At 71.2% G+C, this 114,033-nt stretch carries 94 protein-coding genes (2 of these 94 only partly in view); 52 read left to right on the top strand and 42 right to left on the bottom strand.

The annotated features are described in order from the left end of the window. The 6 genes from P1K89_RS20595 to P1K89_RS20570 form a co-directional block, all read left to right on the top strand. Nucleotides 1-7, top strand: the final stretch of a protein-coding gene (locus P1K89_RS20595; RefSeq protein ID WP_284618524.1) for an amino acid ABC transporter permease. 680 nt of this gene lie to the left of the window's left edge; the window shows 7 of its 687 coding nt (coding positions 681-687); its start codon lies beyond the left edge, outside the window; its stop codon occupies nt 5-7. A gap of 1 nt (nt 8) precedes the next feature. Then, nucleotides 9-674, top strand: coding sequence for an amino acid ABC transporter permease (locus tag P1K89_RS20590; protein WP_284618379.1), 666 nt, complete (start codon nt 9-11; stop codon nt 672-674). Nucleotides 675-688: 14 nt separating this feature from the next. Next, nucleotides 689-1,423: an amino acid ABC transporter ATP-binding protein gene (locus tag P1K89_RS20585; RefSeq protein ID WP_284618378.1), complete on the top strand. Its 735-nt coding sequence runs from the start codon at nt 689-691 to the stop codon at nt 1,421-1,423. 15 nt (nt 1,424-1,438) lie between these two features. Continuing rightward, nucleotides 1,439-1,897, top strand: a complete 459-nt coding sequence (locus P1K89_RS20580; protein ID WP_284618377.1) for a universal stress protein — start codon at nt 1,439-1,441, stop codon at nt 1,895-1,897. A gap of 118 nt (nt 1,898-2,015) precedes the next feature. Then, the gene (locus P1K89_RS20575) at nt 2,016-3,641 is read left to right on the top strand and encodes a methyl-accepting chemotaxis protein (RefSeq protein WP_284618376.1); all 1,626 of its coding nucleotides are present in this window, start codon (nt 2,016-2,018) and stop codon (nt 3,639-3,641) included. A 114-nt stretch (nt 3,642-3,755) separates the two neighbouring features. Then, the gene (locus P1K89_RS20570) at nt 3,756-5,306 is read left to right on the top strand and encodes a methyl-accepting chemotaxis protein (RefSeq protein ID WP_284618375.1); all 1,551 of its coding nucleotides are present in this window, start codon (nt 3,756-3,758) and stop codon (nt 5,304-5,306) included. A 194-nt stretch (nt 5,307-5,500) separates the two neighbouring features. Here P1K89_RS20570 and P1K89_RS20565 read toward each other — a convergent pair whose 3' ends face one another. The 4 genes from P1K89_RS20565 to P1K89_RS20550 form a co-directional block, all read right to left on the bottom strand. Further along, nucleotides 5,501-7,465, bottom strand: a complete 1,965-nt coding sequence (locus P1K89_RS20565) for a PAS domain-containing protein (RefSeq protein ID WP_284618374.1) — start codon at nt 7,463-7,465, stop codon at nt 5,501-5,503. Nucleotides 7,466-7,616: 151 nt separating this feature from the next. Further along, the gene (locus tag P1K89_RS20560) at nt 7,617-8,144 is read right to left on the bottom strand and encodes a GNAT family N-acetyltransferase (protein WP_284618373.1); all 528 of its coding nucleotides are present in this window, start codon (nt 8,142-8,144) and stop codon (nt 7,617-7,619) included. Nucleotides 8,145-8,156: 12 nt separating this feature from the next. After that, entirely contained in the window at nt 8,157-8,471 is a 315-nt protein-coding gene (locus P1K89_RS20555; RefSeq protein WP_284618523.1) for a nucleotide pyrophosphohydrolase, read from the bottom strand. Nucleotides 8,472-8,491: 20 nt separating this feature from the next. Further along, nucleotides 8,492-10,138: a gamma-glutamyltransferase family protein gene (locus tag P1K89_RS20550; protein ID WP_284618372.1), complete on the bottom strand. Its 1,647-nt coding sequence runs from the start codon at nt 10,136-10,138 to the stop codon at nt 8,492-8,494. Nucleotides 10,139-10,361: 223 nt separating this feature from the next. On the opposite strand from P1K89_RS20550, the gene P1K89_RS20545 reads away from it, so the two are divergent. Continuing rightward, a complete protein-coding gene (locus P1K89_RS20545; RefSeq protein ID WP_284618371.1) occupies nt 10,362-11,366 on the top strand; it encodes a catalase family peroxidase in 1,005 nt (334 codons plus the stop codon). A gap of 92 nt (nt 11,367-11,458) precedes the next feature. After that, nucleotides 11,459-11,713, top strand: a complete 255-nt coding sequence (locus P1K89_RS20540; protein WP_284618370.1) for a hypothetical protein — start codon at nt 11,459-11,461, stop codon at nt 11,711-11,713. A 70-nt stretch (nt 11,714-11,783) separates the two neighbouring features. Here P1K89_RS20540 and gyrB read toward each other — a convergent pair whose 3' ends face one another. From gyrB to dnaA, 3 genes are all read right to left on the bottom strand, one after another. After that, entirely contained in the window at nt 11,784-14,291 is a 2,508-nt protein-coding gene (gyrB, locus tag P1K89_RS20535; RefSeq protein ID WP_284618369.1) for a DNA topoisomerase (ATP-hydrolyzing) subunit B, read from the bottom strand. Between the two features lie 102 nt (nt 14,292-14,393). Continuing rightward, nucleotides 14,394-15,512, bottom strand: a complete 1,119-nt coding sequence (dnaN, locus tag P1K89_RS20530) for a DNA polymerase III subunit beta (protein WP_284618367.1) — start codon at nt 15,510-15,512, stop codon at nt 14,394-14,396. A 233-nt stretch (nt 15,513-15,745) separates the two neighbouring features. Then, nucleotides 15,746-17,182, bottom strand: coding sequence for a chromosomal replication initiator protein DnaA (gene dnaA / locus P1K89_RS20525; RefSeq protein ID WP_284618366.1), 1,437 nt, complete (start codon nt 17,180-17,182; stop codon nt 15,746-15,748). A gap of 203 nt (nt 17,183-17,385) precedes the next feature. Between dnaA and rpmH the strand changes: the two genes are divergently transcribed. The 6 genes from rpmH to P1K89_RS20495 all read left to right on the top strand — a co-directional run bounded on the left by rpmH (nt 17,386) and on the right by P1K89_RS20495 (nt 23,888). Further along, nucleotides 17,386-17,523: a 50S ribosomal protein L34 gene (gene rpmH / locus P1K89_RS20520; protein WP_284618365.1), complete on the top strand. Its 138-nt coding sequence runs from the start codon at nt 17,386-17,388 to the stop codon at nt 17,521-17,523. Nucleotides 17,524-17,564: 41 nt separating this feature from the next. Next, nucleotides 17,565-18,044 (top strand): ribonuclease P protein component, encoded by a 480-nt coding sequence (locus P1K89_RS20515; RefSeq protein ID WP_284618364.1) that lies wholly within the window; start codon nt 17,565-17,567, stop codon nt 18,042-18,044. Between the two features lie 18 nt (nt 18,045-18,062). Then, complete coding sequence (gene yidD / locus P1K89_RS20510) at nt 18,063-18,341, top strand: membrane protein insertion efficiency factor YidD (RefSeq protein ID WP_350081776.1); 279 nt, start codon at nt 18,063-18,065, stop codon at nt 18,339-18,341. Further along, complete coding sequence (gene yidC, locus P1K89_RS20505; protein WP_284618363.1) at nt 18,338-20,005, top strand: membrane protein insertase YidC; 1,668 nt, start codon at nt 18,338-18,340, stop codon at nt 20,003-20,005. The genes yidD and yidC overlap by 4 nt, the downstream gene beginning before the upstream one ends. 450 nt (nt 20,006-20,455) lie before the next feature. Next, entirely contained in the window at nt 20,456-21,865 is a 1,410-nt protein-coding gene (gene mnmE, locus P1K89_RS20500) for a tRNA uridine-5-carboxymethylaminomethyl(34) synthesis GTPase MnmE (protein WP_284618362.1), read from the top strand. Nucleotides 21,866-22,037: 172 nt separating this feature from the next. After that, a complete protein-coding gene (locus tag P1K89_RS20495) occupies nt 22,038-23,888 on the top strand; it encodes a calcium-binding protein (protein WP_284618361.1) in 1,851 nt (616 codons plus the stop codon). Between the two features lie 22 nt (nt 23,889-23,910). Here P1K89_RS20495 and P1K89_RS20490 read toward each other — a convergent pair whose 3' ends face one another. Further along, nucleotides 23,911-25,911 carry a monovalent cation:proton antiporter family protein gene (locus tag P1K89_RS20490; protein WP_284618360.1) on the bottom strand — a complete coding sequence of 667 codons (2,001 nt, stop codon included), beginning with the start codon at nt 25,909-25,911 and terminating at the stop codon, nt 23,911-23,913. 104 nt (nt 25,912-26,015) lie between these two features. Between P1K89_RS20490 and P1K89_RS20485 the strand changes: the two genes are divergently transcribed. The 4 genes from P1K89_RS20485 to P1K89_RS20470 are packed head-to-tail and all read left to right on the top strand — an operon-like array spanning nt 26,016 to nt 29,138. After that, on the top strand, nt 26,016-27,014 hold the full coding sequence (locus P1K89_RS20485; protein ID WP_284618359.1) for a KpsF/GutQ family sugar-phosphate isomerase: 999 nt from the start codon (nt 26,016-26,018) through the stop codon (nt 27,012-27,014). Continuing rightward, nucleotides 27,014-27,592 carry a KdsC family phosphatase gene (locus P1K89_RS20480; protein ID WP_284618358.1) on the top strand — a complete coding sequence of 193 codons (579 nt, stop codon included), beginning with the start codon at nt 27,014-27,016 and terminating at the stop codon, nt 27,590-27,592. The genes P1K89_RS20485 and P1K89_RS20480 overlap by 1 nt, the downstream gene beginning before the upstream one ends. Before the next feature lie 17 nt (nt 27,593-27,609). Beyond that, nucleotides 27,610-28,356: an LPS export ABC transporter periplasmic protein LptC gene (gene lptC, locus P1K89_RS20475; RefSeq protein ID WP_284618357.1), complete on the top strand. Its 747-nt coding sequence runs from the start codon at nt 27,610-27,612 to the stop codon at nt 28,354-28,356. Then, complete coding sequence (locus P1K89_RS20470; protein WP_284618356.1) at nt 28,353-29,138, top strand: SDR family oxidoreductase; 786 nt, start codon at nt 28,353-28,355, stop codon at nt 29,136-29,138. The genes lptC and P1K89_RS20470 overlap by 4 nt, the downstream gene beginning before the upstream one ends. Nucleotides 29,139-29,240: 102 nt before the next feature. Here the strand turns inward: P1K89_RS20470 and rbp are convergent, their stop codons facing one another. Then, entirely contained in the window at nt 29,241-29,741 is a 501-nt protein-coding gene (gene rbp / locus P1K89_RS20465) for an RNA-binding regulator (RefSeq protein ID WP_284618355.1), read from the bottom strand. A gap of 205 nt (nt 29,742-29,946) precedes the next feature. On the opposite strand from rbp, the gene P1K89_RS20460 reads away from it, so the two are divergent. From P1K89_RS20460 to P1K89_RS20425, 8 genes are all read left to right on the top strand, one after another. Then, complete coding sequence (locus tag P1K89_RS20460) at nt 29,947-30,861, top strand: hypothetical protein (protein ID WP_284618354.1); 915 nt, start codon at nt 29,947-29,949, stop codon at nt 30,859-30,861. 6 nt (nt 30,862-30,867) lie between these two features. Continuing rightward, on the top strand, nt 30,868-31,509 hold the full coding sequence (locus tag P1K89_RS20455) for a MarC family protein (RefSeq protein WP_284618353.1): 642 nt from the start codon (nt 30,868-30,870) through the stop codon (nt 31,507-31,509). Nucleotides 31,510-31,521: 12 nt separating this feature from the next. Continuing rightward, entirely contained in the window at nt 31,522-32,220 is a 699-nt protein-coding gene (creB, locus tag P1K89_RS20450) for a two-component system response regulator CreB (RefSeq protein WP_284618352.1), read from the top strand. A gap of 85 nt (nt 32,221-32,305) precedes the next feature. Continuing rightward, the gene (gene creC, locus P1K89_RS20445) at nt 32,306-33,751 is read left to right on the top strand and encodes a two-component system sensor histidine kinase CreC (RefSeq protein WP_284618351.1); all 1,446 of its coding nucleotides are present in this window, start codon (nt 32,306-32,308) and stop codon (nt 33,749-33,751) included. A 105-nt stretch (nt 33,752-33,856) separates the two neighbouring features. Then, nucleotides 33,857-35,290, top strand: a complete 1,434-nt coding sequence (creD, locus tag P1K89_RS20440; protein ID WP_284618350.1) for a cell envelope integrity protein CreD — start codon at nt 33,857-33,859, stop codon at nt 35,288-35,290. Beyond that, nucleotides 35,253-36,947 (top strand): GMC family oxidoreductase, encoded by a 1,695-nt coding sequence (locus tag P1K89_RS20435; RefSeq protein ID WP_284618349.1) that lies wholly within the window; start codon nt 35,253-35,255, stop codon nt 36,945-36,947. Before creD ends, P1K89_RS20435 begins: the two co-directional genes overlap by 38 nt. A 493-nt stretch (nt 36,948-37,440) precedes the next feature. Continuing rightward, complete coding sequence (locus tag P1K89_RS20430) at nt 37,441-38,262, top strand: HDOD domain-containing protein (protein ID WP_284618348.1); 822 nt, start codon at nt 37,441-37,443, stop codon at nt 38,260-38,262. A 238-nt stretch (nt 38,263-38,500) separates the two neighbouring features. Further along, nucleotides 38,501-40,189, top strand: coding sequence for an AMP-binding protein (locus P1K89_RS20425; RefSeq protein ID WP_284618347.1), 1,689 nt, complete (start codon nt 38,501-38,503; stop codon nt 40,187-40,189). Between the two features lie 69 nt (nt 40,190-40,258). Here the strand turns inward: P1K89_RS20425 and P1K89_RS20420 are convergent, their stop codons facing one another. From P1K89_RS20420 to P1K89_RS20395, 6 genes are all read right to left on the bottom strand, one after another. Beyond that, nucleotides 40,259-41,272 carry a Bug family tripartite tricarboxylate transporter substrate binding protein gene (locus P1K89_RS20420; RefSeq protein WP_284618346.1) on the bottom strand — a complete coding sequence of 338 codons (1,014 nt, stop codon included), beginning with the start codon at nt 41,270-41,272 and terminating at the stop codon, nt 40,259-40,261. Between the two features lie 31 nt (nt 41,273-41,303). Then, on the bottom strand, nt 41,304-43,382 hold the full coding sequence (locus P1K89_RS20415; protein ID WP_284618345.1) for a GGDEF domain-containing protein: 2,079 nt from the start codon (nt 43,380-43,382) through the stop codon (nt 41,304-41,306). After that, entirely contained in the window at nt 43,379-45,442 is a 2,064-nt protein-coding gene (locus P1K89_RS20410; RefSeq protein ID WP_284618344.1) for a GGDEF domain-containing protein, read from the bottom strand. The genes P1K89_RS20415 and P1K89_RS20410 overlap by 4 nt, the downstream gene beginning before the upstream one ends. A gap of 92 nt (nt 45,443-45,534) precedes the next feature. Beyond that, nucleotides 45,535-46,482 carry an alpha/beta fold hydrolase gene (locus tag P1K89_RS20405; protein ID WP_284618343.1) on the bottom strand — a complete coding sequence of 316 codons (948 nt, stop codon included), beginning with the start codon at nt 46,480-46,482 and terminating at the stop codon, nt 45,535-45,537. 76 nt (nt 46,483-46,558) lie between these two features. Continuing rightward, complete coding sequence (locus P1K89_RS20400) at nt 46,559-46,696, bottom strand: hypothetical protein (RefSeq protein ID WP_284618342.1); 138 nt, start codon at nt 46,694-46,696, stop codon at nt 46,559-46,561. Between the two features lie 93 nt (nt 46,697-46,789). After that, nucleotides 46,790-47,434, bottom strand: a complete 645-nt coding sequence (locus P1K89_RS20395; RefSeq protein WP_284618341.1) for a TetR/AcrR family transcriptional regulator — start codon at nt 47,432-47,434, stop codon at nt 46,790-46,792. A 152-nt stretch (nt 47,435-47,586) separates the two neighbouring features. On the opposite strand from P1K89_RS20395, the gene P1K89_RS20390 reads away from it, so the two are divergent. Both P1K89_RS20390 and P1K89_RS20385 read left to right on the top strand, forming a co-directional pair. Beyond that, nucleotides 47,587-50,553, top strand: coding sequence for a PAS domain S-box protein (locus P1K89_RS20390; RefSeq protein ID WP_284618340.1), 2,967 nt, complete (start codon nt 47,587-47,589; stop codon nt 50,551-50,553). A 35-nt stretch (nt 50,554-50,588) separates the two neighbouring features. Further along, nucleotides 50,589-51,362 (top strand): transporter substrate-binding domain-containing protein, encoded by a 774-nt coding sequence (locus P1K89_RS20385; RefSeq protein ID WP_284618339.1) that lies wholly within the window; start codon nt 50,589-50,591, stop codon nt 51,360-51,362. Between the two features lie 60 nt (nt 51,363-51,422). On the opposite strand, the gene P1K89_RS20380 is transcribed toward P1K89_RS20385, so the two are convergent. From P1K89_RS20380 to P1K89_RS20370, 3 genes are read right to left on the bottom strand one after another with little or no spacing between them, the layout of a single operon-like run. Beyond that, entirely contained in the window at nt 51,423-53,120 is a 1,698-nt protein-coding gene (locus P1K89_RS20380; protein ID WP_284618338.1) for an ABC transporter ATP-binding protein, read from the bottom strand. Between the two features lie 7 nt (nt 53,121-53,127). Beyond that, complete coding sequence (locus tag P1K89_RS20375; protein ID WP_284618337.1) at nt 53,128-54,204, bottom strand: ABC transporter permease; 1,077 nt, start codon at nt 54,202-54,204, stop codon at nt 53,128-53,130. Continuing rightward, entirely contained in the window at nt 54,201-55,139 is a 939-nt protein-coding gene (locus P1K89_RS20370; protein WP_284618336.1) for an ABC transporter permease, read from the bottom strand. Before P1K89_RS20370 ends, P1K89_RS20375 begins: the two co-directional genes overlap by 4 nt. 307 nt (nt 55,140-55,446) lie before the next feature. Between P1K89_RS20370 and P1K89_RS20365 the strand changes: the two genes are divergently transcribed. Genes P1K89_RS20365 through P1K89_RS20345 form a run of 5 tightly spaced genes read left to right on the top strand, consistent with a single transcriptional unit; the run spans nt 55,447 to nt 63,753 of the window. Next, complete coding sequence (locus tag P1K89_RS20365; RefSeq protein WP_284618335.1) at nt 55,447-57,315, top strand: ABC transporter substrate-binding protein; 1,869 nt, start codon at nt 55,447-55,449, stop codon at nt 57,313-57,315. Further along, entirely contained in the window at nt 57,312-59,153 is a 1,842-nt protein-coding gene (locus P1K89_RS20360) for an ABC transporter substrate-binding protein (protein ID WP_284618334.1), read from the top strand. Before P1K89_RS20365 ends, P1K89_RS20360 begins: the two co-directional genes overlap by 4 nt. Further along, nucleotides 59,150-60,985: an ABC transporter substrate-binding protein gene (locus tag P1K89_RS20355; protein WP_284618333.1), complete on the top strand. Its 1,836-nt coding sequence runs from the start codon at nt 59,150-59,152 to the stop codon at nt 60,983-60,985. Before P1K89_RS20360 ends, P1K89_RS20355 begins: the two co-directional genes overlap by 4 nt. 11 nt (nt 60,986-60,996) lie before the next feature. Further along, the gene (locus P1K89_RS20350; protein ID WP_284618332.1) at nt 60,997-62,796 is read left to right on the top strand and encodes an ABC transporter substrate-binding protein; all 1,800 of its coding nucleotides are present in this window, start codon (nt 60,997-60,999) and stop codon (nt 62,794-62,796) included. Nucleotides 62,797-62,850: 54 nt separating this feature from the next. After that, nucleotides 62,851-63,753 carry an NAD(P)-dependent oxidoreductase gene (locus tag P1K89_RS20345; RefSeq protein WP_284618331.1) on the top strand — a complete coding sequence of 301 codons (903 nt, stop codon included), beginning with the start codon at nt 62,851-62,853 and terminating at the stop codon, nt 63,751-63,753. An 84-nt stretch (nt 63,754-63,837) separates the two neighbouring features. Here P1K89_RS20345 and P1K89_RS20340 read toward each other — a convergent pair whose 3' ends face one another. Continuing rightward, a complete protein-coding gene (locus tag P1K89_RS20340) occupies nt 63,838-64,773 on the bottom strand; it encodes a LysR family transcriptional regulator (RefSeq protein WP_284618330.1) in 936 nt (311 codons plus the stop codon). 119 nt (nt 64,774-64,892) lie between these two features. On the opposite strand from P1K89_RS20340, the gene P1K89_RS20335 reads away from it, so the two are divergent. The 4 genes from P1K89_RS20335 (at nt 64,893) to P1K89_RS20320 (ending at nt 68,628) form a co-directional block, all read left to right on the top strand. Next, nucleotides 64,893-65,060 (top strand): hypothetical protein, encoded by a 168-nt coding sequence (locus tag P1K89_RS20335; RefSeq protein WP_284618329.1) that lies wholly within the window; start codon nt 64,893-64,895, stop codon nt 65,058-65,060. A gap of 111 nt (nt 65,061-65,171) precedes the next feature. Further along, on the top strand, nt 65,172-65,699 hold the full coding sequence (locus tag P1K89_RS20330; protein ID WP_284618328.1) for an RNA polymerase sigma factor: 528 nt from the start codon (nt 65,172-65,174) through the stop codon (nt 65,697-65,699). A gap of 13 nt (nt 65,700-65,712) precedes the next feature. Beyond that, nucleotides 65,713-66,549, top strand: a complete 837-nt coding sequence (locus P1K89_RS20325; RefSeq protein WP_284618327.1) for an anti-sigma factor family protein — start codon at nt 65,713-65,715, stop codon at nt 66,547-66,549. A 78-nt stretch (nt 66,550-66,627) separates the two neighbouring features. Beyond that, a complete protein-coding gene (locus P1K89_RS20320; RefSeq protein WP_284618326.1) occupies nt 66,628-68,628 on the top strand; it encodes a hypothetical protein in 2,001 nt (666 codons plus the stop codon). Nucleotides 68,629-68,650: 22 nt separating this feature from the next. On the opposite strand, the gene P1K89_RS20315 is transcribed toward P1K89_RS20320, so the two are convergent. Continuing rightward, entirely contained in the window at nt 68,651-69,172 is a 522-nt protein-coding gene (locus tag P1K89_RS20315) for a GNAT family N-acetyltransferase (protein ID WP_284618325.1), read from the bottom strand. 55 nt (nt 69,173-69,227) lie between these two features. On the opposite strand from P1K89_RS20315, the gene P1K89_RS20310 reads away from it, so the two are divergent. Next, nucleotides 69,228-70,799 carry an AmpG family muropeptide MFS transporter gene (locus tag P1K89_RS20310; RefSeq protein ID WP_284618324.1) on the top strand — a complete coding sequence of 524 codons (1,572 nt, stop codon included), beginning with the start codon at nt 69,228-69,230 and terminating at the stop codon, nt 70,797-70,799. 42 nt (nt 70,800-70,841) lie between these two features. Continuing rightward, nucleotides 70,842-71,780 (top strand): M48 family metallopeptidase, encoded by a 939-nt coding sequence (locus P1K89_RS20305; RefSeq protein WP_284618323.1) that lies wholly within the window; start codon nt 70,842-70,844, stop codon nt 71,778-71,780. A 66-nt stretch (nt 71,781-71,846) separates the two neighbouring features. Here the strand turns inward: P1K89_RS20305 and P1K89_RS20300 are convergent, their stop codons facing one another. From P1K89_RS20300 to P1K89_RS20245, 12 genes are all read right to left on the bottom strand, one after another. Beyond that, on the bottom strand, nt 71,847-72,464 hold the full coding sequence (locus P1K89_RS20300; protein ID WP_284618322.1) for a Crp/Fnr family transcriptional regulator: 618 nt from the start codon (nt 72,462-72,464) through the stop codon (nt 71,847-71,849). A gap of 113 nt (nt 72,465-72,577) precedes the next feature. Next, complete coding sequence (locus tag P1K89_RS20295; protein WP_284618321.1) at nt 72,578-73,321, bottom strand: helix-turn-helix transcriptional regulator; 744 nt, start codon at nt 73,319-73,321, stop codon at nt 72,578-72,580. A 140-nt stretch (nt 73,322-73,461) separates the two neighbouring features. Then, nucleotides 73,462-74,100 (bottom strand): MBL fold metallo-hydrolase, encoded by a 639-nt coding sequence (locus tag P1K89_RS20290; protein ID WP_284618320.1) that lies wholly within the window; start codon nt 74,098-74,100, stop codon nt 73,462-73,464. A gap of 11 nt (nt 74,101-74,111) precedes the next feature. Next, nucleotides 74,112-75,449 carry a type II toxin-antitoxin system HipA family toxin gene (locus P1K89_RS20285; protein ID WP_439898014.1) on the bottom strand — a complete coding sequence of 446 codons (1,338 nt, stop codon included), beginning with the start codon at nt 75,447-75,449 and terminating at the stop codon, nt 74,112-74,114. Then, nucleotides 75,443-75,733, bottom strand: a complete 291-nt coding sequence (locus P1K89_RS20280) for a helix-turn-helix domain-containing protein (RefSeq protein WP_284618319.1) — start codon at nt 75,731-75,733, stop codon at nt 75,443-75,445. The genes P1K89_RS20285 and P1K89_RS20280 overlap by 7 nt, the downstream gene beginning before the upstream one ends. Nucleotides 75,734-75,892: 159 nt before the next feature. Next, nucleotides 75,893-78,118, bottom strand: a complete 2,226-nt coding sequence (locus tag P1K89_RS20275; RefSeq protein ID WP_284618318.1) for a xanthine dehydrogenase family protein molybdopterin-binding subunit — start codon at nt 78,116-78,118, stop codon at nt 75,893-75,895. Further along, complete coding sequence (locus tag P1K89_RS20270) at nt 78,115-78,606, bottom strand: (2Fe-2S)-binding protein (protein ID WP_284618317.1); 492 nt, start codon at nt 78,604-78,606, stop codon at nt 78,115-78,117. The genes P1K89_RS20275 and P1K89_RS20270 overlap by 4 nt, the downstream gene beginning before the upstream one ends. Beyond that, the gene (locus tag P1K89_RS20265; RefSeq protein ID WP_284618316.1) at nt 78,606-79,166 is read right to left on the bottom strand and encodes a nuclear transport factor 2 family protein; all 561 of its coding nucleotides are present in this window, start codon (nt 79,164-79,166) and stop codon (nt 78,606-78,608) included. The genes P1K89_RS20270 and P1K89_RS20265 overlap by 1 nt, the downstream gene beginning before the upstream one ends. A gap of 172 nt (nt 79,167-79,338) precedes the next feature. Continuing rightward, entirely contained in the window at nt 79,339-80,658 is a 1,320-nt protein-coding gene (locus tag P1K89_RS20260; RefSeq protein ID WP_439898017.1) for a thymidine phosphorylase, read from the bottom strand. Between the two features lie 10 nt (nt 80,659-80,668). Continuing rightward, complete coding sequence (gene ushA, locus P1K89_RS20255) at nt 80,669-82,285, bottom strand: bifunctional UDP-sugar hydrolase/5'-nucleotidase UshA (RefSeq protein WP_284618314.1); 1,617 nt, start codon at nt 82,283-82,285, stop codon at nt 80,669-80,671. A gap of 25 nt (nt 82,286-82,310) precedes the next feature. Beyond that, nucleotides 82,311-83,117 carry a purine-nucleoside phosphorylase gene (locus tag P1K89_RS20250; protein WP_284618313.1) on the bottom strand — a complete coding sequence of 269 codons (807 nt, stop codon included), beginning with the start codon at nt 83,115-83,117 and terminating at the stop codon, nt 82,311-82,313. Then, nucleotides 83,114-83,944 carry a DeoR/GlpR family DNA-binding transcription regulator gene (locus P1K89_RS20245; protein WP_284618312.1) on the bottom strand — a complete coding sequence of 277 codons (831 nt, stop codon included), beginning with the start codon at nt 83,942-83,944 and terminating at the stop codon, nt 83,114-83,116. The genes P1K89_RS20250 and P1K89_RS20245 overlap by 4 nt, the downstream gene beginning before the upstream one ends. Before the next feature lie 157 nt (nt 83,945-84,101). Here P1K89_RS20245 and deoC point away from each other — a divergent pair, with 157 nt between their 5' ends. After that, nucleotides 84,102-85,154: a deoxyribose-phosphate aldolase gene (deoC, locus tag P1K89_RS20240; protein ID WP_284618311.1), complete on the top strand. Its 1,053-nt coding sequence runs from the start codon at nt 84,102-84,104 to the stop codon at nt 85,152-85,154. Nucleotides 85,155-85,688: 534 nt separating this feature from the next. Beyond that, complete coding sequence (locus tag P1K89_RS20235) at nt 85,689-88,112, top strand: aldehyde dehydrogenase family protein (RefSeq protein ID WP_284618310.1); 2,424 nt, start codon at nt 85,689-85,691, stop codon at nt 88,110-88,112. A gap of 34 nt (nt 88,113-88,146) precedes the next feature. Here the strand turns inward: P1K89_RS20235 and P1K89_RS20230 are convergent, their stop codons facing one another. The 5 genes from P1K89_RS20230 to P1K89_RS20210 are packed head-to-tail and all read right to left on the bottom strand — an operon-like array spanning nt 88,147 to nt 93,196. Next, entirely contained in the window at nt 88,147-88,578 is a 432-nt protein-coding gene (locus P1K89_RS20230) for a cytidine deaminase (protein ID WP_284618309.1), read from the bottom strand. Next, nucleotides 88,578-89,555, bottom strand: a complete 978-nt coding sequence (locus P1K89_RS20225; protein ID WP_284618308.1) for an ABC transporter permease — start codon at nt 89,553-89,555, stop codon at nt 88,578-88,580. Before P1K89_RS20225 ends, P1K89_RS20230 begins: the two co-directional genes overlap by 1 nt. Then, on the bottom strand, nt 89,548-90,678 hold the full coding sequence (locus P1K89_RS20220) for an ABC transporter permease (RefSeq protein ID WP_284618307.1): 1,131 nt from the start codon (nt 90,676-90,678) through the stop codon (nt 89,548-89,550). Before P1K89_RS20220 ends, P1K89_RS20225 begins: the two co-directional genes overlap by 8 nt. Then, nucleotides 90,675-92,225 carry an ABC transporter ATP-binding protein gene (locus P1K89_RS20215; RefSeq protein WP_350081755.1) on the bottom strand — a complete coding sequence of 517 codons (1,551 nt, stop codon included), beginning with the start codon at nt 92,223-92,225 and terminating at the stop codon, nt 90,675-90,677. The genes P1K89_RS20220 and P1K89_RS20215 overlap by 4 nt, the downstream gene beginning before the upstream one ends. Nucleotides 92,226-92,227: 2 nt before the next feature. Next, nucleotides 92,228-93,196 carry a BMP family lipoprotein gene (locus tag P1K89_RS20210; RefSeq protein WP_284618306.1) on the bottom strand — a complete coding sequence of 323 codons (969 nt, stop codon included), beginning with the start codon at nt 93,194-93,196 and terminating at the stop codon, nt 92,228-92,230. Between the two features lie 192 nt (nt 93,197-93,388). Here P1K89_RS20210 and P1K89_RS20205 point away from each other — a divergent pair, with 192 nt between their 5' ends. The 3 genes from P1K89_RS20205 to P1K89_RS20195 all read left to right on the top strand — a co-directional run bounded on the left by P1K89_RS20205 (nt 93,389) and on the right by P1K89_RS20195 (nt 100,070). Next, nucleotides 93,389-94,459: an adenosine deaminase family protein gene (locus P1K89_RS20205; protein WP_284618305.1), complete on the top strand. Its 1,071-nt coding sequence runs from the start codon at nt 93,389-93,391 to the stop codon at nt 94,457-94,459. Then, nucleotides 94,456-96,249 (top strand): bifunctional metallophosphatase/5'-nucleotidase, encoded by a 1,794-nt coding sequence (locus P1K89_RS20200; protein ID WP_284618304.1) that lies wholly within the window; start codon nt 94,456-94,458, stop codon nt 96,247-96,249. Before P1K89_RS20205 ends, P1K89_RS20200 begins: the two co-directional genes overlap by 4 nt. Before the next feature lie 383 nt (nt 96,250-96,632). After that, a complete protein-coding gene (locus tag P1K89_RS20195; RefSeq protein ID WP_284618303.1) occupies nt 96,633-100,070 on the top strand; it encodes a TonB-dependent receptor in 3,438 nt (1,145 codons plus the stop codon). A gap of 88 nt (nt 100,071-100,158) precedes the next feature. On the opposite strand, the gene P1K89_RS20190 is transcribed toward P1K89_RS20195, so the two are convergent. Further along, the gene (locus tag P1K89_RS20190) at nt 100,159-100,761 is read right to left on the bottom strand and encodes a Crp/Fnr family transcriptional regulator (RefSeq protein ID WP_284618302.1); all 603 of its coding nucleotides are present in this window, start codon (nt 100,759-100,761) and stop codon (nt 100,159-100,161) included. Between the two features lie 74 nt (nt 100,762-100,835). Between P1K89_RS20190 and P1K89_RS20185 the strand changes: the two genes are divergently transcribed. After that, a complete protein-coding gene (locus tag P1K89_RS20185; RefSeq protein ID WP_284618301.1) occupies nt 100,836-101,828 on the top strand; it encodes an alpha/beta fold hydrolase in 993 nt (330 codons plus the stop codon). Nucleotides 101,829-101,857: 29 nt separating this feature from the next. Here P1K89_RS20185 and ssb read toward each other — a convergent pair whose 3' ends face one another. Both ssb and P1K89_RS20175 read right to left on the bottom strand, forming a co-directional pair. Further along, nucleotides 101,858-102,382, bottom strand: coding sequence for a single-stranded DNA-binding protein (gene ssb, locus P1K89_RS20180; protein ID WP_284618300.1), 525 nt, complete (start codon nt 102,380-102,382; stop codon nt 101,858-101,860). Between the two features lie 158 nt (nt 102,383-102,540). Next, nucleotides 102,541-103,746 carry a hybrid sensor histidine kinase/response regulator gene (locus P1K89_RS20175; protein ID WP_284618299.1) on the bottom strand — a complete coding sequence of 402 codons (1,206 nt, stop codon included), beginning with the start codon at nt 103,744-103,746 and terminating at the stop codon, nt 102,541-102,543. A gap of 182 nt (nt 103,747-103,928) precedes the next feature. Here P1K89_RS20175 and recQ point away from each other — a divergent pair, with 182 nt between their 5' ends. Beyond that, nucleotides 103,929-105,791 carry a DNA helicase RecQ gene (gene recQ / locus P1K89_RS20170; protein ID WP_284618298.1) on the top strand — a complete coding sequence of 621 codons (1,863 nt, stop codon included), beginning with the start codon at nt 103,929-103,931 and terminating at the stop codon, nt 105,789-105,791. 49 nt (nt 105,792-105,840) lie between these two features. Here the strand turns inward: recQ and P1K89_RS20165 are convergent, their stop codons facing one another. Beyond that, nucleotides 105,841-106,743, bottom strand: coding sequence for a LysR family transcriptional regulator (locus P1K89_RS20165; protein WP_284618297.1), 903 nt, complete (start codon nt 106,741-106,743; stop codon nt 105,841-105,843). Between the two features lie 73 nt (nt 106,744-106,816). Between P1K89_RS20165 and P1K89_RS20160 the strand changes: the two genes are divergently transcribed. Then, the gene (locus P1K89_RS20160; RefSeq protein WP_284618296.1) at nt 106,817-107,251 is read left to right on the top strand and encodes a DoxX family protein; all 435 of its coding nucleotides are present in this window, start codon (nt 106,817-106,819) and stop codon (nt 107,249-107,251) included. Next, nucleotides 107,248-107,985 (top strand): glutathione S-transferase family protein, encoded by a 738-nt coding sequence (locus P1K89_RS20155; protein WP_284618295.1) that lies wholly within the window; start codon nt 107,248-107,250, stop codon nt 107,983-107,985. The genes P1K89_RS20160 and P1K89_RS20155 overlap by 4 nt, the downstream gene beginning before the upstream one ends. Here the strand turns inward: P1K89_RS20155 and P1K89_RS20150 are convergent. Beyond that, the gene (locus P1K89_RS20150; protein ID WP_284618294.1) at nt 107,969-108,361 is read right to left on the bottom strand and encodes an Ig-like domain-containing protein; all 393 of its coding nucleotides are present in this window, start codon (nt 108,359-108,361) and stop codon (nt 107,969-107,971) included. The two genes, P1K89_RS20155 and P1K89_RS20150, sit on opposite strands and share 17 nt — an antisense overlap. A gap of 143 nt (nt 108,362-108,504) precedes the next feature. On the opposite strand from P1K89_RS20150, the gene P1K89_RS20145 reads away from it, so the two are divergent. The 4 genes from P1K89_RS20145 to P1K89_RS20130 form a co-directional block, all read left to right on the top strand. Next, complete coding sequence (locus P1K89_RS20145) at nt 108,505-109,191, top strand: sigma-70 family RNA polymerase sigma factor (RefSeq protein ID WP_284618293.1); 687 nt, start codon at nt 108,505-108,507, stop codon at nt 109,189-109,191. Beyond that, a complete protein-coding gene (locus P1K89_RS20140; protein ID WP_284618292.1) occupies nt 109,188-110,498 on the top strand; it encodes a hypothetical protein in 1,311 nt (436 codons plus the stop codon). The genes P1K89_RS20145 and P1K89_RS20140 overlap by 4 nt, the downstream gene beginning before the upstream one ends. A 96-nt stretch (nt 110,499-110,594) precedes the next feature. Further along, nucleotides 110,595-113,495: an excinuclease ABC subunit UvrA gene (gene uvrA / locus P1K89_RS20135; RefSeq protein ID WP_284618291.1), complete on the top strand. Its 2,901-nt coding sequence runs from the start codon at nt 110,595-110,597 to the stop codon at nt 113,493-113,495. A gap of 78 nt (nt 113,496-113,573) precedes the next feature. Beyond that, nucleotides 113,574-114,033 carry the 5' portion of an amidohydrolase family protein gene (locus P1K89_RS20130; protein ID WP_284618290.1) on the top strand. The gene runs 422 nt beyond the window's last position, so the window shows 460 of its 882 coding nt (coding positions 1-460); the start codon lies at nt 113,574-113,576; its stop codon lies beyond the right edge, outside the window.

Below are 114,033 nucleotides of genomic sequence, written 5' to 3'. Positions count from 1 at the left end.
CAAGTGACATGAATCTGGACTTTGCCTTCCTGAGCTGGGGCGTCGTCTCCAGCTTCGTCCTCAAGGGCCTGATCTTCTCGGTGCAGCTGACGCTGATCGCGATGATCGGCGGCATCGCGCTCGGCACCATCCTGGCGCTGATGCGGCTGTCGGGCAAGCCGTGGCTGGTGTGGCCGGCGACGACCTACGTCAATACGCTGCGCTCGATCCCGCTGGTAATGGTGATCCTGTGGTTCTTCCTGCTGATCCCGCTGCTGATCGGCCGGCCGATGGGCGCCGAGCTGTCGGCGATCATCACCTTCACCGTCTTCGAGGCCGCGTACTACTCCGAGATCATGCGCGCGGGCATCCAGAGCGTGCCGCGCGGGCAGGTCTTCGCCGGCTACGCGGTGGGCATGACCTACGCGCAGTGCATGCAGCTGATCGTGCTGCCGCAGGCCTTCCGCAACATGCTGCCGGTGCTGCTGACGCAGACCATCATCCTGTTCCAGGACACCTCGCTGGTCTACGCGATCGGCGCCTATGACCTGCTGAAGGGCTTCGAGGTCGCCGGCAAGAACTTCAACCGCCCGGTCGAGACCTACCTGACCGCCGCCGTCGTCTACTTCGTGATCTGCTTCGCCCTCTCGTCGCTGGTGCGCAAGCTGCAGAAGAAGATCCAGATCATTCGATAAGCGAGAGACCCGCCATGATCGACATCAAGAACGTCAGCAAGTGGTACGGCAGCTTCCAGGTGCTGACCGACTGCACGACCAGCATCCAGAAGGGCGACGTCGTCGTCGTCTGCGGCCCGTCGGGCTCGGGCAAGTCCACGCTGGTCAAGACCGTCAACGCGCTGGAGCCGTTCCAGAAGGGCGACATCGTCGTCGACGGCATCTCGATCTCCGACCCGAAGACCGACCTGCCTAAGCTGCGCTCGCGCGTGGGCATGGTGTTCCAGAACTTCGAGCTGTTCCCGCACCTGTCGGTGACCGAGAACCTGACGATCGCGCAGGTCAAGGTGCTCAACCGCAGCCTCGACGAAGCCAAGACGCGCGGGCTGAAGATGCTCGACCGCGTCGGCCTGATGGCCCACAAGGACAAGTTCCCGGGCCAGCTCTCCGGCGGCCAGCAGCAGCGCGTGGCGATCGCCCGCGCGCTGTCGATGGACCCGATCGTGATGCTGTTCGACGAGCCGACCTCGGCGCTCGACCCCGAGATGGTCGGCGAGGTGCTGGACGTGATGGTGCAGCTGGCCCATGAAGGCATGACGATGATGTGCGTCACGCACGAGATGGGCTTCGCGAGGAAGGTCAGCCACCGGGTGATCTTCATGGACGCCGGCAAGATCGTCGAGGACTGCCGCAAGGAGGAGTTCTTCGGCAACCCCGACGCCCGTTCGCCGCGCGCCAAGGATTTCCTGTCCAAGATCCTGCAGCACTGATTCAAGGAGCCGGCCATGAGCAACGGTGCCCCGAACACCTTCCAGCGCGTGCTGGTCGGCATCGACTTCTCGGCCGATTCGCTGTCCGCGCTGCAGCTGGCGCACGCGCGCTTCGCCGACCCGACGGCCACGCTGGTGCTGGTGCACGCGGCCGACGCCGCGGAGGACCTGAGCGACTATGCCGACCTGCGCGGCCAGGTCGTCAGCGCGCAGGCCGGCGACGTGCAGCGCCAGCTGCTCACGCTGGCCGCCGCGCACCGCACGGGTTGGCAGGACGTGCAGACCGTGCTCGAGCTCGGCAAGCCGGTCGACGTGATCCTGGCCGCGGCGCACACCTGGCGGGCCGATCTGGTCGTGCTCGGCTCGCACGGCAAGACCAGCCTGACGCGCACGCTCTTCGGCGGCACCACCTACAGCGTGGCACGCAAGGTGAGCTGCTCGGTGCTGGTGCTGCGCGCCGGCCAGGTGGCCTGACGAGAACGCCCCCCGGCCGAGCTTGAGCCGGAACTGGCGGGCCGGTGTGCCGCTTATGCGGGCACCATGGCCCGCCCGGACCGTCGACGATTCCGTACATTGCAGTACGGAGTCGCCCATGCAGTTCTCGGGCCCGGGACGCCTGTCCCTGAAGCTTCTGATCCCGGTGCTGGCCGCCAGCCTGGTGGTCGTCGCCGCGGTGCTCGCCGTCGTCGCGCAGCAGCGCCAGCACACGGTGCAGCAGGCCGGCCTCGCCACCGGGCGGGCGGTCGCCAACCAGATCGTCACGCTGCGCAGCTTCTACACCGCGGAGATCGCGCCGCGCGCGAAGAAGTCCGGCATGGAGCTGGGCTACGACTTCAACGCCAAGGACAATACGCTGCCGCTGCCGGCCACGCTGGTGAAGGCGCTCGGCGAGAGCATCGCAAAGCAGTATCCCGGCACCGACGTGCGCCTGCTGTCGCAGTACCCGTTCCCGCACCGCGCCGCCGACCCGAAGACCACGAAGCTCGATGCCTTCCAGACCGAGGCGCTCGCCGCCTTCGCGCGCGACCCCAAGGCCTCGCTGCACCGCGTCGAGGACGTCGGCGGCCGCCTGTCGGTGCGCTACGCCGTCGCCGACGTGATGAAGGCCGGCTGCGTCGCCTGCCACAACAGCCATCCGCAGTCGCCGAAGAAGGACTGGAAGGAAGGGGACGTGCGCGGCATCGTCGAGGTGGTGGTGCCGGTCGACGAGGTCGACAAGAGCATTGCCGGCGGCTCGCTGGTGCTGGCCGTGCTGGTCTGCGCGGGCTTCGCCGCCGTGGCGATCGTGCTGGCCGTCGTGGTGCGCCGCGTCGTCAGCCGGCCGCTCGGCCAGGCGGTGCAGGTGCTCGAGCAGGTGGCCGAGGGCGACCTGACGGTGAACACGCCGCAGGCCCGCAGCGCCGAGCTGTCGCGCCTGTTCGGTGCGATGCAGGGCATGGTCGGCCGGCTGCGTCGCACCGTCGGCCAGGTGCGCTCCAGCGCCGACAGCATCCAGACCGCCAGCGCCGAAGTCGCCACCGGCAATGCCGACCTGAGCCAGCGCACCGAAGCCACCGCGTCCAACCTGCAGCAGGCGGCCAGCGCGATCGACCAGCTCAGCAGCAACGTGCGCCACTCCGCCGAATCGGCCGCCAGCGCGAACCAGCTGGCCACGTCCGCCGCCGAGGTCGCGGAACGCGGCGGCGCGGTGGTCGCCCAGGTGGTCTCGACGATGGACGAGATCCATGTCGCGTCGAAGAAGATCGCCGACATCATCGGCGTCATCGACGGCATCGCCTTCCAGACCAACATCCTCGCGCTGAACGCCGCGGTGGAAGCGGCGCGCGCCGGCGAGCAGGGCCGCGGCTTCGCGGTCGTCGCCGGCGAGGTGCGCTCGCTCGCCCAGCGCAGCGCCGAGGCCGCGCGCGAGATCAAGCGCCTGATCGGCAACTCGGTCGAACGCGTCGATGCCGGCTCGCGCCTGGTGCAGGACGCCGGCTCGACGATGACCGACATCGTCGCCAGCGTGAAGCGCGTCTGCGACACCATCGGCGAGATCAGCGCCGCGGTCACCGAGCAGTCGACCGGCATCGGCCAGGTCAACGGCACGGTCAACCACCTGGACCAGGCGACGCAGCAGAACGCGGCGCTGGTCGAGCAGTCCGCCGCCGCCGCCGAATCGCTGAAGCAGCAGGCCGACCAGCTGGCCGCCGCGGTCTCGGCTTTCCGGGTGGCTTGAATCGGAACAAAGCCGGCTCCGGTCGGCTTCTCCATCGATTGCCCCGGCCGAGGGCGCGCGAGGATCGGCCCTTGAAACTCGTAGTAACCCGCCCTTGAAGTAGCGAGGTGCCCCATGCTCAGCCGTCTGTCGATCCGCAACCGCCTCTTTGCCGCCTTCGGGCTGCTGCTCGTGCTCCTGGTCGCCGTCGCGGCCGCGGGTGCCTTCGGGGTCTACGGCGCGCGCCAGAGCCTGGACGTCGTGCTCGGCCGCCTGCAGCCGATCCGCACGCAGGCCGAGACCTTGAACGTCGCGCTGCTGCGCGCGCGCGTCGCCGAGCAGACGATGGTCGCGAACAACCTCGACAACGAGACGATCGCCACTCACAAGAAGGCCTGGGACCAGGCGGTTGCCGATGCCGTGGCGTCGGTCGAGTCCTTGCGCAAGCTGGTGCGCGCGCCCGAGGCGCTGGCGATGGTCGAGGACATCGGCAAGCTGACCGCCGCCTACAAGGCCGCCTACGAAACCTTCCACAAGGACCTGGTCGGCGCCCGCTTCCCCGACGCCAAGGAAGCCGCCGTCGCGCTGGCGCCGGTGACCAAGGCGCATGCCGCCGCCGAAGCCAAGCTCACCGACAGCCGCAAGGGCATCGACGTGGCGCTGGCCAAGGTCGAGGCCGAGCTCGCCGACGTGATCGCCAAGGTCGGTGCCGGCCTCGGCGTGCTGGTGCTGGTGGCGCTGAGCCTGGGTGTCGCGGCGGCACTGACCGTCAGCCGCTCGATCGTCAAGCCGCTGGCCGATGCGCAGGCGCTGGCCACCCACATCGCCAACGGCGACCTGACCCGCGACGTCGCAATCGCCGGCAGCGACGAGGCCGCGCAGACGCTGCAGTCGCTCAAGCGCATGACCGAATCGCTGCGCCGCATCGTCGGCGACGTGCGCACCAGTGCCGACAGCATCCAGACCGCCAGCTCCGAGGTCGCCTCCGGCAACCTCGACCTGAGCCAGCGCACCGAGCAGACGGCGTCGAACCTGCAGCAGGCCGCCAGCGCGATCGGGCAGCTGAGCGGCAGCGTGCGCCACTCGGCCGAATCGGCCGCCACCGCCAACCAGCTGGCCAGCTCCGCCGCCGAGGTCGCCGAACGCGGCGGCGCGGTGGTCGCGCAGGTGGTGGCGACGATGGACGAGATCCATGCCGCGTCGAAGAAGATCGCCGACATCATCGGCGTCATCGACGGCATCGCCTTCCAGACCAACATCCTCGCGCTGAACGCCGCGGTGGAAGCGGCGCGCGCCGGCGAGCAGGGCCGCGGCTTCGCGGTCGTCGCCGGCGAGGTGCGCTCGCTCGCCCAGCGCAGCGCCGAGGCCGCGCGCGAGATCAAGAGCCTGATCGGCAACTCGGTCGAACGCGTCGATGCCGGCTCGCGCCTGGTGCAGGACGCCGGCTCGACGATGACCGACATCGTCGCCAGCGTGAAGCGCGTCTGCGACACCATCGGCGAGATCAGCGCCGCGGTCACCGAGCAGTCGACCGGCATCGGCCAGGTCAACGGCACCGTGACGCAGCTCGACGCGATGACGCAGCAGAACGCCGCGCTGGTGGAAGAGTCCGCCGCCGCCGCCGATTCGCTGAAGCAGCAGGCCGTGAAGCTGGCGACCGCCGTCGCCTCGTTCCGGGTCAGCTAACCCACCCCCGGAGCGGCTGACGCCGCTTCCCCCTCAAGGGGGGCGAGCCCGGACATGGAAGCGAAGCTTCCGTGCCTGGCGAGCGGTCGGGCCGCAAGGCCCGGCGCGGCCTGCAAGGCACCCCAGCGGCCCGGCAGAGCCGGTTCCGCGGCGTCCGCTTGGGAAGCCCCGCTTCGAACGCCGACGTGCGCGTTTCACACGGCCGCCGGCGCGGCGTTCAGCCGCACCGTGAAGCGGCTGCCGACGCCGGGCGTGCTGTGCACCTCGATGCGCCCGCCCATGGCCTCGACCAGCTGCTTCGACAGCGCGAGGCCGAGGCCGCTGCCCTGCACGTTGCCGTGCTGCGCGCCCAGGCGCTCGAAGGGGTTGAACAAGCGCGCCAGCTGCTCGGCGCTCATGCCGCTGCCGGTGTCCTCGACCTGCAGCAGCACGCTGCCGTCACCGTCCGGCTCGCAGCGCACGCGCACCTCGCCGCCCGGCCGGTTGTACTTCACCGCATTCGACAGCAGGTTGCTCAGCACCTGCTTGAGCCGGCGCGCATCGGCCTGGACCCACAGCGGCGCACCGCCCAGCCCCATGTCGATGTAGCGCAGCCCGGCCGGCCGCGGCGCCGCCGGGGCCACCGCCAGCATCGTCCAGCAGTCGGCCACCGCCTGGCGCAGCTCCACCGCGGCGAGCGACAGGTTCAGCTGCCCGGCCTGCGCGCTCGACAGGTCCAGCACGTCGTCGACCAGTTCCAGCAGGTGCTGGCCGCTGGCCAGGATCTGGCGCGTCCACGCGCGATGGCGCTCGGCGAGGCCGGGATCACTTTCGAGCAGCTGGCCGAAGCCGAGCACCGCGTTCAGCGGCGTGCGCAGCTCATGGCTGACGCGCGACAGCAGCTGCGTCTTCGCGCGGTCGGCCGATTCGGCGCGGTCGCGTTCGGCGCGCAGCGCCTCGGCCTGCTTCTGCGCGGTGATGTCGGTGTGCGTGCCGATCATGCGTGCCGGCCGGCCGTCCGGCGTGCGGCGGATCAGCAGGCCGCGCGTCAGCACCCACTTCCACGAGCCGTCCTTGCACAGGATGCGGTGCTCGTTGACGTAGGTGGGCGTCAGGCCGTCGAAGTGCGCCTGGCGGTCGCGCTGCATCTGCGCCACGTCGTCCGGGTGGGTGCGCTCGTCGAAGAAATCGAGCCGGTTCGCGACCTCGGCGGCGGTGTAGCCGTACATCTCGACGAAGCGCGGCGAGAACACCTCGGCCCCGCTCTCGATGTCCCAGTCCCAGACACCGTCGCCGGTGGCTTCGAGCGCCAGCTTCCAGCGCTGCTCGCTCTCGCGCAGCGCCGCCTCGGCGTGGCGCGACTGGGTGATGTCGATCATCACGCCGATGCGCACGGTGCCGGCGTCGTCCGAGGCCACCGGCACCGAGGTCACCTGCAGCCACTTGATCTGCGGTTCGTCGCCGCCCGGCCCGCCGGGCCCCGGCACGACGATGCGGAACTCGATCGTCAGCGGCCGCGACTCGCGCACGCTGCTGGCGATGGCCTCGGCGATGCGCGCGCGGTCGTCGGGATGGCGGTAGGCCTCGATCAGCGAGGCATCGGCCATCAGGGCCTGCGGCTCCAGGCCGAACAGCGCGCGCGCGCCTTCGCTGACGAACTCGAACACGCGGCGGCCGCTCGGCGTGGTGCGCACCCGGTAGACGAGGCCCGGCAGATGCTGCGTGATCAGCCGCAGGTGTGCCTCGCTGCGCTGCAGGGCCGCCTGCGCGCGCACGCGGTCGGTGATCTCCTCGATCGTGCCTTCGTAGTACAGCACCCGGCCGTCGGCGTCGCGAACCATGTGCGCGTTCTCGCTGACCCACACGCGCTCGCGCGTGCGGTGGCGGTACACCTCGGAAACGAAGCCGGTGACCTGGCCATCGCGTTCCAGCCGCTCGGCAAATCGCTGGCGCTGCTGCGGGTCGACGTACCACTCGCCGGCGATGTCGCGGCAGGCGGCGAGCAGCTCGAACTCGGTCGAGTAGCCGTTGAAGCGCACCAGCGCGGCATTGGCACGCAGCATCGTGCCCTCGGGCGTCGAGCGGTAGGCGCCGACCGGCAGCAGGTCGAACAGTGTCGACGTGTCGCCGCGGCCGCCGGTGGCGGCCGCGGCAGGGGGTGGGACCGGGGCGGCGTCCATGCGAGTCATCGGCGGCCGCCATTGTCGGCGCTATCGTTGGCCGTTGAACCTCGGGCCGACGCGGAGCGACCCCGGTGAAATCCGTCCGGACCCGTCGACCCCAAAAGGCCCGCGCCGAAGGCCGGGCCCGCTGCGCCGGATCGAAGCGCGTTCAGCCGGTGACCGCCCCGTCACGGTAGCGCCAGACCTGCGCCGGGCCGCCGAGCAGCTCGATCTGGTCGTCCAGCGCCGCGCCGAGCCGGCCGGCGAGCGCGGCCGACCGTCTGTTGTCGGGCCGGATCAGGCTGATCAGCCCGCCGATGCCGTCGATGTGCCGCCGTCCCCAGCCCAGCGCCAGCGCGGCGGCCTCGTGCGCCAGGCCGCGGCCCCAATGCTCGCGCGCCAGCAGCCAGCCCAGCTCCAGCCCCGGCCAGCCCTCGGGGTTCAGGAAGCCGGCACGGCCGAGCAGGCGGCCGCTCGCCCGGTCCTCGACCGCCCACATGCCGTAGCCGCGCAACGCCCAGTGGCCGAGGAACGCCGCCATCTGGCGCCAGGCGATGTCGCGGCCGACCGGCTGGCCGTCGCCGATGTAGCGCATCACCTCGGCATCCGCGCTCATCGCCGCGTAGGCGTCGAGGTCGGCGTTGGTGAAGGCACGCAGGTGCACACGTTCGCCGGTGAGCTCGGGGATCTCGGTCATGGTCGGCAGGTGTCAGGGCGCCGGGTGCTTCAGCGCGTTCTTCGCCAGCTTGCGTTCGACCGCCGCGGCCACGTCGATGCCGGTGTGGTCGGCGATCTGCAGCAGGTACAGCAGCACATCGGCGATCTCGTCGCCGATGCGTTCGGCCTGCACCGGATCGGCGCCCGCGGCGATCGATTCTTCGGCGGTCTGCCACTGGAACAGCTCGGCCAGCTCGGCCGCTTCGACGACCAGCGCGGTGGCCAGGTTCTTCGGCGTGTGGAAATGCTGCCAGCGGCGCTCGGCAGCGAAGTCGCGCAGCCGCCGCTGCAGCGCCGCCACGTCCAGCGCCTTGGGCTGCGCCGGGCTCACCAGCCCGCCACCAGCCCGTCGCGCCGCGGGTCGCTGGCGCAGACATAACCCTCGACGGCCGGATCGCCGAGCCGCCAGATGAACTGGCCGGCGCCGAGGTCCTGATAGCTGTCGTGGATCGACTCGATCTGGTGGCCGCGCGCGCGCAGCGCCTCGATGGTGACCGGCCGCATCGTCGCCTCGACGTTGATCGACAGGCCCTGGTTGAAGCGCCAGCGCGGCGCGTCGCAGGCCGCCTGCGGCGACTGGCGGTGGTCCAGCATGCGCGATACCGTCTGCAGGTGGCCCTGCGGCTGCATGTTGCCGCCCATCACGCCGAAGCTCATGCGCGGCTGGCCGTCACCGTCCGTCAGGAAGGCCGGGATGATGGTGTGGAACGGCCGCTTGCCCGGCGCGACGACGTTCGCATGGCCCTCGTCGAGCGTGAAGCCGTGGCCGCGGTTCTGCAGCGACAGCCCCCACTCGGGCACCACGACGCCCGAGCCGAAGCCCATGTAGTTGCTCTGGATGAAGCTGACCATCATGCCGCGCTCGTCCGCCGCGGTCAGGTAGATCGTGCCGCCCTTGACCGGATTGCCGGCGCCGAAGTCCTGCGCGCGCGACGGGTCGATCAGCTTCGCGCGTTCGGCGAGGTAGGCCTCGTCGAGCAGCTGCAAGGGGGTGACGTCCATCGACGACGGATCGGACACGTAGCGGTAGGTGTCGGCGAACGCCAGCTTCATCGCCTCGATCTGCAGGTGCTGCGCCTGCGGGCCGTCCGGGTCCATCGAGGCGAGGTCGAAGCGCCGCAGCAGCGACAGCGCGATCAGCGCCGCGATGCCCTGGCCGTTCGGCGGGATCTCGTGCAGCCGGTGGCCGCGGTACTCGGCCGAGATCGTGCCGACCCACTCGGGCCGATAACTCGCGAAGTCGGCGGCCGTCATCACACCGCCGTGTTGCTTCGCATGCGCGGCCGCGGCGGCGGCGATCTCGCCGCGGTAGAAGGCCTCGCCGCGGGTTGCGGCGATGGCCTTCAGCGCGCGCGCCGCGCCCGGCATCGTGAAGCGCTCGCCCACGTCCGGCGCGCGGCCATGCGGCAGGAAGGTCTCGGCGAAGCCCGGGAAGCCGCACAGCACCGGCGTCGCCAGCGCCCATTTCTGCTGCACGATCACCGGCACCGCGTAACCCCGCTCGGCGACCTCGATCGCCGGCGCCAGCAGGTCGGCGAACGGCAGCTTGCCGAAGCGTTCGCTCAAGGTCACCCAGGCGGCCACCGCGCCCGGCACCGTCACCGCGTCCCAGCCGCGCGCCGGCGGCGTCTTCGCATCGGCGCCGTATTTGCCGCGGAAGTACGCGGGCGACCAGCCCGCCGGCGCCGTGCCCGAGGCATTCAGCCCGTGCAGCTGCTGGCCGTCCCACAGGATGCAGAAGGCGTCGGAGCCGAGGCCGTTGCTGCAGGGCTCTACCAAGGTCATCACCGCCGCGGTGGCGATCGCCGCATCGACCGCATTGCCGCCGGCGGCCAGCATGCGCAGGCCGGCCTGCGCGGCGAGCGGGTGCGAGGTGGCGACGGCGTTGCGCGCGAAGACCGGCTGGCGCACGGACGGGTAGCCGGCACGCCAGTCGAAGGGGATCGATGAAGGGGATGAAGGCGAGGCGCTCATCGTCGCGAAGCTCCGGAATCAGCTCGCGCGCATGGTACGCCGCGGGTCCGCTGCAAGACCGCAGTCGGCGCCGGCGGCGATGCCGGCTGGGCGGCGGACCTCGACGCATCCGGGCGCCCGGTGCGCGCGTAAGGTTCCCGGTTGCGGCCCGACTGATGGGCCAATCCGCCGTGACCGCTCGTCACACCCCGACCTTGACCCACCTCGACCGCTGGAGCGCTTGATGACCCTGTCCCGATTCGCCGCCCCGCTGGCCCTGGCCGCCGCCGCCCTGGCCGCGTCGGCTTCCGCACAAGCCCAGGCCGACCCGGGCAAGCTGGTCGATGCCTTCGAGTCGACCTTCGGCAAGCACGAGGGCTACCGCCGCTCGGGCGCCAAGGGCCTGTGCGCGACGGGAGAGTTCGTCGGCAGCGCCGAGGCGCGTGCGCTGTCCGTGGCCTCGGCCTTCGGCGGCAAGCCGGTGCCGGTGGTGGTGCGCTTTTCCGTCGGCGGCGCGAATCCGAACGCCGCCGACAACACGAAGACCCAGCGCAACCTCGCGCTGCAGTTCAACCTGCCGGACGGCGAGAGCTGGCAGATGGGCAACATCTCGGCGCCCGTGTTCGGCGCGGCGACACCGGAGCAGTTGCTCGGCCGCGTCGAGTCGCTGCGCCCGGATCCGGCCACCAAGGCGGCCGACCCGGCCAAGGTCAAGGCCTTCGCCGACGCCAACCCCGAGGTGCTGCTGCAGGGCAGGTACTTCGCCAGCCAGCCGGTGCCGGCGAGCTTCGCGAGCGTCAACTACTGGGGCGTGCACGCCTTCGCCTTCGTCGATGCACGCGGCCGCAAGACCTGGGGCAAATGGGTCTTCGAGCCCATCGGCGGCGCCGCCGGCCTGAGCGACGACGAAGCCAAGGCCAAGGGCCCGAACTTCCTCGCCGCCGACCTGCGCGAGCGCGTCAAGGCCGGCAACGTCGCCTTCGACTTCCAGCTGCAGATCGCCGACAGCGGCGACAAGCTCGACAGCGCGGTGGTGCCGCTGCCGGCCGAGCGCAGGAAGGTGTCGCTGGGCAAGCTGCGCATCACCGAGGTGGCGCCCGACGGCGGCGGCGCCTGTCTGGCGCTGACCTTCATCCCGACGGTGCTGCCCAAGGGTGTCGAGCCTTCGGCCGATCCGCTGCTCGGCGCGCGCGCCGCACCCTATGCGATCGGCCTGGGCCGGCGGCTGGGCGAAGGGGCCAGGCAGTAGGCGGGCAGCGCCTGCCGGCGGCACATCCCCCCGGTCCGCGGGGGGCGGCGATGGCAATAAGTCATCTGCCGGACGCCTGCCACCTTCTTAGCATGGCTGCCATGGTGATCCCGTTCCCTTCGCCGTCGACCGCCAGCCGTGCCGCCGCAGCCCCGCGGCAGGTGGATGTGCTCGAGCTGCTGCTGCAACTGCGCGATGCCGGCGTGGCAGGTGATCGCCAGGGCCTGCAGGCCGCGCTCGCACGGCTTCGCTGCGCGGACGAGCGCGAGGCGCTGGCCCTGGCGCTGGACCACTTCCTCGGCCCGGCGCGACTGCCGACCACCGAGCGCCCCTACATCCCGTACTGAGGACCGCGCTGGTTCGCGACGACGCCTGCGGCCGGCAAGGCCGCGGGGCAGCCGCACACCGCCCCTGTGCTCAGACGTCGATGTTCGCCGCGCGCAACGCGTTGCTCTCGATGAAGTCGCGCCGCGGCTCGACCTCGTCGCCCATCAGCATCGTGAACACGCGGTCGGCCTCGATGGCGTCCTCGATCTGCACCTTCAGCAGGCGCCGGACGTTGGGGTCCATCGTCGTTTCCCACAGCTGCTCGGGGTTCATCTCGCCGAGGCCCTTGTAGCGCTGGCGGCCCACCGCGCCTTCGGCCTGCGCCATCAGCCAGGCCATCGCGGCACGGAAGTCGGCGACCTTCTGCTCCTTCATGCGCTCGCCTTCGCCGCGGCGCACGACCGCTTCCGAGCTCAGCAGGTCCTTGAACGTGACGCCGGCTTCCTGCAGCGCCGCGTAGTCCGCGCCGTGCACGAAGTCCTGCGTGATCGCGCTGCTCTTCAGGTTGCCGTGGTGGCGGCGGCTGATGCGCAGCAGGTGCTTGTCGGTGCGCTCGTCGAACTGCGCCTCGACCTCGGCATCGTGCAGCGCGGCCTTCAGCGCCATCGCGCTGGCCTCGGCCTGCGGTGCGCTGTCGAGGTCCAGGGTCAGGCCGTTGGCGATCGCGCGCAGGGCCTCCAGGTCCATCCAGTTCGACAGGCGCTCGATCACGTGGTTCGCCAGCACGTACTTGCGCGCCAGTTCCTCCAGCACGCCGCCGTTCAGCGCCGCGCGCGTGCCGCTCACGCCGTCGGGCAGCACGCTGGCGCCGTCGAGCGCCACCTTCAGCAGGAAGGCATCGAGCTCGATGCCGTCCTTCAGGTACTGCTCGTGCTTGCCGACCTTCACCTTGTACAGCGGCGGCTGCGCGATGTAGATGTGGCCGGCCTCGACCAGCGCCGACATCTGGCGGTAGAAGAAGGTCAGCAGCAGCGTGCGGATGTGCGCGCCGTCGACGTCCGCGTCGGTCATGATGATGATGCGGTGGTAGCGCAGCTTGTCGAGGTTGAAGTCCTCGGTGCCGATGCCGGTGCCCAGCGCGGTGATCAGCGTCAGGATCGCATCGCTGCTCAGCAGCTTCTCGTAGCGCGCCTTCTCGACGTTGAGGATCTTGCCGCGCAGCGGCAGGATCGCCTGGAACTTGCGGTCACGGCCCTGCTTCGCGCTGCCGCCGGCCGAGTCGCCCTCGACGATGTAGATCTCGCACATCGCGGGATCCTTCTCCTGGCAGTCCGCCAGCTTGCCGGGCAGGCCCATGCCGTCGAGCACGCCCTTGCGGCGCGTCATCTCGCGCGCCTTGCGGGCCGCCTCGCGCGCCCGCGCAGCCTCGACGATCTTGCCGCAGATGATCTTGGCGTCGAGCGGGTTCTCGAGCAGCCAGTCGGTCAGCAGCTTGGAGACAATCTCCTCGACGGGGCCGCGTACTTCGGACGATACGAGCTTGTCCTTGGTCTGGCTCGAGAACTTCGGCTCCGGCACCTTGACGCTGACGATGCAGGCCAGGCCCTCGCGCATGTCGTCGCCCGAGATCTCGACCTTGGCCTTCTTCGCCAGCTCGTTGTCCTCGATGTACTTGTTGATGACGCGTGTCATCGCCGCGCGCAGGCCGGTGAGGTGGGTGCCGCCGTCGCGCTGCGGGATGTTGTTCGTGAAGCACAGCACCGACTCGTTGTAGCCGTCGTTCCACTGCATCGCCACTTCGACGCCGACGTTGGTGTTCTGCTCGCTCATCTTGTCCCCCATCGCGTGGAAGACGTTCGGGTGCAGAACCTTCTTGCCCTGGTTGATGAACTCGACGAAGCCCTTGACGCCGCCGGCGAAGGCGAAGTTGTCCTCCTTCGCGTTGCGTTCGTCGACGAGGCGGATCTTCACGCCGTTGTTCAGGAACGAGAGCTCGCGCAGGCGCTTGGCCAGCACGTCGTAGTGGAAGTCGATGTTCGTGAAGATCTCGCCGTCGGGCAGGAAGTGCACCTCGGTGCCGCGCTTCTCGGTGTCGCCGGTGATCTTCATCGGGCTGACCTCGAAACCGTCGCGCGTCTCGAGCAGCCGGTCCTGCGGCACGCCCCGGACGAACTCGAGAAAGTGCACCTTGCCGTCGCGACGCACGGTCAGCCGCAGCCACTTCGACAGCGCGTTGACGCACGAGACGCCGACACCGTGCAGGCCGCCCGAGACCTTGTAGCTGTTCTGGTTGAACTTGCCCCCGGCGTGCAGCTCGGTCAGCGCGATCTCGGCCGCCGAGCGCTTGGGCTCGTGCTTGTCGTCCATCTTCACGCCGGTCGGAATGCCGCGGCCGTTGTCGATGACGGAGATCGAGTTGTCGGTGTGGATCGTGACGATGATGTCGTCGCAATGGCCGGCGAGCGCCTCGTCGATCGAGTTGTCGACGACCTCGAACACCAGGTGGTGCAGGCCGGTGCCGTCGGACGTGTCGCCGATGTACATGCCGGGCCGCTTGCGCACCGCCTCCAGGCCTTCGAGGATCTGGATCGACTCGGCGCCGTAACCCAGGCTCGGGTTGGCGGCGTCGTCGGGGCGGGAGGGAGTGGAATCGCTCATGGGGCTCTTCAGTGGGGCTGACCGCTCAAGGGCGCGGCCACCCTGTCAAAACGCCGAAGCGGGCACTGGGCCCGCTCGGCTCATTCGGTTCGGCGGGGCGCCTCAGATCCGCATCGGCATCACCACGTACTTGAAGCCCGTCTGATCGGGCACGGTGATCAGCGCACTGGAGTTGCTGTCCTGCAGTTCGAGCCGGACCATCTCGTGGTTGATGTTGGCCAGCACGTCCATCAGGTAGGTCACGTTGAAGCCGATCTCGATCGGATCGCCGGCGTAGTCGATCTCCAGCTCTTCCTTGGCCTCTTCCTGCTCGGCATTGCTCGACGCGATGCGCAAGGTGCCGGGCTCGATGTTCACGCGCACGCCCTTGAACTTCTCGGAGGTCAGGATGGCCGCGCGCTGCAGGCTCGCCAGCAGCGCGGCGCGGCCGAGCACCACGGCGTTCTTGTGGTTCTTCGGGATCACGCGGTTGTAGTCGGGGAACTTGCCCTCGACCAGCTTGGTGACGAACTCCATGCCGGAGAAGTTGAACTTCGCCTGGTTGCCGGCGAAGCGCATCTCGATCGCGCCGTCGCCGCCGTCCTTCTCGTCCTTCAGCAGGCGCTGCAGCTCGAGCACCGTCTTGCGCGGCAGGATCACCTCCTGCTTCGGGATCTCGTTGTCGAGCTGCGCCTGCGCCAGGCCGAGCCGGTGCCCGTCGGTGGCCACCAGCGTCAGCATCCGGCCCTCGGCGACGAACAGGATGCCGTTGAGGTAGTAGCGGATATCGTGCACCGCCATCGCGAAGTGCACCTGGTTGATCAGACCCTTCAGCGTCTTCTGCGGCACCGAGAAGGCCGGCCCGAAGTCGACCGCTTCGTTGACCAGCGGGAAGTCGTCGGCCGGCAGCGTCTGCAGCGTGAAGCGGCTCTTGCCGCCGGTCAGCGTCAGCTTGTTCTGCGCGGCAGCCAGCGTGACGACCTGGTCGGTCGGCAGCGTGCGCAGGATGTCGATCAGCTTGCGCGCGCCGACGGTGGTGGCGTAGCGGTCGTTGTCGCCGCCGAGCTCGGCCTGCGTGCGCACCTGGATCTCCAGGTCGCTGGTGGTCAGCTCGAGCTCGCCGCCGTTCTTTCGCAACAGCACGTTGGCCAGGATCGGCAGCGTATGCCGGCGCTCCACGATGCCCGCGACCGCCTGCAGCGCCTCGAGCAGTTTTTGTTGTGGAGCTTTCAGAACAATCATGTCTTCCTCTTTGAACTTAGTGGTTCTAGTAGGGGGCCGGCTCGGCTGTGGAGAACGCTATTTTCGCTTGCAATTTCAAGGGTTTAGGACGGCACGAACCCTGTGGGGCGCGGGCCGGGAAACCGGCTCGCGAAACGGAACAACTTCGCTCGGCGCGCCACGCCTGTGGATCACTGCGCGCTTGTTCGACAACTGTCCACAGGCTTGTGCCTTGACAGACCGGCCGCCCGCCCTCACCCCTTCAATGTCTGTTCGAGCACGTGCAGCTGCTGGTTCAGCTCGGTGTCCTTCGTGCGGTCGCCGCCGATCTTGCGCACCGCATGCAGCACCGTCGTGTGGTCGCGGCCGCCGAAGAGCTCGCCGATCTCGGGCAGGCTCTTCTGCGTCAGTTCCTTGGCCAGGTACATCGCGATCTGGCGCGGCTTGGCGATCGAGGCCGGCCGCTTCTTCGAGTACATGTCGGCGACCTTGATCTTGTAGAAGTCGGCCACCGTCTTCTGGATGTTCTCGACCCCGACCTGCCGGTTCTGGATCGACAGCAGGTCCTTCAGCGCCTCGCGTGCGAGCCCGATGTTGATGTCCTTGTGCGAGAAGCGGCTGTAGGCCAGCACCTTGCGCAGCGCGCCTTCGAGCTCGCGCACGTTGGCGCGCACGTTCTTGGCGATGAAGAAGGCCACGTCCTCGGGCATCTCGGTGCCTTCGGCCTGCGCCTTGCGGATCAGGATCGCGACGCGCATCTCGAGCTCCGGCGGCTCGATCGCCACCGTCAGCCCGGCGTCGAAGCGGCTGGTCAGCCGCTCGTCGATGTCCACCAGCCCCTTGGGGTAGGTGTCGCTGGTCATGATGATGTGCGCGCGCTTGGCCAGCAGCGCCTCGAAGGCGTTGAAGAACTCCTCCTGCGTGCGGTCCTTGCCGGCGAAGAACTGCACGTCGTCGATCAGCAGCAGATCGAGCGAGTGGTACTTGGCCTTCAGCTCGTCGAAGGTCTTGCGCTGGTAGTTCTTGACGACGTCCGAGATGAACTGCTCGGCGTGCAGGTAGAGCACGCGCGCATCGCTGCGGTCCTTCAGCAGCGCGTTGCCGACGGCATGGATCAGGTGGGTCTTGCCGAGGCCGACGCCGCCGTAGATGAACAGCGGGTTGTACATGACGCCCGGCGCACCGGCGACGTGCAGCGCGGCGGTGCGCGCCATCTGGTTGGCGCGGCCGGCGACCAGCGTGTCGAAGGTCAGCGCCGTGTTCAGGCGATGGCTGTGCGCGGCCGGAGGCAGGTGGCCGCCCGCACCGTTGGGTGGCGCCGACAACGGCTGCACGCTGGTGGCATGGGCGAGCGCCTGCGTGTTCAGCAGCGCCGCTGCGCGCACCGGCTGATGCGCCGCCGGGCCCGTGCGGGTGGCCGGCATCGGCTCGCGTGGCGCCAGCGAGAGTTCCAGCCGCACCGGCTTGCCGGCGAGTTCGCTCAGCACCCCCTCGATGCGGCCGGCGTACTGCGAACGGATCCAGTCGAGCTTGAATCGGTTCGGCACACGCACCGAGGCCACCGCGCCGTCGCCGCCATCGTCATCCACGATGTCGGCCGCCGGCAGCGGACGGATCCAGGTGTTGAATTGCTGCTCCGGCAACTCGGTCGCGAGGCGTTCGCAACCGAGCTGCCACAGGTCTGGGTTCATTGTGGACAACTTATTCTGGAGCGGCCGGATTGTAGGCCCCCTCGCCCGGCCAAGCCGCTGTTATCCACAGTTCCGCCGATGCGGTCAAGCCCCGCGCTTGCCCGCATTCCGTGGTGCAAGTGTTTGACCCTAAAGGGGCTTTTTGCTCTAATAGTGGGTTTCCCCGACGGGGACACCTTCAAAGTATTTCGAGGAACGCCGCCATGAAGCGCACCTACCAACCTTCCAAGACCCGCCGTGCCCGCACCCATGGCTTCCTCGTGCGCATGAAGTCGCGCGGCGGCCGCGCGGTGATCGCCGCCCGCCGCGCCAAGGGTCGCAAGCGCCTGACCCAGGTCTGATCGCCTGAAACCGGGCGATCCACGGCGATCTCCGCCAGCGCATGGTCGGGCCCCTCTTGACCATCACGAGATCGGCCGACTTCGAACGCGTGCTGGCGCAGCCGCCGCGTTCGCGCAGCACTCACTTCGCCGTGCACCATGTCCCGGCCAGGCCTTCGCTGGCCACCGGCCGGGCCCCGCGGCCCGCGACGGATGAGTTATCCACAGGTGATGCACGGGGTTGCCCACCGCTTGTGGATGAAGCGCCGGCGACCGGCTGGTGGCTGGGCACCGTGGTGCCCAAGCGCCATGCGAAGCGGGCGGTCACCCGCGGATTGCTGAAGCGGCAGATCCGCGCCGCGATGGGCGAGGCCGCCTCCGGGCTCGCCCCGGGGCTGTGGGTGGTGCGCCTGAAGGCGCCCTTCGACCGCCAGCAATTTCCCAGCGCCGCCTCGCGGCCGCTGCGCGCGGCTGCGCGCGACGAACTCATCGCCCTGCTGCAGCGCGCCGCATTGCCTGCGCCTGCGCGCGCTGGCCGCTGATCGAGGCCCGCGCGAATGATGTTCGAGCGCCTGACTCACCTGCCGAAGGCTGCGCTGATCCTGCTCGTGCGCGGCTACCGCCTGCTGCTGAAGCCCTGGCTCGGTTCGGCCTGCCGCTTCGAGCCGACCTGTTCGGCCTATGCGCTGGAAGCCCTCGAGCGCCACGGCGCGCTGGGCGGCAGCACGCTGGCGACCGCGCGCCTGCTGCGCTGCCATCCGTGGTGCGACGGCGGCATCGACCCGGTGCCGCAGCACTTCCCCCTCTTCACCCGCCTGCTTTCGAAGAACCGCCCATGACCGACATGCGCCGCACCATCCTGTGGGTGGTGTTCACCGCCTCGCTGTTCCTGCTGTGGGACGCCTGGAACAAGCACAACGGCCGCCCCTCTTTCTTCGCCCCCGCCGCGCCGCGGCCGGTGGCCGCGGGATCGGCACCGGCCGGCGTGCCGAGCGCCACGGGCGGTCCTGCCAGCATCGCCGCGGCCACGCCCGCCGCCGGCGCGAGCGCGCCGGTCGCCAGCGAGACAGTGGTCGTCAAGACCGACGTCGTGCAGGCCACGCTCGACAGCCAGGGCGGCGACCTCGTGCGCCTGGAACTGCTCAAGCATGCCGACGACGCGAACCCGAAGCAGCCGCTGGTGCTGTTCGATCGCAGCGCGCATCGGCAGTACATCGCGCAGAGCGGCCTGGTGACCAAGCAGGCCGGCAGCACGTTGCCGAACCACCTGACGCCGATGAAGCTGCTGCCGGGCGACGCGACGCTGAAGGACGGCAGCAACGCGGTGACGGTGGCCTTCGAGTCGCCGCCGGTCAATGGCGTGACGCTGAAGAAGACCTACACCTTCCGCCGCGGCGACTACACGATCGGCGTGAAGCACGAGGTGAACAACGGCTCCGCGGCGCCGGTGCAGCCCGAGCTGTACCTGCAGCTGGTGCGCGACGGCACGGTGCCGCCGACCAGCATGTTCATGGCGCCGACCGCGTTCACCGGTCCGGCGCTGTACACCGACGACAAGCACTTCCAGAAGGTCGAGTTCGCCGACATCGAGAAGCGCAAGGCCGGCGCCGAGCCGAGCCACGTCACCAAGGCCGACAACGGCTGGATCGCGATGGTCCAGCACTACTTCAACACGGCGTGGATCGTGCCGCAGAAGGGTGAGCGCGAGTTCCGCACGACGAAGGTCGGCGACAACCTCTACTCGGTTGCGATGGTGCTGCCGCTGGGGTCCGTGGCACCGGGCGCGACGGCGGCCAGCGAGGCGACGCTGTTCGCCGGTCCGCAGGAAGAGAACAAGCTGCAGGCGCTGGCGCCGGGCCTCGAACTGGTGAAGGACTACGGCTACTTTGCGGTGCTCGCCAAGCCGTTGTTCTGGCTGCTCGACAAGCTGCACGCGGTGATCGGCAACTGGGGCTGGGCGATCGTCGCGCTGGTCGTGCTGCTGAAGATCGCGTTCTACTGGCTCAACGCCAGCGCCTACCGCTCGATGGCCAAGATGAAGGCCATCAACCCGCGCGTGATGGAGCTGCGCGAGCGCTACAAGGACAAGCCGCAGCAGATGCAGCAGGAGATGATGCGCATCTACCGCGAGGAGAAGGTCAACCCGATCGGCGGCTGCCTGCCGATCCTGGTTCAGATGCCGTTCTTCATCGCGCTGTACTGGGTGCTGCTGTCGACGGTGGAGATGCGCAACGCGCCGTGGATCGGCTGGATCACCGACCTGTCGGCCAAGGATCCGCTGTACATCTTGCCGGTCCTGATGACCTTGTCGACGCTGTTCCAGACCTGGTTGAACCCGACGCCGGCCGACCCGGTGCAGGCCAAGATGATGTGGATCATGCCGCTGCTGTTCAGCGTGTTCTTCTTCTTCTTCCCGGCCGGCCTGGTGCTGTACTGGCTGACGAACAACATCCTGGGCATCGCCCAGCAGTGGTTCATCAACAAGCAGCTAGGCGTGAAGTAAGGCCCACCCCCGGAGCGGCTTCGCCGCTTCCCCCTCAAGGGGGGCGAGCCCGGACGTGGAAGCGAAGCTTCTATGCCTGGCGAGCGGTCGGGCCGCAAGGCCCGGCGCGGCCTGCAAGGCGCCCCTTGCGGACCGGCGGAGCCGGATCCGCGGCGCCTGCTTGAAGGCCTGCGCGCTGATTGCATGACCTTGGTCTGCCGAGGCGGCGTGAAAACGGCCACGGCGCGCGCGCGAACCGCCGGCTCGGGGGGTTGAATCCACGCGCCGACGGTCGAATATGCGGTTGACGGGGCGAGTCACCGCAGCGGGTACGCCGGCTGCCCCTGAACGATCAATGCGGGGCCCACTGGCGTTCAAGCCGCCAGCCCTGGAGCGTGCAACGAGCCGGTCATGCGACCGGTCCGGCGCTCCACCCCGCGCCATCTGCCGCGGCCCTGGGACAATGCCCAGGTGCCGCTGTCCCGACACCACGACCCCATCGTCGCCATCGCCACCGCGCCCGGGCGCGGTGCGGTGGGCATCGTTCGGGTGTCGGGGCGCGGCCTGGTCGCGCTCGCGCAGGCCATCGTCGCGCGGCCGCTGAAACCGCGCCACGCCAGCTACGGGCCTTTCCTCGATGCGCGCGGCGAGCCGATCGACCAGGGCCTTGCGCTGCACTTTCCGGCGCCCCACTCGTACACCGGGGAAGACGTGCTGGAGTTGCAGGCGCACGGCGGCCCGGTCGTGCTGCAACTGCTGCTCGCGCGCTGCCTCGAAGCGGCCGCCGAGGCCGACGCGGCCACCGGCGAGCCGCGCCTGCCGCGCCTGCGCTTGGCCGAACCCGGTGAGTTCACCGAGCGCGCCTTCCTCAACGACAAGCTCGACCTCGCGCAGGCCGAGGCCGTCGCCGACCTGATCGAGGCCAGCACCGAAGCCGCCGCGCGATCGGCCGGCCGCTCCTTGTCCGGCGCGTTCTCGCAGCAGGTCGACCTCCTGCGCCAGCGCATCGTCAACCTGCGGCTGCTGGTCGAGGCGACGCTGGACTTCCCCGAGGAAGAGATCGACTTCCTCGAGAAGGCCGACGCGCGCGGCCAGCTGCGGACCATCCTCGCGGCGCTCGCCGGCGTGCTCGACCGTGCGCAGCAGGGCGCGCTGCTGCGCGAAGGCCTGCAGGTCGTGCTGGCCGGGCAGCCCAACGTCGGCAAGAGCTCGCTGCTGAACGCGCTGGCCGGCGCCGAGCTGGCCATCGTCACGCCGATTCCCGGCACCACGCGCGACAAGGTCAGCGAGACGATCCAGATCGAAGGCGTGCCGCTGCATGTGATCGACACCGCCGGCCTGCGCCCCGAGACCGCCGACGAGGTCGAGCGCATCGGCATCGCGCGCAGCTGGGACGCGATCGGCGAAGCCGACGCCGTGATCTTCCTGCATGACCTGACGCGGCGCGGCGAGGCCGGCTACGAAGCGGCCGAAGCGGCGATCGCCGAACGGCTGCACGTCGACGACCCGGCCCGCATCCTGCATGTGCACAACAAGGCCGATGCGGTGGACGCGTCGCGGGTGCCGGTCGATCAGATCGCGCTGTCGGCGCGCACCGGCGCCGGTCTCGATGCCCTGCGCCGCGCTTTGCTCGAGCGCGCCGGCTGGCATGCCTCGCCCGAAGGCGTGCTGATCGCCCGCAAGCGCCATGTGCAGGCGCTGCAGCGCACGCGGGCGCACCTGCTGGAGGCGCAGGTCCATGCGGCGGTCGCCGATGCGGCGCTCGACCTCTTCGCCGAGGAGCTGCGCCTGGCACACGACGCGCTCGCCGAGATCACCGGCGCCTTCACCAGCGACGACCTCCTGGGCGAGATCTTCGGCCGCTTCTGCATCGGCAAGTAGCATCCGAAAGACGCGGCCAACGCGGCTGCAACCGGTCCCGAACCATTGAAACCGGCGCTGCAACGGCGGCGCAGCATGCGGCGGCGACAGTCCTGCCTGTCGCTGGCGGACGGACAAAGAAGGAAGACAAGCACTTCCGATGCCGCGCAGCAAGAGACATCAGAACATCTTCATGGCCACCATCAAGGGCACCCTCGGTGCCGATACGCTCAACGGCAGCGACGACGCGGACAAGATCTACGGCCTCGACGGCTTCGACACGATCAACGCGAAGGACGGCAACGACTGGGTCTATGCCGGCGCCGGCAACGACGAGGTCGACGGCGGCGACGACCACGACCACCTCTACGGCGAAGACGGCAACGACGTGCTGCGCGGCGGCTACGGGGACGATGTGCTCGACGGTGGCGCGGGCAACGACACGCTGTACGCCGGCGGTGGCAGCAACCGCCTGTACGGCGGTGCGGGCAACGACATTCTGACCACCGGTGGCGCCGGCGCCTGGCTGAGCGACACGCAGCTCTACGGCGGCATCGGCGACGACACCTATTCGTTCAGCCGCGTCTCGGACTCGACGCTGGTCGACGACGTGGTGCCGCAGGTGTTCGAGAACGCCAACGAAGGCTACGACACCATCCGCCTCGGCACCTCGTTCTTCAACGAGATGAGCGAGTACACGATGCCGGCCAACGTCGAGGCCCTGGTGGTCGTTCGCCATCCGGCCGCTGCGCTGGGCGCCGATCCGGACGAATTTGCCCGCGTGCGCGGCAACGGCCTGGACAACCGCATCGTCGGCAGCAACGAGGACGACCGCCTCGACGGCGGCGACGGCAACGACACGATCTACTCGCGCGACCCGTCGGACCCGAACGGCACGCGCCGCGACGGCAGCTACGACATGGACCTGCTGCTCGGTGGCAACGGCAACGACAAGCTCCACGAGGTCGGCGTCGATCGCCCGAACATGGACGGCGGCTGGGGCAACGATCAGTTCCACGTCGGCGACCACGGCTACGCCGGCACCGACATCGGCTTCTTCGCCGGCTGGGGCCTGTGGGAAGCCGCGGGCCAGGGCGACGACACGCTGTTCAGCGCCACCGCGAGCTCGTTCCTGCCGAGCAACATCGAGAACCTGGTCTACACCGGCACGGCGCCGGCGACCCACCTGTGGGGCAACAACGAGGCCAACGAGATCACCGGCGGGTGGGACAGCTGGGACGAGATCAAGGGCTACGACGGCGACGACCTGCTCGACGGCGGCCAGGGCGCCGGCCGCGACACGCTGTTCGGCGGCAACGGCCACGACACGCTGTTCGGCCGCGGCGGCGACGATGCGCTCTACGGCGAGAGCGGCAACGACAAGGTCTACGGCGGCGACGGCAACGACACCGCGTACGGCGGCACCGGCGACGACATGATGTACGGCGAGAACGGCGACGACCTGCTGTCCGGCGACGCCGGCGCCGACACGCTGTTCGGCGCCAACGGCAACGACAAGCTGTATGGCGGCCTCGGCAACGACAGCTTGAGCGGCGGCGACGGCGTCGACTTCCTGTACGGCAACGAAGGCGACGATTACTTGTTCGGCGGCAACGGCGACGACGCGATCTTCGGCGGCGACGGCGTCGATACGATCAACGGCTTCTGGGGCAACGACACGCTGTACAGCGGCTGGGGCGCCGACAAGATGACCGGTGGCGGAGGCGCCGACCGCTTCATGTTCATGAGCACGCTCGAGAGCAGCTCGACCACCGGCAAGGACATGGTGATGGACTTCGAGCACGGCGTCGACAAGCTCGACCTGTCGATGATCGACGCCAACGCCTTTGCCAGCGGGGACCAGGCGTTCACCTTCCGCGGCACGCAGGGCTTCTCGAGCGGCTGGCACCCGGCACAGGTGATCGTCGCCTACGAGAACGGCAACACCGTCGTGCGGGCCGATACCGATGGTGTCGGCGGCGTCGACGTCGAGATCGTGCTGGCCGGCACGATCCAGCTGGACGCGGGCGACTTCTACCTCTGACCGTCCCCGGGTGGCGCGGACTTCAGCTGCCGCGCAGCAACTTCTCCTCCGCCAGCGCCAGCGGCTCGGGCAGGCCGGAGACGACCAGCGTGTCGCCGGCGGCGAGCAGCAGTTCGTCGTCGCCCGGCACCACGCGGCCCGAGGCCTGGCGCACCGAGACCACCTTCACGCCGACCGCGTGCAGCGCCAGGTCCGCGAGCTTCTGGCCGATGCAGGCCGCCGCCACCGGCAGCGCGATGCTCGCCAGCCGCTCCTGCTGCAGCTCTTCGACCGTGTCGTCGTCGGCGCCGTGGAAGTAGCCGCGCAGCAGCCGATAACGCGCATCGCGCGCGTCCCGCGTCAGCCGAATCACCCGGCGCATCGGCACGCCCACCAGCGCCAGCGTCTGCGCGGCCATCATCAGCGAACCCTCGATCGCCTCGGGCACCACTTCGGTGGCGCCCGCGTCGCGCAGCTTCTCGAGGTCGGTGTCGTCGATCGTGCGCACGATCACCGGCACGCGCGGCGCGTGCTCGCGCACCAGGTGCAGGATCTTCAGCGCCGACGCGGTGTCGTGGTAGCTGACGACGACCGCGCTCGCGCGCGCCAGGCCGGCGGCCATCAGGCTGGGCAGGCGCGCGGCATCGCCGAACACTACGCTCTGGCCGGCTGCGGCGGCGTTGCGCACGCGGTCGGGGTCGAGGTCGAGCGCCATGTACGGGATGTGCTCGGTGTCGAGCAGGCGCGCCAGGTTCTGGCCGCTGCGGCCGTAGCCGGCGATGATCACGTGGGCCTCGGTGCGGATCGACTTCTTGGCGATCGAGGTCAGCTGCACCGACTGCAGCAGCCACTCGCCGGCATGCAGCCGCATCACGATGCGGTTGCTGTACATGATGACGAAGGGCGTCGCCAGCATCGACAGCACCATGCTGGCGAGCACCGGGCTCATCCAGCGCGCGGCGATCAGGCCGTTGTCGGCACCCAGCGTCAGCAGCACGAAGCCGAACTCGCCGGCCTGCGCGAGGTACAGGCCGGTGCGCATCGCGACGCCCGGCGTCGCGCGGAAGGCCCAGGCCAGCAGCGCGACCAGCACCGCCTTCGCGACCACCGGCACCAGCGTCAGCAGCAGCACCAGGCCCCATTGCTCGAGCACCGGACGCATGTCCAGCTTCATGCCGATGGTGATGAAGAACAGGCCCAGCAGCACGTCGTGGAAGGGCCGGATGTCGGTCTCGACCTGGTGCTTGTATTCGGTCTCGGCTACCAGCATGCCGGCGACGAAGGCGCCCAGCGCCAGCGACAGCCCGGCATGCTCGGTCAGCCAGGCCAGCCCCAGCGTCACCAGCAGCAGGTTGAGGATGAAGAGCTCCTCGCTCTTGCGCCGCGCCACCAGCGTCAGCCACCAGCGCATCACGCGCTGGCCGCCCATCAGCAGCAAGGTCAGCACCGCCACCGCCTTCACCAGCGCGAAGGCCAGGGCCGGCGCCATGCGCTCGGCGCCGGCGCCCAGCGCCGGAATCAGCACCAGCAGCGGCACCACCGCGAGATCCTGGAACAGCAGCACGCCCATCACGCGCCGGCCATGCTCGCTCTCCATTTCCAGGCGCTCGGCCATCAGCTTGACGACGATGGCGGTCGATGACATCGCCATCGCGGCGCCGAGCGCGATCGCCCCCTGCCAGGACAGCTCCCACTGCCGGCCGAGCCAGGCGAAAGCGGCGGCGAGCAGCACGTTGCCGAGCACGGCGCCGGCGATCGTCAGCGTGACCTGCGACAGCCCGAGCCCGAACACCAGCGTGCGCATGCTGCGCAGCTTCGGCAGGTTGAACTCGAGCCCGATGACGAACATCAGGAAGACGACGCCGAACTCGGCGAGGTAGCTCACGCCGGCGGAGTCGGCGGCGAAGCCCAGCGCCTTCGGCCCGATCAGCACGCCCACCGCCAGGTAGCCCAGGATGGGCGGCAGCTTCAGCGAACGGCAGACCACCACGCCGAAGACCGCGGCCACGAGGTACAACAGCGCCAGTTCGAGGTGGGATGCCATGCGTGCGCGTGGCGCCCATGCGCCTGCCTAGAATGCCCGATCCTAAGCGAGCCACCAGCGCAGCTTTGCGCGAGCGATCAGCGCCCCGCGACCCCGCCATCCCCATGAGCCGACCCATTCCCTTCGACCCGCAACGCGCAGAACGTGCGCTCGCGCTGGCGCGCAGCACCTTCGAGATCGAGGCGGCGGCGATCAGCGGCCTGGCCGCGCGCCAGGGCGAGGACTTCACCCGCGCCGTCGCGGCGATGCTGGCCTGCACCGGCCGCGTGATCGTGATGGGCATGGGCAAGAGCGGCCATGTCGGCCGCAAGATCGCCGCGACGTTCGCCTCCACCGGCACGCCGGCGTTCTTCGTGCACCCGGCCGAGGCCGGCCACGGCGACCTTGGCATGGTGACGTCCGGCGACGTCGTGCTGGCAATCTCCAACAGCGGCGAGAGCGAGGAGCTGGCCGCCATCCTGCCGACGCTGCGGCGCCTGGGCGTCACGCTGGTGGCGATGACCGGCAAGCCGCTGTCGACACTCGCCGCCCACGCCGACATCGTGCTGTCGAGCGCCGTCGACCAGGAGGCCTGCCCGCTGAACCTCGCGCCCACCGCCAGCACCACCGCGCAGATGGCGCTGGGCGACGCGCTGGCCGTCGCGCTGCTCGACGCGCGCGGTTTTCGCGAGGAAGACTTCGCGCGTTCGCATCCCGGCGGCGCGCTGGGTCGCAAGCTGCTGGTGCACGTGGCCGACCTGATGCGCACCGGCGACGCGCTGCCGGTGGTCAGCGCCGACACCGGCTTCACCGCGATGATGCGCGAGATGTCGGCCAAGGGCCTGGGCGCGGCGGTGGTGGTCGACGCCGAGCGCCGCGTGCTGGGCATCTTCACCGACGGCGACCTGCGCCGCCAGGTCGAGAAGGGCGACGACCTGCGCGCGCTGACCGCCGGCGCGGTGATGCATCCGCGGCCCAAGACCATCCGCCCCGACGCGCTGGCCGCCGCCGCCGCCGAGCTGATGGAAGCGCACCGCATCACCTCGGTGCTGGTGACCGACGCCGAGCAGCGCCTGGTCGGCATGCTGCACATCGGCGAGCTGATGCGCGCCAAGGTGGTCTGATGGTGCAGCGCCCGGCGTTGAGCTTCCCGCCCGAGCTGCTGCTGCGCGCACAGGGCGGCGGCCTCGGCATCCGGGCCGCGATTTTCGATGTCGACGGCGTGCTGACCGACGGCCGGCTCTACATCGACGAGCACGGCGAGCGGATGAAGGCCTTCCACGTGCTCGACGGGCACGGCCTGAAGCTGCTGGCGCAGGCCGGCATCGAGCCGATCATCCTGAGCGGCCGCGACTCGAAGGCGCTGCGCCGGCGCGTGGCCGACCTGGGGCTGCAGCGCGCCTACTACGGCGCGTCGGACAAGCTGCTGGTGGCCGACCAGCTGTGCCTGGAGCTCGGCATCGGCTTCGGCGAGCTCGCCGCGATCGGCGACGACTGGCCCGACCTGCCGCTGCTCGAACGCGTGGGCTTCGCCTGCGCGCCGCCCGACGCCCACGCCGAGGCCCGCGCGCTGGCGCACCACGTGACCAGCGCCCGCGGCGGCGCCGGCGCCGCACGCGAGTTCTGCGACATCCTGCTGATGGCCTGCGGCCGCTACGCGGCGTTGCTCGAGGGCACGCGGCGCACGCTCGACGGGCGCTGAGCCGCCGCCATCCCCCCGTGACCAGCAGCGCGACGCCGCCGCCCGAGCTGCACCTGCCGGACCTGCCGGAGGTGCCCGTCAGCCTGCGGCCGCTGGCGCCGCCGGCCGAACGCCGGCAGCCGGTGCCGTGGGGCCTGCGGCTGCGCAACCTGCTGTCGTCGTACCTGCCGCTGCTGCTGATGGCCGCGCTCGCCGCATCGACCTGGTGGCTGGTCAAGCGCACGCCCTCGCCCGACGCGCCGGCGGGCCCGTCGGCGCCGCGCCACGAGCCCGACTACACGATGCACCGCTTCAGCATCACCCGTTTCGATGCCGAAGGCCGCTTCGCGGTGCGCATCGACGGCGACGTGCTGCGCCATTACCCGGACACCGACCACTTCGAGATCGACGGTGTGCGCATCCACGCCCGCGCACCGGATGGCCGCGCCACCGACGCCAGCGCCCGGCGCGCGCTCGCCAACAGCGACGGCAGCGAGGTGCAGCTGATCGGCGGCGCGCAGGTGATCAGCCAGGTCGAGGGCGGCGACCGGCTGCAGATCGACGGCGAGTTCCTGCATGCCTTCCTGCGCTTCGAACGCCTGCGTTCGCACCTGCCGGTGCAGGTGCGGCGCGGCGGCGACGAGACGCGCGCCGCGGGCCTGGACTACGACCACCTGACGCGCCAGCTCGTGCTGCAGGGCCCGGTGCGCTCGACCTTCCGCCCGGGCGCTCGCACACCCACCGCGCCGGCTGGCACCGAACGACGCAAGGAAGGCAGCTCATGACGACCGCGCCGGCGCCCATCGTCTTCATCACCGGGGCTTCCAGCGGCATCGGCCAGGCGCTGGCGGCGCGCTTCCATGCAGCAGGCTGGCGGCTGGCGCTGGTTGCGCGGCGCGGCGCCGAGGTCGAACAGTGGGCGCGGGCCCAGGGCTATGCGGCCGACCGCTTCCGCGTTTTCCCCGCCGACGTGCGTGACCTCGCATCGATCCGCGCCGCCGGCGAAGCCTGCATCGCCGACTTCGGCCTGCCCGACGCGGTCATCGCCAACGCCGGCATCAGCGTCGGGATGGACACCGCGGACCCCACCGACCTGGAGGTGATGCGCGCCACCTTCGAGACCAACAACCTCGGCATGGCCGCGACCTTCCAGCCCTTCGTCGCGCCGATGTGCCGCCGCCGCAGCGGCCGCCTCGTCGGCATCGCCAGCGTCGCCGGCATCCGCGGGCTGCCCGGACATGGCGCGTACTGCGCCAGCAAGGCCGGCGTGATCAGCTACTGCGAAAGCCTGCGCGGTGAATGCCGGCCCTTCGGCGTCAAGGTGGTGACCATCACGCCAGGCTACATCGACACGCCGCTGACGCAGAAGAACCGCTACGGCATGCCCTTCCTGATGCCGGCCGACGCCTTCGCGGACCGCGCGTTCCGGGCCATCGTCGCCGGCGACAGCTACCGCGTGATCCCGTGGCAGATGGGCGTCGTCGCCAAGCTGCTGCGCCTGTTGCCGAACGCGCTGTACGACCGCCTGCTCGCCGGCCGGCCGCGCAAGCGGCGGCAGCACGAGTAGCCGGGCGCAAGAGCCGCAGGCGCCCGTAGGCGCCTGCTGACAAGCAAAAAGGGCGCCGAGAGGCGCCCCATTCTTGCGTCGGCTCGACCAGCGAGCCGGGGATCAGTAGCCCTGGCCGCCACCGCCGCCGCCACGCGGGCCGCGACCGGTGCCATACGGGCTGCGGCCACCGCCGCCGCCACCGCCGTAGCCGCCGCCACCACCACCACCGTAGCCGCCACCGCCGCCGCCGTAACCGCCGCCACCACCACCGTAGCCGCCACCACCGCTGCCGCCGCCGCCACCGAAGTTGCCGCGGTTGCCGTACGGGCTGCGGCCACCACCGCCGCCGCCGCCGAAGCCACCCGGGCGCTCTTCGCGCGGCCGTGCTTCGTTGACGACGATGGCCCGGCCTTCGAGCGGCTGGCCGTTCATCGCGTTCATGGCTGCCTGCGCTTCCGCCGCCGACGACATTTCAACGAAACCGAAGCCTTTCGAGCGGCCGGTCTCGCGGTCCATCATGACCTTCGCGGAGGTCACGGTGCCAAATTGCGAGAACGCCGTCTGCAGCGATTCGTCGCGCACCGAGTAGGCGAGGTTGCCCACGTAAAGCTTGTTTCCCATGACGGGGAAGCTCCTTCTTCAAACGATATAGAGACGATGTGGAGCTTCTACCCAGCGTGAACCACTCAAGCTAAAGGCGACCCTCACCACAGGCGGCGGACAAAGCACACGGCTCGAACCACCCCCTCGTGCCATTATGGGCACAAAGTCTTGGACGCGACCAGCCACGTCGGCCAAGGGCTAACCCGCACGTATCATGGTTGTGATGCGGGTACAACATGCCGGTCCTTCCCCTCTGCAGGCGCTCGACATGGTGCTGGCCAGCGTCGATGCGGTGCGCAACGGGCGCGCGCTCTACCTGCTGATGACCACCACCGCGCTGGCCGGCCTGCTGCTGTGGGCGACCCGGCGCGCGCTGATCGCGCAATCCGACCTCTGGGCCATCGTGGCCGCGGCGGCCACCTTCTTCGTCGTGTTCTACGGCAGCAATGCGACCGGCATCGTGCTGATGGACGAGGCCTGCGGGCGCACGCCGCGCCATCCCCGCGATGCGCTGGCCGATGCGCTGGGCCGCGGGCACCGCCTGCTGGTGGTCGTGCTGTGCGTGCTGCTGCTGATGGCGGCCTTGCTGGCGGGCGCCGCCGGACTGCTGTGGCTGGCCACGCTGCTGGGTCCGTCGCTGATCGCCTTCGTGGTGCCGTTCGCGGTGCCGCTGCTCGGCGTGGCCGCGCTGCTGCTGGTCGGCTTCGTCGGACCGCTGGCCGCGCCGGCCGTGTGGGCCGGGCTGCGCATCGGCGCCGTGCTGCGCCTGCTGCGCACCGAGCTGCGCGGCCGCGTGACCCAGCTGCTGCTGCTGTCGGCCGCGGTCAGCCTGCTCAGCGCGACGGTGGCCGGCCTCGTCACCTTCGTGCTGCTGGCAGGCGGCCGGCTGCTGGTCGCGCTGGCCACGGTGTTGGTCGGGCTCGACATCGCGCCGCAGCCGGTGCTGGGGGCGCTGTTCGGCCGCGGCACGCCGCCGGGGCTGGGGCCGTACACCGCCGCCGCGGTCACCGGCGCCGGCGCGGTGTTCGCGTTCGGCCTCGTGCTGCCCGGCGTGGTGTACCTTCGCGGCCTCTGCGCGGTGTTCCTCGCCGTGCACCCCGACCCGGACGCTGCACCGCCGCCGTACCCGGCGCCCTGAACCGCCATGGACCTGCTGAAACCGCTGATCGCGCTGCTGGCGATCGTCAATCCGATCGGCGCGGTGCCGTTCTTCCTCGCGCTGACGCAAGGCCTGTCGCGCGAGCAGCGCCAGCGCACGCTGCGCGTGGCGTCGTTCTCCGCCTTCTGCGTGATCGCGATCAGCGGCCTCGCCGGCCTGCACATCATCAACTTCTTCGGCATCTCGATCGCGTCGTTCCAGGTCGGCGGCGGCGTGCTGCTGCTGCTGTCGGCGCTGCACATGCTCAATGCGCAGCCGGCCGAGAGCAAGAAGGACGACGTCGACGAGGGCCATGCGAAGGCCGATGCCGGCATGTCGGTGGCGGTGGTGCCGCTGACCATCCCGCTGCTGACCGGCCCGGCAACGATCTCGACGATGGTGATCTACGCCGAGAAGACGCGCACCCTCGTCGAGCATGCGGTGCTGGTCGGCTATGGCGTGGTGATCGGCGTGGCCACGTACGTCGCGTTCATGGCCTCGGGCCGCATCGCGCGGGTGCTCGGCACGACCGGCATCAACGTGATGACGCGGCTGATGGGGCTGATCCTCGCGGCGATGGCCGTCGAGCTGCTGGCCGACGGCCTGCAGAAGCTGTTCCCGATCCTTGCCGCGCCTTTGCAGCGTTAGGCGCCGCCGACGATGCTGCCGGCTGCGCCGCGCATCCTGCTGCTGGAGGACGATCCGGCGATCGCCCGCACCGTGGCCTTCGCGCTCGAGCGCGAAGGCTTCGCGGTCGAGCAGGTGCTGCTGGTGGGTGCCGCGCGCGAGCGCCTGGCCGCCGCGCCGCCGGCGCTGGCGATCCTCGACGTCGGCCTGCCCGACGGCAGCGGGCTCGACCTGTGCCGCGCGCTGCGCCACGACGCCGACGCGCGTCTCGCGCGCCTGCCGATCCTGATGCTGACCGCGCGCGACGAGGAGCTCGACCGCGTGCTGGGCCTCGAGCTCGGTGCCGACGACTACATGGCCAAGCCCTTCAGCCCGCGCGAGCTGGTGGCCCGGGTGCGCGCGCTGCTGCGGCGCGCGTCGGCGCCGGCCGCCGCCGCGGACGCGTCGCTGTTCGCGCTCGACGTTGCCGGCCAGCGGGTGCATTTCTGCGGCGAGCCGCTGCCGCTGACCCGGCTGGAGTTCGCACTGCTGCGCACGCTGATCGCGGCGCCGGGGCGCATCGTGCCGCGCGAAACGCTGTTCGCCGCCGCCTGGGGCCCCGACAGCGAGGCCGGCGACCGCACCGTCGACACGCACATCAAAACCTTGCGCGCGAAGCTGCGGGCGCTGCGGCCGGACCTGGAACCGATCGTCACGCACCGCGGCATGGGCTACGAGCTGGTCGTGCGCTGACGAGCAATGGGCCCCCACGTCGCTCCGCTCCTGCCCCCCGAACGGCTGGTCCGCAAGGACCAGCCCGGCCTCAGCCTCTGAGCCGATGCACCTCGGCCTGCGCCTGCTGTTCGGCTTCTTCGTCATCGCCGGCCTCGCGGCCTTCTTCATCCTGCGCGTCTTCGTCGCCGAGGTGCAGCCCAGCGTGCGCGAGGTCACCGAGGACATCCTCGTCGACGCCGCGCACCTGCTGGCCGAGAACGCGGCGGCTGAGCTGGCGGCGATGCCGGCCGGCGCGACGCTCGAAGGCGGCGCCTTCGCGCAGAGCCTGAAGCGCTACCGTGCGCGCGAGATCGATGCGCAGATCTGGGGCCTGCACAAGCGCAGCCTCGACTTCCGCGTCTATGTCACCGATGCCGCGGGACGGGTCGTCTTCGACGGCGGCCACGGCGACCAGGGGCCGGCCACCGGTGCCGACTACTCGCGCTGGCGCGACGTGGCGCGCACCTTGCGCGGCGAGTACGGCGCCCGCGCCACGCGCGAGGTCGCCGACGACAAGGGCAGCTCGGTGCTCTACGTCGCCGCGCCGGTGCTGCACGAAGGCCGCACCGTCGGGGTGCTGACGGTGGCCAAGCCGGTGCGCACGATGCAGCAGTTCATCGACCGCGCCGAGCGCAAGATCCTCGTCGCCGGCGCCTGGCTGCTCGGGTTGTCGCTGGCGGTCGGCGTCGGCGTCACCTTGTGGACCGTGCATTCGGTGCGCACGCTGCGCCGCTATGCGCAGCAGGCCCGCGCCGGCGAGGACCAGCCGGTGCCGGCGCTGCCCGGCGAGCTCGGCGAGCTGGCGCAGGCGATGGGCGCGATGCGCGACCGGCTGGAGGACCGCGGCCATGTCGAGCAGGCGATGCGCGCGCTGACGCACGAGCTGAAGAGCCCGCTGACGGCGATCGCCGGCGCGGCCGAGCTGCTCGGCGACGCACTGCCCGAGGCCGACCGCGAAAGCTTCGCGCGCCAGATTGGCGAGCAGGTGCAGCGGCTGCGCGAGCTGGTCGACCGGCTGCTCGAGCTGTCGAAGCTGGAAAGCCTGCGTGCGCCGGCCGAGCAACAGCCGGTGTCGCTGCGGGCGCTGGCCGACGACCTGCTGGCCGAGCAGGCGCCAGCGCTGCGCCGGCGCGGCCTCTTCATCGACTGGCGGCAGCGCGACGAGGCCAGCGTGCCGGGCGATGCGGAACAGCTGCGGCTCGCGCTGTCGAACCTGCTGGCGAACGCGCTCGGCTTCGCGCCCGCCGGCTCGACGCTGGTGTGGTCCGTCGTGGCGACGGCCGACGCGGTGGTGCTGGGCCTGCGCGACCAGGGGCCCGGCGTCGCCGACTACGCGCTGCCGCAGCTGGGCCAGCGTTTCTTCTCGACGCCGCGCGAGGCCGACGGCCGCAAGGGCAGCGGCCTGGGGCTGGCGATCGTGCGCCAGATCGTGCTGCTGCACGGCGGCACGCTGCGTTTCGAGCAGGCCGCGCCCGGCCTGCAGGTGTGGCTGTCGCTGCCGCGCCGGTGAGCCGTTAGGCGACATCGCTTCACCGTCGCTTCACGCAGCACGCGGCCGCTTCACCGGCCGGCCGCAGCATCGCCGGCATCGAAGACGGACCTGCGCGGAGGCGCGATGCGATTTCCCCTGTTCGGAAAGTTCCTGGCGCTGGGCATCGTGCTGGCGCTGATCGGTGCGGTGCTGGTGCGCATCGGCTTCCTGGTCGACGAACGCGCGGCGCGCCAGCGCGAGGCGGTGGCCAGCGTCGAGCAGTCGCACGCCGGCGCGCAGACCCTGGCCGGGCCCTGGCTGCAGCGCGCCTGCACCGAGGAATGGGAGCTCACGGTGGGCGAAGGCAAGGACCGCAAGACGGTGCCCGAGAAGCGCGCCTTCACGCTGGCCGTGGTGCCGGCGAAGCTCGAGGTGCAGGGGCAGGCGACGCAGGACGTGCGCCGCCGCGGCCTCTACCGCGTCAACAGCTACGGCGCGCAGCTGAGCCTGGCGGCGACGTTCGGCTCGCTCGCGGTGCTGCAGCCGCAGCGCGAGCATGCCGGCTCGAAGCTCGGTTGCGGGCCGGTGCTGCTGACCGTCGCGCTGTCCGATCCACGCGGCGTGCGCTCGGCCACCGTCAGCGTCGACGGCCAGCCGCAGACCGTGCGCCCGGGCACGCTCGATGCGCGCCGGCCGCGCGGGCTGCATGTCGAGCTGCCGGCCGCGCGCGCCGCCGATGCGGCGCCGCTGGACGTGCGCCTGTCGCTGGAGCTCGCCGGCACCGGCCGGCTGGCGCTGGTGCCGGTGGCCGATGCCACACGCTTCAGCCTGCGCTCGGATTGGCCGCATCCGTCCTTCGACGGCCGCTTCCTGCCCGCCACGCGCCAGATCGATGATCGGGGCTTCAGCGCGCAGTGGGCGGTGAGCGCGCTGGCCAGCTCGGCGCCGACCGACCTGCTGCGCGGCGCCGGCCTGTGCGACGGCCAGCCGCCGGTCTCCGACGACGGCAGCGAGCGCGTGGCCGCGGTGCGGGCCGGCTGCCTGGACACGCTGTCGGTCTCGTTCTTCGACCCGGTCAATCCCCACGTGCTGAGCGACCGCGCGATCAAGTACGGCCTGCTCTTCGTCGTGCTGACCTTCATCGCCGTCGCGCTGGTCGAGGCACTGTCGGGCCGGCGCGTGCACCCGGTGCAGTACCTCTTCGTCGGCCTCGCGCTGAGCCTGTTCTTCCTGCTGCTGCTGAGCCTGTCGGAGCACCTGCCCTTCGCCACCGCGTACGCCGCCGCCGCGGCGGCCTGTGCCGGCCTGCTGGGCTGGTACGCGGTGCACATGCTCGGGCGCTGGCGCAGTGGCGCGGCCTTCGGGGCGGCGATCGCCGGGCTCTACGGCCTGCTCTATGCGCTGCTGCAGATGGAGCAGAACGCGCTGGTGATCGGCTCGCTCGGCCTCTTCGGCGCGCTGGCCGCGCTGATGCTGCTGACGCGCCGCATCGACTGGTACGCGCTCTTCGACGGCTGGCGCCGCGACATAGCATCGGGGGATGCACAGCCCGCAGCCCCGCTCCCTGCCGAAGGATGACGGCACCCCGACCTACGACCACATCATCGTCGGCGCCGGCACCGCCGGCTGCCTGCTCGCGAACCGGTTGTCGGCCGACCCGAAGAACCGCGTGCTGCTGATCGAGGCCGGCGGCAACGACGACTACCTGTGGATCCACGTGCCGGTCGGCTACCTGTATTGCATCGGCAACCCGCGCACCGACTGGCTCTACCGCACGGAGCCCGACCCGGGGCTCAACGGCCGCCAGCTGCGCTACCCGCGCGGCAAGGTGCTCGGCGGCTGCTCCAGCATCAACGGCATGATCTACATGCGCGGCCAGCGCCGCGACTACGACGGCTGGGCCGAGGCCTGCGGCGACGCGAACTGGCGCTGGGAGCACTGCCTGCCGTACTTCATGAAGCACGAGGACCACTGGCGCGGCGCGAGCGGTCCGCGCGGCACCGGCAGCCCGGATGCCGGGCTCGCCGCCGTGCACGGCACGGGCGGCGAGTGGCGCGTCGAGAAGCAGCGCCTGTCGTGGCAGATCCTCGACGCCTTCGCCGAGGCCGCGCAGCAGGCCGGCATCCCGGCGACCGAGGACTTCAACCGCGGCGACAACGAAGGTGTCGGCTACTTCGAGGTCAACCAGCGCGCCGGCATCCGCTGGAACGCGACCAAGGCATTCCTGCGGCCGGCACTGGCCCGCGACAACCTGCAGGTGTGGACCGGCGCCCACGTCAGCCGGCTGCTCTTCGCCGACGACGGCGCCGCGCCGCGGGTCATCGGCATCGAGGCGCAGCCGGACGGCGGCGGTGCACCGCAGCGCGCCTACGCCGCCCGCGAGGTGGTGCTGGCGGCCGGCGCGATCGGCACGCCGCAGCTGCTGCAGCTGTCGGGCATCGGGCCCGAGCCGCTGCTGCGCGCGCACGGCCTCGCCCCGCGGGTGGTGCTGCCCGGTGTCGGCGAGAACCTGCAGGACCACCTGCAGATCCGCGCGGTGTTCGAGGTGCAGGGCGTGCGCACGCTGAACACCATCGCCAACTCGCTGTGGGGCAAGGCCGGCATCGGGCTGCAGTACCTGTTCAGGCGCAGCGGGCCGATGAGCATGGCGCCCTCGCAGCTCGGCGCCTTCACCCGTTCGTCGCCCGACCGGCCCTGGGCCAACCTCGAGTACCACGTGCAGCCGCTGTCGCTGGATGCCTTCGGCGAGCCGCTGCACCCGTTCAATGCCTTCACCGCCAGCGTCTGCAACCTGAACCCCAGCTCGCGCGGCCACGTGCGCATCCGCTCGCCGCGGCACGCGGACGCGCCGGCGATCCAGGCCAACTACCTGTCCACCGACGAGGACCGGCTGATCGCCGCCGAATCGCTGCGCCTGACGCGGCGCATCGCCGCGCAGCCGGCGCTGGCGGCTTACCGGCCGACCGAGGTGCGGCCGGGCGTGCAGTTCCAGAGCGACGAGGAGCTCGCGCGCCTGGCCGGCGACATCGGCACGACGATCTTCCACCCGGTGGGCACCTGCCGGATGGGTCGCGACGACGATGCGGACGCGGTCGTCGACAGCCGGCTGCGGGTGCGCGGCGTCGCCGGGCTGCGCATCGCCGATGCCAGCGTGATGCCGGCGATCACCAGCGGCAATACCAACTCGCCGACCCTGATGATCGCCGAGCGCGCGGCCGAGTGGCTGCGCGGCTGACCGGGCGGCCAGCGGTCGCTTGGCCGGGTCCCCCCATCCCGGGGAGCGCACTGTCGTCGGGCCGCCGCATGACGGGAAAACCCGGGCAGACGCGCCCCGTCCCGGTGCCTACATTGCGCGCACTCTCGCGCTCCGGGTCCGCCCGGCAGCGCCTGGGGGACTGAGGAGACAGAACAAGCGATCCGAACGGACATCACAAATTCCGCGGCGCAGCCGGGCGGTGAACCGTCCCGGCGCGGCCAAGCGGACGCCCTCGGCGCCGGGTACCCCCCGGCGCCTTTTTCTTTGCGGGCCGGGCAACCCCGGGCGCCTTTTCTTCTCCGTGCCGCGGTCTGGCCGGCGCTTCTTGCTTTCCTGGGCGTGCACTCTGCCGCAGTCCGTGGAACTGACCCCCTGCGCCCTCACGTTTCGACGCATTGCCCGGCGCGGCCGCGGGCTAACCTCGACGGGAGCCCCCACTTCCGGCGGGCCGCCGAGCAGTCCCGAGGCCCCCATGTCCGTCAATTCGCAGCTGCGCACCCTGGAAATCGACATCCCCGCCAAGCCGGACACGCTGGTGCGTCTGTCGCTGCTGATGGCCGACGAGGACATCAACCTGACGGCGATCGCCGAGCTGGTCGAACGCGACATGGCGCTCGCCGCATCGGTGATGAAGGCGGTGAACTCGTCGCTCTACGGCCTGAAGGGCCGCGTGCAGAGCGTGCAGCAGGCGGTGACCTACCTCGGCACGCGCGAGATCGCCGGCATCACGTTCGAGATGGGGCTGCGGGCGGCCTTCCCGCCGGCCCCCGAGCTGGAGCCGATCTGGCAGCGCGCGGCGCAGCGCGGCTTCGTGATGGGGCGGCTCGCCCAGGCGCTGGGCCTGGATGCCTGGGCCGCGCACTCGGCGGGGCTGTTCGAGGAATGCGGCAAGGCGGTGCTGTTCCGCCACGCGCCGAACCACTACCGCTCGATGCTGCGGGCGGTCGACTCCGATGCCGACCTGTGCGAGCTGGAACGCGCCGGTTTCGGCGTCAGCCATGACGCGCTCGGCGCCGCGCTGTGCGAAAGCTGGGGTCTCGGCCCGCAGGCGGTGGCCAGCGTGCGCCACCATGTCGATGCGCAGCGCACGCACGAGTTGCACGAGGTGCCGCCGGTGAAGCGCACCACGCTGGCCCTGTCGACCATCGTGCACACGATGTTGACCACGCCCGACGAGCTCGATGACATCGCCGCGGTGATCGCGCCGCAGACCGACCTCGACACCACCCTGACCCTGCGCGCCGCGCGCCGCATCGAGCAGCAGCTCCTGGATGCCGCCGAACACGGCCGATAACCTGACCACCCCCGGAGCGGCCTGGCGGCCGCCGCCCCCTTAGGGGGCAACGCCTGCGGCCCGGCAGAGCCGGTTCCGCGGCGTTCGCTTGATCTTGGGCGGCGCTGGCGCGCGCCCCTTCGGTCGTCTGTCCCGAGAGTGACGCGTCTAGACCATGGAAAGCCCCAACAAGAGGCCGCAGCGGCCGCGGCTACCCTGCCCGCGTTCCTGAAAGCTTCCTGAACGCCCCGAGGACCCGATGAGCCGCACCACCGTTCCGCCCGAGCAGCTCGCGCTGCAGCGCCTGTACCACTGGGAAAAGACGACGCCGGACCGCGTCGTGTTCACGCAGCCGATGGGCGGCGGCGCGATCAAGACCTTCACCTGGCGCGAGGCGATGGACCAGGTGCGGCGCATGGCCGGGCACCTGAAGAGCCTCGGCCTGGCGCCTGGCGACAAGGTGGCGCTGCTGTCGAAGAACACCGCCTGGTGGCTGATCGCCGACTGGGCGATCTGGATGGCCGGCGGCGTCTCGGTGCCGCTGTACCCGACGCTGGCCGCCGACACGATCCGCCAGATCCTCGACCACAGCGAGTCGAAGCTGCTGTTCGTCGGCAAGCTCGACGGCTTCGACGGCATGAAGCCCGGCATCCCCGCCGGCCTGCCGTGCATCGCGATGCCGCTGGCACCCAAGGGTGCGAACTACGCGAGCTGGGACGACGCGATCGCCAAGGCCAAGCCGATCGCCGGCCAGCCGGTGCGCGACGGCGACGAGCTATCGACCATCATGTACACCTCCGGCACCACCGGCAACCCGAAGGGCGTGATGCACAGCTTCGCGACCTTCGCCTGGTCGGTGCAGGCCGGCCTGAAGCGCCTGAACCTGGGCCCCAACACCCGCGTGCTGAGCTACCTGCCGCTGTCGCACGTGGCCGAGCGCACGCTGATCGAGCACGGCCTGTTCGCCACCGGCATGCAGGTGTGGTTCGCCGAGAGCCTGGAGACCTTCACCGCCGACCTGCAGCGCGCGCGGCCGACGGCCTTCTTCTCGGTGCCGCGGCTGTGGGTCAAGTTCCAGCAGGGTGTCAGCGCGAAGATGCCGCCGGAGAAGCTCAACCGCATGCTGAGGATCCCGATCCTCGGCGGCATCGTGCGCCGCAAGATCCTCGGCGCGCTGGGCCTCGACCAGTGCCAGTTCGCCGCCGGCGGCGCCGCGCCGATGCCGCCCGAGCTGCTGAAGTGGTACGAGAAGCTCGGCCTGCCGATCGTCGAGGTCTACGGCATGACCGAGAACTGCGGCGTCTCGCACGCCACCTTCCTCGGCAAGCCGAGGCCCGGCACCGTCGGCATGCCCTACGAGGGCATCGAGACGCGCATCGACCCGGCCAACGGCGAGATCCAGATGCGCAGCCCCGGGCTGATGCTCGGCTACTTCAAGGAGCCCGAGCTGACCAAGCAGACCTTCACCGACGACGGCTGGCTGCACACCGGCGACAAGGGCCAGCTCGACGCGGAGGGCAACCTGAAGATCACCGGCCGCGTGAAGGACCTGTTCAAGACCAGCAAGGGCAAGTACGTCGCGCCCGCGCCGATCGAGGACCGGCTGGTGATGCACACCGCGATCGAGGCCTGCTGCGTCACCGGCGCCAACCTCGGCCAGCCGCTGGGCATCGTGATGCTGAACATCGACGCCGCCCAACGCGCGAAGGACGCGTCCTCGAAGAAGAGCCTCGAGGACTCGCTGGCCGAGCACCTGAAGACTGTCAACGCCAAGCTCGACCCGCACGAGCAGCTCGATTCGCTGATCGTCGTCACCGAGCCCTGGACCGTCGACAACGGCTTCATCACGCCGACCTTCAAGGTCAAGCGCAACCGCGTCGAGGAAGCCTACGGCGGGCAGTACGAGCGCTGGTCGGAAAGCCGCAAGTCGGTCATCTGGCTGAGCTGACGACGCCGCGCACCGGCATCGGCCGGTGCGCCCCGCGCGGGCCGCGCGGGCGGCCTGGCGGGCGCAGGTTCAGTCGACCTTCGCGCCCGAGGCCTTGACCACCTTCGCCCACTTCGCGGTCTCCGCGGCGATCATTTTCGCGAAGTCCGCCGGGCTGTTGCCGCTGGGGATCGCGCCCTGGGCCTGCAGGCGTTCCTTCAGCGCCGGCGTGGCCAGCGCCTTCGCGGTTTCCTGCTGCACGCGGTTGACGATGTCCATCGGCGTGCCGGCGGGTGCCAGCAGGCCGAACCACGAGCTGGCCTCGTAGCCCTTCAGCGCGCTGCCGCCGGCTTCCTCGACCGTCGGCAGGTCCGGCATCGCCGACGAGCGCGTCGCACTGGTCACCGCCAGCGCCTTCAGCTTGCCGGCCTTGATCTGCGGCAGCGCCGACGGCAGGTTGTCGAACATCAGGTCCATGTTGCCGCCGATCAGGTCGATCAGCGCCGGGCCCGAGCCGCGGTACGGGAAGTGGACCATGTAGGTGCCAGTCATGGTCTTGAACAGCTCGCCGGCGAGGTGGATCGAGGTGCCGTTGCCGGAGCTCGCCATGTTCATGCGCCCCGGGTTGGCCTTCGCGGCCTTCACCAGGTCGGCCACGGTGTTGACGCCGTAGCGCTGCGCGCTGGCCGGGTTCAGCACCAGCACGTTGGGCACGCCGGCCACCAGCGTGACGGGCTGGAAGTCCTTCACGTGGTCGTAGGGCATCTTCGGGTACACGGACGGGTTGATCGCATGCGTGCCCACCGTGCCCATCAGCAGCGTGTAGCCGTCGGCCGCGGCCTTCGAAACCTCGGCCGCGCCGTTGTTTCCGCCGGCGCCGGGCTTGTTGTCGACGACGAAGGGCTGTCCGAAGGCCTTCTGCAGCTCGGGCGCCAGCGCGCGCGCCAGGATGTCGGTGGTGCCGCCGGCCGCGAACGGCACGACGATGCGCACCGGCTTCGTCGGCCACGTACTTTGGGCATTGGCACCCGGCAGCGCGAGCAACGCGGCGGCGCCGACCAGCAGGTGGCGCCGGCTCGGGGCGCCAGGCGATCGTCTCGGCATGAAGTCTCCTCGTCTTGTGGTGATCCGCGCATCATGCCGTGATCGCGGCCCCGGCCGGCGCGCGTCCGGGCGGCGGCGCGTCCGGGCCAGCGTCGATGCGCAGGTGCACGCGGCCCTCGACCCAGGCGCGCTCGAAGTCGCTTTCCAGCGCGCGCAGCGCTTCGGCGTCGGCGACGTCGGCCTGCACGATGCCGACCGCGCGGTTGCGGCCCTGGCTCTTCGCGGTGTAAAGCGCCATGTCGGTCAGGTTCACGGCCTGCTCCGGCGACAGCGTCACGCCGTGCGGCGGCAGCGGGAACACCGCATGGCCGATCGACGCCGTGCAGCGCACGGTGCTGCCGTCGGCCAGGGTCACCGGCGTGCCGGCGACGGCCTGCAGCAGGCGCTGCGCCAGCGCCTCGGTGTCGTGGCGATGCAGCGACGGGGCCAGCACCAGGAACTCCTCGCCGCCCCAGCGCGCGACCGTGTCCGTCTCGCTGCGCACCGCGGCGGCGATGCGGTGCGCGACCTCGACCAGCACCTGGTCGCCGGCGCCGTGGCCCTGGTTGTCGTTGATGTGCTTGAAGTGATCGATGTCGATCATCAGCAGTGCGCCGCGGAAGCCCTTGTCGGCCTGGCCGCTGTCCTGCAGCACGGCCTGGAAGTGGCGCCGGTTGGCCAGGCCGGTCAGCGGGTCTCGTTCGCTCTGCACACGCAGCTTCGCGCGGCTGTGCTCGAGCGCGCGGTTGGTCTCGCGCACGCGCCGCACCAGCAGCAGCATCAGCGCCATCGCCAGCACCAGCACGCCGGCGCCCAGTGTCCAAAGCTTGCGCAGCAGGCCCTGGTTGTCGATCTGCGCGGTCTTCAGTGCGTTGTCCCGCTCCAGCAGCATGATGTTGCGCTGCTGCGCCTCGCTGTCGTAGCGCGAGCGCAGCTCGGCCAGCGCCGTTTCGCGGTTGGCTTCCATCAGCCGGCGCGACAGCTCGGTCTCGCGGTGGTGCAGCTCGAGCGCGCCGCGCAGGTCGCCGACCTTGGCCAGGGCGTCGCCGAACTCGCGCATCGCGGTCACCTGCTGGCCGATCGCACCGTCGGCCGACCACGCGGCCTGCAGCGCCTCGAAGTCGGCGCGGGCCTCGGCGCGGCGGCCGAGCGCGACGCGCGCGAGCATCGCGTTGTGCGTCAGCGCGCGTTCGATGCGCTTGCTGCGCAGCGGCTTCACCGCGACCAACCCCTGCAGCGCATAGTCCAGCGCCTCGGCAGGCCGGCCGGACTGCACCGACTGGTCGCTCAGGTTGACCAGCGCCATCGCCTCGTAGCGCGCGAGCTGCGCCTGCCGCGCGACCGACAGGGCGCGCAGCTCGCTGCTGCGCGCGCGCGTCCAGTCGCCCTGGTCCTGGCCGATGTTGCCGTCGACCAGTGCCAGGCGCGCCGTCAGGTGCGGCTCGTTCTCGCGGGCGGCCAGTTGCTGCGCGCGCTCGAGGTGCGCGTGGGCGCGCGTGAAGTCGCGCTCGTTGCCCGCGGCCAGCGCCAGCTCGCTTTCGCTCCACGCCTGGCGCCAGCCGTCGTTGCCGGCGATCGCCAGCTCGAGCGCCGCGCGGGCATGCTGGCGCGCGGCGGCCGGCGCACGCTGGCCGCGCGAATGGCTGGCCAGCAGCTGCAGCAGGCGCCAGCGCGCGCGGTACTCGCAGTCGGACTGCGGTGGTGCCAGCGCCTTGCAATGGCTGTCGTAGGCCGACAGCGCGGCGCGCGCAAGGTCGGGCAGCGTGGCCGCGTCGTCGTGCTCCGCGCGCAGCGCCAGCAGGTACTGCCGGTCGGCCTCGACCAGCAGCGCGGGCCCGACCGCACGTGCCGCGTCCAGCGCGTCCTCCCGGCGCCGCGCGGCGTCGGCATCGTCGGCACCGCGCGCGGCAATCTCGGCCCGGGTGCGGGCGCGCCAGCGCGCTTCCTCGGCCCCGGCAGGCGCCGGCAGCGCATCGAGCGCCTCCAGCGCCTTGGCCGGCCGGTCCTCGCCGAGCAGCCGCAGGGCGTCGAGCTGCTGTTCCGGCGTCGCCGCGCCGGCGGGGCCGGCCGGGAGCGCCAGCGTCGCGGCCAGGGCCGCGGTCAGCATGCACAGGCGCAGGCCGCTCGTCATGCCACGGGCTCCTGCGCGGCGGTCGCGCCGGCCTGCGACGGCCCTCGGAGCGGCGTCAGCTTGACGCGCCCGTCGGTCCACGCCGCCTCGAGGCCGCGGCTGATCTGCACCAGCTCGGTCTCGTCGCGGGCGTGCAGCAGGCGCACGCCGTAGGCGAGGTTGCGGCCATGGGCCTTGGCCAGGTAGAGCGCGGTGTCGACGAGGTCCAGCGCATGCTCCCAGTTCACCGCCAGCCGCGTCGGCTCGGTCGGGAAGCAGGCATAACCGATCGAGGCGCTGATGGCCACCGGCGGGGCGCCGGACCCGGGCAGCGCCACCGGCGTGCCGCCGATGGCGGTGAGCAGCCGCTGCGCGAGCGCCTGCACCTGGTCCTGCGTCAGCGCCTGGGCGACGACGAGGAATTCCTCGCCGCCCCAGCGCACGACGAGGTCCTCGTCGCGCAGCGTCGCGCGCAGCCGGCGGGCCACCTCGATCAGCACCGCGTCGCCGGCGGCATGGCCATGGCGGTCGTTGATGCGCTTGAAGTGGTCGAGGTCGATCAGCAGCAGCGAGCCCTCGAACGGCTGCGCGCCGTCGGCCTCCGGCTGCATCACGCGCTGCAGGTAGCGCCGGTTCGCGAGGTTGGTCAGCGGATCGCGTTCACTCTGTGTCTGCAGCAGCGCGTTGCCCTCGACGAGCAGGTGACCGGCCCGGCGCAGCTTCAGCAGCAGCACCGCGGCCAGCGCCAGCACCAGCACGCCGATGGCCGCCGCGGCGATCCACACCCGCTGCTGCAGCTGCGCGCCGGTCAGCTGCGCCTGCTTCAGGCTGTTCTCGCGCTGCAGCAGGTCGAGCTCGCGCTGGCGGCGTTCGTTGTCGAAACCTTCCTGCAGCTCCAGGATGGCCTGCTGCTGGTCGCGGCGGAAGACTTCGTCGGACAGCTTGCGGAAGCGCCGGTAGGCCTCGACGGCGTCGGCCAGGTAGCCCGCGCGCTCGAGGTAGATGCCCAGCTCCTCCTGCGTCTGTGCCAGGCTGGTCACGGCGCCGGCGCGTTCGTCGATGGCCATCGAGCGGCGCGCGTACTCGAGGCCTTCGTCGCGCTGGCGCATCGAGATCAGCGCCAGGCCGATGTTGGCCAGCGCCACCGACTCGCTGGCCGGGTCGGAGAGCTCGCGCGCCAGCGGCAGCGCCTCGCGCGACAGGCGCAGCGCGGTCGCGTAGTCGCCACCCTTCAGGTAGTGGTCGGCCAGGTTCGCCAGGCCCAGCACCTCGTCTTCGCGCGCGCCGGTCTCGCGTGCCAGCTCCATCATGCGCTGCATCGCGCGCAGCTCGCCCGCGGCGTCGCCGGCATCGGCCAGCAGCATGCCCTCGATGTTCAGCGCGCGCGATTCGGCCAGCTTGTCGCCGGCGGCGCGGGCGCGCGCCAGCGCATCGCGGTTCATCTCGCGCGCCGCCTGGTCCTGCTTGGCCAGCCGCAGCGTGTAGGCCAGCGCCATGCGGGCTTCCGACTGGCGCCAGGCCGGGCCGGCCTGGTCGGCCAGCTGGATCAGCTGCTGGCGCAGCCGCACCGCTTCGTCGAGCTGGCCGGTTTCTTCCTTGACGCTCGCCAGCAGGTGCATCAGCCGGTAGCGCAGCGACGGCATCGCCCCGGCGGGCAGCAGCGCGAGCGCATCGGCGGCCTGGCGGTCGGCACGCGCCATCGGGCCCCGCCGCTGCGTCAGCGTCGCGCGCACGTAGCCGGCCGCGGCCGCCGCGCTGGGCTCGCGGCCGCGCAGCTGCTCGAGCTCGCGCAGCGCCAGCTCGGCCCCTTCGGCATCGTCGCGCTGCGCCTGGAGCTGTCCGCGCAGTGCCAGCGCCAGCACGCGCTGCGCACTGGCGTCGGGCAATGTCGGTGCCAGCGCACCGAGCCGCGCGATGGCCTCGCGCGGCTGCGCGCGGGAGGAGTCCTCGAGTGCGGCCAGCCGGCCGTCGGGCGCCGGGGCGGACGAGGGCGAAGGCGAGGGCGCGGCCGTGCCGGCCGTGGCCAGCACCAACAGCGCGCAGGCCGTGCCCGCGCGCAGCATCGTCGCCAACAGCTTCATCGACGAGGAACGGCGCCGGACAACATAGGGGCTCCCAGTGTACGGAGCCCGTCCGGCGCGCCGCGCGCAATATTGCGCGCGCGGCGTCGGGCTTACCCGCGTTCGTGCCCGCCGGGGCGACCGGGCTGCAGGTGCTCAAGCAAGTGCTCGAGCAGGTGCTCGTGCACCGCCGGGTCGGCGAGGATGCGGCGGTGGCCGAGGTCCTGCGTCAGCGCCAGCTGCGCGCCGGGGATGGCGGACTGCAGCCGCTGGGCACTGGCGAGCGGTGCGGTGCGGTCGTCGCGGTCGTGCACCAGCAGCGTCGGCGCGTCCAGCCGCGGCCCGAGCCACGCGGCCTCGAACTGCTGCATCGGCACGCCGGACTGGCGCTCGAACCACGCCTGCATGCGCACGGCCAGCGGCTCGCCCGGGCCGAGCACGCCGGCGAACCAGCGCAGGAACTGCCGCGGCGGCGGCGACACCGCGACGAGCGCCAGCCGCCGTGCCGGCAAGCCGCGCGCCACGGCATGCGCGGCCGCCAGCGCGCCGAGCGAATGGGCGGCGATGCCGTGCCACGGCCCCTGCGTCGCGCTCACCGCGAACAGCGCGCGCACCCATTGCGGCAAGGTCGCCCGCCGGCCGTCGCTGCGGCCGTGCGCCGGCAGGTCCAGCAGCACCGGGTCGAAGCCCGCGTCGGCCAGCCGGTCGCCCAGTGCGCGCCACTGCTGCGCATCACCGGCCCAGCCGTGCACCAGCAGCACCTTCGGCGCGCCGGCGACGACGTCGCTGCGGTGCCAGGTGGCGAGCCGCCCGTCCTCGAAGCGATGGTGGCGCGCGGTCCACGGTGCCGGCACCGGTTTCGCACGGGCGTGCCGCTTGCCCGGCAGCGGCGTGCAGAACAGCGCCAGCGCCAGCCGCGCGGTCAGCGCCGGCGACCAGCGCTGCGCCTGGCGCAGCACCGCGCTGAAGACACGCGCCGCCGGCGTCGCGTAGAACGCCGCGGCCGGATTCACCGGGTTCACCGCCGCGGCGCTGCCCGACGAGGCGCCGGCGTCGCTCACAGGACCCCCTGGGCGGTGCGCGCCGTGCACCGCGGACCCGCGAGGGGCCGCTTCGCGTCCGGGGCGAGTTCGGGGCTCATGGCCGCCCCCCGGTGTCGCCTTCGACGAGGCCGAAGTCGGCATTGCGGTGCGGCAGCGCCGACCACAGGCGCCAGGCGGCGCGTGCAGCGCGGCCGACGACGAACAGCAGCAGGACAACAAGGATCAGGCTCATGACACGCTCCTGGTGGGCACGTTGGTTGGCCAGTTAGCACGATCGTGCGAAATCAGGCCGCGAAAAGAGTCGCCCGGGGTCTTCATGGGACCCTCAACGCGACCGGGAAGAGATCGAAGCGGCGGGGGCCGCCGACGGCGCGAGCGCCGCGCGGATCAGCCGCTGCCAGGCGGACCACGCACGGTCGGGCGCGCGGGCATCGTCGAGGAAACGCGCGTCCCGCATCAGGCCGGTGAACAGCGCATCCATCTCGAAGACCATCTGCTCGGCATCGGTGTCGGGCAGCAGGTGGCCGGCGTCGATGGCCTGGATCACGGTGCGCTTGAGCGCCGCGCGCCAGCGCATCACGCCCTCCTTCAGGCGCTCGCGCACCGGGCCGGCGCGGTCGTCGTACTCGAAGGCGCCGGCGCAGTAGATGCACCCGGTGCGCAGCTCGACCTCGCGGGCGCGCTGCAGCCACAGGCGCATGATGGCGTCCAGCCGCGGCAGGCCGCGCGGCTCGCGCATCGCCGGCATGAAGACGTCCTGCAGGAAGCGGCGGTCGTATTCCTCGACCACCGCGCACTGCAGCGCCTCGCGCGAGCCGACGCGCGAGAACACGCCGCTCTTGGACAGCCCGAGCCGCTTGGCCACTTCGCCGATGGTCAGGCTCTCGAGCCCGTCGGCCGCCGCCATCTGCACGGCGGTGTCGACGATGGCCGCGAGGGTCAGGCCGCTGCGTTCAGTCCGGGTTTCCATGGGAGCGGACGATAGCACGGTCGTGCGAAGCAAATTCGCACCCTCGTGCGAGAAGCCATCCGTGGCGTGGGGGCATCGCCGCGTCACGCCGTCGCCCGCGGCGCGCGGCCCACCGCTACCATCGCCCGGAGCGGTCTGCCGCCGAAGCACGCATGCGACCCGCCACCGACCGAGCCGAGCCCGCGCCGCCGCCCGCGGCCGCCGCGCCGCTGCCCGAGTTGTCGATGCTGGCGCCGCGCGAGGAGTTCGCCGCGCTGAGCGCGCGCGTGCTGTGCCGCTTCGTGATCCTGCTCGGGCTGCTGCTGCTGGCCTCGGCCGCGCTCGAGAGTGGGGTCGCGACGGACCGCGCACGCGTGCCGCTGCGCGCCCTGCTGGGACTGGCCGCCAGCATCGGCGGCGGCGTCGGCATGCTGCTCGAGCGGCGCGGACACTACCAGGCCGCGGGCCTGCTCACCTTGCTGGTGCTGCTGGCGGCCGCGATCGTCCATGCGTGGGGCACGGGCCTGGGCCTGCACTCGCTGGCGCTGGCCGGCGTCAGCTTGCTGCTGGTCATCGCCGGTGTGCTGCTGAGCCTGCGCGTCGCGGTGCTGATCGCGGCGCTGAACCTCGCCGGCGTGCTGCTGCTGTATGCGGCGCAGCGCCGCGGCTGGTTGATGGCGCCCGACGCGCTGCAGCGCTTCGATCCCGATGCGCGGCTGATCGGCCAGCTGCTGATGATCGCCGCCGGCCTGCTGGCCGCGCTGACGCTGTCGCGGCCCCTGCAGCGCAGCCTGCAGCGCGCGCTCGGCCAGGAACGCCGGCTCGGCCAGCTGCTGCGGCTGGGCAGCGACTGGGCCTGGGAGCTCGCGCCCAACGGCCGCCTGGTGATGCTGACGCCGTCGTTCGAGCACCATACCGGCCGTCGCGTCGACGAGTTCATGCGGCTGAACCAGCCGGGCGGTCCGCGCAACGTGGACGATGCGGACTGGGGCGCGTTCCTGGAGGCGATGCGCAAGCAGCAGCCGTTTCGCGAGCTGGTCTGCAGCTACCGCTGCACCGACGGCACCTTGCTGGTGATCAAGGCCAGCGGCGAGCCGATGCGCGACGAGGCGGGCCGCTTCCTCGGCTGGTGGGGCGTGAGCCGCAATGTCACCGCCGAGGTGCAGGCGCAGCGCGAGCTGCAGCGCTCGCGCGACATGCTCGACCGGCTGTTCAGGGAGTCGCCCGACGCGATCTTCGTCGCGCCGGTGGTCAGCGGCCAGCTGACGATGTTCAACGCCGCGTTCATGCAGCTGACCGGCTTCGACGAGCACGAGCTGCTCGGCCGCAACGGCGTCGAGCTCGGGCTGTGGCGCGAGCCGTCGCAGGCCGTCGCGCTGCGCGACGAGCTGCTGCAGCACGGCCGCCTGCGCGACAAGCGCTCGATCGTCTACAACAAGGCCGGCGAGCGCCGCCACGTGCTGATCAGCGCCGGTCGCTTCGAATGGGACGGCGAAGCGGTGGGCGTGTTCAGCGCGCGCGACATCACCGAGGTCGAGCGCGCCTGGGCCGAGGGCGAAGCGATCCTCAACAACGCGTCGGTCGGGGTCGCGCTGGTGCGCGACCACGTGTTCGAGCGCATCAACCCGGCGTTCGAGCGCATGTACGGCCGGCCCGTGGGCTCGCTGCGCGGCGCGCCGGTGTCGACGCTGTTCGCCAAGATGCGCCACTTCGAGCGCTTCTTCTCGGCAGCCGATCAGGCGCTGGCCCGCGGCGAGACGGTGGACGTCGAACGCCACGCGCTGCGACCAGACGGCAGCACGCTGCTGGTGCGCCTGCGCGGCCGGGCGGTCGATGCGGCGCGCCCGCGCGACGGCGGCGCGATCTGGGTTGCCGAGGACATCACCGAGAGCCGCCGCGTCGAGCAGGTGCTGGCCGAGGCCCGCAACCAGGCGGAGGCCGCCAGCCAGGCCAAGAGCGCCTTCCTCGCCAGCATGAGCCACGAGATCCGCACCCCGCTCAACGGCGTGCTGGGCCTGGCGCGGCTGCTGCTCGACCCGGCGCTCGACGAACGCCAGCGCCAGGACTACCTGCGCCTGCTGGCGGAATCGGCCGAGGGGCTCTCGGGCATCGTCTCCGGCGTGCTGGACCTGACGAAGATCGAGGCCGGCCGGCTGCAGGTCGAGCGTGTGCCCTTCGACCTGGCCGGGCTCGTCGACAGCGCCTTCGGCGCCTTCGCGACGCTGGGCCGCGAACGCGGGCTGCAGATGCGGTGCGAGATCGACGAAACGCTGCCGCTGCGCGTGCTGGGCGACCCGGTGCGGCTGCGCCAGATCCTGTCGAACTACCTGAACAACGCGCTGAAGTTCACGCAGCACGGGACGATCACTTTGCGCGTCAGCGCGTCCGCGCCGCCGCGGGTCCGGCTGGAGGTCGAGGACACCGGCATCGGCGTCGCGCCGCAGGTGCGCGAGCGCCTGTTCCAGCCGTTCGAGCAGGCCGACGGCTCGACGACGCGGCGCTTCGGCGGCACCGGGCTGGGCCTGTCGATCTGCCGCCAGCTCGCCGAGCTGATGGGCGGCGCCGTCGGCGTCGACAGCGACGGGCTGAGCCCCGCACGGCCGCCCGAAGGGGCTCAGCCCCCGCTCGGCGGGGAGGCGCGCAGCGCCAGGGGTGCCGGACCCGGCAGCCGCTTCTGGGTCGAGCTGCCACTGCCGGCGGCGGACGAACCGGCGGCCGATGCCGCGACCGCCGGCAGCGTGCCGTCGGCCGCGCTGACCGGCATGCGCGTGCTGGTCGCCGAGGACAACCCGGTCAACATGCTGATCATCGTCGCGCTGCTGCGCCGGCTCGGCGCCGAGCCGCTCGAAGCCGCCGACGGCGAACAGGCCCTCGCGCTGGCGCGCGAGCACGTGCAGACGCTGGACGCCGTGCTGATGGACCTGCACATGCCGGTGCTCGACGGTCTGGCCGCCGCACGCGCATTGCGCGACGACCCGCGCACCGCGGCGCTGCCGGTGGTGGCGCTGTCGGCCGCGGTGCTGGAGATCGAGCGCCGCCAGGCGGAGGAAGCCGGCATGTGCGACTTCATCGCCAAGCCGGTCGACGAGGCCGAGCTGCTGCGCGCGCTCGGCCGGCTGCGGCCGTTGCGGGCGGCGTGAAGGCCGTGACAATGCCGACCCGCCTGCGAACGTCGATGAAGCCTGTCGTCCTGCCCCGGTGGCTGCTCGGCTGCGCCCTGCTGGGCGCGGCGATGGCCTGCCCCGCGCGCACGATCAAGGTCTGCATCCCGGCCAACCCCTTCCCACCGCTGACCTTTCCCGGTCGCGAAGGCCAGGGGCAGTGGCTGCTGCGCAAGGCGGTGGAGCGCCAGGGGGACGTCGTCGAAGTCGAGGCCGTGCCCTGGGTGCGTTGTACCGATGGCGCCGCGGCCGGCACCTACGACGTCGCGATGCCGCCGTCGGCCCATCCCGCGTTCCTGCCGACCCTGGCCTTTCCGATGGCGGCAGGACAGGTCGACCCGAGCCGGGCCGTCGGCAGCGTCACCCTGGTGGCCCTGCGGCGGGTCGGCAGCCGGGCCTGGTGGGACGGTACGAGCTTCTCCGGGCTGAACTCGCCGGTCATGTTCAACAAAGGCGTGGTCAGCGTGCGGGAGAAGCTGGCCAAGCTCGGCGTGCCCGGCGACGAGGGCGCCAGCGCCAACGAGTCGCTGCTGAACAAGCTGCTGCTCGGCCGCGGCGAGATCCTGATCCTCAACGCGCAGCAGGCGGCCGAGGAAGTGGCCAGCGACGAGTATCGCGGCAAGATCGAGATCCTGTCGGCGCCCTTCCTGAGCTTCACGCTGCATGCGGCGTTCAACCGCCGGTTCCAGTTGGCCCAGCCGGACTACGTCGAGGCCGTCTGGACCGAGATCGGCCGCCTGCGCGCGTCGCCGGAATGGAGCCGGATCGCGCCGACGCTGGCGAAGTGAGCGGGCGCCGGCCTCGGGCCGTGGCCGCCGCCCTTCAGGCCGTGGCCGCTGCCCGCGGGCTCAGGCCGTGACCGCTGCGCGGTCGGGCGACCAGCCCCGCGGCACCGCGCCCAGCAGGCGCTTGGTGTACTCCTGCTGCGGCGCGGCCAGGATCTGCTGCGCGCTGGCCTGCTCGACGACCTCGCCATCCTTCATCACCAGCACCTCGTCGCTGATGAAGCGCACTACCGCGAGGTCGTGGCTGATGAAGACGTAGGACAGGCCGAGCTCGTCCTGCAGGTCGCGCAGCAGGTTCAGCACCTGCGCCTGCACCGAGACGTCGAGCGCGCTGACGGCTTCGTCGAGCACCAGCACTTCCGGGTCCAGCGTCAGGCAGCGGGCGATCGCCACGCGTTGGCGCTGGCCGCCGGAGAACTCGTGCGGGTACTTGCCGAAGGCCGAGGCGTCGAGGCCGACCTTGTTCAGCAGCGCGTGCGCGCGCGCCTCGCGTTCGGCGGTCGAGGCGCCGATGCCGTGGATGGACATCGGCTCGACCAGCGTCTGGCCGATCGTGAAGCGCGGGTTCAGCGACGCGTACGGGTTCTGGAACACGATCTGGATGCGCCGGCGCATCTGCTGGCGCTCGGCATCGCTGATCTTCAGCAGGTTCTTGCCGTCGAAGATCACCTCGCCGCCGGTCGGCTCGTGCAGGCGCAGCAGGGTCAGGCCCATCGTCGTCTTGCCGGAGCCCGACTCGCCGACCACGCCCAGCGTGTGGCCCTTGCGCAGCTGGAAGTTGACGTCGCGCACGGCGCGGAACTCGCGCTTGCCGAAGAGGCCTTCGCGCAGCCAGAAGCTCTTGGCCAGCGACCGGACCTCCAGCACCACCGGCGCGGCCGGGTCCTTCGCCTTCGCGACCCGTTGCGCCGCGCCGTTGCCGGCCTGGGCGGCGATGTGTTCGTCGATCACCGTCAGCCGCGCCGGGATGTCGGTCAGGCTGGGGCGGCAGGCCAGCAGCGCGCGCGTATAGGCGTCCTGCGGCGCCGAGAAGATGCGCTCGACCGGGCCCTGCTCGCGGATGACACCGTGGCGCATCACGACGACGTGGTCGGAGATCTCGCCCACCACGCCCAGGTCGTGGCTGATGAACAGCACGCTCATGCGGTGCTTGGTCTTCAGCTTGGCCAGCAGCTCGAGGATCTGGCGCTGGATCGTGACGTCGAGCGCGGTGGTCGGCTCGTCGGCGATCAAGAGCTTGGGCTCGCAGGCCAGCGCCATCGCGATCATCACGCGCTGCTGCTGGCCGCCGGACATCTCGTGCGGGTACGACTTCAGCCGGCGCTTCGGTTCCGGGATGCCGACCTCGCCGAGCAGCGCCTCGGCGCGTTCGATGGCCTGGCGCGCCGACAGGCCCATGTGCTTCATCAGCGGCTCGGACAGCTGCTGGCCGACGGTGAACACCGGGTTCAGCGAGCTCATCGGGTCCTGGAACACGCAGGCGATCTCGCGCCCGCGCAGGCCCTGCAGCTCGGGCAGCGAGGCCTGCAGCAGGTCGCGGCCCTGGTAGAGGATGCGGCCTTCGCGCTGCGCGTTGTCCGGCAGCAGGTTCAGCACGCTCATCGCGGTGACGCTCTTGCCTGAACCGGATTCGCCGACCAGCGCGACGGTCGAGTTCTCGGGGATGTCGAAGCTGACGCCCCTGACGGCATGCGCCAACGTCTTGCTGCCGCGATCGCCGAGGCGGAACGCGACCTTGAGGTCTTGAATGCTCAACAACATGAGGGGTTCACTCCGCGCCGCGCAGCTTGGGGTCGAGCGCATCGCGCCAGGCATCGGCCATCAGCGAGAACGCGGTCACGAAGACCGCCATGAAGGCGGTCGCGGCGGCCAGCTGCCACCAGTGGCCGAGGATCAGCTCGGCCTGCGATTCGGCGAGCATCGTGCCCCAGCTGACCTGGTCGATCGGCACGCCGAGGCCCAGGTAGGACAGGATCACTTCGCTCTTGATGAAGCCGACCACCAGCAGCGACATGCGCACCAGCACCACGTGGCTGACGTTGGGCAGGATGTGGCGGAACATGCGCGCCGTGGTCGACGCGCCGATGGCCTCGGCCGCGCGCACGTATTCGCGCGTCGAGTGCTTGATGAACTCGGCCCGCACTTGTCTGTACAGGTCGGTCCAGCCGACCAGGCCGAGGATGATCACGATGGTCCAGATGCCGCGCGGGATCACCGCGTCGGCGCGGTTCAGCACCGCGGCCAGCGTGAAGATCAGCAGGATGCCGGGGATCGACGTGAAGACGGTGTAGAGCCACTCGAGGAAGTCGCCGATCTTGCCGCCGAAGAAGCCCGACAGCGCCCCAAGCAGGGTGCCGAGCAGCGTGGCGAACACGGCGGCCAGCACGCCGACGGCCACCGACACCTGCGTGCCCTTGATGGCCTTGGACAGCACGTCGCGGCCCAGGCGGTCGCCGCCGAAGGGCAGCGTCTCGGCCTTCACGGTGTCGGTGCTCTTGAGCTTCGCGGCGCGCTCTTCCCATTCCTTGTAGCGCGGTGCCAGCGGATCCACCGCCGACAGGTCGACGTTGGGACCCTTGGGCGTGGCGATGGCGCCGGTGGCCTCGGGCGGCCTCGGGCCGACGAAGGTCGGCGGCGCGTTGGCCACGCCGACCTCGCGCTGCCAGTTGCTGGCCACGATGTTCAGGCCCGAGAGCAGGATCATCAGCAGGAAGCCGAACACGATCAGCATCGACACCAGGCCGACGCGGTCGCCCTTGAAGCGGCGCCACGCGGCATGCCAGACACCTTCGGAACGGGGGGCGGTCCCGACGGGCGCCGCCGGCGCAGGAAGCACGGCGCTCATTTGAGTACGACTCGCGGATCGACGACCTTGTAGAGGATGTCGGTCGTCAGGTTGATGAACATCGTCAGCACGGCCAGGTAAATGGTGGTCGCCTGGATGACGGGATAGTCGCTGCGGTTGACCGCCAGCAGCACCTCGCGGCCGAGGCCGGGGATCGAGAAGAAGACCTCGATCAGGAAGGAGCCGACGAAGATCGACGGCAGCGCCAGGCCGACGTTGGTGAGGATCGGGATCATCGCGTTGCGCAGCACGTGCTTGAACAGCACGGTGCGCTCGGTCAGGCCCTTGGCGCGCGCGGTGCGCACGTAGTCGTGGCCGAGCTCGTCGAGGAAGAAGCTGCGGTACAGCCGGGTCTGCGGCGACACGCCCACCATCACCGCCAGCAGCACCGGCAGCGGCACGTAGGTGGTCAGGTTGGTCCAGGTCGAATCGCTCCAGCCCTGCACCGGGAACCAGCCGAGCTGGAAGCCGAACAGGTACTGGCCGACGATGATGTAGACGAGGAAGCTGATCGACAGCGCGACGGTGGTGATCACCATCAGCGCACGGTCGGTCAGCGAGCCGCGCACGTAGGCCACGCCCAGCGCGATCGGGATCGCCAGCAGCGTGTCCAGCAGCAGGATCGGGATCATCACCGTCAGCGTCGCGGGCAGGCGCGTCGCGAACAGGTTGCTCACTGCTTCATTGGTGGCCCAGCTGCGGCCCCAGTCGAACGTGGCGATCTGCTTGACGAAGATCCACAGCTGCACGTACCAGGGCTCGTCGAGCTTCAGCTGCTGGCGGATCGCCGCGATCTGCTCGGCCGTGGCATTCAGGCCGCCGAGGATTTCGGCGGGATCGCCACCGAAGAAGTGAAACAGCACGAACACCAGCAGCACGACCCCGATCAATGTGGGGATCATTTGCCACAGGCGTCGTATCAGGTAGGCCACCATGACGCTGAAGCTCCAAAAGACACGATGGGAAGGGGCACCGGCTCGTGGCCGGACCTCCCCAATTTCGGGATGCGGGAGTGTAGGGGGCCCCGGATACCCGACCGGCCTATCGCAAACCCCGTGCCGGGGCACTTGTCTAGGCGGGTGGCTCTAGGCGGCCGGGCGGGCTTTGGCTTCGCCGAAGCCCGGCTGCGCGCAGCCGGGCTTTCCGCGATGCCATCGGGCGGTGCGCCGTCTTAGACTCGGCGCTCTTTCATCCGCTGTCCGCGCGCCGCCCCCACCCTGGGCCTGCGTGCCCCCTGCCGCAATGAGCCGAACCCCGCTCCTGGCGCTGACCACGAGTCTGATGCTGTATTTCTCCGCCGCGTTGCCCGCGGCGGCGGCCGATGCACCGGCGACCGCGCCGGCTTCCGCGCCGACGATCGCCGCCGCCGCGCCGTCGCAGAAGGTGCTGCGGTATGCCTTCCGCATCGCCGAGACGGCCTTCGATCCGCCGCAGATCACGGACCTGTACTCGCGCACCATCGTCGCGAGCATCTACGAGCCGCTGCTGGAGTTCGCGTGGATGGCGCGGCCCTACCAGCTGCGCCCGGCCACCGCCGCGGCGATGCCCGAGGTGTCGGAGGACTTCAAGACCATCACGCTGCGCATCAAGCCGGGCATCTACTTCGCCGACGACCCGGCCTTCAAGGGCCAGAAGCGTGAGCTGGTGGCGGCCGACTACGTCTACGCGATCAAGCGCCACTACGACCCGCGCTGGCGCAGCGGCAACCTCTACATCCTGGAGAACGCGAAGATCGCCGGGCTGTCCGAGCTGCGCAAGGAACTCATCGCCGCCAAGAAGCCCTTCGACTACGACCGCGAGGTCGCGGGCCTGCGCGCGCTCGACCGCTACACGCTGCAGATCCGCTTCGACGAGCCGCAGCCGCGCTTCCTCTACCAGCTGGCCGATCCGTCGTTCACCGGCGCGGTCGCGCGCGAGGTGGTCGAGCACTACGGCGACAAGATCGGCGAGCACCCGGTGGGCACGGGCCCCTTCCGCCTGACGCAGTGGGTGCGCTCGTCGAAGATGGTGCTCGAGCGCAACCCGACCTACCGCGAGGTGTTCTACGACGAGACGCCGCCGCCCGAGCGCGCCGACCTGCAGGCGGTGGCACGCCAGTTCAAGGGCCGCAGGCTGCCGCTGATCGACCGCGTCGAGGTCTCCATCGTCGAGGAGAACCAGCCGCGCTGGCTGGCCTTCCTGAACCGCGAGTTCGATTTCCTCGAGGAGATGCCGGCGGAGTTCGCCGGCCAGATCATTCCCAACAACAAGCTCGCGCCCAACCTCGCGAAGCAGGGCATCACGATGGAGCGCTACCCGCGCGCCGACGTCTCGGTGTCGTACTTCGGCATGGAGCATCCGGTGGTCGGCGGCTACACCCCGGACAAGGTGGCGCTGCGCCGTGCGATCGCGCTGGCCGTGGACATCGACCGCGAGATCCAGATCGTGCGCCGCGGCCAGGCGATTCCGGGGCAGTCGCCGGTGGGGCCCAACACCTGGGGCTACATCCCCGAGTTCAAGTCGGAGATGAGCGAGTTCAACCGCGCGAAGGCCCGCGCGCTGCTCGACATGCACGGCTACGTCGACAAGGACGGCGACGGCTGGCGCGACCTGCCCGACGGCAAGCCGCTGGTGCTGGAGTACTCGACGCAGCCTGACCAGCAGTCGCGCCAGCTGAACGACCAGTGGAAGAAGAACATGGACGCGATCAACGTGCGCATGGACTTCAAGATCGCCAAGTGGCCCGAGCAGCTGAAGGCCTCGCGCGGTGGCAAGCTGATGATGTGGGGTGTCGGCTGGTCGGCCGGCACGCCCGACGCGAACAGCTTCCTCGAGCTCGGCTACGGCCCGAACAAGGGCCAGGCCAACCATGCGCGCTTCGACCTGCCGGAGTACAACGCGCTGCACGAGCGCCAGCGCATCCTGCCCGACACGCCCGAGCGCGCCGAGATGATCGAGCGCCAGAAGAAGCTGATGATCGCCTACATGCCCTACAAGGTGCACGTGCACCGGGTGTGGACCGACCTGGCGCATCCGTGGATCCAGGGCTACCAGCGCAACGTCTTCGTGCGCGACTTCTGGCGCTACATCGACATCGACAGCGCCGAGCAGAAGCGGCGCACCGCGAAGTGACACCGCTGCGCCGCGCGCTGCTGGCCTCGCCGCTGGGGCTGGCGCTGCCGCCGGGCCTGGCGCAGCCGACTCTCGCGGCCGCCCAGGGCGGCGCCGACGGCGCGCGCAAGGTGCTGCGCGTGGCCTTCAGCTCGCCCGAGACCGGCTTCGACCCGGCCAAGGTCGTCGACCTCTACTCGCGCACGATCACGCCGCACATCTTCGAGGCGCTGTACGACTACGACCACCTCGCGCGGCCGGTGAAGATCAAGCCGCAGCTGGCCGAGGCGCTGCCCGAGGTGTCGGCCGATTTCCGCGTCTGGACGATCCGCGTCCGGCGCGGCATCTGGTTCGCCGACGACCCGGCCTTCAAGGGCCGGCGGCGCGAGCTGGTCGCCGAGGACTTCGTCTACGCGATGAAGCGCTTCTACGACCCGGCCAACAAGAGCCCGGCCGTCGGCACGCTGCTGGGCTACGGCTTCGTCGGCCTGAAGGCGCTGCGCGACGACGCGATCAAGGGCAACAAGCCCTTCGACTACGACAAGCCGGTCGAGGGCATGAAGGCGATCGACCGCTACACCGTGCGCTTCACCACCGAGCAGCCGCGCCCGCGCCTGCTCGAGGTGCTGGCCTCGCCCGACCTCTACGGCGCCGTCGCGCGCGAGGTGGTCGAGTTCTACGGCAAGGAGATCGATGCGCATCCGGTCGGCACCGGCCCGTTCCGGCTCAAGCTGTGGCGGCGCGCGTCGCTGATCGTGCTCGAGCGCAACCCGCAGTTCCGCGAGGAACGCTGGTTTGCCGAACCGGCGGCCGACGACGCCGAGGGCCAGGCGATCCTGGCGCGGCTGAAGGGCCGCAGGCTGCCGCTGGTCGACGAGGTGCAGGTCTCGGTGATCCTCGAGAGCCAGCCGCGCTGGCTGACCTTCCTGAACGGCGGCATCGACGCGCTGGCGACCAACTCGAACGCGCTGCCGCAGGAATTCGTCGGCATCGCGATGCCCAACGGCAAGCTCGCGCCGCACCTCGCCAAGCGCGGCATCTCCGGCCGCCTGGTGCCCAACGCCGACGTGCACCTGACCATGTTCAACATGGAGCATCCGGTGGTCGGCGGCTACACGCCCGACAAGGTCGCGCTGCGCCGCGCGCTGTCGCTCGGCTACGACGTGCAGCGCGAGATCGCCACCTACTGGAAGGGCGCGGCGATCCCCGCGCAGTCGGCGCTGGTGCCGCACACCGTCGGCTACGACCCGGCCTTCAAGTGCGAGTCGAGCGACCACGATCCGGCGCGCGCGAAGGCGCTGCTCGACATGTACGGCTGGACCGACCGCGACGGCGACGGCTGGCGCGAGCAGCCCGACGGCTCGCCGCTGCAGCTGGAGATGATGACCCAGCCCGAGCAGCGCTTCCGCATCTTCGACGAGCTGTGGCAGAAGTCGATGAACGCGCTGGGCCTGCGGGTGAAGTTCACCATCGGCCAGTGGCCCGAGAACCTCAAGGCCGCACGCAACGGCAAGTACATGGTCTGGCAGTTCGGCCTGTCGGCCGCGGCGCCGGACGGCGAGACCGCCGTCGCGCGCTACGTCAGCAGCGAGATCGGCAGCCAGAACTACGCCCGCTTCCAGCATGCGCCGCTGGACCGCGTCTACGAACGCATCCAGGCCCTGGCCGACGGGCCCGAGCGCCTGGCGCTGTTCGACGAGGTCAAGCGCATCGGCGCCGCCTACATGCCGCTGAAGCACCGCGTGCACCGGCTCGAGGCCGAGCTGCTGCACCCCTGGCTGGTGGGCTATCGCAAGCCGCTGTTCTGGCAGAACTGGTGGCACCTCATCGACATCGATCACGACAGACGCAAGGCATGAAGACACTCACGCGACGACTGTGCATCTCGCTGCTCGCGGCGCTCGGCGCGGCGGCAGCGGCCGCGGCGACCGAGGGCAGCAACAGCGACGGCGGCAGGAAGATCCTGCGCGTGGCGTTCGCGTCCGCCGAGACCAGCCTCGATCCGGCGAAGATCGTCGACATCTACTCGCGCACGCTGACGCCCCACATCTTCGAGGCGCCCTACAAGTACGACCACCTCGCGCGCCCGGTCCGGATCAAGCCCGCCCTCGCCGACGGCATGCCCGAGGTCTCGCCGGACTTCAAGGTCTGGACCGTCAAGCTCAAGCGCGGCATCTACTTCGCCGACGATCCGGCTTTCAAGGGCCAGCGGCGCGAGCTGGTCGCCGAGGACGTCGTCTACTCGATGAAGCGCATTGCCGACCCGGCGAACAAGAGCCCGGTCGTCGGCGGCCTGCTCACGCAGGGCTTCGTCGGCCTGAAGGCGCTGCGCGACGAGGCCATCGCGCAGAAGAAGCCCTTCGACTACGACAAGCCGATCGACGGCATGAAGGCGATCGACCGCTACACCCTGCGCTTCGTCGTCGAGCAGCCGCGGCCCCGCCTGATCGAGACCTTCGCGGCGTCGGACCTGTTCGGCACGGTCGCGCGCGAGGTGGTCGAGCATTACGGCAGCGAGATCGATGCGCACCCGGTCGGCACCGGCCCGTTCCGGCTCAAGCAGTGGCGGCGCAGCTCGCTGATCGTGCTGGAGCGCAACCCGCAGTTCCGCGAGGAGCTCTACGACGGCGAGCCCAACGCCGATGATGCCGAGGGCCAGGCGCTGGCCGCGCGCTTCAAGGGGCGCCGCCTGCCGATGGTCGACGAGGTGCATGTCGCGATCATCAACGAGAGCCAGCCGCGCTGGCTGGCCTTCCTCAACGGCCAGATCGACCTGCTGGCCACGCAGGGCAATGCGGTGCCGGGCGACTTCTTCAACATCGCGATGCCCAACGGCAAGCTCGCGCCCCACCTCGCGAAGAAGGGCATCGGCGGCGTGCTGAACGTCAATGCCGACAGCGGGGTGTCGTTCTTCAACATGGAGCATCCGCTCGTCGGCGGCTACACGCCCGAGAAGGTGGCGTTGCGGCGGGCGATCTCGCTGGGCTACGACGTGCAGCGCGAGATCCAGCTGGTGCGCCGCGGCGCCGCGGTGCCGGCGCAGTCGCCGGTGGTGCCGCACACCAGCGGCTACGACCCGGCCTTCAAGAGCGAGATGAGCGACTACAACCCGGCCCGCGCGAAGGCGCTGCTGGACATGTACGGTTATGTCGACCGCGATGGCGACGGCTTCCGCGAGCTGCCCGACGGCAGCCCGCTGCTGCTCGAGATGGCCACGCAGCCGGAGCAGCGCAACCGCACCTTCGACGAGCTGTGGAAGAAGTGCCTCGAGGACATCGGCCTGCGCGTGCGCTTCGTCACCGGCCAGTGGCCGGAGAACCTGAAGGCCGCGCGGGCCGGCAAGCTGATGATGTGGCAGCTGGGCTCGTCGGCCGCGTCGCCGGACGGCCAGCAGTCGCTGGCGCGTCTGTACGGCCCCGAGGCCGGCAGCCAGAACATCGCCCGCTTCAAGCTGAAGGCCTTCGACGAGATCTACGACCGCATGCTGGCGCTGCCCGACGGCCCCGAGCGCGAGGCGCTGTTCCTCGAGGCCAAGCGCCTGGCGGCCGCGTACATGCCGTGGAAGTACCACGTGCACCGCCTCGAGGCCGACCTCTGGCAGCCGTGGGTCATCGGCTACCGCCGCCCGCTGTTCTGGAACGAGTGGTGGCACATGGTCGACATCGACAACTCGAAGCGCCCGGCGCGCTGAGGCCGACGCCTTTGCTGCGACGCCGGACGCTGATCGCTAGCGCCGCCGCCGCCGTGCCGGCCGCCGCGCCGGCGCGTTCGCCGGCCGCCGCGAATGGCACCGGTCCGAAGACCCTGCGCCTCGGCCTGGCCGCCACCGAGACCCAGCTCGACCCGGTCCAGACCGAGAGCAGCCGCTACACCACGCAGGTGCTCGCCGGCATCTTCGAGGCGCCGCTGCGCTTCGACTATCTGGCGCGGCCGACGACGCTGCAGCCGGCCACCGCGGCCGCGATGCCGGAGATCACGCCCGACGGCCAGCAGATCACGGTGCGCATCCGTCCCGGCATCCGGTTTGCCGACGACCCGGCCTTTGGCGGGAAACCGCGCGAGCTGATCGCGGCCGACTACGTCTACGCGATCAAGCGCTTCTACGACCCGCGCTGGAATTCGAGCGACCTCTACCTCTTCGAGGACGCGAAGATCGTCGGCCTGTCCGAGCTGCGCCGCGAGGCGCTGAAGTCGCGCAAGCCCTTCGACTACGACCGGCCCGTCGAGGGCGCGGTCGCGCTCGACCGCTACACCTTCCGGCTGCGCTTCGCCGAGCCGGCGCCGCGCTTCGTCTACAACCTCGCGCATCCCTACCTCACCGGCGCGGTCGCGCGCGAGGTGGTCGAGCGCTACGGCAGCGACATCGGCAGCCACCCGGTCGGCACCGGCCCGTTCCGGCTCGTGTCGTGGCGCCGCGGTTCGCTGCTCGTGCTGGAGCGCTCGCCGAGCTACCGCGGCGATCCGTATGCGGGCGAACCGGCCGACGTGCCGCAGGCCCGGGCCATCGCCCGCGGCCTGGCCGGCCGGCGGCTGCCGCTGGTGGACCGGCTGGAGTTCCACATCATCGAGGAGCAGCAGCCGCTGTGGCTGTCCTTCCTCGGCGGGCAGCTCGACACGATCGAGGTGCCCGGCGGCTTCGGAGCGCTGGCCGTGCCCAACGGCGAGCTGGCGCCCTTCCTGCGCAAGCGCGGCATCCGGCTCGACCTGAGCCAGGCGCCCGACATGAGCATGAGCTTCTTCAACGGCGACGACCCGGTCGTCGGCGGCAATGCGCCGGAGAAGGTCGCGTTGCGCCGCGCGATCGCGCTGGCGCACGACAGCGCGCAGTGGCGGCGACTGGTTCGCGGCGGGCTTGCGGTGCCGGCGCAGTCGGTGATCCCGCCGTTCACCTCGGGCTTCGACGAGGCCTACCGCAGCGAGATGAGCGAGCACGATCCGGCGAAGGCGCGAGCGCTGCTCGACCTCTACGGCTACGTCGACCGCGACGGCGACGGCTGGCGCGAGCTGCCCGACGGCCGGCCGCTGACCCTGCGCATCGCGGCGCTGCAGAACCAGGCCGCGCGCGACGGCAACGAGATCTGGCACCGCTCGCTGCAGCGCGTCGGCATCCGCGTGCAGTTCGAGATCGCCGGCTGGGCCGAGATGCTCAAGCGCGCGCGCGCCGGCACCTTGCAGATCTGGGGCTACGCGTGGAGCGCCGCGTCGCCCGATGGCAGCTTCTTCCTCAGCATCGGCTACGGCCCGAACGCCAGCGAGTCGAACGACGCGCGCTTCTCACTGCCGGCCTACGACCGCCTCTACGAGCGCCAGCGCCGCCTGCCCGACGGCCCCGAGCGCGCGGCGCTGATGCACGAGGCGAAGAACATGCTCGTCGCCTACATGCCGTACAAGGTGCACGGCCACCGCCTGCAGGCCGACCTGGTGCATCCCTGGGTGCAGCACTACTGGCGGCATCCGTTCATGCGCGACGTCTACCACTACCTCGACGTCGATCCGCACTGACCCTTGTCCCGCGCGGCACAGCGACGGCCCGCTGCGCGCGGCACACTCCGCCGCATGCACACCGTTCTCCTGCTGCCGCCCGACCCCTCCATGTCGCCCGCGCTGGCCGACGCCGTGCGGGCGGTCGCGCCCGAGCTCACGCTGCTGAACGACCACCGCAGCCTCGACGAGGCGCAGCTCGCGCAGGTCGACATCGTGCTCGGCTGGCGCTTTCCGCCGGGCCTCGCCGGCCGGCTGCCGAACCTGCGCTGGGTCTGCTCGATGGCCGCCGGCGTCGAGAAGCTGCTGGTGCCGGACCTCGCGCCCGCGGTGCCGATGTCGCGCCTGGTCGACCCCGAGCAGGCACTGGGCATCGCGCAGTACGTCACCGCGATGGTGCTGCGCCATGCGCGCGAGCTGCCGCGCTACGAGGTGCTGCAGCGCGAGCGCTCGTGGACGCGCCACCCGATGCCGGCGGCGCGCCACCGCGTCGGCATGCTCGGCTGGGGCGAGGTCGGCCGTGCGGTCGCCGAGCCGCTGCGCGCGCTCGGTTTCGAGGTCGAGCCCTGGCGCCGCGGCGGCGTGCCGCTGCACACGCTGCTCGCGCGCTGCCCGATCGTCGTGATCGCCCTGCCGCTGACGCGTGAAACGAGCGGCCTGCTCGACGCCGCGGCCTTCGCCGCGATGCCGCGCGGCGCCTACCTCGTCAACGTCGCGCGCGGCGGCCACATCGTCGAGGCCGACCTGATCGCCGCGGTGAAGAGCGGCCACCTCGCCGGTGCCGCGCTCGACGTGCAGCAGCGCGAGCCGCTGCCGGCCGACGACCCGCTGTGGACGGTGCCCGGCATCACGGTCACGCCGCACATCGCGGCGCAGTCGCCGCACGCCACCGTCGCGCGCCAGTTCGTCGACGGGCTGGCGTGCCTGGATGCCGGCCGGCCGCTGCCCAACCTCGTCGACCGCCACCGAGGCTATTGATCCAAGCGGCCGCCGCGGAACCGGCTCTGCCGGGCCGCTGGCGGCGCCCCTTGAGGGGAGGCGGCGCAGCCGCTCCGGGGTGGGTCAAGCCTGCATCGGCTCCAATCGCGCGGCGATGCCGTCGCCGACCTCCTGCATGAAGGCCCGGACCCGCGCCGTCTGCCGCAGGTCCGGGTGCGTCAGCATCCACACCGGCACCGCGAGCTCGGGGATGGGGTCGGACACCGCGACCAGCTCCGGATGGCGCGGCTCCATGAAGGTCGGCAGCAACCCGACGCCGAGACCCGTGTGCAGCACCGCGGCGACGGCGTTGAAGATGTCCACCCGCAGCCGCACCTTGGCCTGCGCCAGCTGGCGCTTCATCCACTGGTCGTAGACGCGGCTCTGTGTGTCGCGCTCGAAGGCCACCCACGGCACCTCCTTCAGCAGGTGCGCCAGCGGCTCGACGCCCTGCGGCAGCCCGGGCGCGCCGCGCTTCGCGTAGACCCGGCACTGCGTCATGCCGAGCGGCCGGCCGACGAGGTGCTCGGCCACGTGGGCCGACAGCCGCACCGCGACGTCGGCCTCGCGCCGCACCCAGGCGTTCGGGTCGTCGGTCGAGCGCCGGCGCGACAGGTCGACCAGCACCGCGTTCTCGACCACCTCGACCTCGATGCCGGGGTAGCTGCGCGCGAAGTCGGCCAGGGGCTGCGGCAGCAGGTGCTCCATCACGACGAAGGCGGTCGTCACCCGCAGCAGGCCGGTCAGCGTGCGGTCGCGGCCGAGCACCTGGCGCTCGATCTCCTCGGCCCGGTCGGCCATGCGCCGGGCCTGGTCCAGCACCAGCGCACCAGCCTCGGTGGGTTGGTAACCACTTCGCGTGCGTTCGAACAATCGCGCGCCCAGCCGTTGCTCCAAGGCGTCCAGGCGGCGCAGCACCGTGGTGTGGTTGACGCCCAGCTGGCGCGCCGCCGACGCCAGCCCGCCCGCCGAGCCCACCGCCAGCGCGTAGCGCAGGTCGCTCCAATCGAGTTCGTCCATCCCACGAGTATCCAATGAGAGGCTGCAAGTTTGCAGATTCCTCGTGCGCAGCTCGGCGTTGTGTGCACAGATGGACGGTCCTAAAGTCCGCGGAACGCTCCAAACCTGGGAGAAACCCGATGGACATGCGGCTGCCCCCCGGCATCGCCACTGCCGCGGCCACCGACAACCCGCCGCCGCTGCGCCTGCTGCAGCGCTGGACGCCGGCCACGCCGCCCGCCGCGCCGCCGGCGCAAGGCTGGGCGGCCTGCCGCGTCGCATTGCGCCGGTTGTTCCTGGCGCGCTGAGGCGGCGGCGCGCCGTTCGCGCGCACCCATGCACCGGTCGCTCGCCGCGGCCGGTTCCCCGCCGGACGCTGCCCATCGGAATAATGCGGCTCCTGCCGCCGTATCCCTTCGGTGCACGCGCCCGACTGCTTCCGCCAGCAACTGCTCGCCGCGATCCCGCGGCTGCGGCGCTACGCGCGTTCGCTGGTCTTCGAGCCCGCAGGCGCCGACGACCTGGTGCAGACGACGCTGGAACGCGCGCTCGCACACTGGCACCAGTTCGACCAGCGCCGCGACATGCTGCTGTGGCTGCTGTCGATCGCCCACAACGCCTTCCTCGATGCCCGCCGGCGCGACGCGCGGCTGTCCGTGCTCGAGCCCGCCCGGCTGCAGGCGCAGCAGGAAGCCATCAGCAGCGATCCCGGCGTCGACGTCGGCCTGCGGCTGGACCTCGGCGCTGCGCTGGCGCGGCTGACGCCGGAGCAGCGCGAGCCGCTGCTGCTCGTCAGCGTCGAGCAGCTGACCTACGCTGAATGCGCCGAGGCGCTCGGCATCCCGATCGGCACCGTGATGTCCCGCGTCTCGCGGGCCCGGGCGGCCCTGCGCGAGTGGCTCGACGCGGGCGCGGCGCCGGTGCGCACGCTGCGGCGGGTGGTCTGACCAGAGCAAGACAATGAACCGCCCCGACGACGACCAACTGTCCGCCTGGCTCGACGGCGAGCTCGACGATGCGACGAAGGCCGCGGTCGATGCCTGGCTGCAGGAGCATCCCGACGACGCCGCGCGGGTGCGACTGTGGGCCGCCGACCGCAGCGCGCTGCGCGCCCGCTTCGGCCCGCTGGCCGACGAGCCGGTGCCCGCCGCGCTGCAGCGGCTGGTGCAGGAATCCGGCCGGGGGCGCAGCCGCTGGCTGCAGGCGGCGATGGTCGCGGCCCTGATGCTCGGCGGCGGCCTGATCGGCTCGGCCGCCACCTGGCTGCTGAAGCCGTCGATGACGACGCTGAGCGACGCGCCGCGCGCGCTGCCCGGCTGGACGCAGCGGGCCGCGGTGGCGCACGCGGTCTACGCGCCGGAGGTCCGCCACCCGGTCGAGGTCGACGTCACGCAGGGCGACGTCGCCGCGCAACGGGCGCAGGAGGAGCACCTGGCGCGCTGGCTCGGCAAGCGGCTGCAGATGCCGGTCAAGCTGTTCGACCTGCGCGCGCACGGCTTCGAGCTCGTCGGCGGCCGGCTGCTGCCGGACCTGGCGGGCCCGAGCGCGCAGCTGATGTACCAGAACGCCGCCGGCGAGCGGATCACCGTCTACCTGCGCCGCCCGGAGCCGGGCACCCACACCGCATTCCGCTTCCAGCGCGAAGGCGAGCTCGACATGTTCTTCTGGGCCGAAGAAGGCTTCGGCTGCGCGCTGGTCGGCAAGCTGCCGCGTGAACGCCTGCTGGCGCTGGCACAGGCCGCGTACAGCCAGATCGAGTCCGAGTTGCCGGCCTCGCGGCCGCGGCCGGGCACCTGAATACATCCCACACAAGCGGATACCGGCCGCCCTGCCCGCGCGCTCAGAATGCGCCGCGCAACGAACAGGAGTGGCGCGATGGGTGTGGGAAAGCGCGCGGCGACCGCCGCGCTGGCGGCCGTGCTGGGTCTGGCGGGATGCGGCGGCGGCGGGTCGCCGCAGTCGTCGGCCGCGCCGGCGGACGCCGCCACGCGCCGGGCGGCGCTGGACTCGACCGAGCCGATCGCGACCTCGGCCCTCTTCGACTGGGCTGAACGAACCTACCCGAGCCTGTTCCCGGCGGGGCCCCAGAACCAGACCGTCAGCCACGAGGGCCGCCTCTACACGATCCGCTTCTACCCGGCCACAGGCAACTATCTGGGCGAAGCGGACGGCAGCGCCTACGGGCTGGGCCCGTTCACCGGCGGCGTGCTGCAAGGCTTCGGGCCGGTGCAGGGCTTCCGCTGCGAGGTGCTCGGCCAGGTCTGCCTGGACGGCGTCGTCGCGGCACCTGATGCGCTGGCCGGCGCCACGGTGGACGTGCGCTGCGGCGCCGCGAGCGCGACGACCTCCAGCAACGCGCAGGGGCGCTACTCGATCGCCCTCGACGCGGCGAGCCTGCCCTGCGTGCTGCGCGCGCGCACCGCGACGACCACGCTGCACGGGGTGGCGCCCGGCAGTGGCAGCGGCGTGCGCCGCACGGCGAACCTCACGCCGATGACCGAGGCCATCCTGGCCCACCTCGGAGGCGGCTCGGCGAGCGCCGTGTCGACCGCCGGCGCGGCCCCGGCGGCGCTGTTCGAGGCCGATGCCGCGACGCGCGCGGCCGTCGTGACGAACGCGAACGCCGGGCTGTCGAGCGTCGCCGTCGTGCAGACCTTGCGCAGCGCCGGGGCCGACTTCGGCGGCATCGACTTCCTCGCCGGCGCGCTCGAGCCCGGCGCCGCGGGCGCGCACGAGCAGGCCCTGCGCACGCTCGCCACCCGCATGCAGGCCGGCGCCATCGGCCAGGCGCGGCTGAACGACGCGATCACGCGCACCACGGCGGCCGCGCGATCGTCCGGCGTGCCGTCGCTGCCCGATGCGCTGCTGCTGCAGCCGTCGGCCGACCAGTGCGCCGCGCTGCGCAGCGGCGCCTACCGCGTGGTCTTCGGCGACATCGCGCAACCCACCGAGCGCTGGACGGTCGACGCCCGCACGCTGCGGATCACCGACGGCGCCGGCCAGGAGTTCGCGCTGCAGGCCAGCGGTCGCTGCGGCTTCCTGCTGCCCGGGGACCAGCGCCTCGACGTCGGCGACGCCGGCGTGCTCGTCGGCACGCAGCGCAAGGGCGACGGCAGCACGCGGTTGCTGGTGGGCTTCCCCGAGCAGGCGATCGGCGCCGCCGAGCTGGCCGGCGGCTGGAACAGCCTGTTCGTGCAGCCGACGGCGGGCGACGGTGCGCTGCACGCGGCTTCCTGGACGCTGGACAACGCCGGCCGGGTCACGCAGCACACCTATTGCGGCAAGGAAGCGGGCCGCAGCGTGGCCGACTGCGTGGCCACCGGGTCGGCCCAGTTCGCGGCGATGGGCCTGGTGAGCGACGCGGGCGGCGGCTTCACGTCGATGCTCGGCAGGCCCGACACCGCGGTGCGCACCTTCGCCTACCGGGCCGGCAATGGCGAAATGCTGCTGGCGATGGGCGGGCACCTGGGCCTCGCGTCGCGGCACCGCGGTGCGGAGATGCCGGCATTCAACAGCCAGCGCGCCTACCGCGAACTGGGCGTCAACGGCCAGCTGCGGCCCACCACGCCGAACGACGCGTCGGCGCGCATCGCCGGCGTCGATGCCGCCGCGGGGCTCTTCGTTCGCGATGCCACCTACGGCAGCCGGACCTGGTCCGAGACGTTCTCGCTGGAGAGCCCGCGCACCGGCTACCAGCGGCGCGTGCCGGCGCTGGTGAATACGCAGGACGGGGGCGTCGCGACGGTGCTGGAGCTGATCGGCCTCGACCTGCGCGGCAGCGGCCTGACGGTGCTCGCCCAGCCGACGACGACGCTGCCCGGCGTGGCGGCCGAACCGGCGTGGCTGGTCTGGCTGACGAAGAGCAGCGCGCCTTGAGCCGGGCGCGGCAGCGTGGCCTTCAGCCGTCGACCGGCGCCCGGGGCGTCGGCAGCGTGCGCTGGTAGAACGCGAGATCCAGCCAGCGCCCGAACTTGAAGCCCGCCTCGCGGATCGTGCCGGCGTGCGTGAAGCCCAGGCGCTGGTGCAGCGCGATGCTGGCGCTGTTCTGCGCATCGATGCCGCCGACCATCGTGTGCACGTCGCGCGTCTGCGCGGCTTCGACGAGGGCCTGCAGCAGCACGCGCCCCAGGCCGCGGCCGCGCTGCGCGTGGTGGATGTAGATCGAGTGCTCCACCGTGTACTTGTAGGCCGGCCAGGCGCGGAACGTGCCATAGCTCGCGAAGCCGAGCAAGGTGCCGTGCTCGTCGACCGCGCCGATCACCGGGAAGCCGTTGCTGCGCTTCGTCGCGAACCACGGCGCCATCGATTCCGGCGCACGCGGGCGGTAGTCGTACAGCGCGGTCGAGTTGGCGATGGCCTCGTTGAAGATCGCCAGGATCGCCCCGGCATGCGCGTCCTCGGTGCAGTCGATCAGCTTCATGCGCGCGATTCTCGCCCTGCACGCCCCCGTACGAGCCCCCGTACCATGGCACCCCATGCCCGACCACCCGCGTCTCGCCGCGAGCTACCGCATCTTCGTCACCGCCGTGCTCGGCTTCGCCTCGGGGCTGCCGCTGGCGCTCACTGGCCAGGCGCTGCAGGCCTGGCTGTCCATCGAAGGCCTGGACATCGCGACCATCGGTTTCCTGAGCCTCGTCGGCCTGCCCTACACCTTCAAGTTCCTGTGGGCGCCGCTGATGGACCGCTTCGAGCTGCTGCCGCGCTGGGGTCGGCGCCGCGGCTGGCTGGTGCTGACGCAGCTGGTGCTGGCCGCGCTGCTGTGGCTGCTCGCCGCGACGCCGGCGAAGAACGCGCTGCAGCTGTTCGCGCTGCTGGCGCTGGCGATCGCCTTCGTCTCGGCCTCGCAGGACGTGGTGATCGACGCCTTCACCACCGACCTGCTGCCGCCGGCCGAACGCGGCCTCGGCTCGTCGTTGAAGGTGATGGGCTATCGGCTGGCGATGATCCTGTCCGGGGGCGTCGCGCTGATCTGGACCGATGCGGTCACCGGCAGCGGCTGGACGTGGCCCGAGGTCTACCGGCTGATGGCGGGGCTGATGGTCGGCGCGGCGCTGTTCTCGGCGATCGCGCTGCCGAAGCTGCCCCTGCCCGACGGCTTGCCGTCGATCGCCCGCCACGACCTGATCGGCTTCGCCGCGGTGATGGCCGCGGCGACGGTCGGCTACCTCGTCACGCTGCATGGGCTGACGCCGCTGGCCGGCGTGCTGCTCGGGCCGTGGCTCGAGGGCAGTGCGCTCGCGCCGAACCTGAAGGCGCGCTGGGTCGACCTGCTGGCGCTGCTGCTGGGCATCGGCTTCACGCTGCCGCTGGCCGCATGGGCCGCGAAGCGCGCGCGCTTCGAGACGCTGCTGGGCGGCCTGGCCGGCTACTTCTCGCAGCGCGGCGCCGCCGCCTTCCTGCTGTTCATCGTGCTCTACAAGCTCGGCGATGCCTTCGCCGGCGCGCTGATGACGCCGTTCCTGCTGAAGGCGATGGCCTTCAGCTCGGCCGAGGTCGGCGTCGTCAACAAGGTGATCGGCCTGTGGCTGACGATCGGCGGTGCACTGCTGGGCGGCCTGCTGATGCTCAAGCTCGGTCTCTGGCGCGCGCTGATGGTCTTCGGCGTGCTGCAGGCGGCGAGCAACCTGGGCTTCTGGTGGCTGGCGGCGCAGGGCAAGGGCAGCCTCGGGGCGATGACGATGCCGGCCTTCGACTGGGTGATCGTCACGCTGAAGCAGCCGACCGAGGTCGACGGCGCGCTGCTGATGGTCGTCGTGTTCGAGAACCTGTCCGGCGGCATGGGCACGGCGGCCTTCCTCGCCTTCCTGATGAGCCTGACGCAGCAGCGCTTCACCGCGACGCAATTCGCGCTGCTGTCGGCCTTCGCGTCGGTCGGCCGCGTCTGGGTCGGGCCGCTGGCCGGCGTGCTGGCCGAATCGATCGGCTGGCCGAGCTTCTTCATCGTGTCGACGGTGCTCGCGCTGCCGGCGTTGTGGATGCTCTGGGCGATGCGCGCCTCGGTGCGGGCGCTGGAGGTCGTGCCGGGCCGTCCGCCGGAAGACGACTGAACGACGATTGAACTTGCCCGCAACGCGTAGGATCGCAGCGCCATGAGTGAACGCTTCCACGTCGACGCCACCGTCCCCCTGCCGCCGCTCGCCGAGCATGCGCGCGACTGCCGCTGCACGCTGCACGCGCGGCGCCGGCTGGGTGGCGCGCTGCTCGGCGCCGGCGTGCTGGCCGGGGCCGCCCCCGGCGTGCTGGCGCAGGACATCTCCGCCGAATGCAAGCGCTCAGGCTTCACGAAGGTGGTGTCGGCCGAGCAGATCGAGAAGGCCGCCGGGCAGCAGTACCGCCAGATGCTCACGCAGGCCGGCAACCAGCGCGCACTGGGCCCGGTGGAGCACCCGCAGGTCAAGCGCCTGCGCTACATCGCCGAGCGCATCGTGCCGTTCACGAAGAACTGCAACCCGCGCTCGGCCGACTGGAAGTGGGAAGTCAACCTGATCGGCTCGAACGAGCTCAATGCCTTCTGCATGCCGGGCGGCAAGATCGCCTTCTACTACGGCATCCTGCAGCGCCTGCAGCTCAGCGACGACGAGGTGGCGATGATCATGGGCCACGAGGTCGCGCATGCGCTGCTCGAGCACGCGCGCGAGCGCATGGGCAAGACCATGGCCACGCGCGGCGCGATCGAGATCGGCGCGGCGCTGTTCGGCCTGGGCAATGCCGGCCGCGCGGTGGCCGACATGGGCGGCCAGCTGCTGACGCTGCGCTTCTCGCGCGACGACGAATCGGAAGCCGATGCGCTGGGCCTGTGGATGGCCGCGCATGCCGGCTACAACCCGCGCGCCGGCGTCTCGCTGTGGCAGAAGATGATGTCGGCGAGCAAGGGCGCGCCGCCGCAATGGCTGTCGACGCACCCGTCGGGGGAGGCGCGAATCGCCGAGATCGAGGCGCGCATGCCGCGGGTCGAGCCGGTGTTCCAGCAGGCGCCGAAGCCGGCGCAGCATTTCGGCCCGCCGGCGCCCGCCGCCGCCAGGCAGTAGCCGCTGCAGCCCGCGCCGCCAGCGGCTGGCGCGCAGTCCGCCGTCAGGCCACGGGCGCGGCGGCTGTCACCACTTCGCGGGCAGCGATCGTGCGATCGCCAGGCCGCCGGCGCCGAGCGCCTCGACGAAGCCGCCGCGCTGCAGGTCCTTCACCAGCCGGCTGACCATCTCGCGCGAGCAGCCGAGCCGGTTGGCGATCTCCTGGTGCGTGAGCCGTTCCTGCAGCACGCGCCGGCCGTTGCCGTCGGGTGTCGGCGCCAGCGACTCCAGCAGCTGCTTCAGCCGGCCGTAGACGTCGTTCAGCGCCATCTGGCGCGCGCTCAGCGTCGCGGCGCGCGCCCGGCGTATCACCTTGGCCAGCAGCTCGAAGGCGAAGGCCGGCTGCTCGGCGATGAAGGCCTCCAGCGTGCGCCGCGTGATCACCGCGCAGGTGCAGGCTTCGAGCGTGATCACGCTGGCCGAGCGCCGGCCGCCGTCCAGGCTCATCTCGCCCAGGTACTCGCCGGGGCCGTAGACGCCGTAGGTGATCTCGCGCTCGTTGTCGCCGACGCTGTACGCGCGCAGCCGGCCGGAGATGATGATGAAGATCGTCTCGCCGATGTCGCCCTCGTGGATGAGCACGGTGCCGCGGCGATAGCGCCGCACCTCGCCGCGCGTGGCCAGCGCGGTGAGCGCATCGCTCATCGGGGGCAGGTCGTTGGACGGAAGCGGCGGCACGGCGCGATGCTAATGCACCGCGCCGGCGCGCTCCTTGCGCTCGGGGCGCTCTCGGGGGGGCGGCCGGTCCGGGCGGGCGCTCAGGCCGCCAGCGCCGTGCGCGGCTCGGCGGTGCGGGCGCCGGCGGCCGGCCGCGCGCGTGCCGGCACCGGCAGCGGCGCCAGGCCCTGCAGCGCGCTGACCAGCGGCGGCAGCATCGCCACCTGGCGCACCAGCGCACGGATGCTCGGCGAGCGGGTCTTCGCGCGGATGCTGCCGATCTGCGTGCGGATCGTCGCCAGGCCGACACCCTGGCGCACCGCGATCTCGTTGGGCGTGAGGTCGGCGCACAGGCCCTTGACGACCGCGGTCTCGGCCAGCGTCAGCCCGTAGGCGCGCGCGAACCACTCGACGGTGAGCTCTTCGCAGATCTGGCGCTTGCCCAGCACCAGCATCACGCAGCGGCCGGCCTCGCCGGGCAGGGCCGCCAGCGGCACCACGGCCAACGTCACGCGCAGCTCGTCGTCGCCCAGGCACAGCAGCCGGCGCAGGCCGCGCTGCGCGGCGCTGGTCAGGGCGTCGCGCAGCGGCAGCAGGTCATGGGCATGGCGCGGACGCAGCTCGTTGCCGTGCAGCTGCAGCGGATGGCTGTCGTCGAGCTCGCGCCGCGCGGCACGGTTGGCCTGGCAGACCTGGCCGTCGTCGTTGAGCAGCAGGATGCCGTAGTCGAGTTCATCGACCATCTGCAGCAGTCGGCGCGCCGGCGGCAGCGGCGCAGGGTCGAAGGCGAAGGCCGGGCTGCGTGCAGAACTGGACAGGCCGGTCAGGTCGAAGGCGTCGAGCATGGGGTTCTCCTACGCCTCGCGCCGGGTCGGGCGGAAATCCGCACCGACGGCGCGAGCACGGCCGCAAGACTAGGCAGTCGTGCCCGCGCCGGGCAGTGATCTATTCACCTGCCGGCGGTGCAGCGCTGGCTGGACAAGCCTCAGGTGCCGCCGACGTAGGGGTTGCTGCGCCGCTCCTGGCCGAAGCTGCTCTCCGGCCCGTGACCGGGGATGAAGACCGTATCGTCGCCCATCGGCCACAGCCGTCCGGTGATGCTGGCGATCAGCGTGGCGTGGTCGCCGCCGGGGAAGTCGGTGCGGCCGATGCTGCCGGCGAAGAGCACGTCGCCGACGAAGGCCCGCTTCGCCTCGGCGCTGTGGAACACCACGTGGCCGGGCGTGTGGCCGGGGCAGTGGCGCACGGCCAGCGTGCAGCGGCCGACCTGCACCGTGTCGCCGTCGTCCAGCCAGCGGTCGGGCAGGAAGGCCTCGGCCGGCGGGAAGCGGAACATCTGCGACTGCCGCGGCAGCGCATCGATCCAGAAGCGGTCGTCCGGATGCGGCCCGACGATGGGCAGCCCGTCCTCGCGCGCCAGCGTGCCGGTGGCGCCGGCATGGTCGATGTGGGCATGGGTCAGCAGGATCTGCTTGAGCGTCACGCCCAGCCGCGCGCACTCGGCGCGCAGCCGGGGCAGCTCGCCGCCGGGATCGATCACCGCGGCTTCCATCGTCTCGTCGCACCACACGATGGAGCAGTTCTGCTGGAAGGCGGTGACGGGGACGGTGTGGTAGCGCAGCATGGGTGCTCGGATCAGGCTTTGAGTTCGGTGGTGCCGGCCATGAAGTGCTGGACCTGCCGGCGCATGCCCTTTGAAATCGCATCCCAGGTGTGGGGTGGAAAGCCATCGGGCAGCTCGGATTCCACCCCGGCCAGCGCGGTTTCGACCGCCTCGACGTGACGCAGCATGCGACGCCAGACGGTGGTGCCGCCGCTGCGCATCGCGAGGGTCTGCCAGTGTCGGGCATGGACCGTGTGCAGCGCGTAGTGCGCGTTCTTCGCGCGCAGCGCCATCGCGAGCGCGGCCTTGCGCCAGCGGATCTGGTCGCCGCGATCTCCGATGTAGGGCCATGCGGAGATCACGTCGTACAGCGGCGTCGTGATGAACGCATCGCCGGCTTCCAGGAAGATCGAGAAGTTCTTGGCGTGCCCGTCGGTGGCCGCCAGCAGCCAGAACGTCAGCTGGGTGATCGCGAAGGTTTCGCGGTCGTCCGGATCCGCGCTGCCCTGCAGCAGCCGCAGGCACTCTGCCATGCCGGGACCGCCGTGACTCTCGTATTTCTTGTCGGGCGGGTAGCCCATGGCCTGGCAGAAGTCCTCCTGGGGCAGGCGCGCAATCCATTCGCCACCGTCGACGGACCGTTGCCAGGAACGGTCGAAGCGCCGCACTGCCAGGACTTTCTGGTCCTCGAAGAGGGCGATCTCGGTCTCCGCGACGGGCAGGTCCAGGTGGTGAAGGATGCGCGCGCAAAGCCACTCGTTCTCGACGGAGTCCGCCAGGTCGATGCGCCTGGAGCCACCGACCAGGCCGAGGGGCAGCTTGAGGATGTGGGTCGTCGGCGTCGCGCCTTGCGGCCGGTACCAGCGCTTGCGGCTGTACAGCAGCGCGGTCTTCTCCTGTGCGCCGGCCAGAGAGATGCGGAGCAGGTCATCGTCGCCGTGCTGGCCCAGCACCACCTCGGACGGCACGGCGCGGAGGATGTCGGCAACCTGTGCTTCGGTCAGCGGCTTGCGCTCGATGCGGTCCCAGCCCTGCGGCGCCTGGCCGTCCGGCAGCAGCTGCACGGCGCCGACGCAGTCGCGGCCGATCGCCTGCAGCAATGCGAACGCATCGGTGGATCGGGCCCTGTAGCGCCGGGCGACCCGTTCGCGAATCTTCTGGTTGTCCGGCAGCAGGTTGTCGAAGTAGTTGGCGACGACCTCGCCGCGGATCTCGCGGGTCGCGGTGATCGGCAGCGACAGCGACAGCGCACGCCGGCGCGGCGACTGCAGCCAGGCGGGGTCGTAGACGAAGCGGTGGCTGGCGCGATCGACCGCCCAGGTGCCGACGAACTCGCCGTTCATCCAGGCGCCCAGGCGTGCGCTCACCAACTGCCCCGCTTGCCACCCGTGGCGCGTCGGCTGCCTCGGACGCTGGGCGCCGGGCCGGGGGCGGGTGGCTCGTCGTCGCGGATGACGAGGCCGGCACCGAGCACGCTCAGCACCTGCATGATCTGCTGCAGGCTCACGCTGGCAGGTGCCGCCTCGATCTCGACGATGCGCGCCTGCGTGACGCCCAGCGCCTGGCCGAGCTGGGCCTGCGTCAGGCCACGCTTCTTGCGTAGAGCTTGCAGCTGGGGACGCAGCTGCGCAGTCGTCTTGACGGGATAGTCCATGGCGTGCTCCGGCGGCTGCCATGGTACAGGCCTGGACTTGTTTCTTGCATCGTAAAAGCCACAGCTTGTTCGTAAGAATTAAAAGCCCAGGCTTGTTTCAACAAAATACAAGCCCTGTCTTGTTCTGAGGCTGACCGTGGGTCGCGAGCATCGGCCCGCTCAGACGGCCGCCGCCAGCTTCAGCGGCCACTCGGTCAGCCGGCCCCAGCCGGCATGCGCGACGGCGTTGGCGATCGCCGGCGCGACCAGTGGCACGCAGGGCTCGCCGAGGCCGGTCGGCGAGGCGCTGCTGTCGACGAAGGCGATCTCGAAGCGCGGCCGGTCGGCGAAGCGCGCGACCGGATAGTCATGGAAGTTGCTCTGCGCGACCGTGCCGCTTTCGAGCGTGATCGCGCCGTACAGGCACGACGACATGCCGTAGATCGTCGCGCCCTCGACCTGCGCGCGTGCCGAGTCGGGGTTGATCACGCGGCCGCAGTCGACCGCGCAGCAGATGCGCTCGACGTGCAGGCTGTCGCCGCGGCGCGAAACCTCCGCGACCATCGCGACATAGGTGCCGCTCTGCACGTGCGCAGCGAAGCCGCGGCCGCGTGACGGACCCGTCGCCGGCAGCGGCGCCGACCAGTTCGCGAGCTCGGCGACGCGGCGGATCACACCGGCCAGGCGCCCGGAGTCGAACCAGAACTCGGTCGATACGCGCGTGCGCAGGAACTGCGTGCGGCGTGCCGGCTGGAGCTGTGCGAGGCGCCATGCCAGCGGGTCCTGGCCGGCCTTCACCGCCAGCTCGTCGAGCGCACTTTCCACCGCGAACGCATGGAAGGCGTTCTGCACGCCGCGCATCCACGCGCGCCGCAACGGCATGTCGACATGCGTGCCCTCGATGCGGACATGCGGGAACGCATAGGGCAGCCGCGACGCGCCGCCGAGCAGCTCGCCCATCTGCAGCTCGCGCGGCGCGACGTCCTCGGAGGTCGGCCGCTGCGAGCCGTGCGCGGTGTGGTGGCGCCAGTAGAGCGGCTCGCCCGACGACCCGGCGCCCGCCTCGATCACCTGCACGCAGGGGCTGCGGTAGAAGCCGTGACGCAGGTCGTCCTCGCGGCTCCAGAAGAGTTTCACCGGTGCGCCGATGCGGCGGCTCACCCGCACCGCCTCCAACACGAAATCGTGCATCGACTTGCGGCCGAAGCCGCCGCCGATATCGGCCACATGCACCGTGACGCGCTCGATCGGCAGCTTCAGTTCCTCGGCGATGCGCTCGCGCGCCTCGCCGGGGTTCTGCGTCGGTGCCCAGACCTCGCAGCGGTCGGCGCGCACGTCGGCCGTGCAGTTCGGCGGCTCCAGCGGTGCGTGCGTCAGCAGCGGCGTGTAGTAGCGGCGCGCGACGGTCACCGCGCCGGCGCTCGCCTTGGCCGCATCGAGATCACCGTTGCTGCGGTAGACCGTGCCGCTGCCGCTGGCCGCGTCTTCCAGGCGTTGGCGGATCGCCGCGCTGTCAGGCGTGGCGGGCACGTTCCATTCGATCTGCAGCGCGCGCCGCGCCTGCAGGCAGGCCCAGCTGTCGCGCGCGACCACCGCCACGCCGGCATCGGTCGAGCCTTCGGCGCGGAACACCGCGTCGAGCGCAAAGACGTGCTCGACGCCGGCCACGGCCCGGGCGGCGCGGTCGTCGATCTGCTTGAGCGTCACGCCCGGCAGCGGCGCCCGCGCGACCACCGCGTAGCGCATGCCGGGCCGGCGCACGTCGAGGCCGTAGACCATCGCGCCGGTGGTCTGCGCGCGCAGGTCGACGCCGGGCGTCGGCCTGCCGATCAGCGTGTAGTCGGCGGCGGCCTTCAGCGTCGGCGATGACGGCACCGGCAGCTTCGCGGCCGCGCGCACCAGCTCGCCGTAGCGCGCGGACTTCGTGCCGTCCTTCGTCGATACGCGGCCGGCCCCGGTGCGCAGCGCCTCGGGCGCGAGCTTCCACTGTGCCGCGGCGGCCTGCACGAGCATCGTGCGCGCCGCGGCGGCGGCCTGGCGCAGCGGCTCCCAGCTGACGATCAGGGTCGCGTCGCCGACGGTGTTCTGGTCGCCGTAGCGCGCATCGCCGTCGGCCCGCTGCACCGTCACGCGCGACCAGTCGGCGTCGAGCTCGTCGCAGAGGATCATCGCCAGCGCGGTGCGCGTGCCCTGGCCCATCTCGGCACGGTGGCTGGTCAGCACGACGCGGTCGTCCGGCGTGATGCGGATGAAGGCGTTGGGCTCGAAGGCGGAAGCGGCTCCCCCGGTGCCGGCGGGCTGCGCCGCCAGGCGCAGCGGCAGCACCAGCGCACCGACGCTGCCGGCGCCGGCCAGCAACAGGCTGCGGCGGCGCAGGACGGCGCCCGGAATGTCACGGCTGCTCATGGCCGCACCTTTGACGTGTTGGCATCGAGCTTCGCCTGCAGGCTCGCCGCCAGCTGCACCGCCTGCTTGATGCGGCCGTAGGTGCCGCAGCGGCAGATGTGGCCGGCGAGCGCGTCGGCCACCTGCTCGGCGCTGGGCTGCGGCGTCGTGCGCAGCAGCGCCGCGCAGGCCATCATCTGGCCGCCCTGGCAGTAGCCGCACTGCGGCACGCGCAGCGCGCGCCAGGCCTGCTGCACCGGGTGCTCGCCGTCGCGCGACAGGCCTTCGATGGTCGTGATGCGGCGCTGGCCGACCGCCGACACCGGCGTCTGACAGCTGCGCGCCGGCTGCCCGTCCAGGTGCACGGTGCAGGCGCCGCACAGGCCCTGGCCGCAGCCGTACTTGGTGCCGGTCAGGCCCAGGTGGTCGCGCAGCGCCCACAGCAGTGGCATCTGCGGATCGGCGTCGATCGCCTGCGGCCGCTGGTTGATGGTCAGCGTGAACCTCATCAGCGCGCCCCGGCTTCGCTGACCGCATGCAGTACGCGCCACTGGTTGTTCCAGCGCACCAGCTGCAGCCGTTCGCTGCGGTCGTTGAACTGCAGCACGGCGCTCGCCAGGCTGCCCTGCACCTGCAGCGCGCTGACCTCGGCCTTGCGCGCCGACGGCTCGGTGTTGCGGCCGAACCCGCGGTCGGTCTGGTCGAGCAGCGCAAGGCCGGTGCTGCCCTCCATCGCGTCCGGCTGGTTGGCCGTGTGCTTCAGCTGCTGGCGCTGGTAGTGCGGATGGATCGTCGAGGCCATCAAGGCGCTGTTGCCTTCGTACCAGGCGCGCGCATGGCGCTGCAGCAGCGCCTGGATCTCGGCCTCGGGTTGTGCAGAGGGCTGCGCGGGGCCGCCGGCCTGCATGACGCCCACGGCGGGGCCGGCAGCGAGGCCGACACCGGGGCCGACAGCGGGTCCGCCGGCCGGGGCGCTGGGCTGCTGCGCGAACGCGCTGGCGACCGCCAGGCCGAGGGCGGCGAGGCCGCAGCACAGGGTACCGCGGTGGAACAAGGTGAGGAGCTGCATCGTGCGGGCGCCGGAGCCGGCGCGGGTCTGCCAAGCCGCGCACGATAGGCAGCCGGCGCCGCGGCGCGAAGCGCGCTGCGACGGGGCACGGGAAACGGGGCGCGAGTGGCGGTCCGCGTGGCGGCCGTCCGCCAGCCCGCCCGGGTTCACCCGGACGGGGGTGCGCGACGGCTTACCCGGTGATCGCTTCGACGATCACCGGCGACAAGGCCGGCGCGCTGTCGGCGATCGTCAGGCAGCGCGCCAGCGTTGCCGCCGCCTCGTCCGCCGCCGCATCGCTGGCTGCGTGGATGCGCAGCAGCGGCTCGCCGGCCTTCAAGACCGTGCCGAGCGGCCGGCAGTGGCTGAAGCCGACGCGCGCATCGATCACGTCGCTGGCGCGACGCCGTCCGCCGCCGAGCGCGACGATGGCGTGGCCGATGGCGCGTGTATTCATCGCCGCCAGCACGCCGTCGCGCGGTGCGCCGAAGTCGCGCTGCACCGGTGCCGGCGGCAGCGCACGGCCGGCGGCGAAGACATCGGCCGGGCCGCCCAGCGCGGCGACCATGCGCGCGAAGCGTTCGGCCGCACGGCCGCTGGTGAGCGCGTCCCTGGCCGCGGCGTACGCCGCGTCGTGCGTCGGCTGCAGGCCCGCCAGCCGCAACATGCGCGCGGCCAGCTGCAGGGTCACCTCCAGCAGCCGCGGCTCCTGCGCCGTGCCGTCGAGGAAGTCCAGCGTCTCGACCAGCTCCAGCGCATTGCCCGCGGTGAAGCCGAGCGTCTGGTTCATGTCCGTCAGCAGCGCTTCGGTCGGCAGCCCCGCGGCCTGCGCCACCTGCACCAGGCTGGTCGCCAGCGCCTGGGCCATCGGCAACGAATCGGCGAACGCGCCGTTGCCCACCTTGACGTCGATGACCAGCGACTGCAGCCCCGCCGAGAGCTTCTTGCTCAGGATGCTGGCGGTGATCAGCGGGATCGATTCGACGGTGCCGGTGACGTCGCGGATGCCGTAGAGCCGGCGATCCGCCGGGGCGATGCGCGCCGACGCGCCGACGATCGCGCAGCCGACCTCGCGCAGGATGCGCAGCAGCTCGTCCGGCGGCGGGTCGATGCGGTAGCCGGGAATGGCCTCCAGCTTGTCGAGCGTGCCGCCTGTGTGGCCGAGGCCGCGGCCGGAGACCATCGGCACCACGCCGCCGCAGACCGCGATGATCGGCGCCAGCATCAGGCTGACCTTGTCGCCGACGCCGCCGGTGGAGTGTTTGTCGAGCACCGGGCCGGGCAGCGCGCTCGCGCCCTCCCAGCGCATCACGTCGCCCGAATGCAGCATCGCGCGCGTCAGCGCGACGATCTCGTCGCGCTGCATGCCGCGCAGGAAGATCGCCATCGCCATCGCGGCGACCTGGCCTTCGCTCCAGGTGTCCTTCGCGACACCGTCGACGAAGGCCTGGATCTCGTCGGGCGACAGCTGGCCACCGTCGCGCTTGGTCTGGATGACCTGGACCGCAAGCATCGTCATCGCTCTAGCGCCTCGTCACCATGTCGCCCGGCTCGTAGTCCGCCACCTTCAGCGGGCTGCGCGCGGCGATGTAGGCCTTGAGCACGTCGGCGTCGTTGAAGCCCGAGTCGACGTAGCCCGGATGGTTGTTGAGCTTCGGATAACCGTCGCCGCCGCTGGCGGTGAAGTTGGTGACGGCCAGGCGGTAGCTGCGCTGCGGATCCACGGGCTGGCCACCGATGCGCACGTCCTTCAGCTCGTTCGCCTCGATCACCATGCGCACGCCGGCGGTCTGCGGGAACGCGCCGGCGCCGGGCGTCATCTTCGCGGCGGCCTTCAGGAAGTTGAGCAGCTCGTCGCCCTTCATCTGCACCACGGCCACGGTATTGCCGAAGGGCTGCACCTTCAGCACGTCGCGGTAGCTGATCGAGCCGGCGGGAATCGAGTCGCGCACGCCGCCGGAGTTGATCAGCGCGAGGTCGGCGCCGGTCCTGTCCATCATCGCGCGGGCGATCAAGGTGCCCAGGTTGGTCGGCTGCTTGCGCACGCGGTCGCGGTCGCCGTCGAGCACGCCGTCGGACGAGCCGACCGGCACCGACAGCCGGGCCTGGCCGTTGGCCTGGAAGGGCTGCAGGAAGGCCTTCATCCCGGTGTCTTCGGCGATGGCCTCGGCCGCCAGCACCTTCTTGCCGTCGGGCCCACGCTTCTTCATGTTCACCGGGACCAGCTCGTACTTCACCAGCTCGACCTTCGAGCCGTCGATCACGAAGTCGGCGCGGCCGACGTACTTGCCCCACTCGTGCGCCTGCACGATCCAGGTGCCGTTCTGGCGATCGGGCGCGCAGGGCGTGCCAGGCACGTAGGCGTCGTTGCGCTTGTTCTCGGCCAGCATGCACACGGGGTTCTGGCTGTGGCCGCCGACGATCAGGTCGAAGCCTTTGACCGCGCGCGCCATCTCGACGTCGCCCGGGGCGTTCACGCCCGCGTTGCCGTCGGTGTAGTGGCCCATGTGCGTGGCCGCGATCACCATGTCGGCCTTCGCGCGCAGCTCCGGCACCAGCTTCGAGGCCTCGTCCACGGGCTTCGTGAAGCTGATGCCGCGGATGTTGGCCGGCAGCACCATCTTCGCCGTGTCCACCGTGGTCATGCCGACCACGGCGATCCGGTAGCCGGCGCGTTCGAAGATCCGGTAGGGCTCGAACAAACGTTGGCCGTCGCTGTAGATGTTGGCGGCCAGCATCGGGAACTTCAGCCACGAACGCTGCTTGGCCAGCACCGCCGGCGGCTTGTCGAACTCGTGGTTGCCGACCGCCATCGCGTCGTAGCCGAGGCGGTTCATGCCCTGGAAGTCGGGCTCGGCGTCCTGCAGGTCCGACTCGGGCACACCGGTGTTGACGTCGCCGCCGTCCAGCAGCAGCACCTCGCCGCCGCCGGCCTTGACCTCGGCGCGCAGCCTGTCGATCAGCGTCTTGCGCGCGGCCATGCCGTACTCGCCGTCGGCGTTCGGCCAGAAGCGGCCGTGGTGGTCGTTGGTGTGCAGGATGGTCAGCTTCAGCGGCGCGCGCGGCGCAGGCGTGCTGGCGCAGCCGGCGAGCACCGCGGCCAGGGCCAGGGCGGCGAGCCGGATCGCAGGGGTGTTCATCGTGTCGGTCTCCCAGGAATGTGATTCACAGCGCGGGAATGATCGCCTGCAGCGCGCGCGTCGCCGTCTGCGACGTGGCCTCGGCGGTGTTCAGCGTGTGCGCATGGCTCAGCACCTCGGCCTCCATGCCGCAACCCATGTTGGTCAGCATCGACAGGCCCAGCACCTTCAGCCCGGCATGCCGGCACAAGATGGTCTCGGCCACCGTGCTCATGCCCACGGCCTGCGCGCCCAGGCGCTGCAGCATGCGGATCTCGGCCGGCGTCTCGAACTGCGGCCCCAGCACCCATGCGTAGACACCTTCGTGCAGCGCGATGCCGGCCGCCGCGGCCGCGTCCTTCGCCTGCTGGCGCAGCGCGGGGTCGTAGGCATCGGCCATGTTGACGAAGCGTTCGCTGCCCGGCTCGTCGTGCAGCGGCGTGCGCTGCACGATGTTCAGGTGGTCGCCGATCAGCATCAGCGAGCCCGGGCGCATCGCGACGTCCAGGCTGCCGGCGGCATTGGTGAGCACGATCGTGCCGCAGCCGATGGCCGCCAGGGTGCGGATCGCGCCTTTCATCGCCGCGGCGTCGCCGCTTTCGTAGGTGTGCTTGCGGCCGCGCAGCAGGGCGATCTCACGACCGCCGAGGCGGCCCAGGCGCAGCACGCCGGCGTGGCCGGCGATGGCCAGCTTGGGGAACGCGGGCAGCTCGCCGTACGGGATGTCGACCGCATCGTCGACCGCCGACGAGATGCCGTCCCAGCCCGAGCCGAGCACGATGGCCAGGCGAGGGCTGCGGCCGGTGGCGCGGATGCGGGCGGCGCTGTCGGCGATGGCGTTCTGAAGACTCATGCGATGGCTTTCCTGCGGGATGAAGAAGACGGTGCCCGTGCGCCGGCGATGTCCAGCGGCACGCCCTTGAAGGCGGCGCGCGCTGCGGCCGACGGCGCACCGCCGACGATGATGCGCGAGAAGTCGGCCAGCGGCGCGATGAACGCGGGCCGCAACCGGCCGAGCTTGCTGTGATCGACGACGAGGATCGACTCGGCCGCACAGGCGATCGCCGCCTGCTTGACCGCGACTTCGTGGAAGTTCGCGCAGCTCGCGCCCCGCTCGGCATGCAGGCCGGCGGCGGAGATGAAGGCCTTGTCGACGCCCAGGCGCTGCAGGTAGGCGATGCCTTCGTCGGCGGTGAAGGTGGCGGCCGACGGGTGGTACAGCCCGCCCAGCAGCATCAGCTGGGTGTGCGGGCGCTGGCTCAGCAGCGTGGCAATGTTCAGGGAATAACAGACGACGTTGAGCGGGATGTCCGGCGGCAGGCTCTCGGCGAACAGCGCCATCGTCGTGCCGCAGTCGATGAACAGGCTGTCGCCGGCCTGCACCAGCTCGGCCGCCCGGCGGCAGGCCAGGCGCTTGGCGTCCGCATGCTGGTCGCGCTCGGCCTCCAGCGTATAGCGCGGCGCCGCCCTGGCCGGCGCCGGCGCCAGCGGGGCCACCACGTAACCGCCCAGGCAGGCCAGCGGCGCGCCCGGCACCGCGAGGTCACGCCGGATCGTCATCGCCGAGACCTTCAGCGCCGCCGCCGCATCGGCCAGCGGCAGCGCGCCGCGGCGGGCGAACAGCTGCTGCAGCCGGTCCCAGCGGGCGGCGCGGGCGGCGGTGCCGGAAGGCGTGGACATCGGGGGGTGTTCAATCCGCGGCTTGTGACGCGGAAAACAGATTGTGGTGGGCAATGTTTCTAGAATAACATCCCGGCCTCGCCGGCCGGAACCCCCTGCCGGGCTTTCCCCGAGCACCCCCGATGGGTTGCCCGGTGCATTCCAAAGAGGCCGCCGCATGAACGCCGCTTCCGCCAAACCCCTGCTGCGCGATGCCGCCGCGGCCCCCTCCACCGCGCTGCCGCAGCCTGCTGCGGATGCGCGGGTCTCTGCCGCCGCGACGCCCGGGCGCAACCCCGGCCAGCCCTTCGATCCGGATTGGTTCGTCGACCAGCGGGTGAACCTGTCCGCGGTCGAGCGCCGCATCGCCGGCCTCGCCGGCCGGCGCTCGGTGAAGAAGGACGCGCAGGCCGCGTGGCTGCTGAAGGCCATCACCTGCATCGACCTGACGACGCTGTCCGGCGACGACACGGCCGAGCGCGTGAAGCGCCTGTGCGCGAAGGCGCGCCAGCCGGTGCGCAGTGATCTGCTCGAGGCGCTGGGCGTGGCCGACCGCCGCATCACCACCGGTGCGGTCTGCGTCTACCACCGCTTCGTCGGCACCGCGGTCGCCGCGCTCGAAGGCTCGGGCATCCCGGTGGCGGCGGTGTCCACCGGCTTCCCGGCCGGCCTGAATCCGCATGCGCTGAAGCTCAAGGAGATCGAAGCCTCGGTGCGCGACGGCGCGCAGGAGATCGACATCGTCATCAGCCGCGAGCATGTGCTGGGCGGCCAGTGGCGCAAGCTCTACGACGAGATGCGCGACTTCCGCGCCGCCTGCGGCGAGGCGCATGTGAAGGCCATCCTCGCCACCGGCGAGCTGAAGACGCTGCGCAACGTGGCGAAGGCGTCGATGGTCTGCATGATGGCCGGCGCCGACTTCATCAAGACGTCCACCGGCAAGGAGCCGGTCAACGCGACCTTGCCAGTGTCGCTGGTGATGCTGCGCATGATCCGCGAGTACGAGGAACGCACCGGCGTGCGCATCGGCTACAAGCCGGCCGGCGGCATCGGCACCGCGAAGAACGTGCTCGAGTACCAGGTGTTGATGAAGGAAGAGCTCGGCCGGCCGTGGCTGGAGCCGGAACTCTTCCGCGTCGGCGCGTCGAGCCTGCTGGCGGACATCGAGCGGCAGCTGGAACACCACGTCACCGGACGCTATTCCGCGTTCAATCGCCACGGGGTGGCGTGACGTGGGTGGCATGTGGAATCCCGCATTCGGCCCGTTGCGGTCGGTCGCCACGTGCCGCGTGCGTAGACCGCGCAAGATCAGGCCGGCGCGCACGCGGGGACTGTGCATGGCAGCACCGAGCGCGCCAAGGCCACTGGGTGCCCGGCTCCGCTCATGTCCCCCGGGCCGTGCGCCGCTGATACGCCTCAGGCTCAATCCCGGCCGGCCCTCCTCCTTGACTTCGCTACGCCGGGCACCCAGCGTCCTTGGCTTCGGCACTACCGCGGCGTGCGATCGGATGCCAGGGCGGGGCGGATCAGGACGGCGGGGCGCTCTGTGGAGCGAAGTCAAGGAGGAGGGCCGGCCGAGCACCACCTGGGACGTCACAGCGCAGCCCGGCCCGGGGGACATGAGCGGAACAGAGCGCCCCGCCGGCCTGATCCTGTGCACACCCAAGCACGCAACGGCGAACGCCCGCAACGGGCCGCCAGGCGACCTTCACTATCTCGCAATCGACGCGTCCTGAACGCGACGGAATTCCCTGGAGCAACTGACATGACGGTCGCGCACTACATGGACACGATGGACTACGCGCCGGCGCCCGAGGGCAATGCCGAGGCCAAGGCCTGGCTCTCCGCCCACGACAAGGGCTTCGGCCATTTCATCAACGGCGCGTGGGTCGGCGCCGAACGGGCCGATGCGTTCGACAGCAACGATCCGTCGACGGGCAAGCGGCTGGCGCGCATCGCGCAGGGGTCGAAGGCCGATGTCGACGCTGCGGTGGCCGCCGCGCGGGCGGCCCAGGGGCCTTGGGCGGCTGCGGGCGGCGCGGTGCGGGCGCGGCACCTCTATGCGCTGGCGCGCATGGTGCAGCGGCACGCACGGCTGCTGGCGGTGGTCGAGAGCATGGACAACGGCAAGCCGATCCGTGAATCGCGCGACATCGACGTGCCGCTGGTCGCGCGCCACTTCTACCACCATGCCGGCTGGGCGCAGGTGCAGGCCACGGAGTTCGCCGACCACCGGCCGGTCGGCGTCGTCGGCCAGATCATTCCGTGGAACTTCCCGCTGCTGATGCTGGCGTGGAAGATCGCGCCGGCGCTGGCGCTGGGCAACACCGTGGTGCTCAAGCCCGCCGAGTACACGCCGCTGACCGCGCTGCTGTTCGCCGAGCTCGCCGCCGCGGCCGGCCTGCCGCCCGGCGTGCTGAACATCGTCACCGGCGACGGCGCCACCGGCGCACTGCTGGTCGACCACCCCGGCGTCGACAAGCTGGCCTTCACCGGCTCGACCGAGGTCGGCCGCCTGATCCGCGAGCGCACGGCCGGCTCGGGCAAGGCGCTGACGCTGGAGCTGGGCGGCAAGTCGCCCTTCGTCGTCTTCGACGACGCCGATCTCGATGCGGCGGTCGAAGGCGTCGTCGACGCGATCTGGTTCAACCAGGGCCAGGTGTGCTGCGCCGGCTCGCGCCTGCTGGTGCAGGAAGGCGTGGCCGAACGCTTCATCGCGAAGCTGAAGCGCCGCATGGGCGCGCTGCGCGTCGGCGCACCGCTGGACAAGGCCATCGACATGGGCGCGATCGTCGCGCCGGCACAGCTGGAGCGCATCCGCTCGCTGGTGGCCGTGGCCGCGGCCGAAGGCGGCCAGGTCTACCAGGCGCCGGGCGCGGCGGAAGCCTGCCCGGCCGGCGGCTGCTTCTATCCGCCGACGCTGATCACCAACGTGCAGCCCGGCGCCACCGTCGCGCGCGAGGAGATCTTCGGTCCGGTGCTGGTGACCGGCACCTTCCGCACGCCCGATGAAGCGGTCCTGCTGGCCAACAACAGCCGCTACGGCCTGTCGGCCAGCGTGTGGAGCGAGAACATCGGCCTGGCGCTGGACATCGCGCCGAAGCTGGTGGCGGGTGTCGTGTGGGTCAACGCGACCAACCTCTTCGATGCCGCGGTCGGCTTCGGCGGCACGCGCGAATCGGGCTTCGGCCGCGAGGGCGGCCGCGAGGGCTGCTTCGAATACCTGAAGCCCATCGCGTGGGATGAGCGGCCATCGCGCGCCGCGGCGCCGGCCACGCCGCCGGCCGGTCCGGCGCTCGGCGCGGCGCCGGCCGCCTCGACCGCCAACGTCTTCGCGATGCCGACGCTCGACCGCACCGCCAAGCTCTTCATCGGCGGCAAGCAGGCGCGGCCGGACGGCAACCACTCGCTGCCGCAGTTCGCGGCCGACGGCCACCTGGCCGGCGAAGTCGGCGCGGGCAACCGCAAGGACATCCGCAACGCGGTGGCCGCCGCGCGTGGCGCCGAGGGCTGGACCAAGGCCACGTCGCACAACCGCGCGCAGGTGCTGTACTACCTGGGCGAGAACCTGTCGGCGCGCGCCGGCGAGTTCGCTGCCCGCATCGCGACGCTGACCGGCGTCGGCGCCGATCAGGCCCGCGCCGAAGTGGACGCGTCGATCGGACGTTGTTTCACCGCCGCCGCCTGGGCCGACAAGTACGAAGGCCGCGTGCACCAGCCGCCGCTGCGCGGCGTCGCGCTGGCGCTGCCCGAGGCGCTGGGCGTGGTCGGCGTGGTCTGCCCGCCGGAAGCCCCGCTGCTGGCGCTGATCAGCCTGGCCGCGCCGCTGATGGCGATGGGCAATCGCGTCGTCCTGATCCCCAGCGGCCCGGCCTCGCTGGTGGCGACCGACTTCTACCAGGTGCTCGAAACCTCGGACGTGCCCGCGGGGGTGCTCAACATCGTCACTGGCGAAACAATGACGCTGGCCCGCACGCTGGCCGAGCACGACGACGTCGATGGCCTGTGGGCCTTCGGCTCGGCCGAACTGAGCACGATGGCCGAGAAGCTGTCGGTCGGCAACTTGAAGCGCACGCTGGTCGACCACGGCCGCGCGATCGACTGGTACGACGACCGGGCCGCGTCCGGCCCGGTGCTGCTGCGCCATGCGACGCAGGTGAAGAACGTCTGGATTCCCTACGGCGAGTGAGCCGACCGGGGAGCGGAAACCAATGGCGCCTGGTTCAGGAGCGCAGTTCCTGAACCAGGTGGTCGGGGCCGAAGCTCGCCGGCAGCAGCTGCCCTAACGTGTATTTGGCGCGGATGATCTGCTCGTCCGCCATCCAGATCGGCACGTCGTCGGCCGCGAACTCGCGCAGGCGCTGGCGGCAGCCGCCGCAGGGCGTGACCGGCTCGGCGGCGACGCCGACCACCGCCACCGCGAGGATGCGGTGCGAGCCGGTGAGCACCAGGTGCGCGATGGCCGAGGCCTCGGCGCACTGGCTCTGCGGGTAGGCGGCGTTCTCGATGTTGCAGCCGGCGTGCAGCCGGCCGTGGTCGTCGAGCAGCGCGGCGCCGACCTTGAACTTCGAGTATGGCGCATAGGCGCGTTCGCGGGCGGCGCGCGCGGCCTGCACCAGCGCATGCATCACGTGTTCGTCGACGGGAGAGGCCATCAGCGTTCCTTCACGTAGGGCACGCCGAGCGCGGCGGGCGCGCGCGCGCGGCCGATGAAGCCGGCCAGCAGCACCACCGTCATCACATAGGGCAGCGCCTGGATCGCCTGCACCGGCACGGTACCCCCGCCCAGGGTCGCGGGCAAGGCGACACCCTGCAGCCGTATCGCGACGGCGTCGAGGAAACCGAACAGCAGGCAGGCCCACAGCGCGCCGACCGGATGCCACTTGCCGAAGATCATCGCCGCCAGCGCCATGTAGCCGCGGCCGGCCGTCATGTTCGGCACGAAGGACGCGTTCTGCGCCAGCACCAGGTAGGCCCCGGCCAGCGAGCACAGCGTGCCGTTGAAGGCCAGCGCCAGGTAGCGCAGGCCCTTCACCGACAGACCGGCGGCGTCGACCATCGCGGGGTTCTCGCCGGTCGCGCGCAGCCGCAGGCCCAGCCGGGTGCGGTACAGCAGCCACCAGACGCCCGGCACCGCCAGCAGCGCGAGGTAGACCATCAGGTTGTGGCCGAAGAAAGCCAGCGCCAGCGCATTGCCGAGCACTGGAATCGCCTTCAGTGCCTCGCCGATGCCACCGAACCACGCGGCCAGCCGCACCGCATCGGACAGCGGCGGCGTCTGCCCGCCCTGCTTGAACCAGGCGATGCCCAGCACCACGGTCAGGCCGGCGGCGGTCATCGTGATTGCCATGCCGGCGACGACCTGGTCGCCGGTGTGGCTGACGCAGGCATAGGCATGCAGCATCGACAGCGCGAGGCCCACCGCCAGCGCCGCCGCCAGCGCCAGCACCAGCGAGCCGCTGGTCGCGCCCGCCGCGCCGGCGGCGAAAGCCGCCATCAGCATCTTGCCCTCGAGGCCGAGGTCGATGACGCCCGCGCGTTCGCTCAGGGTCGCGGCCAGCGCGCACAGGATCAGCGGCACCGACACACGCAGCGTCGACGCCAGCAGCGTGCCGACCAGCACCTCATCCATGCGCGACTCCCGGTTTCGGGGCAACGGCGGGCCGCGTGCGCGCATAGATCTTGGCCAGCGTCGGCGCCGCGACGGTGGCCATCGCGCCGGAGAACAGCACGATCAGGCCCTGCAGGGTGGCGACCATCTCGCGGCTGAAGCCGGGGATCTCGAACGACAGCTCGGCGCCGCCCTGGTAGAGCGCGCCGAACAGCAGCGACGCGAGCACGATGCCTACCGGGTGGTTGCGACCGATCAGAGAGACCGCGATGCCGGTGAAGCCGGCGCCGGCGACGAAGTCCATCAGCAGGCGGTGCTGCACGCCACCCAGCTCGTTGACCGCGATGCCGCCGGCCAGCGCGCCGGCGATCATCATCGAGACCATGATCTGGCGCTTCGGCTTCACGCCGGCGTAGTGCGCCGCATCGGGCGAGAAGCCGACCGCGCGCAACTCGTAGCCGGCGCGCGTCTTCCACAGCAGCAGGCCGATGCACACCGCCGCGGCGATCGCCAGCAGCAGCGACAGGTTCGCCGGCGTCTTCGGCCACTCGATGCCGAGCCAGCCCAGCGCCTCGTGCAGGCCGGGCACATGGGCCGACGCATCGAAGGCGCGGCTCTCGGGCGTCATGTTGCCGGGCTCCTTCAGCACGTTGACCACCAGGTAGCCCAGCAGCGCCGACGCGATGAAGTTGAACATGATCGTCGTGATGACGATGTGGCTGCCGCGCCAGGCCTGCAGTGCGGCGGGCACGGCGGCCCACGCGGCGCCGAAGAGCGCGGCGGCCGCCACCATCAGCGGCAGCATGACCCAGGCCGGCAGCGCGGCGCCCCAGGCCAGCGCGGCCAGCGACGCGCCGAGCCCGCCGATCAGCGCCTGGCCCTCGCCGCCGATGTTGAACAGCCCGCCGTGGAAGGCCATCGCTACCGCGAGGCCGGCGAAGACGAAGGTGGTCGCGTAGTACAGCGTGTAGCCGATGCCGGCGCGCGTGCCGAACGCGCCTTTCACCAGCAGCGTGATCACTTGCAGCGGGTCGAGCCCGATGCCGGCGACGACGATGCCGGCGACGACCAGTGCCATGCCGAGGTTGACCAGCGGCAGCACGCCGATGTCGATCCAGCGCGGCAATTCGACGGGTTGGCTCATGCGGCGGGTTCCGTCGCGGTCGCGCCGCACATCAGGCGGCCGAGCGCGGCTTCGGTGCAGTCCTCGATCGGCAGCTCGCCGGCGATGCGGCCGCGGTCCATCACCAGCACGCGGTCGGACAGCGCGAGGATCTCGTCGAGCTCGGACGACACCACCAGCACCGCGCCGCCGGCATCGCGCATCGCGCGCAGCTGGCCGTGGATGAACTCGATCGCGCCGATGTCGACGCCGCGCGTCGGCTGGCCGACCAGCAGCACCTTCGGCTTGACCACCGCCTCGCGCGCCAGCACCAGCTTCTGCTGGTTGCCGCCGGAGAACTTCGACGAGCGCAGCAGCGGGTTGCGCGGCCGCACGTCGTAGTCTTCCATCATGCGCGCGGTGTCGGCGCGCATCGCGGCCTGCTTCAGCCAGCCGAAGCGGCCGGCGAAGCGCGCGAGCTTCTGGTGTCCGAGGATCGCGGTCTCCCACGCCGCAAAAGGCAGCACCATGCCGACGCGGTGGCGGTCCTCCGGCACGTGCGCGAGGCCGAGCTCGCGGGCGCGCGCCGGGTCGAGCCAGTCCTTCGCGGTGAACGATGCGCCGGCCAGCATCAGCTCGCCGGCCTGCGGCGCCTTCATGCCCGACAGCGCTTCGAGCAGCTCGCTCTGGCCGTTGCCCGAGACGCCGGCGATGCCGACGATCTCGCCAGCACGCAAGGTGAGCGACACGTCGGCCAGCCGAACGACGCCCAGCGCATCGGCCCACTGCAGGTGTTTCGCGTCCAGCAGCACGGCGCCGGTCTTCGGCCGCGCCGACGCCGCGTCGCGGCCGAGGTTCACGCGCCGGCCGACCATCGCCTCGGCCAGCTTGTCGAGGCTGGTGTCGGCGATCGGGCAATCCAGCACCACGGCGCCGGCGCGCATCACCGTCACCTGGTCGCACAGCGCGAGGATTTCCTTCAGCTTGTGCGTGATCAGCAGGATCGTCGTGCCCTGCGCGCGCAGCCGGCGCAGGGTGACGAAGAGCTGGTCGGTCTCCTGCGGCGTCAGCACCGCGGTGGGCTCGTCGAGGATCAGGATGCGCGCGCCGCGGTACAGCGCCTTCAGGATCTCCAGCCGCTGGCGCTCGCCGACCGGCAGGTCCTCCACCGGCGTGTCCAGGCGCACCACCAGCCCGGTGTCGTGCATCAGCGCGTCGAGCTTGGTGCGCACCTCGGCGCGCGCGGCCTGCAGCCGCCAGTCGGGCTCGGCGCCGAGCATGATGTTGTCGAGCGCCGAGAGCGGGTCGACCAGCATGAAGTGCTGGTGCACCATGCCGATGCCCAGCGCGATCGCTTCCTTCGAGCCGGTGATCGTCACCGGCTTGCCCTCGACCTCGATCGATCCCGAATCGGCCTGGTAGAAGCCGTAGAGGATCGACATCAAGGTGCTCTTGCCCGCGCCGTTCTCGCCGACGATGCCGTGCACCGTGCCCGAAGACACGGCGAGCGTGACGTCCCTGTTGGCTTGAACGGCGCCGAATCGCTTGTGGATGCCGCGCATCAGCACGGCCGGCGCGCGGCTGGACAAGATCAGTACTTGCAGGCGTTGTCGGCCATGTAGTCGGCGACCTTGATCTTGCCGGCGATGATGTCGGCCTTGGCCGCATCGACGCGCTTCTTCATGTCGGCCGACACCAGCTTCTCGTTGTGCTGGTCCAGCGCGTAGTCGACGCCGCCTTCCTTCAGGCCCAGCACCGTGACCCCGGGGTTGGTCTTCTTCGCGGCATTGAACACCGCGACGTCGACGCGCTTGACCATCGAGGTCAGCATCGTGCCGGGCTGCAGGTGGTTCTGGTTGCTGTCGACGCCGATGGCCAGCTTGCCCGCGTCCTTGGCGGCCTGGTAGACGCCGATGCCGGTGCCGCCGGCGGCGGCGAACACCACGTCCACACCCTTGGCGAACTGCGCCTTCGCCAGCTCGGCGCCGCGCGTCGGATCATTCCAGGCGGACGGCGTGGTGCCGGTCATGTTGGACGTTACTTCGGCCTTCGGGTTGGCGTACTTCGCACCCTGCTCGTAGCCGCACTGGAACTTGCGGATCAGCGGGATGTCCATGCCGCCGACGAAGCCGACCTTGCCGGTCTTCGACGCCAGCGCGGCCATCATGCCGACCAGGAAGCTGCCTTCCTGTTCCTTGAAGACGATCGATTCGACGTTCGGGTTCTTGACCACCGAATCGATGATCGCGAACTGCAGCTTCGGGAAGTCCTTCGACACCTTCTCGACCGTCGAGCCCTGCGAGAAGCCGATCGCGATGATCGGATTGGCGCCCTTGTCGGCCATGCGCCGCATCGCCTGCTCGCGCTGCGCCTCGTTGGCGATCTCGAAGTCGAGATAGGCCTTGCCGCTTTCCTTCTTCCAGCGCTCGGCGCCGTTGTAGGCGGCCTCGTTGAAGGACTTGTCGAACTTGCCGCCCATGTCGTAGATGACGGCGGGCTGGGCCTTCGCCGCGCCGGCGGCGAGAGTGAGACAGGCCAGGGCGAGCAGCGTGGGCTTCATATGCGGGTTACCCCTGTGATGGCGTTGATGTGGCGGGCAGGATAGCAAGACTCGGACCGGAATCTCCCCGGTACTTGCGCGCAATCCAGACCCCTTGACGAGTGCCCTCTCACTTGACCAAGCGGTCAGGTTTCTACCCATCCGGCCCCTTTTGGAGCCGCGAGGGCCACTGGCCGGCGGTAGCATCGCGCGATGAAGGACACCCCTCATCCAACGTCGCGACCCACCGATCCGGTGGACATCGACATGATCGCGCGGCGCCTGCCGAAGGTGCTGCTGCACGAACACCTGGACGGCGGCCTGCGCGTCTCGACCCTGCTCGATCTGCTGCAGCAGCGCGGCCTGCAGGCGCCCGCGGCCGACGAGGATTCGTTGGCGGCCTGGTTCGATGCCCGGGCCCACGCCGGCTCGCTGGTCGAATACCTGCGCGGCTTCGCGCTGACGATCGCCGCGATGGCCACGCCGGCCGCGCTGCAGCGCGTGGCCTTCGAGGCCGCGGAGGACGCGCGGCTCGACGGCTGCGTGCTGGCCGAGTTCCGCATCGCGCCGCTGCTGTTCGAGCCGCACGGCGTCAGCGGCGAAGCGGCGGTCGAGGCGATGCTGGCCGGCCTGGCGCGTTCGCCGCTGCCGACCGGGCTGATCGTCTGCGGCATGCGCCAGCACGATGCGGCCGAGATCACCCGCAGCGCCGAGCTGGCGCTGCGCTACCAGGGCCGGGGCGTGGTCGGCTTCGACCTCGCCGGCCCGGAGCACGGCTTTCCAGCGACGCCGCATGCCGCGCTGCTGGCACGGCTGACCGAGCGGGGCCTGCCGCTCACTTTGCATGCCGGCGAGGCCGACGGCGCCGAGCGCGTGCTCGAGGCCGGCCGGCTCGGCGCCAGGCGCATCGGCCACGGCGTGCGGCTGGCCGAGGTGATCGGCACGCCGAAAGGCGCGGCGATGCTCGACGAGGTGCGGTCGATGGGCCTGCACCTGGAGGTCTGCCCGACCAGCAACGTGCACACCGGTGCGGCGACGTCGATCGCCACGCACCCGATCCGTGCGTTGTGGGATGCCGGCGTCTCGCTCTCCTTCCACACCGACAACCGGCTGATCTCCTGCCTGTCGCACTCGGACGAAGCCGCCGCGCTGGTGCGCGAGGCCGGGTTCTCGTGGGAGGACCTCAAGCGCATGGGCCAGGCCGCGGCCGACGCGTCCTTCCTGCCGGGGGCCGACCGGGCCGCGGCGCGCGCGACGATCGACGCCTGGAGTGCCGCTGCATGACGCCGATCCGGCTCTCGTCCCTGGGCGCGTGGTCGATCGCCACCACGCTCGCCGCGGCGCTGGCCGCCTGCTCGACCGCCCCGCCGCTGCCGCCGCGCCCGGTGCAGCTGCGCGTCATCGGCTTCAACGACTACCACGGCCACCTCGAGGCCGGCAGCCAGACGCTCACCCTGCCGGACCCGGGCAAGCCAGGCGCCAGCCTGCGCGTGAACGTCGGCGGCGCCACCGCCTTCGCCGGCCTCGTGAAGTCGCTGCGCGACGGCGCGCCGCACAGCGTGCTGGTGTCCTCGGGCGACATGATCGGCGCCGCGCCGCTGGTCTCGACGCTGTTCCGCCACGAATCGACGATCGACGTGATGAATGCGATCGGCGTCGACGTTGGCGCGCCGGGCAACCACGAGTTCGATGCCGGCAGCGGCGAGCTGCAGCGCGTGCTCGGCGGCGGCTGCGCGCCGAACCCGGCGGGCGCGACGACCACCTCCTGCGCGCTGAAGCACTACACCGGCGCGCGCTTCCCGCTGGTCGCCGCCAACGTCGAACGCGCCGGCGGCGGCAGCTTGCTGGCGCCGAGCTGGGTGCGCCAGGTCGGCCCGGTGAAGGTCGGCTTCATCGGCGCCGTGACGCGCTGGACGCCGACCATCGTCGTGCCCTCGGGGGTCGCCGGGCTGCGCTTCATCGAGGAGGCCGAGGCGATCAACCGGGCCGCCGCCGCGCTGAAGGCCCAGGGCGTGAATGCGCTGGTCGTCACGATGCACGAAGGCGGCGTGATCGGCTCCGCCGAGCAGCCGGCCGACTGGAACGACGAGCGCTGCCCCGGTCTGCGCGGGCCGATCGTCGAGCTCGCGCAGCGCATCACGCCGGACGTCGACCTGATCCTCACCGGCCACAGCCACCAGGGCTACCGCTGCGTGATCGACGGCCGGCCGGTGATCCAGTCGTTCTCGTACAGCCGCGGGCTGTCGGCGACCGACCTGTTCATCGACCCGGCTACCGGCCGCGTCGACCGCGCGCGCACGCGCAGCCGCAACCTGCCGGTGCTCAACGAGCGCACCGACGCGGCCCAGCGCACGGCGCTGGTCGCCGCGCAGCCCGCGCCGTGGAGTGCCGCGCTGCGCGAGGCGAAGCCCGACCGCGAGGTGGCGCAGGTCGTCGCGCAGTTCAGCGCGGCCGCGGCGCCGCGCACGCAACGCGAAGTGGGCCGCATCGGCGGCAGCTTCGAGCGCGGCGAGCGCTCGGCCAAGGTCGACAGCCCGGCCGGTCGGCTGATCGCCGACGCGCAGTTGGCGGCCACGCGCGACCCGGCCAAGGGCGGCGCGCAGCTCGCGCTGATGAACCCCGGCGGCATCCGCAGCGACCTGCTGTGCCGCGGCACGCCGCCCTGCGCCGTCACCTTCGGCGATGCGTTCACGATGCAGCCCTTCGGCAACAGCCTGGTCGTGATGAGCTTCAGCGGCGCCGAGCTGAAGGCGCTGCTCGAATCGCAGCAGCCGCCGGGCCACAGCGGCGCGCACCTGCTGCACCCGTCGGCCAGCCTGCGCTACCGCTGGGTCGCAGCGGCGCCGCACGGGCAGCGGGCGCAGGACATCACGATCGACGGCGCGCCGCTGCGGCCCGAGGCCACCTACCGCGTGACGGTGAACAGCTACCTCGCCGAAGGCGGCGACGGCTTCGTGCTGCTGAAGAACGGACGCGACCGGCTGGGCGGCGAGCTCGACCTCGATGCGCTGCTCGCCTACCTGGGCAGCACGCCGGCGCCGGCGGCCGCGCCGCGCATCCACTGGGTCGAGTGAGGCCGGCGGCGCCCGCCGCCGCAGCGTGGCGGGTGACCCGCGTGACCGCCGCACGACAAGCCACGCCGCTGTCATCGGGCTTGCATCGACCGCCGGCACAGTGCACGCCATCGGCCGCCGCTGGACGCACCGTCGCAGTGCCCGCCGCGCACCAATCCGAGTGTTGGCGAAATGCCGAATTGCGGGCAAACCCGTGCTAGCCCGGGTCGCCCGCTTTGCGTGAAATTGACCCTTTGGTCAGATTCTGGTGCACGGACGCTGGCAGGGCACTTGCGTAAGCGTGGCCTCGGCACCGACGCGTCAGCGGCGCCTCGGCACCCCCTGCTTCGGCCACGCATGGTGAGCGGCGGCCGAAATTTTTTGACTCTCGAGGAGTGGACACGATGAACGACAGGCACTGGTTCGGTTTTCCGAGGACGGTGATCAGCATCGCCGTGGCGATGGCGGCAGCGACGCCGGTGCTGGCGCAGAACACCACCGCCGCAGTCGGCGGGCGGGTGACGGATGCGGGTGGCAGGCCGGTGGCCGGAGCGGCGGTGACGATTCGCCATGTCGAATCGGGCTCCACCAACAACGTGACGACCGATGCCGAGGGCCGCTACGCCGTCCGCGGCCTGCGGGTCGGCGGGCCGTACACGGTGACCTTCACGAAGGACGGGCAGACCGATACGCGCAACGACGTCTATCTGGCGCTGGCCGAGACGACGACGCTGGATGGCGCGATCGGGGTGGGCACCGCGACGGTGGTGGTGACGGGGCAGGCGCAATCGGCGCGCTTCGGCAGCTCGAACATGGGTTCGGGCACCAACATCGGCGCACGGGAGCTCAATTCGCTCGCGACGATTTCGCGCAGCCTGCAGGACTTCGCGCGCACCGACCCGCGGGTATCGCAGACCGACAAGGAGCGCGGCGAAATCTCGATCGCCGGTCAGAACTCGCGCTTCAATTCGGTGACCGTCGACGGCGTCAACATCAGCGACACCTTCGGGCTGAAGGCCAACAACCTGCCGACCTTGAAGCAGCCGATCTCGCTGGATGCGATCCAGTCGGTGCAGATCAATGTTTCGAACTACGACGTGACCCAGAAGGGCTATGTTGGCGGCAATATCAACGCCGTCACGAAGTCAGGCACGAACGAGGTTCATGGCTCGGTGTTCCACACCTATCGCGACGACGATCACCTGTCCGGCGATCGCTACAACCGCACCAATGACACGTTCTCCGGTGCGCCGAACTTCACTGAGACGCTCAGGGGCTTTGTACTCGGCGGCCCCATCGTCAAGGACAAGCTCTTCTTCTTCGTCGGCTACGAGGAACTCCTGTCCAGCAAGGCCGCGCCTGAGTTCGGGCCGCTCGGAGGAGCCAAGACCAACGTCGGCATCACGAGCTCGGCGATCGCAAGCGCCGCGCAGATTGCGAAGTCGACCTACAACCTCGACTTCGGCAGCATCGAGGCCCCTGGCAAGCTCAAGACGACCGTCAAGGACACGTTGCTGAAGCTTGACTGGAACATCAACGACGACCACCGCGCCAATGTGCGGTACACGAAGACCGATCAGATCGATCCGTCGTTGAACAACATCACGCCGACGGCGCTGTCGTTCAATACGAACTGGCACGACCTCAACGACGTGATCGAGACGGTCGTCGGTCAGTGGTTCGCGGACTGGACGCCGAACTTCTCGACCGAGCTGAAAGTCTCGAACCGCAAGTACGACAGCATCACGATCAACAGCGTGTCGATGCCGCAGATCGGTCTGAACTTCACCGGCGCGCTGCCGCCTGGCACGCCGTCGTCGGTGCAGAGCAACCGGACGCTGTTTGCGGGAACCGAGCGTAGCCGCCACTTCAATGCGTTGAAGACCAAGACCAACGACGCCTACCTCGGTGCAACCTGGACGACCGGCCCGCACGAACTCAAGTTCGGCGCTGATATCGTCGAGAACACCATCTACAACGCATTCCTGCAGGACGTCTACGGCAACTACACGTTCCGCTGCCTGGACGCCAACCCGGCGACCAATCCGAACTTCACCTATCGGTTCAACAACGGGGCGGCGCTGTCTTGCGGCAATGCAACCGCAGCGCAGGTCGAGGCGGCTCTGTTGGAGAACTTCCAGCGTGGTCGCGTCGCGCAGTTTCAGGTGCAAGCGCCGTTCTCCGGCAAGACGATCGACGACGGCGTCGCCCGCTGGAGCATCACGGACACCGGACTGTTCGCGCAGGACACCTGGAAGGTCAACAAGCAGCTGACGCTGACCGGCGGCGTGCGCATCGACATCACCACCACCGGCGACAAGCCGCTTTACAACGCGGCGGCCGCGGCGCCGATGGTGGCAGCCAACGTGCAGACAAACACCCGGCAGACGGGCGGCTTCGGTCTCGACAACTCGGTGACGCTGGATGGCGAGAAGCTCGTGCAGCCGCGCTTCGGGTTCAACTACAACCTCGACACCACCGACAAGCGGCGGCAGCAGGTGCGCGGGGGCATCGGTCTGTTCCAGGGGGCCGCGGCGACGGTCTGGCTGTCGAATCCGTACTCGAATACCGGCATCGCGACGCGCTTCATCGGTTGTGGCGGCACGTTCGCGCCCTGCGTGAACACGAACGACAACGGCATCTTCAACCCCGACCCGACCAAGCAGCCGACCAGCTTGCCCGGCGCCGCGCCGGCCGCCAACGTCGATTTCATCGAGAAGGGGCTGGGTCAGCCGTCGGTATGGAAGATGAACCTGGCCTATGACGCCGAGCTGCCTTGGGGCGGTCTGGTGGCCGGCGCCGAGTGGCTGCACACGGATACCAAGCAGGGGATCTACTACCGGCACCTGAACCTCGGCGCCCCGACGCGCACTGGTCCGGATGGGCGTGATCTGTTCTACGGTGCGACGGGTTACGACCCGGCGTGCTGGGATCGCAACGGCAATGCCGTCAGCACCTGCTCGGTTCGCAACCGCGCTCTGAACAACGCCAGTTACGCGAACGTCCTGCTCGCTTCGAAGACAGGCAAGGGCAGCGCCGATTCGTTGACGATGTCCCTGTCGCAACCCGCGGCGGCTGGCCTCGGCTGGCAGCTCGCCTATACCCGCGCTCGGGCCAAGGAAGTCAGCCCGCTGACCTCGTCGGTGTCGAACTCGAACTGGGCAGCGCGGTCATCGCTCAACCCGAATGAGGAAGTGGCGGCCAACTCGCCCTACCTGGTCCGTGATCGCGTCAGTGCATCACTGACTTGGTCCCAGGCGTTCATCGGCAAGTACAAGACCAGCGTCGGCCTGTTCTACGAAGGGCGCACGGGCAAGCCGTACAGCTGGACGTTCGACAACGACGCCAACGGCGATGGCCTCGCAGGCAACGACCTGATGTACATCCCGACTGCACCGGGGTCGGGCGAAGTCATCTTCGCCAGCGGGACCTTCCCGAGTGCCGCGGCTGCCGAAGCGGCTTTCTGGGACACGGTGCACCGTTACCCGGAACTGACGCGCTCGCGCGGCGGCGTCACGAAGCGCAATGGCAGCTTTTCGCCGTTCACCAACAGCTTTGACCTGCGGGTCTCCCAGGAAGTGCCCGGCTTCATGTCCGGACACAAAGGGGTGATCAGCTTCGACATCCTGAACCTGGGCAATCTGCTCGACCGCCGTTGGGGCCGTATCGACGAGGTTGGCTTCCAGTCCAGCGGCGGCCAAGCCCGCAGCTTCGTCCGCTACGCCGGCATGCGCGACGGCAAGTACGTCTACAACGTGATCCCGCTGGAAGACCTGCAGACCCGCCAGGCCAAGGGCGAGTCCCAGTGGGCCGTGCAGGTCACGCTGAAGTACGAGTTCTAACAACAAGAAGAACGGGCCGCCGCCAGGTGGCCCGCTTCGCGAGAGCGTTCGACGCGGGCCCTTCGTGGCCCGCGTTTTTCGTTCGGCGTCAGTCGCCCGGCACCGCCCGCCGCAGCTGCGCCCGCAGCCGGCTCAGGCTCACCGGCGTGATGCCGAGATAACTCGCGATGTGGTGGTGCGCCACCTGGTCCTCCAGGCCGGGGTGCAGGCGACGCAGGTCGCGCAGGCGCCGCGCCGCCGGCAGCGCCGCCAGCGACCATTCGCGATCGGCACGCCGCATCAGCTCGGCGCGCAGCACGGCATCGCCCCAGCGCTGCACGACCGGATGCGCCAGCATGCACTGCAGCAGCGCATCGCTCGGGAAGGCCGCGACGCGCGCCGGCGTCATCGCCGTGCAATCGACGCGCGAACGATCGCCCGCCAGGCGCGTGATCGCCGGCATCAGCACGCCCGGGCCGGTGTGGAAGGCCAGGGTGACCTCGCGGCCCTCGGCATCGGCGACGCTGGTCCGCAGCATGCCCTCGAGCACGAAGACCTCCGGCGGATCGTGGTCGCCGGCGCGCAGCAGCGTGTCGCCGGCGGCGAGTGCACGGCATTGCATCGTGCGCAGCACGCTGTCGAAGGCCGTCTCGTCGAGCGGTGCGATCGACCGCGCGATGGCCAGCACCGCGGCGCGGTCGGCGTCATCCATGGTTATCAAATGATATGGCGGCCCTGCGGGCGGATTCCGATGATGCGCGCCTGTCCACAGCCGCCGACCCCGCCATGCGCTCTTTCATCCGCCCGCTCGCCACGCTGCTGCTCGCGCTGCCCGCGTGGCTGCTGACCACCGGCTTCACGCTGCCCGAGACGGTCGACCGCGACCCGAGCCTGCCGGCCGTGGTGCTGGACGGCTACCGCTTCCATGCCGAGGCCTTCGGCGCGGAGGACCGGCCGGTGGTCATCGTGCTGCACGGCGGGCCGGGCGCGGACTACCGCTACCTGCTGCCGCTGAAGGCGCTGGCCGACGACGGCTGGCGCGTCGTCTTCTACGACCAGCGCGGCACCGGGCTGTCGCCGCGCGTGCCGGCCGGCACCATCACGCTGGACAGCTTCGTCGCCGACCTCGATCGGTTCGTCGAGCACTTCGGCCGCGGCCGGCCGGTGCACCTGCTCGGCCACTCGTGGGGCGCGATGCTCGCGTCGGCCTATGCCGGCGCGCATCCGCGCAAGGTGGCGAAGATGGTGCTGGCCGAGCCGGCCTTCCTCGATGCGTCGACGGCCGATGCGATGGTGTCCGCAGGTGGGCCGGGCCCGGCGGTGATCTGGGGCTTCGCGACCGCGTGGCTGAAGAAGTGGTTCGTGCGCACCGGCGGCGACGCCTACGCGCGCGACGACTTCTTCCTGATGCAGATCCTGCCGCTGACCCAGGGCCGCGCGCAGATGTGCGAGGGCCGGGCGCCGCCGCTGCAGGCCTGGCGCTTCGGCAGCCCGAACTTCGAGGCGACGATCGGCCGCATGCGGCGCGAACCGGCCTTTTTCGCCGGCCTGGATTTCCGCCGCGGCGCCGAGGCCTTCGAGGGCGGCGTGCTGCTGCTGGCCGGCGCCTGCAACCAGGTGGTCGGGCCGGCGCACCAGGCCCGTCATCTGCGCCACTTCCGCCATGCGCGGCTGGCGACGGTGCCCGACGCGGGCCACTTCATGTTCAACGACCAGCCGCAGCGCAGCCTGGACCTCGTGCGCGACTTCCTGGCCGAACCGGCGCCGGGCGTGCGCTGACGCGCTCGGCGCGCGGGCGGCTCGTGGCGTCAGAACGGGATGTCGTCGTCCATGTCGTCGAAGCCGGTGCTCGACTTCTGCGCCGGCCGCTGCTGCGGCGCGGCCGAGGGCGCGCGGGCGGCCGGGGCGCTGCGGCGCGGGGCGCTCTCGCCACCACCGCCGCCACCGCCTTCGTAGTCCTCGCCGCCGTAGCCGCCGCCACCCCCACCACCGCCGCCTTCACGGCCGCCGAGCAACTGCATCTGCTCGCCGTAGACCTCGGTGGTGTATTTCTCGATGCCGTCCTTGTCGGTCCACTTGCGGGTGCGCAGGCGGCCTTCGATGTAGACCGAGCGCCCCTTCTTCAGGTATTCGCCGGCAACCTCGGCGAGGCGGTCGAACAGCACGATGCGGTGCCATTCGGTTTCTTCCTGGCGCTCGCCGGATTCCTTGTTCTTCCAGTTGCGGGTCGTCGCGATGCTGAAGTTGCAGACTGCGCTGCCGTTGGGCGTGTAGCGGACCTCGGGGTCGCGCCCCAGGTTGCCGACGAGGATGACTTTGTTGACTGATGCCATGGCGAGGCGCTCCTGCTGGTGGGGTACGGGGACTGCGTCGAAGGGTGCGGCGCTGTAATCAGACGCGCCGCGCAGATCCCACGTCGGCGATGATATCCAGCGGCGCCCGACCGACGCCTTCGCCCCGATGGGGGTTCACCCTTTCGAGGGGAGCGCCGTCAGCCCCGCGGGAAGCCCGCGGCGGTGCCGGCCGCGACCGCCGCGATGCGCTCGGCCAGCCCCACCATCGCCAGCGGCTTGGTCCAGTAGTCGTCGAAGCCGGCGGCGCGCGCGCGTGCCAGTTCCTCCGGCATCGCGTCGGCCGACACGGCGATGCAGGGCAGCCGCGCGGTCGTCGGGTCGGCACGCAGCCGCGCGAGCACCGCGTAACCGTCGGCGCCGGGCAGGTTCAGGTCCAGCAGCACGACGTCGGGTGGCGCCTGCCCGACCATCACCAGGCCCTCTTCGCCGGTCTCGGCGATGCGCAGCCGGTGGCATGGCTGCTGCATCGCCAGCGCTTCGCGCACCAGCATCGCGTTGACCGGGTGGTCCTCGATGTAGAGCACGTCGCAGGCGCGGTCTGCACCGGCAGCGGCGGCGGACAGCGCTGGCGCGGCGGCCGCCTGACGCGGCGCGACCTGGCGCAGGCGCACGCGCACGTCGGTGCCGGCGGTGCCCGCCGGTGGGGCGATGTCCAGCGCGCCGCCCATCGCTTCGGCGAGGTGGCGTGCGATCGTCAGCCCCAGCCCGCTGCCGGCCGGCTGGATCTCGGTGCCCAGGCGCACCAGCGGTTGGAACAACGCGGCGCGGCGTGCGGCATCGATGCCGGGGCCGCTGTCGATCACCTGGACCTCCAGCGTCGCGCCGCCAGCGGGGATGCTGCAGCGCAGCTGCACGTCTCCGCCGGGCCGGTTGTACCGGATCGCGTTGCCGAGCAGGTTCAGCAGCACCTGGCGCAGGCGCGTCGGATCGGCCTCGACCCAGGCGCCGCACGGGGCCCAGGGCCGCAGCACCACGCCGGCGGCCAGCGCCTGCGGTGCCACGAGCTGCAGCGCCTCGGTGGCCACCGCGTCCAGTGCCAGCGGCTGCATCTGCAGGCGCAGCGCGCCCGACTCGATCGACGCCAGGTCGAGCAGGTCGTCGATCAGCGTCAGCAGGTGGTCGCCGGCCTGGCGCATCTGGCGCAGCGGTTCGGCCGTCCAGTCCGGCAGCTCGTCCGCGCGCTGCTGCAGCAGCTGCGCGAAGCCCAGCACGCCGTTGAGCGGCGTGCGCAGCTCGTGGCTGATGCGCGACAGGAAATCGCTGTTGGCGCGGCGGTTGCGTTCGGCGGCGGTGGTGTCCGGCGGTGGCGCGCTGGGCGGGCCGCCGGGATCGTGCTCGGTCATGTCGGCCGGCAGTCTAGGCCACCGATCGCGTCGCCCGCCGCGTGGCGGTGCGTAATCCGGCCGCTGCGTGACGCATTCGCCCTTCAGGGGGATGGTCGGCCGGGTCACGGACGGCCGATCATGCGCGCCAGCGACAATCCGCCCCGCCCCGCCCCGCTCCCTCGCCTGCCCCCTTGCCGTCCATGCCCGCCGATACGACCGCCCCGCTCGACATCCTGAACGAGGTGTTCGGTTATCCGGCCTTCCGCGGCCAGCAGGCGGACATCGTCGCGCACGTCGGCGGCGGCGGCGATGCCTTGGTGCTGATGCCCACCGGCGGCGGCAAGAGCCTGTGCTACCAGGTGCCGGCGATCCAGCGCCACCGCCAGGGCCGCGGCGTCACGCTGGTCGTCAGCCCGCTGATCGCGCTGATGCACGACCAGGTCGGCGCGCTGGAAGAAGCCGGCGTGCATGCCGCCTTCCTCAACTCGACGCTCGAAGGCGACGAAGCCCGCCGCATCGAGCGCGAGTTGCTCGGCGGCCGCTTGGTGCTGCTGTACGCGGCGCCCGAGCGCATCCTGACGCCGCGTTTCCTCGCGATGCTCGACTCGCTGAACGAGCGCGGCCTCCTGAGCCTGGTGGCGATCGACGAGGCGCATTGCGTCAGCCAGTGGGGCCACGACTTCCGCGAGGAGTACCTCGGCCTGTCGCAGCTGCACGAACGATTCCCCGACGTGCCGCGCATCGCGCTGACGGCCACCGCGGACGCGCACACCCGCGCCGACATCGTCGAGCGCCTCGCGCTGAACGGTGCGCGCCAGTTCGTCGCCAGCTTCGACCGGCCGAACATCCGCTACACCATCGTCGAGAAGGACGAGGCGAAGAAGCAGCTGCTGTGCTTCCTGCGCGACGAGCACGAGGGCGACGCCGGCATCGTCTACTGCCAGAGCCGCAAGAAGGTCGAGGAGACCGCCGCGTGGCTGAGCGCCGAAGGCATCGCCGCGCTGCCGTACCACGCGGGCCTCGACGCCGACGTGCGCAAGCGCCACCAGGACCGCTTCCTGCGCGAGGACGGGCTGGTGATGGTCGCGACCATCGCCTTCGGCATGGGCATCGACAAACCCGACGTGCGCTTCGTCGCGCACCTGGACCTGCCGAAGAACATCGAGGGCTACTACCAGGAGACCGGCCGCGCCGGCCGCGACGGCGCGGCGGCCGACGCGTGGATGGCCTATGGCCTGGTCGATGTCGTCAACCAGCGCCGCATGATCGACGAGAGCCCGGCCGGCGACGACTTCAAGCGCCTGCAGCGTGCCAAGCTCGATGCGCTGCTGGCGCTGGCCGAGGCGCACGACTGCCGGCGCGTGCGGCTGCTGGCGTATTTCGGCGAACACAGCGAGCCCTGCGGGAATTGCGACAACTGCCTGAACCCGCCCGCGGTGTGGAACGGCACCGAGGCGGCGCGCAAGGCGCTGTCGTGCATCTACCGCTTCCGCCAGCACGGCGGCATCAGCTTCGGCTCGGGCCACCTGATCGACGTGCTGCGCGGCAAGCTCACCGACAAGGTCACGCAGCACCAGCACGATCGCCTGTCGACCTTCGGCATCGGCGCCGACCTGGCCGAGCAGCAGTGGCGCGGCGTGCTGCGGCAGCTGATCGCGCTGGGCCATGTGCGCGCCGAAGGCGAGTACAACACGCTGGAGCTGACCGAATCGGCGCGCGCGGTGCTCAAGGGCGAGGTGGACGTGCTGCTGCGCGTGCCGAGCGAGCCGCCGAAGCGTGGCAAGTCGAGCCGTTCGAGCCGCGGTGCGGGCGCGGCCGACAAGCCGCCGCCGCTGCCGCTGGACGAGCCCGGCCTGCAGCGCTTCGCCGCGCTGAAGGCCTGGCGTGCCGAGGTCGCGAAGGAGCACAACCTGCCCGCGTACATCGTCTTCCATGACGCGACGCTGGCCGAGATGGCGCGCGAGGCACCGGAATCGATGGACGCGCTGGCCGGCATCTCCGGCGTCGGCGCGAAGAAGCTCGAGGCCTACGGACGCGAGATCCTGCGCGTGCTGACCGGCTGAAGCGGCCGGCATCGCTTGCACCTGAAGTACGCGGCCATCGCGCAGCACGTCACGGCAGCACCAGCCGCTCCCGCACGAAGTCGAAGAACACCTTGATGCGCCGCAGGTGGCGCACGTCGGGGTGCGTCAGCAGCCACAGCTCGGTGTCCAGCGCCGGCTCGTCGCCGGTCAGCGCGACGATGTCCGGCTGGTCCTGCAGCAGGAAGCGCGGCGCGACGCCGATGGCCGCCCCGCAGCGCACCGCCTGCGCGATGGCGAGGATGCTGTTGCAGCGCAGGACCGGTTCGACCTGCGGGTAGACGCGCCGCCGCCAGCGCACCGACAGGTGGTCGGCGAGCGACTCGTCGGCATCGGGCGATGCCCAGGGCAGCAGCGCCGCATCGGGCCTGGCCGGCGGCGCCGGCAGCAGCGAACGGTGCGCGAACAGCGCCGAGCGGATGGCGCCGAGCCGCGCGCCGACGAGGTGCTCCGGCGGCCGGGTGGTCGCGCGGATCGCGACGTCGGCCTCCCGGCGGCTCAGGCTGGCGAGCTGGTTGCTGGCGATGAACTCGAGCCGCAGCTGCGGGAAGGTGGCGCGGAAGTCGGCCACCAGCGGCAGCACCAGGCCGACCAGCAGCGTGTCGGTGGTCGTCACGCGCAAGGTGCCGGAAAGCCGTCGTTCGCCCGGCTGCAGCAGCGCTTCGGCGCGGTCGAGCTCGTCCTCGACGGCTTCGGCGCTCTTCGCCAGGGCCAGCGCGAGCTCGCCCGGCACCAGGCCGAGCCGGCCGCGCTCGAACAGCGTGAGCCCCAGGCGCTGCTCCAGGCGCTTCAACGCGCGGAACACCGTCGACAGGTCCTGGCCGAGCCCCCGTGCGCCTTCGGCCAGGGTGCCGCCGCGCACCAGCGCGAGCACCAGCTCGAGGTCGCGGGGGTGCAGCGTCGGCCTGGGCGTCGATGCAATCGATGAGTTCATGGACGCCCATTTTCATCGGCGCCGGCGCCGATGACCATGGCGCCACGTTCAACCCCTTTCCGGGAGCTTCTCGATGCGATCCGCCCTCTCCTCCGATGCCGCCGCCGCGCTGCTGCGCGCCGCGCTCGGCACCATGTGGTTGTCCCATGCCTGGCTCAAGCTGGGCGTGTTCACGATGGCCGGCTTCACCGGCTTCCTCGCGCAGCAGGGGCTGCCGACCGCGCTGGCGTGGCCGGTGGTGCTCGCCGAAGTCGCCGGCGGCGTGCTGATCCTCGCCGGTTGGCACGGCCGCTGGGCCTCGATCGCGCTGCTGCCGGTGCTGGCCGGCGCGACGCTGGTGCACGCGGCCAACGGCTGGGTCTTCAGCGCGGCCAACGGCGGCTGGGAGTACCCGGTGTTCCTGGCCGCGATGTCGCTGGTGCATGCGCTGCTCGGCGACGGGGCCTGGGCGCTCGGCCGGGCCACGTCGTCGCCGGCGCAGCAGCGACTGGCCGGAGCGCGTGCATGAAGCCGGTCGAGCTGCCCTTCGCCGTCGGCGACGCGCCGGTGCTGGTGAGCCACGCGCTGTGCCCCTACGTGCAGCGCGCGCAGATCGTGCTGAGCGAAAAGCGCGTGCCGCACCAGCGCATCGACATCGACCTGGCGGACAAGCCGCTGTGGTTCCGCGCCCTGTCGCCGCTGGGCCAGACGCCGATGCTGCTGCAGCGCGACGGCGCGGCGGTGGTGCCGCTGTTCGAGTCCGCCGTGATCTGCGATTTCCTCGACGAGACGCAGGCGCCGGCGCTGCACCCGGCCGCGCCGCTGGCGCGGGCGCGGCACCGGGGGTGGGTCGAGTTCGCCTCGGCGCTGCTGAACCAGATCGGCGTGCTGTACAGCGCGCCGGACGAGGCGGCCTTTGAGACGGCCCGCACGAAGCTGCAGGACCGCTGCGCGACGCTCGAAGCCGAGCTCGCGGCGCATGCAGGCGCCGGCCCGTGGTTCGGCGGCGCGGCGTTCTCGATCGTCGATGCAGCCTTCGCGCCGGCCTTCCGCTACGTCGAGGTCATCGAGCCGGTGCTCGACGCGCCGCTGGTCGCGGGCCTGCCGCGGCTCGCGGCGTGGCGCGAAGCGCTCGCCGCGCGGCCGTCGGTGCGTGCCGCGGTGGCGGCGGACTACCCCGAGCGCCTGCGCGACTTCATCGTGCGCCGCGGCAGCTGGCTCGGTCGGCGCTTCGGGGCCGTCGCGCTCAACGCAGGACGGTGACGCTGACGTCCGCGCTGTCGCGCCACTGGTCGCCTTCGTCGAAGGCGCGCGCGAAGTAGCGCACCGAGGACGCCGTGGTGTCCGGCATCACCGTCTGGAACTGGTAGGGCGCGCTGCTGTCGGTGCCCAGCGCGGTGGTGCGCCCATCGCTCTCGACGCGGAAGAACTGCACGCGGTCGACGCCGTAGTCGTCGCTCGCCGCGGCCATCAATGTGACGGTCTGGCCCGGCGCGGCGGCGTTCGGGCTGCTGACGAGGCCGACCATCGGCGGGTCGTCGTCGTCGCCGCCCCAGCCGATGTAGATGCCGCCGCCGCAGCCGGCCAGCGTGGCGGCGAGCAGCAGCGTGACGAACCGGCGGACCAGCGATGAAGCCATGGGGTCGATGCTACGCCGGTGCGGCGTGACCGCCGGTCCGGCGCGGGCATCAACCCCGTTCGGCGTCGCCGGCCGTGCAAGCCTGCATGGACCCCGGTTTCGACACGCCGCGGGCCTGGTTGCGCATGGCAGACTGCCCGCCGATGAGCGAGCCGCCGCGCACCAGCCCTGCCGATGCCGACGAAGACGCGCGCCTGATGGCCGCCTTCGCGCGCGGCGACGCACGCGCCTTCGACCGGCTCTACCAGCGCCACCACGCGGCGCTGTACCGCTTCGTGCGTCGTGTGCTCGGCCAGGCGCTGGCGGCGCAGGCCGACGAGGTGTTCCAGGACACCTGGATGCGCGTCGTGCAGTCGCGCGATCGGTTCGTCGCGCGACCGGCGGATGGTCCAGAAGGGGGTGCGCCCGCCGCGGCCTTCCGCACCTGGCTCTTCACGCTGGCGCAGAACCGCGCGATCGACCAGCTGCGGCGCAGCGGCCGCGAGGTCTCGAATGCCGCCTTCGATGGCGACGGTGAGCGCGACGACCCCTTCGTGCCCGACGGCGAACCCTGGCTCGACTGGCCGGCGCCGGGCACGGCGCCTGCCGAGGATCAGCTCTTCTGGCGCCGCGCCGGCGAACGCCTGCTGGGTTGCCTCGATGAACTGCCCGCGCCGCAACGCGTCGTCTTCCTGATGCACCACGACGAGGACTGCACGCTCGACGACATCGCGCGCGCGCTCGAGCTCGGCTTCGAGACCGCGAAGAGCCGGCTGCGCTACGCGATGGCCAAGCTGCGCACCTGCATGGGCGCCTACCTGGCGCCCGAAAGCCTGAAAGGGGCGCGATGAACGGCGCCCATGACGATCGCGATCCCGGGCTCGATGCGCGGCTGAAGGCCGCGCTTCGGCACGCGCCCGACCACGACGCGGCGCCGCCGCCGGCGCTGTCCGCGGCCATCGCGGCCGCGGCGCGCGCGGCCGTCGCCCCGCCGGCACCGTCGCCCTGGGCCCGCGTCGCCGCGGCGCTGCGCCAGGGCGGGCAGATGCTGTTCGCACCGCGGCCGGTGTGGGCCGGCGGGGTCGCCGCGCTGGTGGTCTCGGCGCTGACGCTGTCGCTGTGGTTCAACGAACCGGTGCCGCCGATGACCAGCGACGAGCTGCCGCCAGCGGGGTCGTCGCGCGCCCCCGCGCCGGCACCGGCACCGACGATCGCGCCGGCGCCGCCGGTGGACCCCGATGCAGCGCCGGCCGCGCGCGACCGGGCGGCCGCCGCACCGGCGCCGCGCGAGGATAGCAGCACGGCCGCGGCCGAGCGCCCGCGGGCCGACGCCGCGCCGGCGAAAGCCGCTGCCGCTGCGAAGCCGAAGATGGCGCAGGCCCCCGCGCAGCCGCAAGAGGAAGCGAAGCGGGAGGCCGAGGCGCCGCGCGCCGTGGCCGAAGCCGTGGCGCCGCTGGCCACGCCAGCGCCTGCCCCCGCCGCACCAGAACCGCCGGCGCGCCGCGCCGCGCCGACCGCCGAGCGTGACCTCGCGAAAGCGCGCGAACGCGCGCCGGCCGACACCGGCAGCGAACGCGCGGCCGGTGCTGCTGCGCCGGCGAGGGTCGAAGTGGCACCGGCACCGGCACCGGCCGCGCCACCGCCTCCCCCGGTGGCAGCCGCTGCACCGGCCGCGCCGCGCGCGTTCCCGGCGTCGCCGAGCGCCGACAACGCCACGGCCGGCGCCCGCGACGAACGCCGGCAGGCACAGGCGTCCGTCGTCTCGCCGACAGCCCCCGTGGCACCCCCGGCACCCCCGGCACCCGCGGCACCGGCGGTGGCCGCGCGTGCAGGCGCGGCGCTGGTCTCGCCGCCCGTTCAACCGCCCCGGCTCGCGGCGCTGATCGCGCTGCCGCCGTCGGACGCGGCCTCGCAACGCTGGCTGCCGCTGCTCGACCAGCTGACGCGCGGACGCTGGCAGCGTCCGGCGTCGAACACCGCGTTCGCCTCGTCGCCGCGCACCGGCGAGCTCGCCGCCGGTCGCACGGCGAGCTTCTCAGCGGCGCTGGCGCTGCGCATCGAGCGCGATGGCGTGCGCTGGACCGAGCCGGACGGCAGCGTGTGGTTCGCGCCGCTCGACGACGCGGCGCTGCAGCAGCTGCGCGACGCGATGCGCTGAGCGCGCGGCCGCCAGTCGTCCGGCCCGCGGGCAGGGTGTGGGCCGAATGCCTCGCGCCGCTATCATGGCCGGTTGCCTTCCGACCTGCCGACGTCGATGTCCTCCGCGCCTCCCACCCATGATCGAGTCCGCCCGCATGAGCACCCGCAGTTGCTGATCCGCGGCGCGCGCACGCACAACCTGAAGAACATCGACCTCGACATCCCGAAGCATGCGCTGGTGGTCATCACCGGGCTGTCGGGCTCGGGCAAGTCCAGCCTGGCGTTCGACACGCTGTATGCCGAGGGCCAGCGGCGTTATGTCGAGAGCCTGTCGGCCTATGCGCGGCAGTTCCTGCAGCTGATGGACAAGCCCGATGTCGACGTGATCGAAGGCCTGTCGCCGGCGATCAGCATCGAGCAGAAGGCCACCTCGCACAACCCGCGCTCGACGGTCGGCACCGTCACCGAGATCCACGACTACCTGCGCCTGCTCTACGCGCGCGCCGGCACGCCGTACTGCCCGGAGCACGACCTGCCGCTCGAAGCGCAGAGCGTCGGCCAGATGGTCGACACCGTGCTCGCGCTGCCGGAAGAGACGCGGCTGATGGTGCTGGCGCCGGTGGTGCGCGACCGCAAGGGCGAGTTCGCCGAGCTCTTCGCCGACATGCAGGCGCGCGGCTACGTGCGCTTTCGCATCGACGGCCAGATCGCCGAGGTGCCCGAGCTGCCGAAGTTGAAGAAGAGCGAGAAGCACGACATCGACGTCGTGATCGACCGGCTGAAGTCGCGGCCCGACGTCAAGCAGCGCCTCGCCGAAAGTTTCGAGGCCGCGCTGCGCGCCGCCGACGGCCGGGCGATCGCGCTGGAGATGGACGGCGGGAAGGAACATCTGTTCAGCAGCAAGTTCGCGTGCCCGGTCTGCAGCTATTCGCTGCCCGAGCTCGAGCCGCGGCTGTTCTCGTTCAACGCGCCGATGGGCGCCTGCCCGGCCTGCGACGGCCTGGGCCAGCAGACGGTGTTCGATCCCGAGCGTGTCGTCGCCTTCCCGAGCCTCAGCCTCGCCGGCGGCGCGGTGAAGGGCTGGGACCGGCGCAACGCCTACACCTTCTCGCTGCTCGAATCGGTGGCCCGGCACTACGGCTTCGACATCGATGCGCCGTTCGAGTCGCTGCCCCCGGCCGCCCAGAAGGCCTTGCTGTACGGCTCGGGCGAGGAGGAGATCGAGTTCCTCTACCAGGCCGAGAGCGCGAAGGGCAAGGTGCGCTCGGTCAAGCGCTCGCATCCTTTCGAGGGGATCATCCCGACCTTCGAGCGCCGCTACCGCGAAACCGACTCGATGGCGGTGCGCGAGGACCTCGCGCGCTACCAGGCCGCGAAGCCCTGCACGCAGTGCCACGGCACGCGGCTGCGGCGCGAGGCGCGCCATGTCTTCCTGCAAGGTGACAGCGCCGCGTCGCGCAAGGCGATCTTCGAGGTCGAGCACGCGACGCTCGCCGACACGCAGTCGTACTTCGAGCAGCTGGCGCTGAAGGGCGCGAAGGCCGAGATCGCCGACAAGGTGGTGCGCGAGATCCGCTCGCGGCTCAAGTTCCTCAACGACGTCGGCCTGAACTACCTGAGCCTCGACCGCAGCGCCGACACGCTGTCCGGCGGCGAGGCGCAGCGCATCCGCCTGGCCAGCCAGATCGGCTCGGGCCTGACCGGCGTGATGTACGTGCTCGATGAACCCAGCATCGGCCTGCACCAGCGCGACAACGAGCGCCTGATCGGCACGCTGCGGCACCTGCGCGACCTCGGCAACAGCGTGCTCGTCGTCGAGCACGACGAGGACATGATCCGCGCCGCCGACCATGTGATCGACCTCGGCCCCGGCGCCGGCGTGCACGGCGGGCAGGTGATCGCGCAGGGCACGCCCGCGCAAGTGGCGGCCAGCGCCGAGTCGCTGACGGGCCGCTACCTCGCGCATGTGATGCGCATCGAGGTGCCCGAGGCGCGACACACGCTGGCCGACAGCGAGGAACCGCTGTCGCTGCGCATCGTCAACGCGCGCGGCAACAACCTGAAGGGCGTGACGGTCGAGATCCCGGTGGGCCTGTTCACCTGCGTCACCGGCGTCTCGGGCTCGGGCAAGAGCACCCTGGTCAACGACACGCTGTACGCGGCGGTCGCGCGCAAGCTCTACAACAGCCACGCCGAAGCCGCGCCGCACGACGAGATCGACGGGCTCGACGCCTTCGACAAGGTGATCAACGTCGACCAGAGCCCGATCGGCCGCACGCCGCGCTCCAACCCGGCCACCTACACGGGCCTGTTCACGCCGATCCGCGAGCTCTTCGCCGAGGTGCCGATGGCGCGCGAGCGTGGCTACGGCGCGGGGCGCTTCAGCTTCAACGTCGCCGGCGGGCGCTGCGAGTCCTGCCAGGGCGACGGCGTGCTGAAGGTCGAGATGCACTTCCTGCCCGACGTCTACGTGCCTTGCGACACCTGCCACGGCAAGCGCTACAACCGCGAGACGCTGGAGGTCCAGTACAAGGGCCGCAACATCAGCGAGGTGCTCGGCCTGACCGTCGAGGATGCGCACGGCTTCTTCAGCGCGGTGCCGACGATCGCGCGCAAGCTGCAGACGCTGCTCGACGTCGGCCTCGGCTACATCACGCTCGGCCAGAGCGCGACCACGCTGTCCGGCGGCGAGGCGCAGCGGGTCAAGCTGGCGCTCGAGCTCAGCAAGCGCGACACCGGCCGCACGCTCTACATCCTCGACGAGCCGACCACCGGCCTGCACTTCGCCGACATCGAGCTGCTGCTGCGCGTGCTGCACCAGCTGCGCGACGCCGGCAACACCATCGTCGTGATCGAGCACAACCTCGACGTCATCAAGACCGCCGACTGGGTGATCGACATGGGCCCGGAAGGCGGTGCCGGCGGCGGCCGCGTGCTGTGCGAAGGGCCGCCCGAGGCGATCGCCGGCTGCGCGGACAGCCACACCGGGCGCTTCCTGAAGCCGATGCTGGGCTGAAGGACAAGCGGCGCGCACGCCGCCTGTGGTTCCTTGCGCTGCCTACACTCCCGGCGACCCGTCCCGCCGGAGGTTCCCATGCGCCGTCTCCTGCCCGCACTGATCGCCGTGCTGCTGCCGTTGACCGCGGCCGCGCAGACGCCTTACGCCGGCCCGCTGTTCGACGCGCACCTGCACTACAACGACGAGGCGTGCATGTTCCCCGGCGCCTGCCCGTACCCGATCGCCGAGGTGCTGGCGATGATGCAGCGCTCGGGCGTGCGCGCGATCATCGCCAACAGCCGGCCGAACGTCGGCACCCGGTCGCTCGCCGCCGCGCGCGACGAGACGCGCAAGGCCGGTATCACCGTCGTGCCCTTCGTGCGCCTGTACCGCAACCGCGCCGACTACTCGGGCTGGTTCGCCGACGAATCGATCCACACGATGGTGCAGGACGAGCTCGCCGCCGGCACCGCCGCCGGGCCGTACCGCGGCCTTGGCGAGTTCCACCTCTACGACAGCGCGAACGCCGACGGCCCGGTGGCCGCGAAGCTGATGA

It is taken from the genome of Aquabacterium humicola, assembly GCF_030167915.1.
In the GTDB taxonomy this organism is placed as follows: Bacteria; Pseudomonadota; Gammaproteobacteria; order Burkholderiales; family Burkholderiaceae_C; genus Pseudaquabacterium; species Pseudaquabacterium humicola.
Note: the sequence above shows the minus strand (reverse complement) of the source record. Positions and strands in the feature narration are given on the sequence as shown.

What these genes read in the sequence shown, in the direction of transcription:
- P1K89_RS20140 (WP_284618292.1), top strand. Translation starts at nt 109,188, where the DNA reads ATGAACGGCGCCCATGACGATCGCGATCCCGGGCTCGATGCGCGGCTG.
- P1K89_RS20220 (WP_284618307.1), bottom strand. Translation starts at nt 90,678, where the DNA reads ATGAGCCAACCCGTCGAATTGCCGCGCTGGATCGACATCGGCGTGCTG.
- P1K89_RS20195 (WP_284618303.1), top strand. Translation starts at nt 96,633, where the DNA reads ATGAACGACAGGCACTGGTTCGGTTTTCCGAGGACGGTGATCAGCATC.
- P1K89_RS20455 (WP_284618353.1), top strand. Translation starts at nt 30,868, where the DNA reads ATGGACCTGCTGAAACCGCTGATCGCGCTGCTGGCGATCGTCAATCCG.
- P1K89_RS20295 (WP_284618321.1), bottom strand. Translation starts at nt 73,321, where the DNA reads ATGCTCGACGCCTTCGACCTGACCGGCCTGTCCAGTTCTGCACGCAGC.
- P1K89_RS20145 (WP_284618293.1), top strand. Translation starts at nt 108,505, where the DNA reads ATGAGCGAGCCGCCGCGCACCAGCCCTGCCGATGCCGACGAAGACGCG.
- uvrA (WP_284618291.1), top strand. Translation starts at nt 110,595, where the DNA reads ATGTCCTCCGCGCCTCCCACCCATGATCGAGTCCGCCCGCATGAGCAC.
- P1K89_RS20550 (WP_284618372.1), bottom strand. Translation starts at nt 10,138, where the DNA reads ATGAGCGCCTCGCCTTCATCCCCTTCATCGATCCCCTTCGACTGGCGT.
- P1K89_RS20385 (WP_284618339.1), top strand. Translation starts at nt 50,589, where the DNA reads ATGAAGCCTGTCGTCCTGCCCCGGTGGCTGCTCGGCTGCGCCCTGCTG.
- yidC (WP_284618363.1), top strand. Translation starts at nt 18,338, where the DNA reads ATGACCGACATGCGCCGCACCATCCTGTGGGTGGTGTTCACCGCCTCG.
- P1K89_RS20185 (WP_284618301.1), top strand. Translation starts at nt 100,836, where the DNA reads ATGCGCTCTTTCATCCGCCCGCTCGCCACGCTGCTGCTCGCGCTGCCC.
- P1K89_RS20515 (WP_284618364.1), top strand. Translation starts at nt 17,565, where the DNA reads ATGGTCGGGCCCCTCTTGACCATCACGAGATCGGCCGACTTCGAACGC.
- P1K89_RS20305 (WP_284618323.1), top strand. Translation starts at nt 70,842, where the DNA reads ATGAGTGAACGCTTCCACGTCGACGCCACCGTCCCCCTGCCGCCGCTC.
- P1K89_RS20235 (WP_284618310.1), top strand. Translation starts at nt 85,689, where the DNA reads ATGACGGTCGCGCACTACATGGACACGATGGACTACGCGCCGGCGCCC.
- P1K89_RS20575 (WP_284618376.1), top strand. Translation starts at nt 2,016, where the DNA reads ATGCAGTTCTCGGGCCCGGGACGCCTGTCCCTGAAGCTTCTGATCCCG.
- P1K89_RS20205 (WP_284618305.1), top strand. Translation starts at nt 93,389, where the DNA reads ATGAAGGACACCCCTCATCCAACGTCGCGACCCACCGATCCGGTGGAC.
- P1K89_RS20380 (WP_284618338.1), bottom strand. Translation starts at nt 53,120, where the DNA reads ATGTTGTTGAGCATTCAAGACCTCAAGGTCGCGTTCCGCCTCGGCGAT.
- ssb (WP_284618300.1), bottom strand. Translation starts at nt 102,382, where the DNA reads ATGGCATCAGTCAACAAAGTCATCCTCGTCGGCAACCTGGGGCGCGAC.
- P1K89_RS20375 (WP_284618337.1), bottom strand. Translation starts at nt 54,204, where the DNA reads ATGAGCGCCGTGCTTCCTGCGCCGGCGGCGCCCGTCGGGACCGCCCCC.
- P1K89_RS20275 (WP_284618318.1), bottom strand. Translation starts at nt 78,118, where the DNA reads ATGAGCAGCCGTGACATTCCGGGCGCCGTCCTGCGCCGCCGCAGCCTG.
- creB (WP_284618352.1), top strand. Translation starts at nt 31,522, where the DNA reads ATGCTGCCGGCTGCGCCGCGCATCCTGCTGCTGGAGGACGATCCGGCG.
- yidD (WP_350081776.1), top strand. Translation starts at nt 18,063, where the DNA reads ATGTTCGAGCGCCTGACTCACCTGCCGAAGGCTGCGCTGATCCTGCTC.
- P1K89_RS20270 (WP_284618317.1), bottom strand. Translation starts at nt 78,606, where the DNA reads ATGAGGTTCACGCTGACCATCAACCAGCGGCCGCAGGCGATCGACGCC.
- P1K89_RS20290 (WP_284618320.1), bottom strand. Translation starts at nt 74,100, where the DNA reads ATGCTGCGCTACCACACCGTCCCCGTCACCGCCTTCCAGCAGAACTGC.
- P1K89_RS20565 (WP_284618374.1), bottom strand. Translation starts at nt 7,465, where the DNA reads ATGGACGCCGCCCCGGTCCCACCCCCTGCCGCGGCCGCCACCGGCGGC.
- P1K89_RS20230 (WP_284618309.1), bottom strand. Translation starts at nt 88,578, where the DNA reads ATGGCCTCTCCCGTCGACGAACACGTGATGCATGCGCTGGTGCAGGCC.
- recQ (WP_284618298.1), top strand. Translation starts at nt 103,929, where the DNA reads ATGCCCGCCGATACGACCGCCCCGCTCGACATCCTGAACGAGGTGTTC.
- P1K89_RS20400 (WP_284618342.1), bottom strand. Translation starts at nt 46,696, where the DNA reads ATGAGCCTGATCCTTGTTGTCCTGCTGCTGTTCGTCGTCGGCCGCGCT.
- P1K89_RS20590 (WP_284618379.1), top strand. Translation starts at nt 9, where the DNA reads ATGAATCTGGACTTTGCCTTCCTGAGCTGGGGCGTCGTCTCCAGCTTC.
- dnaA (WP_284618366.1), bottom strand. Translation starts at nt 17,182, where the DNA reads ATGAACCCAGACCTGTGGCAGCTCGGTTGCGAACGCCTCGCGACCGAG.
- P1K89_RS20150 (WP_284618294.1), bottom strand. Translation starts at nt 108,361, where the DNA reads ATGGCTTCATCGCTGGTCCGCCGGTTCGTCACGCTGCTGCTCGCCGCC.
- P1K89_RS20585 (WP_284618378.1), top strand. Translation starts at nt 689, where the DNA reads ATGATCGACATCAAGAACGTCAGCAAGTGGTACGGCAGCTTCCAGGTG.
- P1K89_RS20190 (WP_284618302.1), bottom strand. Translation starts at nt 100,761, where the DNA reads ATGGATGACGCCGACCGCGCCGCGGTGCTGGCCATCGCGCGGTCGATC.
- P1K89_RS20320 (WP_284618326.1), top strand. Translation starts at nt 66,628, where the DNA reads ATGGGTGTGGGAAAGCGCGCGGCGACCGCCGCGCTGGCGGCCGTGCTG.
- P1K89_RS20300 (WP_284618322.1), bottom strand. Translation starts at nt 72,464, where the DNA reads ATGAGCGATGCGCTCACCGCGCTGGCCACGCGCGGCGAGGTGCGGCGC.
- P1K89_RS20560 (WP_284618373.1), bottom strand. Translation starts at nt 8,144, where the DNA reads ATGACCGAGATCCCCGAGCTCACCGGCGAACGTGTGCACCTGCGTGCC.
- P1K89_RS20495 (WP_284618361.1), top strand. Translation starts at nt 22,038, where the DNA reads ATGGCCACCATCAAGGGCACCCTCGGTGCCGATACGCTCAACGGCAGC.
- P1K89_RS20365 (WP_284618335.1), top strand. Translation starts at nt 55,447, where the DNA reads ATGAGCCGAACCCCGCTCCTGGCGCTGACCACGAGTCTGATGCTGTAT.
- P1K89_RS20265 (WP_284618316.1), bottom strand. Translation starts at nt 79,166, where the DNA reads ATGCAGCTCCTCACCTTGTTCCACCGCGGTACCCTGTGCTGCGGCCTC.
- P1K89_RS20260 (WP_439898017.1), bottom strand. Translation starts at nt 80,658, where the DNA reads ATGCTTGCGGTCCAGGTCATCCAGACCAAGCGCGACGGTGGCCAGCTG.
- P1K89_RS20355 (WP_284618333.1), top strand. Translation starts at nt 59,150, where the DNA reads ATGAAGACACTCACGCGACGACTGTGCATCTCGCTGCTCGCGGCGCTC.
- P1K89_RS20165 (WP_284618297.1), bottom strand. Translation starts at nt 106,743, where the DNA reads ATGAACTCATCGATTGCATCGACGCCCAGGCCGACGCTGCACCCCCGC.
- P1K89_RS20310 (WP_284618324.1), top strand. Translation starts at nt 69,228, where the DNA reads ATGCCCGACCACCCGCGTCTCGCCGCGAGCTACCGCATCTTCGTCACC.
- P1K89_RS20390 (WP_284618340.1), top strand. Translation starts at nt 47,587, where the DNA reads ATGCGACCCGCCACCGACCGAGCCGAGCCCGCGCCGCCGCCCGCGGCC.
- P1K89_RS20325 (WP_284618327.1), top strand. Translation starts at nt 65,713, where the DNA reads ATGAACCGCCCCGACGACGACCAACTGTCCGCCTGGCTCGACGGCGAG.
- P1K89_RS20345 (WP_284618331.1), top strand. Translation starts at nt 62,851, where the DNA reads ATGCACACCGTTCTCCTGCTGCCGCCCGACCCCTCCATGTCGCCCGCG.
- P1K89_RS20340 (WP_284618330.1), bottom strand. Translation starts at nt 64,773, where the DNA reads ATGGACGAACTCGATTGGAGCGACCTGCGCTACGCGCTGGCGGTGGGC.
- rbp (WP_284618355.1), bottom strand. Translation starts at nt 29,741, where the DNA reads ATGGGAAACAAGCTTTACGTGGGCAACCTCGCCTACTCGGTGCGCGAC.
- P1K89_RS20315 (WP_284618325.1), bottom strand. Translation starts at nt 69,172, where the DNA reads ATGAAGCTGATCGACTGCACCGAGGACGCGCATGCCGGGGCGATCCTG.
- deoC (WP_284618311.1), top strand. Translation starts at nt 84,102, where the DNA reads ATGAACGCCGCTTCCGCCAAACCCCTGCTGCGCGATGCCGCCGCGGCC.
- creD (WP_284618350.1), top strand. Translation starts at nt 33,857, where the DNA reads ATGCGATTTCCCCTGTTCGGAAAGTTCCTGGCGCTGGGCATCGTGCTG.
- P1K89_RS20225 (WP_284618308.1), bottom strand. Translation starts at nt 89,555, where the DNA reads ATGGATGAGGTGCTGGTCGGCACGCTGCTGGCGTCGACGCTGCGTGTG.
- P1K89_RS20540 (WP_284618370.1), top strand. Translation starts at nt 11,459, where the DNA reads ATGGCTGCCATGGTGATCCCGTTCCCTTCGCCGTCGACCGCCAGCCGT.
- P1K89_RS20245 (WP_284618312.1), bottom strand. Translation starts at nt 83,944, where the DNA reads ATGTCCACGCCTTCCGGCACCGCCGCCCGCGCCGCCCGCTGGGACCGG.
- P1K89_RS20435 (WP_284618349.1), top strand. Translation starts at nt 35,253, where the DNA reads ATGCACAGCCCGCAGCCCCGCTCCCTGCCGAAGGATGACGGCACCCCG.
- P1K89_RS20420 (WP_284618346.1), bottom strand. Translation starts at nt 41,272, where the DNA reads ATGCCGAGACGATCGCCTGGCGCCCCGAGCCGGCGCCACCTGCTGGTC.
- creC (WP_284618351.1), top strand. Translation starts at nt 32,306, where the DNA reads ATGCACCTCGGCCTGCGCCTGCTGTTCGGCTTCTTCGTCATCGCCGGC.
- rpmH (WP_284618365.1), top strand. Translation starts at nt 17,386, where the DNA reads ATGAAGCGCACCTACCAACCTTCCAAGACCCGCCGTGCCCGCACCCAT.
- P1K89_RS20485 (WP_284618359.1), top strand. Translation starts at nt 26,016, where the DNA reads ATGAGCCGACCCATTCCCTTCGACCCGCAACGCGCAGAACGTGCGCTC.
- P1K89_RS20470 (WP_284618356.1), top strand. Translation starts at nt 28,353, where the DNA reads ATGACGACCGCGCCGGCGCCCATCGTCTTCATCACCGGGGCTTCCAGC.
- P1K89_RS20460 (WP_284618354.1), top strand. Translation starts at nt 29,947, where the DNA reads ATGCGGGTACAACATGCCGGTCCTTCCCCTCTGCAGGCGCTCGACATG.
- P1K89_RS20545 (WP_284618371.1), top strand. Translation starts at nt 10,362, where the DNA reads ATGACCCTGTCCCGATTCGCCGCCCCGCTGGCCCTGGCCGCCGCCGCC.
- P1K89_RS20480 (WP_284618358.1), top strand. Translation starts at nt 27,014, where the DNA reads ATGGTGCAGCGCCCGGCGTTGAGCTTCCCGCCCGAGCTGCTGCTGCGC.
- P1K89_RS20415 (WP_284618345.1), bottom strand. Translation starts at nt 43,382, where the DNA reads ATGACGAGCGGCCTGCGCCTGTGCATGCTGACCGCGGCCCTGGCCGCG.
- P1K89_RS20395 (WP_284618341.1), bottom strand. Translation starts at nt 47,434, where the DNA reads ATGGAAACCCGGACTGAACGCAGCGGCCTGACCCTCGCGGCCATCGTC.
- P1K89_RS20160 (WP_284618296.1), top strand. Translation starts at nt 106,817, where the DNA reads ATGCGATCCGCCCTCTCCTCCGATGCCGCCGCCGCGCTGCTGCGCGCC.
- P1K89_RS20425 (WP_284618347.1), top strand. Translation starts at nt 38,501, where the DNA reads ATGAGCCGCACCACCGTTCCGCCCGAGCAGCTCGCGCTGCAGCGCCTG.
- ushA (WP_284618314.1), bottom strand. Translation starts at nt 82,285, where the DNA reads ATGAACACCCCTGCGATCCGGCTCGCCGCCCTGGCCCTGGCCGCGGTG.
- P1K89_RS20490 (WP_284618360.1), bottom strand. Translation starts at nt 25,911, where the DNA reads ATGGCATCCCACCTCGAACTGGCGCTGTTGTACCTCGTGGCCGCGGTC.
- P1K89_RS20570 (WP_284618375.1), top strand. Translation starts at nt 3,756, where the DNA reads ATGCTCAGCCGTCTGTCGATCCGCAACCGCCTCTTTGCCGCCTTCGGG.
- dnaN (WP_284618367.1), bottom strand. Translation starts at nt 15,512, where the DNA reads ATGATTGTTCTGAAAGCTCCACAACAAAAACTGCTCGAGGCGCTGCAG.
- P1K89_RS20200 (WP_284618304.1), top strand. Translation starts at nt 94,456, where the DNA reads ATGACGCCGATCCGGCTCTCGTCCCTGGGCGCGTGGTCGATCGCCACC.
- P1K89_RS20370 (WP_284618336.1), bottom strand. Translation starts at nt 55,139, where the DNA reads ATGGTGGCCTACCTGATACGACGCCTGTGGCAAATGATCCCCACATTG.
- P1K89_RS20155 (WP_284618295.1), top strand. Translation starts at nt 107,248, where the DNA reads ATGAAGCCGGTCGAGCTGCCCTTCGCCGTCGGCGACGCGCCGGTGCTG.
- P1K89_RS20250 (WP_284618313.1), bottom strand. Translation starts at nt 83,117, where the DNA reads ATGAGTCTTCAGAACGCCATCGCCGACAGCGCCGCCCGCATCCGCGCC.
- P1K89_RS20430 (WP_284618348.1), top strand. Translation starts at nt 37,441, where the DNA reads ATGTCCGTCAATTCGCAGCTGCGCACCCTGGAAATCGACATCCCCGCC.
- gyrB (WP_284618369.1), bottom strand. Translation starts at nt 14,291, where the DNA reads ATGAGCGATTCCACTCCCTCCCGCCCCGACGACGCCGCCAACCCGAGC.
- P1K89_RS20175 (WP_284618299.1), bottom strand. Translation starts at nt 103,746, where the DNA reads ATGACCGAGCACGATCCCGGCGGCCCGCCCAGCGCGCCACCGCCGGAC.
- P1K89_RS20210 (WP_284618306.1), bottom strand. Translation starts at nt 93,196, where the DNA reads ATGAAGCCCACGCTGCTCGCCCTGGCCTGTCTCACTCTCGCCGCCGGC.
- P1K89_RS20280 (WP_284618319.1), bottom strand. Translation starts at nt 75,733, where the DNA reads ATGGACTATCCCGTCAAGACGACTGCGCAGCTGCGTCCCCAGCTGCAA.
- P1K89_RS20580 (WP_284618377.1), top strand. Translation starts at nt 1,439, where the DNA reads ATGAGCAACGGTGCCCCGAACACCTTCCAGCGCGTGCTGGTCGGCATC.
- P1K89_RS20410 (WP_284618344.1), bottom strand. Translation starts at nt 45,442, where the DNA reads ATGAAGCTGTTGGCGACGATGCTGCGCGCGGGCACGGCCTGCGCGCTG.
- P1K89_RS20335 (WP_284618329.1), top strand. Translation starts at nt 64,893, where the DNA reads ATGGACATGCGGCTGCCCCCCGGCATCGCCACTGCCGCGGCCACCGAC.